This is a genomic window from Bradyrhizobium sp. USDA3010, assembly GCF_056429065.1.
Genome location: NZ_JBWJZD010000004.1, coordinates 164620 through 277359, shown reverse-complemented (window position 1 = coordinate 277359; position 112740 = coordinate 164620). Strand labels below are relative to the sequence as shown.

The 112740-nt window shown below is 64.7% G+C and carries 104 protein-coding genes, 1 tRNA gene, 2 pseudogenes and 1 riboswitch (1 of these 108 only partly in view); of the genes and pseudogenes, 43 read left to right on the top strand and 64 right to left on the bottom strand.

Annotation, left to right across the window (positions count from 1 at the left end; translation table 11 throughout):
- Positions 1 to 251 precede the first annotated feature (251 nt).
- Together AC066Y_RS09325 and AC066Y_RS09320 are read right to left on the bottom strand one after the other, a co-directional pair.
- Positions 252 to 446 carry a hypothetical protein gene (locus AC066Y_RS09325; protein WP_478273606.1) on the bottom strand — a complete coding sequence of 65 codons (195 nt, stop codon included), beginning with the start codon at positions 444 to 446 and terminating at the stop codon, positions 252 to 254.
- 156 nt (positions 447 to 602) lie between these two features.
- A complete protein-coding gene (locus tag AC066Y_RS09320) occupies positions 603 to 1331 on the bottom strand; it encodes a sulfite exporter TauE/SafE family protein (protein WP_478273605.1) in 729 nt (242 codons plus the stop codon).
- Positions 1332 to 1385: 54 nt separating this feature from the next.
- Here AC066Y_RS09320 and AC066Y_RS09315 point away from each other — a divergent pair, with 54 nt between their 5' ends.
- Positions 1386 to 1745, top strand: coding sequence for a hypothetical protein (locus AC066Y_RS09315; protein WP_478273604.1), 360 nt, complete (start codon positions 1386 to 1388; stop codon positions 1743 to 1745).
- Positions 1746 to 1977: 232 nt separating this feature from the next.
- Positions 1978 to 5109 (top strand): AAA family ATPase, encoded by a 3132-nt coding sequence (locus tag AC066Y_RS09310; RefSeq protein WP_478273603.1) that lies wholly within the window; start codon positions 1978 to 1980, stop codon positions 5107 to 5109.
- Positions 5110 to 5214: 105 nt separating this feature from the next.
- Here the strand turns inward: AC066Y_RS09310 and AC066Y_RS09305 are convergent, their stop codons facing one another.
- Complete coding sequence (locus AC066Y_RS09305; RefSeq protein WP_478273602.1) at positions 5215 to 6279, bottom strand: ketopantoate reductase family protein; 1065 nt, start codon at positions 6277 to 6279, stop codon at positions 5215 to 5217.
- 121 nt (positions 6280 to 6400) lie between these two features.
- On the opposite strand from AC066Y_RS09305, the gene AC066Y_RS09300 reads away from it, so the two are divergent.
- The 6 genes from AC066Y_RS09300 (at position 6401) to AC066Y_RS09275 (ending at position 12973) form a co-directional block, all read left to right on the top strand.
- Positions 6401 to 7627: a TetR/AcrR family transcriptional regulator gene (locus tag AC066Y_RS09300; RefSeq protein ID WP_478273601.1), complete on the top strand. Its 1227-nt coding sequence runs from the start codon at positions 6401 to 6403 to the stop codon at positions 7625 to 7627.
- 294 nt (positions 7628 to 7921) lie between these two features.
- Entirely contained in the window at positions 7922 to 9160 is a 1239-nt protein-coding gene (locus AC066Y_RS09295) for a branched-chain amino acid ABC transporter substrate-binding protein (protein ID WP_092123853.1), read from the top strand.
- Between the two features lie 135 nt (positions 9161 to 9295).
- A complete protein-coding gene (locus AC066Y_RS09290) occupies positions 9296 to 10243 on the top strand; it encodes a branched-chain amino acid ABC transporter permease (protein WP_173638683.1) in 948 nt (315 codons plus the stop codon).
- Entirely contained in the window at positions 10240 to 11532 is a 1293-nt protein-coding gene (locus tag AC066Y_RS09285) for a branched-chain amino acid ABC transporter permease (RefSeq protein ID WP_478273600.1), read from the top strand. Before AC066Y_RS09290 ends, AC066Y_RS09285 begins: the two co-directional genes overlap by 4 nt.
- Positions 11529 to 12278 carry an ABC transporter ATP-binding protein gene (locus AC066Y_RS09280; protein ID WP_478273599.1) on the top strand — a complete coding sequence of 250 codons (750 nt, stop codon included), beginning with the start codon at positions 11529 to 11531 and terminating at the stop codon, positions 12276 to 12278. Before AC066Y_RS09285 ends, AC066Y_RS09280 begins: the two co-directional genes overlap by 4 nt.
- Positions 12278 to 12973: an ABC transporter ATP-binding protein gene (locus AC066Y_RS09275; RefSeq protein ID WP_478273598.1), complete on the top strand. Its 696-nt coding sequence runs from the start codon at positions 12278 to 12280 to the stop codon at positions 12971 to 12973. The genes AC066Y_RS09280 and AC066Y_RS09275 overlap by 1 nt, the downstream gene beginning before the upstream one ends.
- A gap of 1 nt (position 12974) precedes the next feature.
- On the opposite strand, the gene AC066Y_RS09270 is transcribed toward AC066Y_RS09275, so the two are convergent.
- Positions 12975 to 13886, bottom strand: a complete 912-nt coding sequence (locus tag AC066Y_RS09270) for a LysR family transcriptional regulator (protein WP_478273597.1) — start codon at positions 13884 to 13886, stop codon at positions 12975 to 12977.
- A 68-nt stretch (positions 13887 to 13954) separates the two neighbouring features.
- On the opposite strand from AC066Y_RS09270, the gene AC066Y_RS09265 reads away from it, so the two are divergent.
- Complete coding sequence (locus AC066Y_RS09265; protein ID WP_478273596.1) at positions 13955 to 14572, top strand: GNAT family N-acetyltransferase; 618 nt, start codon at positions 13955 to 13957, stop codon at positions 14570 to 14572.
- Positions 14573 to 14616: 44 nt separating this feature from the next.
- On the opposite strand, the gene uca is transcribed toward AC066Y_RS09265, so the two are convergent.
- The 6 genes from uca to AC066Y_RS09235 are packed head-to-tail and all read right to left on the bottom strand — an operon-like array spanning position 14617 to position 22420.
- On the bottom strand, positions 14617 to 18159 hold the full coding sequence (uca, locus tag AC066Y_RS09260; protein ID WP_478273595.1) for an urea carboxylase: 3543 nt from the start codon (positions 18157 to 18159) through the stop codon (positions 14617 to 14619).
- Between the two features lie 3 nt (positions 18160 to 18162).
- Positions 18163 to 18801 carry an urea amidolyase associated protein UAAP2 gene (locus AC066Y_RS09255; RefSeq protein ID WP_478273594.1) on the bottom strand — a complete coding sequence of 213 codons (639 nt, stop codon included), beginning with the start codon at positions 18799 to 18801 and terminating at the stop codon, positions 18163 to 18165.
- The gene (locus tag AC066Y_RS09250) at positions 18798 to 19643 is read right to left on the bottom strand and encodes an urea amidolyase associated protein UAAP1 (protein ID WP_478273593.1); all 846 of its coding nucleotides are present in this window, start codon (positions 19641 to 19643) and stop codon (positions 18798 to 18800) included. Before AC066Y_RS09250 ends, AC066Y_RS09255 begins: the two co-directional genes overlap by 4 nt.
- Positions 19640 to 20473 (bottom strand): ATP-binding cassette domain-containing protein, encoded by an 834-nt coding sequence (locus tag AC066Y_RS09245; RefSeq protein WP_478273592.1) that lies wholly within the window; start codon positions 20471 to 20473, stop codon positions 19640 to 19642. The genes AC066Y_RS09250 and AC066Y_RS09245 overlap by 4 nt, the downstream gene beginning before the upstream one ends.
- Entirely contained in the window at positions 20470 to 21288 is an 819-nt protein-coding gene (locus tag AC066Y_RS09240; RefSeq protein WP_478273591.1) for an ABC transporter permease, read from the bottom strand. The genes AC066Y_RS09245 and AC066Y_RS09240 overlap by 4 nt, the downstream gene beginning before the upstream one ends.
- 58 nt (positions 21289 to 21346) lie before the next feature.
- Positions 21347 to 22420: a putative urea ABC transporter substrate-binding protein gene (locus tag AC066Y_RS09235; RefSeq protein WP_478273590.1), complete on the bottom strand. Its 1074-nt coding sequence runs from the start codon at positions 22418 to 22420 to the stop codon at positions 21347 to 21349.
- A gap of 78 nt (positions 22421 to 22498) precedes the next feature.
- Positions 22499 to 22609: riboswitch (guanidine-I (ykkC/yxkD leader) on the bottom strand.
- A 731-nt stretch (positions 22610 to 23340) separates the two neighbouring features.
- On the opposite strand from AC066Y_RS09235, the gene AC066Y_RS09230 reads away from it, so the two are divergent.
- From AC066Y_RS09230 to AC066Y_RS09205, 6 genes are all read left to right on the top strand, one after another.
- Positions 23341 to 25311 carry an AMP-binding protein gene (locus AC066Y_RS09230; protein ID WP_478273736.1) on the top strand — a complete coding sequence of 657 codons (1971 nt, stop codon included), beginning with the start codon at positions 23341 to 23343 and terminating at the stop codon, positions 25309 to 25311.
- Positions 25308 to 26093, top strand: coding sequence for an ABC transporter ATP-binding protein (locus AC066Y_RS09225; protein WP_478273589.1), 786 nt, complete (start codon positions 25308 to 25310; stop codon positions 26091 to 26093). The genes AC066Y_RS09230 and AC066Y_RS09225 overlap by 4 nt, the downstream gene beginning before the upstream one ends.
- 9 nt (positions 26094 to 26102) lie before the next feature.
- Positions 26103 to 27032, top strand: coding sequence for a branched-chain amino acid ABC transporter permease (locus AC066Y_RS09220; protein WP_478273588.1), 930 nt, complete (start codon positions 26103 to 26105; stop codon positions 27030 to 27032).
- 15 nt (positions 27033 to 27047) lie between these two features.
- Positions 27048 to 28175: a branched-chain amino acid ABC transporter permease gene (locus AC066Y_RS09215; protein WP_478273587.1), complete on the top strand. Its 1128-nt coding sequence runs from the start codon at positions 27048 to 27050 to the stop codon at positions 28173 to 28175.
- Positions 28176 to 28270: 95 nt separating this feature from the next.
- Positions 28271 to 29596, top strand: a complete 1326-nt coding sequence (locus AC066Y_RS09210; RefSeq protein ID WP_478273735.1) for an ABC transporter substrate-binding protein — start codon at positions 28271 to 28273, stop codon at positions 29594 to 29596.
- A 67-nt stretch (positions 29597 to 29663) separates the two neighbouring features.
- Positions 29664 to 30506, top strand: a complete 843-nt coding sequence (locus AC066Y_RS09205) for an ABC transporter ATP-binding protein (RefSeq protein ID WP_176529131.1) — start codon at positions 29664 to 29666, stop codon at positions 30504 to 30506.
- A 143-nt stretch (positions 30507 to 30649) separates the two neighbouring features.
- On the opposite strand, the gene AC066Y_RS09200 is transcribed toward AC066Y_RS09205, so the two are convergent.
- From AC066Y_RS09200 to AC066Y_RS09160, 9 genes are all read right to left on the bottom strand, one after another.
- On the bottom strand, positions 30650 to 31294 hold the full coding sequence (locus AC066Y_RS09200; RefSeq protein WP_478273586.1) for a glutathione S-transferase family protein: 645 nt from the start codon (positions 31292 to 31294) through the stop codon (positions 30650 to 30652).
- A 4-nt stretch (positions 31295 to 31298) separates the two neighbouring features.
- A complete protein-coding gene (locus AC066Y_RS09195) occupies positions 31299 to 32042 on the bottom strand; it encodes an SDR family NAD(P)-dependent oxidoreductase (RefSeq protein ID WP_478273585.1) in 744 nt (247 codons plus the stop codon).
- Between the two features lie 64 nt (positions 32043 to 32106).
- A complete protein-coding gene (locus AC066Y_RS09190) occupies positions 32107 to 33303 on the bottom strand; it encodes a CaiB/BaiF CoA transferase family protein (protein ID WP_478273584.1) in 1197 nt (398 codons plus the stop codon).
- Between the two features lie 120 nt (positions 33304 to 33423).
- Positions 33424 to 34296 (bottom strand): helix-turn-helix domain-containing protein, encoded by an 873-nt coding sequence (locus AC066Y_RS09185; protein WP_478273583.1) that lies wholly within the window; start codon positions 34294 to 34296, stop codon positions 33424 to 33426.
- Between the two features lie 277 nt (positions 34297 to 34573).
- A complete protein-coding gene (locus AC066Y_RS09180) occupies positions 34574 to 35251 on the bottom strand; it encodes a hypothetical protein (protein WP_478273582.1) in 678 nt (225 codons plus the stop codon).
- Positions 35252 to 35330: 79 nt separating this feature from the next.
- On the bottom strand, positions 35331 to 35909 hold the full coding sequence (locus tag AC066Y_RS09175) for an invasion associated locus B family protein (RefSeq protein ID WP_176529124.1): 579 nt from the start codon (positions 35907 to 35909) through the stop codon (positions 35331 to 35333).
- Complete coding sequence (locus AC066Y_RS09170; RefSeq protein WP_478273581.1) at positions 35906 to 40915, bottom strand: beta strand repeat-containing protein; 5010 nt, start codon at positions 40913 to 40915, stop codon at positions 35906 to 35908. Before AC066Y_RS09170 ends, AC066Y_RS09175 begins: the two co-directional genes overlap by 4 nt.
- A 333-nt stretch (positions 40916 to 41248) precedes the next feature.
- Positions 41249 to 41887, bottom strand: a complete 639-nt coding sequence (locus AC066Y_RS09165) for a helix-turn-helix transcriptional regulator (protein WP_478273580.1) — start codon at positions 41885 to 41887, stop codon at positions 41249 to 41251.
- A 1174-nt stretch (positions 41888 to 43061) separates the two neighbouring features.
- On the bottom strand, positions 43062 to 43496 hold the full coding sequence (locus AC066Y_RS09160) for a hypothetical protein (protein WP_478273579.1): 435 nt from the start codon (positions 43494 to 43496) through the stop codon (positions 43062 to 43064).
- Positions 43497 to 43925: 429 nt separating this feature from the next.
- On the opposite strand from AC066Y_RS09160, the gene AC066Y_RS09155 reads away from it, so the two are divergent.
- Both AC066Y_RS09155 and AC066Y_RS09150 read left to right on the top strand, forming a co-directional pair.
- On the top strand, positions 43926 to 45500 hold the full coding sequence (locus AC066Y_RS09155) for a putative bifunctional diguanylate cyclase/phosphodiesterase (protein ID WP_478273578.1): 1575 nt from the start codon (positions 43926 to 43928) through the stop codon (positions 45498 to 45500).
- Positions 45497 to 46333 carry a hypothetical protein gene (locus tag AC066Y_RS09150; RefSeq protein WP_478273577.1) on the top strand — a complete coding sequence of 279 codons (837 nt, stop codon included), beginning with the start codon at positions 45497 to 45499 and terminating at the stop codon, positions 46331 to 46333. The genes AC066Y_RS09155 and AC066Y_RS09150 overlap by 4 nt, the downstream gene beginning before the upstream one ends.
- Positions 46334 to 46784: 451 nt before the next feature.
- Here the strand turns inward: AC066Y_RS09150 and AC066Y_RS09145 are convergent.
- Positions 46785 to 46859, bottom strand: a tRNA-Val gene (locus tag AC066Y_RS09145).
- Positions 46860 to 46938: 79 nt separating this feature from the next.
- On the bottom strand, positions 46939 to 47298 hold the full coding sequence (gene cpdR / locus AC066Y_RS09140; RefSeq protein WP_092123795.1) for a cell cycle two-component system response regulator CpdR: 360 nt from the start codon (positions 47296 to 47298) through the stop codon (positions 46939 to 46941).
- A 305-nt stretch (positions 47299 to 47603) separates the two neighbouring features.
- Here cpdR and AC066Y_RS09135 point away from each other — a divergent pair, with 305 nt between their 5' ends.
- From AC066Y_RS09135 to AC066Y_RS09125, 3 genes are all read left to right on the top strand, one after another.
- Entirely contained in the window at positions 47604 to 48491 is an 888-nt protein-coding gene (locus tag AC066Y_RS09135; protein WP_478273576.1) for an N-formylglutamate amidohydrolase, read from the top strand.
- 567 nt (positions 48492 to 49058) lie between these two features.
- Positions 49059 to 49838, top strand: a complete 780-nt coding sequence (gene hisN, locus AC066Y_RS09130; protein WP_478273575.1) for a histidinol-phosphatase — start codon at positions 49059 to 49061, stop codon at positions 49836 to 49838.
- Positions 49839 to 49924: 86 nt separating this feature from the next.
- On the top strand, positions 49925 to 50902 hold the full coding sequence (locus AC066Y_RS09125; protein ID WP_478273574.1) for a Bug family tripartite tricarboxylate transporter substrate binding protein: 978 nt from the start codon (positions 49925 to 49927) through the stop codon (positions 50900 to 50902).
- Here AC066Y_RS09125 and AC066Y_RS09120 read toward each other — a convergent pair.
- Together AC066Y_RS09120 and AC066Y_RS09115 are read right to left on the bottom strand one after the other, a co-directional pair.
- Positions 50863 to 51021 (bottom strand): thioredoxin domain-containing protein, encoded by a 159-nt coding sequence (locus AC066Y_RS09120; RefSeq protein ID WP_478273573.1) that lies wholly within the window; start codon positions 51019 to 51021, stop codon positions 50863 to 50865. The two genes, AC066Y_RS09125 and AC066Y_RS09120, sit on opposite strands and share 40 nt — an antisense overlap.
- Before the next feature lie 19 nt (positions 51022 to 51040).
- Positions 51041 to 51934, bottom strand: a complete 894-nt coding sequence (locus tag AC066Y_RS09115) for a LysR family transcriptional regulator (RefSeq protein ID WP_176529113.1) — start codon at positions 51932 to 51934, stop codon at positions 51041 to 51043.
- A 91-nt stretch (positions 51935 to 52025) separates the two neighbouring features.
- Here AC066Y_RS09115 and AC066Y_RS09110 point away from each other — a divergent pair, with 91 nt between their 5' ends.
- The gene (locus tag AC066Y_RS09110) at positions 52026 to 52778 is read left to right on the top strand and encodes a sulfite exporter TauE/SafE family protein (RefSeq protein ID WP_478273572.1); all 753 of its coding nucleotides are present in this window, start codon (positions 52026 to 52028) and stop codon (positions 52776 to 52778) included.
- 4 nt (positions 52779 to 52782) lie between these two features.
- Here AC066Y_RS09110 and AC066Y_RS09105 read toward each other — a convergent pair whose 3' ends face one another.
- Positions 52783 to 53418 carry a LysE family translocator gene (locus AC066Y_RS09105; protein ID WP_097671848.1) on the bottom strand — a complete coding sequence of 212 codons (636 nt, stop codon included), beginning with the start codon at positions 53416 to 53418 and terminating at the stop codon, positions 52783 to 52785.
- Between the two features lie 240 nt (positions 53419 to 53658).
- Between AC066Y_RS09105 and AC066Y_RS09100 the strand changes: the two genes are divergently transcribed.
- Entirely contained in the window at positions 53659 to 55458 is a 1800-nt protein-coding gene (locus tag AC066Y_RS09100; RefSeq protein ID WP_478273571.1) for an adenylate/guanylate cyclase domain-containing protein, read from the top strand.
- 60 nt (positions 55459 to 55518) lie between these two features.
- Positions 55519 to 56178, top strand: coding sequence for a hypothetical protein (locus tag AC066Y_RS09095; protein ID WP_478273570.1), 660 nt, complete (start codon positions 55519 to 55521; stop codon positions 56176 to 56178).
- 63 nt (positions 56179 to 56241) lie between these two features.
- On the opposite strand, the gene AC066Y_RS09090 is transcribed toward AC066Y_RS09095, so the two are convergent.
- On the bottom strand, positions 56242 to 57189 hold the full coding sequence (locus tag AC066Y_RS09090; protein WP_478273569.1) for an alpha/beta fold hydrolase: 948 nt from the start codon (positions 57187 to 57189) through the stop codon (positions 56242 to 56244).
- 221 nt (positions 57190 to 57410) lie between these two features.
- On the opposite strand from AC066Y_RS09090, the gene AC066Y_RS09085 reads away from it, so the two are divergent.
- Positions 57411 to 57887, top strand: coding sequence for an Hsp20 family protein (locus tag AC066Y_RS09085; RefSeq protein ID WP_176529107.1), 477 nt, complete (start codon positions 57411 to 57413; stop codon positions 57885 to 57887).
- A 182-nt stretch (positions 57888 to 58069) separates the two neighbouring features.
- Here AC066Y_RS09085 and AC066Y_RS09080 read toward each other — a convergent pair whose 3' ends face one another.
- Positions 58070 to 58864: a hypothetical protein gene (locus AC066Y_RS09080; RefSeq protein WP_478273568.1), complete on the bottom strand. Its 795-nt coding sequence runs from the start codon at positions 58862 to 58864 to the stop codon at positions 58070 to 58072.
- Between the two features lie 471 nt (positions 58865 to 59335).
- On the opposite strand from AC066Y_RS09080, the gene gltB reads away from it, so the two are divergent.
- Together gltB and AC066Y_RS09070 are read left to right on the top strand one after the other, a co-directional pair.
- Positions 59336 to 64099, top strand: coding sequence for a glutamate synthase large subunit (gltB, locus tag AC066Y_RS09075; protein ID WP_478273567.1), 4764 nt, complete (start codon positions 59336 to 59338; stop codon positions 64097 to 64099).
- Between the two features lie 138 nt (positions 64100 to 64237).
- Entirely contained in the window at positions 64238 to 65695 is a 1458-nt protein-coding gene (locus AC066Y_RS09070; protein ID WP_478273566.1) for a glutamate synthase subunit beta, read from the top strand.
- Positions 65696 to 65932: 237 nt separating this feature from the next.
- On the opposite strand, the gene AC066Y_RS09065 is transcribed toward AC066Y_RS09070, so the two are convergent.
- Positions 65933 to 66460 (bottom strand): CHAT domain-containing protein, encoded by a 528-nt coding sequence (locus tag AC066Y_RS09065; RefSeq protein ID WP_478273565.1) that lies wholly within the window; start codon positions 66458 to 66460, stop codon positions 65933 to 65935.
- A 145-nt stretch (positions 66461 to 66605) separates the two neighbouring features.
- Positions 66606 to 68387 carry an outer membrane beta-barrel protein gene (locus tag AC066Y_RS09060; protein ID WP_478273564.1) on the bottom strand — a complete coding sequence of 594 codons (1782 nt, stop codon included), beginning with the start codon at positions 68385 to 68387 and terminating at the stop codon, positions 66606 to 66608.
- A gap of 153 nt (positions 68388 to 68540) precedes the next feature.
- Here AC066Y_RS09060 and AC066Y_RS09055 point away from each other — a divergent pair, with 153 nt between their 5' ends.
- Positions 68541 to 69551, top strand: coding sequence for a KpsF/GutQ family sugar-phosphate isomerase (locus AC066Y_RS09055; RefSeq protein WP_478273563.1), 1011 nt, complete (start codon positions 68541 to 68543; stop codon positions 69549 to 69551).
- 104 nt (positions 69552 to 69655) lie between these two features.
- On the opposite strand, the gene AC066Y_RS09050 is transcribed toward AC066Y_RS09055, so the two are convergent.
- Positions 69656 to 70195 carry a carboxymuconolactone decarboxylase family protein gene (locus AC066Y_RS09050; RefSeq protein ID WP_478273562.1) on the bottom strand — a complete coding sequence of 180 codons (540 nt, stop codon included), beginning with the start codon at positions 70193 to 70195 and terminating at the stop codon, positions 69656 to 69658.
- A gap of 89 nt (positions 70196 to 70284) precedes the next feature.
- On the opposite strand from AC066Y_RS09050, the gene AC066Y_RS09045 reads away from it, so the two are divergent.
- On the top strand, positions 70285 to 70620 hold the full coding sequence (locus AC066Y_RS09045) for a winged helix-turn-helix transcriptional regulator (protein ID WP_478273561.1): 336 nt from the start codon (positions 70285 to 70287) through the stop codon (positions 70618 to 70620).
- Here the strand turns inward: AC066Y_RS09045 and AC066Y_RS09040 are convergent.
- From AC066Y_RS09040 to hemH, 3 genes are all read right to left on the bottom strand, one after another.
- Entirely contained in the window at positions 70617 to 71063 is a 447-nt protein-coding gene (locus AC066Y_RS09040; RefSeq protein ID WP_478273560.1) for an NfeD family protein, read from the bottom strand. The genes AC066Y_RS09045 and AC066Y_RS09040 overlap by 4 nt on opposite strands.
- A gap of 41 nt (positions 71064 to 71104) precedes the next feature.
- On the bottom strand, positions 71105 to 72109 hold the full coding sequence (locus tag AC066Y_RS09035) for an SPFH domain-containing protein (RefSeq protein WP_342724509.1): 1005 nt from the start codon (positions 72107 to 72109) through the stop codon (positions 71105 to 71107).
- Positions 72110 to 72347: 238 nt separating this feature from the next.
- Complete coding sequence (gene hemH / locus AC066Y_RS09030) at positions 72348 to 73385, bottom strand: ferrochelatase (RefSeq protein ID WP_478273559.1); 1038 nt, start codon at positions 73383 to 73385, stop codon at positions 72348 to 72350.
- 115 nt (positions 73386 to 73500) lie between these two features.
- Here hemH and AC066Y_RS09025 point away from each other — a divergent pair, with 115 nt between their 5' ends.
- Entirely contained in the window at positions 73501 to 73899 is a 399-nt protein-coding gene (locus AC066Y_RS09025) for an MAPEG family protein (RefSeq protein WP_478273558.1), read from the top strand.
- Between the two features lie 158 nt (positions 73900 to 74057).
- Here the strand turns inward: AC066Y_RS09025 and AC066Y_RS09020 are convergent, their stop codons facing one another.
- The 3 genes from AC066Y_RS09020 to AC066Y_RS09010 are packed head-to-tail and all read right to left on the bottom strand — an operon-like array spanning position 74058 to position 77898.
- Positions 74058 to 75179, bottom strand: a complete 1122-nt coding sequence (locus tag AC066Y_RS09020; protein WP_478273557.1) for a nickel/cobalt transporter — start codon at positions 75177 to 75179, stop codon at positions 74058 to 74060.
- Positions 75176 to 75811, bottom strand: a complete 636-nt coding sequence (locus tag AC066Y_RS09015; protein ID WP_478273734.1) for a DUF1007 family protein — start codon at positions 75809 to 75811, stop codon at positions 75176 to 75178. The genes AC066Y_RS09020 and AC066Y_RS09015 overlap by 4 nt, the downstream gene beginning before the upstream one ends.
- Positions 75812 to 75822: 11 nt before the next feature.
- The gene (locus AC066Y_RS09010) at positions 75823 to 77898 is read right to left on the bottom strand and encodes a M3 family metallopeptidase (protein WP_478273556.1); all 2076 of its coding nucleotides are present in this window, start codon (positions 77896 to 77898) and stop codon (positions 75823 to 75825) included.
- A gap of 130 nt (positions 77899 to 78028) precedes the next feature.
- Between AC066Y_RS09010 and AC066Y_RS09005 the strand changes: the two genes are divergently transcribed.
- From AC066Y_RS09005 to AC066Y_RS08980, 6 genes are all read left to right on the top strand, one after another.
- Positions 78029 to 78289, top strand: a complete 261-nt coding sequence (locus AC066Y_RS09005; protein ID WP_376711762.1) for a hypothetical protein — start codon at positions 78029 to 78031, stop codon at positions 78287 to 78289.
- 661 nt (positions 78290 to 78950) lie between these two features.
- The gene (locus AC066Y_RS09000; protein WP_478273555.1) at positions 78951 to 80093 is read left to right on the top strand and encodes a type III PLP-dependent enzyme; all 1143 of its coding nucleotides are present in this window, start codon (positions 78951 to 78953) and stop codon (positions 80091 to 80093) included.
- Between the two features lie 129 nt (positions 80094 to 80222).
- Positions 80223 to 80828, top strand: coding sequence for a GNAT family N-acetyltransferase (locus tag AC066Y_RS08995; RefSeq protein ID WP_478273554.1), 606 nt, complete (start codon positions 80223 to 80225; stop codon positions 80826 to 80828).
- Between the two features lie 10 nt (positions 80829 to 80838).
- Positions 80839 to 81000, top strand: coding sequence for a hypothetical protein (locus tag AC066Y_RS08990; protein WP_478273553.1), 162 nt, complete (start codon positions 80839 to 80841; stop codon positions 80998 to 81000).
- A gap of 104 nt (positions 81001 to 81104) precedes the next feature.
- On the top strand, positions 81105 to 81494 hold the full coding sequence (locus AC066Y_RS08985) for a RidA family protein (RefSeq protein ID WP_478273552.1): 390 nt from the start codon (positions 81105 to 81107) through the stop codon (positions 81492 to 81494).
- 40 nt (positions 81495 to 81534) lie between these two features.
- Positions 81535 to 82977, top strand: coding sequence for a homospermidine synthase (locus tag AC066Y_RS08980; RefSeq protein ID WP_478273551.1), 1443 nt, complete (start codon positions 81535 to 81537; stop codon positions 82975 to 82977).
- 67 nt (positions 82978 to 83044) lie between these two features.
- On the opposite strand, the gene AC066Y_RS08975 is transcribed toward AC066Y_RS08980, so the two are convergent.
- From AC066Y_RS08975 to AC066Y_RS08935, 9 genes are all read right to left on the bottom strand, one after another.
- On the bottom strand, positions 83045 to 83785 hold the full coding sequence (locus AC066Y_RS08975) for an acetoacetate decarboxylase (RefSeq protein ID WP_478273550.1): 741 nt from the start codon (positions 83783 to 83785) through the stop codon (positions 83045 to 83047).
- Between the two features lie 120 nt (positions 83786 to 83905).
- On the bottom strand, positions 83906 to 84235 hold the full coding sequence (locus AC066Y_RS08970) for a hypothetical protein (RefSeq protein ID WP_478273549.1): 330 nt from the start codon (positions 84233 to 84235) through the stop codon (positions 83906 to 83908).
- 80 nt (positions 84236 to 84315) lie between these two features.
- Positions 84316 to 85032 carry an MgtC/SapB family protein gene (locus AC066Y_RS08965; RefSeq protein WP_298380137.1) on the bottom strand — a complete coding sequence of 239 codons (717 nt, stop codon included), beginning with the start codon at positions 85030 to 85032 and terminating at the stop codon, positions 84316 to 84318.
- A gap of 44 nt (positions 85033 to 85076) precedes the next feature.
- The gene (locus AC066Y_RS08960) at positions 85077 to 86096 is read right to left on the bottom strand and encodes a WD40 repeat domain-containing protein (RefSeq protein ID WP_478273548.1); all 1020 of its coding nucleotides are present in this window, start codon (positions 86094 to 86096) and stop codon (positions 85077 to 85079) included.
- Positions 86096 to 87145 (bottom strand): CobW family GTP-binding protein, encoded by a 1050-nt coding sequence (locus tag AC066Y_RS08955; protein WP_478273547.1) that lies wholly within the window; start codon positions 87143 to 87145, stop codon positions 86096 to 86098. Before AC066Y_RS08955 ends, AC066Y_RS08960 begins: the two co-directional genes overlap by 1 nt.
- Before the next feature lie 54 nt (positions 87146 to 87199).
- Positions 87200 to 88072 (bottom strand): metal ABC transporter substrate-binding protein, encoded by an 873-nt coding sequence (locus AC066Y_RS08950; RefSeq protein WP_478273546.1) that lies wholly within the window; start codon positions 88070 to 88072, stop codon positions 87200 to 87202.
- 5 nt (positions 88073 to 88077) lie between these two features.
- Positions 88078 to 88947: a metal ABC transporter permease gene (locus tag AC066Y_RS08945; protein ID WP_092123731.1), complete on the bottom strand. Its 870-nt coding sequence runs from the start codon at positions 88945 to 88947 to the stop codon at positions 88078 to 88080.
- Positions 88948 to 88952: 5 nt separating this feature from the next.
- Positions 88953 to 89708 carry a metal ABC transporter ATP-binding protein gene (locus AC066Y_RS08940; protein ID WP_478273545.1) on the bottom strand — a complete coding sequence of 252 codons (756 nt, stop codon included), beginning with the start codon at positions 89706 to 89708 and terminating at the stop codon, positions 88953 to 88955.
- Positions 89709 to 89710: 2 nt separating this feature from the next.
- Positions 89711 to 89902 carry a hypothetical protein gene (locus tag AC066Y_RS08935; RefSeq protein ID WP_478273544.1) on the bottom strand — a complete coding sequence of 64 codons (192 nt, stop codon included), beginning with the start codon at positions 89900 to 89902 and terminating at the stop codon, positions 89711 to 89713.
- Between the two features lie 50 nt (positions 89903 to 89952).
- Between AC066Y_RS08935 and AC066Y_RS08930 the strand changes: the two genes are divergently transcribed.
- Complete coding sequence (locus AC066Y_RS08930; protein WP_478273543.1) at positions 89953 to 90255, top strand: hypothetical protein; 303 nt, start codon at positions 89953 to 89955, stop codon at positions 90253 to 90255.
- A gap of 13 nt (positions 90256 to 90268) precedes the next feature.
- Here the strand turns inward: AC066Y_RS08930 and AC066Y_RS08925 are convergent.
- The 3 genes and pseudogenes from AC066Y_RS08925 to AC066Y_RS08915 all read right to left on the bottom strand — a co-directional run bounded on the left by AC066Y_RS08925 (position 90269) and on the right by AC066Y_RS08915 (position 92767).
- Positions 90269 to 90984, bottom strand: a pseudogene (locus AC066Y_RS08925) (IS5 family transposase).
- 316 nt (positions 90985 to 91300) lie between these two features.
- A complete protein-coding gene (locus tag AC066Y_RS08920; protein ID WP_478273542.1) occupies positions 91301 to 91609 on the bottom strand; it encodes a hypothetical protein in 309 nt (102 codons plus the stop codon).
- 240 nt (positions 91610 to 91849) lie between these two features.
- Complete coding sequence (locus AC066Y_RS08915; RefSeq protein ID WP_478273541.1) at positions 91850 to 92767, bottom strand: LysR family transcriptional regulator; 918 nt, start codon at positions 92765 to 92767, stop codon at positions 91850 to 91852.
- A gap of 165 nt (positions 92768 to 92932) precedes the next feature.
- Here AC066Y_RS08915 and AC066Y_RS08910 point away from each other — a divergent pair, with 165 nt between their 5' ends.
- The 3 genes from AC066Y_RS08910 (at position 92933) to AC066Y_RS08900 (ending at position 96446) form a co-directional block, all read left to right on the top strand.
- Complete coding sequence (locus AC066Y_RS08910) at positions 92933 to 94246, top strand: MFS transporter (RefSeq protein WP_478273540.1); 1314 nt, start codon at positions 92933 to 92935, stop codon at positions 94244 to 94246.
- A 20-nt stretch (positions 94247 to 94266) separates the two neighbouring features.
- Positions 94267 to 95340 carry a tartrate dehydrogenase gene (locus tag AC066Y_RS08905; RefSeq protein WP_478273539.1) on the top strand — a complete coding sequence of 358 codons (1074 nt, stop codon included), beginning with the start codon at positions 94267 to 94269 and terminating at the stop codon, positions 95338 to 95340.
- A gap of 347 nt (positions 95341 to 95687) precedes the next feature.
- Positions 95688 to 96446, top strand: a complete 759-nt coding sequence (locus AC066Y_RS08900; protein WP_478273538.1) for a haloacid dehalogenase type II — start codon at positions 95688 to 95690, stop codon at positions 96444 to 96446.
- Positions 96447 to 96471: 25 nt separating this feature from the next.
- On the opposite strand, the gene AC066Y_RS08895 is transcribed toward AC066Y_RS08900, so the two are convergent.
- The 10 genes from AC066Y_RS08895 to AC066Y_RS08850 form a co-directional block, all read right to left on the bottom strand.
- Entirely contained in the window at positions 96472 to 97239 is a 768-nt protein-coding gene (locus tag AC066Y_RS08895; protein ID WP_478273537.1) for a serine acetyltransferase domain-containing protein, read from the bottom strand.
- 149 nt (positions 97240 to 97388) lie between these two features.
- Positions 97389 to 97880, bottom strand: a complete 492-nt coding sequence (locus tag AC066Y_RS08890) for a DUF2852 domain-containing protein (RefSeq protein WP_207833029.1) — start codon at positions 97878 to 97880, stop codon at positions 97389 to 97391.
- A gap of 131 nt (positions 97881 to 98011) precedes the next feature.
- Positions 98012 to 98725: a TetR/AcrR family transcriptional regulator gene (locus AC066Y_RS08885; RefSeq protein ID WP_478273536.1), complete on the bottom strand. Its 714-nt coding sequence runs from the start codon at positions 98723 to 98725 to the stop codon at positions 98012 to 98014.
- Positions 98726 to 98818: 93 nt separating this feature from the next.
- On the bottom strand, positions 98819 to 99352 hold the full coding sequence (locus AC066Y_RS08880) for a dihydrofolate reductase family protein (RefSeq protein ID WP_478273535.1): 534 nt from the start codon (positions 99350 to 99352) through the stop codon (positions 98819 to 98821).
- Between the two features lie 107 nt (positions 99353 to 99459).
- Positions 99460 to 99825 carry a YciI family protein gene (locus AC066Y_RS08875; protein WP_478273534.1) on the bottom strand — a complete coding sequence of 122 codons (366 nt, stop codon included), beginning with the start codon at positions 99823 to 99825 and terminating at the stop codon, positions 99460 to 99462.
- Positions 99826 to 99906: 81 nt separating this feature from the next.
- Positions 99907 to 100332, bottom strand: a complete 426-nt coding sequence (locus AC066Y_RS08870) for a YciI family protein (RefSeq protein WP_478273533.1) — start codon at positions 100330 to 100332, stop codon at positions 99907 to 99909.
- Between the two features lie 81 nt (positions 100333 to 100413).
- Positions 100414 to 100830 (bottom strand): YciI family protein, encoded by a 417-nt coding sequence (locus tag AC066Y_RS08865; protein ID WP_478273532.1) that lies wholly within the window; start codon positions 100828 to 100830, stop codon positions 100414 to 100416.
- 123 nt (positions 100831 to 100953) lie between these two features.
- Positions 100954 to 102162 carry a serine hydrolase domain-containing protein gene (locus AC066Y_RS08860; protein WP_478273531.1) on the bottom strand — a complete coding sequence of 403 codons (1209 nt, stop codon included), beginning with the start codon at positions 102160 to 102162 and terminating at the stop codon, positions 100954 to 100956.
- Between the two features lie 70 nt (positions 102163 to 102232).
- A complete protein-coding gene (locus AC066Y_RS08855) occupies positions 102233 to 102604 on the bottom strand; it encodes a nuclear transport factor 2 family protein (protein WP_478273530.1) in 372 nt (123 codons plus the stop codon).
- 160 nt (positions 102605 to 102764) lie between these two features.
- Positions 102765 to 103418: a glutathione S-transferase family protein gene (locus tag AC066Y_RS08850; RefSeq protein WP_478273529.1), complete on the bottom strand. Its 654-nt coding sequence runs from the start codon at positions 103416 to 103418 to the stop codon at positions 102765 to 102767.
- Positions 103419 to 103905: 487 nt separating this feature from the next.
- Between AC066Y_RS08850 and AC066Y_RS08845 the strand changes: the two genes are divergently transcribed.
- Entirely contained in the window at positions 103906 to 105576 is a 1671-nt protein-coding gene (locus AC066Y_RS08845) for a methyl-accepting chemotaxis protein (protein ID WP_478273528.1), read from the top strand.
- A 109-nt stretch (positions 105577 to 105685) separates the two neighbouring features.
- Here AC066Y_RS08845 and AC066Y_RS08840 read toward each other — a convergent pair.
- Positions 105686 to 106006, bottom strand: a pseudogene (locus AC066Y_RS08840) (GIY-YIG nuclease family protein).
- 305 nt (positions 106007 to 106311) lie between these two features.
- Here AC066Y_RS08840 and AC066Y_RS08835 point away from each other — a divergent pair.
- Positions 106312 to 107100: an SDR family NAD(P)-dependent oxidoreductase gene (locus AC066Y_RS08835; RefSeq protein ID WP_478273527.1), complete on the top strand. Its 789-nt coding sequence runs from the start codon at positions 106312 to 106314 to the stop codon at positions 107098 to 107100.
- 155 nt (positions 107101 to 107255) lie between these two features.
- On the opposite strand, the gene AC066Y_RS08830 is transcribed toward AC066Y_RS08835, so the two are convergent.
- The gene (locus tag AC066Y_RS08830; RefSeq protein WP_478273526.1) at positions 107256 to 107825 is read right to left on the bottom strand and encodes a histidine phosphatase family protein; all 570 of its coding nucleotides are present in this window, start codon (positions 107823 to 107825) and stop codon (positions 107256 to 107258) included.
- A 66-nt stretch (positions 107826 to 107891) separates the two neighbouring features.
- Entirely contained in the window at positions 107892 to 108644 is a 753-nt protein-coding gene (cobS, locus tag AC066Y_RS08825) for an adenosylcobinamide-GDP ribazoletransferase (RefSeq protein ID WP_478273525.1), read from the bottom strand.
- Between the two features lie 194 nt (positions 108645 to 108838).
- Here cobS and cobT point away from each other — a divergent pair, with 194 nt between their 5' ends.
- Positions 108839 to 109852, top strand: a complete 1014-nt coding sequence (gene cobT, locus AC066Y_RS08820) for a nicotinate-nucleotide--dimethylbenzimidazole phosphoribosyltransferase (protein WP_478273524.1) — start codon at positions 108839 to 108841, stop codon at positions 109850 to 109852.
- Positions 109853 to 109979: 127 nt separating this feature from the next.
- Positions 109980 to 110384 carry a hypothetical protein gene (locus tag AC066Y_RS08815; RefSeq protein ID WP_478273733.1) on the top strand — a complete coding sequence of 135 codons (405 nt, stop codon included), beginning with the start codon at positions 109980 to 109982 and terminating at the stop codon, positions 110382 to 110384.
- A 215-nt stretch (positions 110385 to 110599) separates the two neighbouring features.
- Here AC066Y_RS08815 and AC066Y_RS08810 read toward each other — a convergent pair whose 3' ends face one another.
- From AC066Y_RS08810 to AC066Y_RS08795, 4 genes are all read right to left on the bottom strand, one after another.
- Positions 110600 to 111010, bottom strand: coding sequence for a VOC family protein (locus AC066Y_RS08810; protein ID WP_478273523.1), 411 nt, complete (start codon positions 111008 to 111010; stop codon positions 110600 to 110602).
- An 18-nt stretch (positions 111011 to 111028) separates the two neighbouring features.
- Positions 111029 to 111565, bottom strand: coding sequence for an SRPBCC family protein (locus AC066Y_RS08805; RefSeq protein WP_229171581.1), 537 nt, complete (start codon positions 111563 to 111565; stop codon positions 111029 to 111031).
- A 34-nt stretch (positions 111566 to 111599) separates the two neighbouring features.
- Positions 111600 to 112010: a DoxX family protein gene (locus AC066Y_RS08800; RefSeq protein WP_478273522.1), complete on the bottom strand. Its 411-nt coding sequence runs from the start codon at positions 112008 to 112010 to the stop codon at positions 111600 to 111602.
- Between the two features lie 356 nt (positions 112011 to 112366).
- On the bottom strand, positions 112367 to 112740 hold the 3' end of the coding sequence (locus AC066Y_RS08795) for an RNA polymerase sigma factor (protein ID WP_478273521.1). 904 nt of this gene lie beyond the right edge of the window; only the last 374 of its 1278 coding nucleotides appear in the window; its start codon lies beyond the right edge, outside the window — the gene reads right to left on this strand; its stop codon occupies positions 112367 to 112369.

Genomic DNA, 112740 nt, shown 5'->3' with positions numbered 1-112740 from the left:
AACTTCTCGTAGGGGAGTCACCGGCGGAAGGGCTCCGTCCCCCCTTGCGGGGGAGAGTTGGGGAGAGGGGGTGCCACACGACGGTCTCTCTCAATATTCGTACGGCACGGTCGGCGCTGCGATAGCGACACCCACGTCAATCATCTCGCCCGGGGCCACCCCCCTCCCCACCCTCTCCCGCAAGGGGGAAGGGAACCTGACCGGCGTGGTCACCTTACGTGCTGGCGATATCAGAATGCTCAGCGCGTAGCTTAAGCCGCCAAATGGCACTGCCCCAACTCGAGCCCGTGCCGGCGCCCGCGCGCGATGCCCTCGGCGATCGCTTTCACGACGATCTCGGCATCGTCGGGGGAAAGATGGTCGAGCGGCTGCCAGGCGCGCATGATGTCGCGCGCGCGATCGAGGTCGCCATAGATGGCAAGGAGAGGAAGCGATTTGATCGGCATGTCGGTAGCTCCCAACCGCAGCTGCCCGAGCCTACCTCACCTGGGTAGGCGGAGCCATGCGTTCGGCAGTCGCGGTTCTGCATTTTCCCAATCGCCGATGCATGGCGAGAAGCCAGCAACTGGCTGCCATTGTAACTGGAGGCGCGGCTGGCGCAGCTACAACACCAGCAACAGTCCCGAAACCAGCAAGATGCCGAGAATGATTCGCCGGAACAGCGCGTCATCGACGCAGCGAAACACAAAAAGCCCGAGCGCTGTTCCTGCGAGGAGTGCCGGGATGCCGACGGCGAAGTCAACCAGGACCTTTGTCGACAGATCTCCTCGGATCAGCATGAGGCCAAGTGCGAATATCTGCATGGCCGCGATGAAGGGTTGAACCATTCCGCGCTGCTCCGTTTTCGGCACGCCGTGGATGTCACACCATATGGTCGGTATTGCACCCGGCATTGCCGTCAGCCCGCCGACAAAGCCTCCGCCGAAGCCGATCAATGCATTACGGCCCGCATTCATCTGCAAGCGATGAGAAAGCACCGGCCGGAATAAGGTGTAGGCCGCATAGCAGGCGACGGCGAGACCAAAGCTCTCTCTGAAGATCCGCGCGTCCGCGGCTTGCAGCAGCCACACGGCGATCGGTACGCCAAGCAATCCGCCGACGACCAGTGCGGAGCTCTGTTTCCAGCGGATGCTTTTTCTCAAGGCCCAAAGACCCGTGACTTGCACGGTGATGCTGCAGGCCATCATCAGCGGGACCGCCTCCAGTGGTGGGAGAACGTGAAGGAGAATAGCGCCTGCCACCGCCGAAAAGGCAAAACCCGCGAGGCCCGAGACGAAAGCGCCGCAAAACACGGCGATGCTAAGCAGGCAAAACGACGCAATGTCGCCCATGAGCTAACCCTTCCGGTTCGCAAAATCCTGGAATAGCGACGTGGCGATCAGTCCGTGGACGACAGTCCGGGCGGCTCGAGCGCTGTCCCGGCATCGCTCTGGCGGGTCGAAGTCAGCATCGTGGCTGCAACGATGTGCACAATGACAAAGCAGATGGCGATCGTTGCCAGCAGCGCATTCTCGCTCGGCGCCGAAACCCGAAGCTTGCGTTCGGACGACTTCTCACTGACCGACATTGTCATGTCCTCCAACATCGGATCGCGAGGCAAACCGGTGCCACCTGTTGTCGATCAGGTGACGATACTCTCGAAGGGTGCGCTCTGCCTGCGGCCGTCGCGAATGGTGAAGCGCCTGAAGGAGGCGCCCAAACCAGCCCTCTCCTCGGGAAGGACTCGAGGAGGCGACAGAAAATAACGTATCGCTTCGGGGTGACGCCCTGCCGTCAAACAATGGTACGGCCGCTGCCGCGATCGACTGGAACATCTTGCGAAACAACAACCCATAGAACACGCGGGTAAGACGCCGCGCCTTTTCTTCCAAGCGCATGACACGAGCACCTTGTGTGAGTGGCTGGATACGGCTGGAAGTATCGAACGCCACGCCGCGCCACGCTTTAACGCGAGCTTAATTTGTTCTTATCGTTTCCTTGATTTTGAAGGGCGTGCTTGCTTTCGGGCCGGTGTACCGGTTGAATGTCCGCCTCGCGTGCACCTCCGAAGGCATTGTTTTGCAGTATCTATTTGACGAGTTTGTTCTCGACACCGAGCAGCGGGAATTGCGCCGTGACGGACGTCCGATCCCGTTGCAGCCTCAGGTTTTTGACCTCCTTGAATATCTTGTCCGCCACCGCGGCCGGGTGGTGACCAAGGACGATCTGATCAGTGCAATCTGGGGCGGGCGCATCGTCTCGGAGTCAGCGCTCACCACCCGCATCAACGCAGCCCGGACGGGAATAGGCGATTCCGGCGAGGCGCAACGGCTGATCAAGACCTTACCGCGCAAAGGCGTCCGCTTTGTCGGCACGGTGCGGGAAGCACCCAGGGAGGTCGCGAACGCGGTCGCACCTCTGAAGGTCGAGATCTCCACCCTGGTGGTCGGCCGGACAGCCTCCTTCGCGATGATCGACCAGATGACGCGGCATGTATTGTCCGGCAAACGGCAGATGGCTTTTGTCACCGGAGAAGCCGGGATTGGCAAGACGGCCTTCATCGCCAAGGCGATCGAGCAGCTGACGGAACAGGGCTTCGATCAGCTCTATGGGCGCTGCACTGAACGATTCGGAACGGACGAAGTCTTTCTTCCACTCATCGATGCACTGCTGAACCGTTATCGCGCAAACGGTCCGGAATTGATTTCGGCCGTTCGCGCGCACGCCCCCACCTGGATACTGCAATTGCCAGGCGCCATCGACGCATCGGAACGCGCGGCTTTCCAGGACGAAGTGTTCGGCGCGACGCGCGAGCGGATGCTGCGCGAATTTTGCGATCTTCTGGAAGCGCTGAGCACCGGCCGCCCCTGGGTCCTTGTGCTCGAAGATCTGCACTGGAGCGACTTCGCGACACTCGACGTGCTGTCTCGCTTCGCCCGCGGAAACGGCAAGGCGCGCGTGCTGGTGCTCTGCTCCTATCGTCCGGCCGATAGTTCCGCCGGCGGCCATCCCATCCGTCGCCTGCATCGGGATCTCGAGATCCATGGATACTGCAGCGAATTGCGCCTCGACCGATTGTCGCGTTCGGAGGTCGAGCGTTACCTGGCATTGCGTTTCGACGACGAGGAACTTGCCTCCGGCCTGTCAAAGCCCGTGTTCGAGCGAACGCTGGGACATCCCTTGTTTGTTGCCTCGCTGCTCAAACACTTGATCGACCAGGGGTCGATCGTCGAAATCGACGGCAGATGGCGCCTGGCGCAGGCGGCATTCACGCAAGATCGCATTCCAGACAGCCTCCTGAACATGATCGGCCACGAGTTCGATCGCCTCACCGACAAGGAGCGGCGTCTGCTCGATGTCGCCAGCGTTGCCGGTGAGGAATTTTCTGCGGCCCTCGTTGCGGCCGGCCTGTCCGACGATGCGATCGACGTTGAAAGGGACATCGAAGCGTCGATCCGGAAGGATCAAATCCTCGTTCGCTCGGGGGTTTCCGAGTGGCCCGACGGAACATATTCGGGCTCCTACGCCTTCCGTCACATTCTCTATCAGAATATCATTTACCAGAATCTGCCGCCGGGGCACCGCGCGCAGACGCACAAGCGCTTGGGCAAGAGGCTGGAGGAGGCCTATGCCGGCCGCACCCCTGAAATAGCGCCCGCGCTCGCACTTCACTTTGAGCAGGGTCGCGACTTTCCGAGCGCGTTGCGCTACCTCCGGGAAGCGGCGAGGAGTTCGACGAAGCGCCTCGGCCATGCGGAGGCCGCAAGCTATCTCACCCGCGCGCTCGGCATACTTGATCGTTTCGATGCTGCCGACAAATTCTCAACCCGCGTCGCTCTCTTGCGGGAGCGGAGCTGGGCGCTTCGCTCGTGCGGCGACCTCGTCGGCTCGATCCGTGATTTGCGCGACATGATTGCCTGCGCCGAAAAGGCCGGCGAGATCAAGCAACAGCTCAACGGCCTCACGGCTGTGAGCAGTCTCTGCTTGCGCGTGGATCGCCACGCCTGCCTTGAGGCCGCTGAAGATGTGCTGTCGCGAAGCCAGACGCTTGCGGACGATACATTCAAGGCTCTGGTCCAGGGCAGCAGCGCGAGCGTCAACCTGTTCCTCAACGGCTGGCGCAAACAGGACGCCACGCTCTGCGACAGGGCGATCGAGCTGAGTGCGAATGCCACGAACTATGGCGTCTTGATCAGGCGCAATGGAATATCCGGTATCGTTGATTGCTGGCGGTCGCGGTACCAAGAGTGCCGCCGCGCCGGCACCGAAGGAAAGCGGTTGGCGCGCTTGGCCGGCGACGTTTACACTTTTGTTCTGTTCAACGTTCTTGAATCAATCGCGCTCATTCATCTGGGCGAATGGCGCGAATTGCGGCGTGAAATCACGGCCGGCCTGGAACTTGCCGTCAGGAACGCGAACGGCCCCAGCAGCGCATTGTGCCGGCTGACGCTTGCATGGTTGCATGTCGAAGCGATGGACTTTGATGGAGCCCGGGAACTGTGCGAAAGCGTCGACGACAGTCTGCTGGTCGGCGATCAGTCGACGTACTTCCACAAGCGGGCCGTCCTTGCGAAGGCCTATGTCGGCCTGAACGACCCGTCGGGAGCTCGCAGGCAATTCGACGATATCGAGCGCCGCCGGAATGAGGAAGGCATCGACATCGAATTTACCGCCGCGACGCAGGTGTATCATTGCCTCGGCGAATATTATCTGCAGGTTGACGACTTTGCGCAGGCTCAGAGCTGCGCACGCCAGCTCCACGACTATGTGGCCACGGCTCCAGATCTCAATCATCTGGCCCAGGCCCACGGACTGCTCGCGCGTACTGCGCTTGCCTTGGGCGATTCAGCGGAGGCTCGGTTGCAGCTGTCGCGCGCGCTGGAGATCGTCGACAGTGCCGACTTCCCGATTGCGTCCTGGCGGGTGTACCGCACTGCCGCCGAGATCTTCGCGAAGTACGGAGACGTCGACAGGGCGGCGACGTATCGCATGCGATTTGCCGAGACCATCCGAACGCTCGCGCAAAACTTCGAACCCGAGGATCGGCTGCACAAGAGCCTGCTCGCGGTGCTGGCAACACGAACCGCGCAACTCGAAGCGATCACCTCGCTGCCTTCGCAGCCCGCTTAGCCGACCGAGACCACAGCAAGATCAACGAATCTGATCGCTATCCCGTCGCTCATGATAGTCGGGTTTCAGGTTCGAGCCCTGCCCCGCCGTCAACGTGCGTTCCCGTCACTCGGCGCCCGAGCCGCCCTGCACGATCTTCTCGTTGAGCTTCTGATCGACGGTCTCGACGGTGCGGTCGATCTCGGCGCTCGGCGTGCCGAGCTGGTGCGAGATCAGCTTCACCAGCAGATCGACGCGCTCGATGAACGGCGCGCCGGCAGCGACCGCGCGGGCCGCCGATGACGGCTTGAGCAGGCTTTCCGCCGCCTTGGCGTATTTCGCGAACGGCACCTGATCGGCAGGATCGGCGCCGAGCTTCCGTGCGATCCCATCGACATGGTCATAGATCGCCTGCGAGCGCGTGAGATCACTGTGGACGGCGTCGCGGATCGATTGCGGCTCGGTCGGCGTAATGCAGCGATAATTGCCGGTCAGCAGCATCGACCACTTCGCCAGCGGCACGAACAGCGAATCGAACACTTTCAGCTTGACCGGAACGTCCTGGCCGTCGAGCGTCACCGCATCGATGTCGGCCTCGAGCTCGCGCAGCACCTTGTTGTGCTTGTCGTCGGCGAAAACGGAAGCCTTGAAGTTGGTCGGCAGGCCGACATGCAGCACGTTGGCCTTCTCCTCCGGCGGACGGAACGCCTGCGGATCCGGCGAGCACAGCGTGACGAGGCCCGGCTCGAAGCGCTCCCAGACCTGGGCGTTGGTGTAGGCCTCCTCGAGGTCCATGCCGGCGAGCGCGGGGATCCGCTTCAGATACGGCAGCGGCGGCATGTTCATGATCGACAGGCAGGGCAGCTTCGCCGCCGCGATCTTGATCATCAGCACGCGAACCGTGTGGTTGGTGTATTGCGGCTCCTGCATCGCAAGGCCAACCATGTCGTAGCGCGACACGTCGACATCGGCGGGCGTGACGGCGTCGAGCTTGCCCGGCAGGTCGCGCGAGAAGATCGAGCGATGCTCCTTCTCGTCACGCAGCTTGATGCGCACCTCGGTGCCGTCGCGGTTGATCAGGTCCGCAGTGTTCTTCCGGCACACCAGGGACACGTTGTGCCCCGCCATCAGAAGCTTGGTCCCCAGCAGGGAGCCGTAGGAAGCCCCAAGGATCAGAATGTTGCGCGCCATGCTCTCTCCAAAAGCCGCTGGTGTATGGTATACCAACGTCTATCGCAGATCGACAAGCTGCTGCCAAGGGGATTATCTCGCGTACGGATTTTCGTTCCGCGATCAGGAAGGGCATTCGAGCTTGCAAGTCGCCGCCGACCCGACGGATCGGGCTGAAGAAATCCTCCTGTCAGCTTCCCGGCTGTTTGCCCGCCACTCCTACGCGAACGTGACGATGGAGCAGGTCGCGGCGTCGGTTCGGGCCGTGCCGGGCGCGCTGTACCACTATTTCCGCGACAAGGAAGATCTGATCTTCCACTGCTATCTGCGGGGACTAGCGATCTATCGGCACGAGATCGAAGCGGCCGCCGAGCCCGGCATCGACGGGCTCGAGATCGTCAGACGCTTCGTGCGCGGCAGGCTGCGGCCCGAAGCCCAGCGCATGATCCTGTTCACCGATATCGATGCCCTGGCTGCTCCCTACAGCAGCGAAGTCCATGCCAAGCGCTGGCAGAATGCCGCGCGGCTTGCGGAGATTCTTGATCGGGGCGTGGCGGACGGCTCGATCGCCTGCGACGAACCGCTGCTCACGGCGGTGGCGCTCATCTCCATCCTGGACTGGGTGCCGTTCTGGCTGTCCGAACGCGACTACTACACGCGCCAGCAGGCGATCGATGCCATCGACGACATCATCACGCACGGCGTTTACCGGCGCGAGATCGCGGTTCCCGAGATGCCCGAACCGCTCAGCCTTGCCCCATTCCTGGAGTCTCGCGCGGCGTTGAACAAGCGGGCCGCAAAGTTCGACAGGATGCTTTCGATTGCCTCCGACAGCTTCAACCGCAGGGGCGCGTCGGGCACGTCGCTCGAGAGCATCGCCGTCGATGCAGGCATGACCCGCGCCGGCATCTACTATCACTTCAGCGAAAAAGAGAGCCTGTTGCTGGCTTGCCTGCGACGCGGGCTCGCCGGCGAGATCAGCATTCGCGAGCACCTGCAGGACCAGCGCCTCGGCGCATTCGATCACATCGTGCAGAGGATCCGCTTGCTGTTGATGCTGCACGACACGCCCTGCGGCCCGAAGGCGACCTACCATAACATCAACTATCTCAACGACGTTGACCGGAAGGCCTATGTCGGCGAGGTGCTGGCGACGATCCGGCAGGACCAGGACAGCTATCAGCGCTGGATCGATGAGGGCCGCTTCCGCCGCATCGACACCTACTTCGCCGAGCGTATTCTGACCGGAATGGGCCACTGGTATCCGATCTGGTTCAAGACCAGGCGCGACTGGTCTCCAGCCGAGATCGCCGATCATTTCGCGCAGTTGTTTCTTTCGGGACTCAAGCCGCGCCGGCATCCGGCCTGAGCCATCAATTCGCCTCCAGTTGCTTTAGCGATGCTGGAGCATCGGATGGAGGGGACGACATCGGTTCCGGATGGTGAGCCAGCGTGCGAGCGCAGGCCCCCCATCCAAAAGTTTACCTGTAATTCAAAACAGCGACCAATTCCGAAGGCATATAGCCTATAACATTATACTACCTTCCGCTAAAACTTGACGCCATATTCAAAGCGAAAGTTGCGAAGGCGCGGCAATTGGGGTTATGAGACGGCCTCGATCGTTCAAGATCAATCAGAAACATGAGCAAGGGAGGAACGCAGGATGCATAAGCTGATCGTTGCCGCCGCGGCAGCGCTGACGGTGTTGGGAGGCGCGGCGTCCGCGCAGGAAACCATCAAGATCGGCTATATCGATCCGCTCTCCGGCGGCGGCGCCAGCGTTGGCGAAGGCGGCCTGAAGACGTTTCAGTACCTCGCCGACGAATTGAACGCCAAGGGCGGCATCCTCGGCCACAAGGTCGAGATCGTCCCGCTCGACAACAAGACCAATCCGCAGGAAAGCCTGGTGCAGGCGCAGAAGGCGGTCGACGCCGGCATCCACTACATCACCCAGGGCAACGGCTCGTCGGTCGGTGCCGCGCTGGAAGATTTCGTCACCAAGAACAATTCGCGCAACCCCGGTAAGGAAGTGCTCTACTTCAACTACGCCGCGGTCGATCCGAGCATGACCAACGAGAAGTGCAGCTACTGGCATTTCCGCTGGGATGCGAACTCGGACATCAAGATGGCTGCGCTGACCAACTACATGAAGGGCCAGCCGTCCATCAAGAAGGTCTATCTGATCAACATGGACTATTCGTTCGGCCAGTCGGTGCGATCAGAAGCGCGCAAGATGCTGGGCGAAAAGCGGCCGGATATCCAGATCGTCGGCGACGAGCTGCACCCGATGCTCAAGGTCACCGATTTCTCGCCCTACATCGCCAAGATCAAGGCGTCCGGCGCCGACACTGTCGTGACCGGCAATTGGGGACAGGACTTCGCGCTGCTGCTGAAGGCCGCGGCCGATGCCGGCCTCAAGGTCAACTGGTACACCTATTATGCCGGCGGCGCCGGTGGACCGACCGCGATCAAGCAGACCGGTCTCGACCACCAGGTGTTCCAGATCAGCGAGGGCATCCCGAACTCCGGCAACAAGGCGGCGATGGATTTCGAGAAGGACTTCCGCGCCAAGACCGGCATTTCCGTGTGGTATCCGCGCGCCGTCAATGAGATGCGGATGTTCAAGGCCGCCGCCGAGAAAGCCAATTCGATCGATCCGGTGAAAGTCGCAGCTGCACTCGAGGGCATGAAGTTCGAAGTGTTCGACGGCGGCGACGGCTTCATGCGCAAGGACGACCACCAGTTCTTCCAGCCGATCATTATCTCCTCGTTCGGAACGCTGGCCGACAAGGCCAAGGAGCCGTTCGACGAAGAGAACACCGGCTGGGGTTGGCACCCCGTCTCCAAGATCGACACCGATCAGACGATGCTTCCGACCACCTGCAACATGAAGCGGCCCTGATCGGCCGCTGCTAGGCGCCTCCGCGACCACAGGGTTGCGGAGGCGTTCACCTTCCGGCAGCGTCGTGGTGCCGTAGTTCATTTCGTCGACAGGTTATTGATCACGTGAACCGTTCCAGTCTCAAGCGGGTGCGCCGTGGCTGAGCTCATCGTCATCTCGACGCTCAACGGCGTCCTGTTCGGCATGCTGTTGTTTCTGCTGTCCAGCGGGCTCACCGTCATCTTCAGCATGATGGGCGTGCTCAACTTTGCGCATGCGAGCTTCTACATGCTGGGCGCGTTCTTCGGTTTTCAGCTCACCCGCTGGATCGGCTTCTGGCCGGCGCTGGTGATCGCACCGCTCTTGGTCGGCGTCGTCGGCATGGGCGTCGAGCGCTACGGCCTGCGCAACACCCACAAGCACGGCCATGTCGCCGAACTGCTGCTGACCTTCGGTCTCGCCTTCGCCATCGAGGAAATCGTCTCGATGATCTGGGGCAAGAGCCCGGTCGACTATCGAGTTCCGGCGGCACTCGACTTTCCGGCCTTCACCGTGTTCTCCACCAACTACCCCGCCTACAAGATCTTCATGCTGGTGGTCTCGGTCGTGATCTTCATCGCGCTGCTGGTCACGCTGAAGCGGACGCGGGTCGGCCTCATCGTGCAGGCCGCGCTGACCCATCCGAGCATGGTCGGCCATCTCGGTCACAATGTCGGCCGCGTGTTCATGCTGGTGTTCGGCGTCGGCAGCGCGCTGGCGGGTCTCGCCGGCGTGATCGCCGGTCCCTCGCTGGTGACTCAGTCCGACATGGCCGCGCTGCTCGGCCCGATCCTGTTCGTCGTCATCGTGTTCGGCGGCCTCGGCTCGCTGCCCGGCGCCTTCATCGCTTCGCTGCTGATCGGGCTGATCCAGACCTTTGCGGTCGCGCTCAACGGCTCGCTCGCCAGCGTGTTCGGGCCGCTTGATCCGAGCCTCGGCGCCTCGCCCCTCACCGACATCTGGAACGTCACGATCGCGCAGATCGCGCCGATCCTGCCCTATCTGCTGCTGGTGCTGGTCCTGATCTTCCGCCCCATGGGCCTCTTGGGGACGCGCGAGTCATGACGAACGCTGTGACCCCCGCGCCCGCCGCGGCCGAGCATGAGTCCGGCGGCGCCCTGAGCTTCTATGGCGTCTGGCTGATCGCAGCCGCCGCGCTCGTGGTGCTGCCGCTGGTGTTCTCCTCCGGCGGCTCGCTGACCTCGTTCAGCCTGATCGGCATCGCGATCATCTTCGCGCTGTCCTACAACATCCTGCTCGGCCAGACCGGGCTGCTGTCGTTCGGACACGCCGTGCAGTACGGCCTCGGCGGCTTCCTCGCCGTCCACGCCATGAACGCCGTCGCGAGCCACAACTGGCCGATCCCGTTGCCGGTGATCCCACTGATGGGCGGCATCGGCGGCATGGCGTTCGCGCTGGTGGTCGGCTGGGTCATGACCAAGCGCGCCGGCACAGTGTTTGCGATGATCTCGCTCGGCATCGGCGAACTGGTGGCCTCATCGTCGCTGATCCTGCGCAGCGTGTTCGGCGGCGAATCCGGCATCACCACCGACCGCACCGCGCTGATGCCGCTGTTCGGCTGGACCTTCGGGCCGCAGATCCAGGTCTACTATCTGATCGCGTTCTGGGTAATGGTCTCGGCGATCGCGATGTACGCGCTGACCCGCACGCCGCTCGGGCGCATCTGCAACGCGGTGCGCGACAATCCGGAGCGGGTCGAGTTCATCGGCTACGATCCGCATGTGGTGCGCTACCTCGCCTACATGTTCGCAGGCTTCTTCGCCGGCATCGCCGGCGGCCTCGCCGCGATCAATTTCGAGATCGCCAACTCCGCCTATCTCGGCGCGACGCAGTCGGGCCTCGTGCTGTTCGCAGCCTTCATCGGCGGCACCGCCTATTTCTTCGGTCCGATCCTCGGCGCCATCCTCGTGACGTACCTGCAGCTCGGGCTGACCAACGTCACCTCGGTCTGGCAGCTCTATTTCGGCATCATCTTCATCGCCATCGTGATGTTCGCGCCGGGCGGCATGGCCGGCATCTTGATGAAGCACCGTCCGCTGATCCGCGCCGGCACGCTCGGCACCGTAATCCCGCCCTATCTGGTCGCGGCGATCCCGACGCTGGCGCTGGCGCTCGGCATCATCCTGAGCATCGAGACCGTCGCGCGTTTCTCGGGTGGCGACGTCATCAATCTGCTCGGCATTCCCTTCGCCGCCACCGCGCCGACGACCTGGGCGACTGCGGCGATTCTCGTCGTCGGCGGCTTCCTGGTCGCGCGCATCACCTGGCGGCGCGTTGCCGAAGCCTGGGATCGCGCCGCGACAGTGGCTCGTGATCGGGGGTATCTGGCATGACCGCTGCCATCCAAGTCAACGCCGTCGAGAAGCGCTTCGGCAATGTCGGCATCATCCGCGACCTCAATCTGACCGTCGCCAAGGGCGAGCGCCACGCCATCATCGGCCCGAACGGCGCCGGCAAGTCGACGACGTTCAACCTGATCAGCGGCCACATCAAGCCGACCTCGGGCGAGATCCGGCTGAACGGAGAGGTGACCTCGGGCCTGCGGCCGTTCGAGATCAACCGGCGCGGCCTGTCGCGCTCGTTCCAGGTCACCAACGTGTTCGCCCGCATGACGGTGTGGGAGAACGTCCGCTGCGCCGTGCTGTGGGCGACCGGCCACCGCTACGCGTTCTGGAAGAATGTCGACAACCTGCCCGAGGTGAAGCAACGCACCGCGCAGATACTCGACGACATCCATCTCAGCCATCGCCGCGACGTGCCGGCGGGCTTGCTCACCTATGCCGAGCAGCGCGAGCTCGAGATCGGCATCACGATCGCGGGCGGCGCCAGCGTCATCATGCTGGACGAGCCGACCGCGGGCATGAGCCACGCCGAGACAGAACGCGCCGTCGCGCTGATCCGCCGCCTCACCGAAGGACGCACGCTCGTGATCGTCGAGCACGACATGAGCGTGGTGTTCGGCCTCGCCGACCGCATCTCGGTGCTGGTCTACGGCCACATCATCGCCTCCGGCACCCCGGAAGAAATCCGCGGCAATCCGAAGGTCAAGGAAGCCTATCTCGGCGAGGAGGTCGACTGATGCTCGAGGTCAGGAATCTCCACGCCTATTACGGCAAGAGCCACATCCTGCAGGGTGTCGATCTCGACATCGCCGCCGGCGAAGTGGTCAGCCTGCTCGGCCGCAACGGCGTCGGCCGCTCGACCACCGTCAAGGCGATCATGGGCGAGGTGCCGCCGCAGGGCACCATCCGCTTCAAAGGCAAGGACATCGCGGGCCTGCCGAGTCACAAGATCGCCCGCCTCGGGCTCGGCTATGTGCCGGAGCATCGCGACATCTTCCCGAGCCTGACGGTTCGTCAGAACCTGATCCTCGGCATCAAGGACCCGCGCCGCCCCGGCAAGTGGCGGCTGCAGGAGATGCTCGACATGTTTCCCAACCTCGCCCGCCGCGCCGACACGCCGGCCGGCGTGCTCTCGGGCGGCGAGAAGCAGATGCTGACCACCTGCCGCACCCTGCTCGGCGATCCCGAGCTGATGATGATCGACGAGCCGACCGAGGGCCTCGCGCCACTGATCGTGCAGCAGGTTGGCGAGTTGATCGCGCGGATCGCCAAGGCCGGCGTCGCCATCCTCTTGGTCGAGCAGAAGCTGTCGATCGCGATGAAGATTTCGAACCGCGTCTACATCATGGGCCACGGCCGCGTCGTGTTCGAAGGCACGCCCGAGCAGCTCAAGTCCAATGCCGCGATTCGCGAGGAATGGCTGGAAGTGTGAGTCAGGCCGGAGCGCGGGCCTTCCTGTATTCCGCGGTCTCGGCGCGAAGCAGGTCGCAAAATTCTAGCGCAAGACGGCTGCGCGGTCGTTGCGACGGAAACAGCAGCACAGTGGTGATCTCCAGCCGCGGCGCGAACGGCTTGAGCACGATCCGGGCGCTGGCAAAATCCCCCGCCACGACGGGATCGACGATCGAGAAGCCCAGCCCCTGCGCAACCAGCGCGCAGCGCTGCATGCTGTACTGAATCTCCGCCACCGTTCTGACCTCGGCCCCGGCGTCGTCGAAGGCGCGTTCGAGGCGCGATCGATGCGGCGCGCCCGGGGCTGCCGCGATCATCGCCTCGCCGTGCAGGTCTTTTGGCATGATCAACCGCTTGGACCGCAGTCGGTGCTGACGCGGCAACACGCAGATGGCGTCGGTCGTCATCAGCAGTTCGTCGTCGACCGCTGCAAAGCCTGACTGGGGTCGCGCCAGCCCGACATCGCACTGGCCCGCAGCGACCAGACTCCAGACCCGTTCAGGGCTGTGCACGGCGACCGACAGCATGATGCCGGGGTTCTTCCTGGAGAACTTGCTGACGATCCGTGGCATCAACGAATAGGTGAATGCCGGAAGGCAGGCGATCCTCAGCGTCCCGCTGCCCCGCGCGCGAATGCCGCGCGCGGCACGCGCCAGATACTCCAGCCCGGCTTGGTTGCGCTCCACCTCATGCAGGAATATCTCGCCTTCCGGCGTCAACGTGACACCGCCGCGCCCGCGTTCGAACAGCGCGAAGCCGATCTCGCGCTCCAGCCGCGCGATGGCGCGACTGACGAAGGGCTGCCCGATCCGCAGGCTCAGGGCCGCCTTGGTGATTCCGTTGTGACGCACGACCTCGCGAAACAGGTCAACGTGTCTCGGATTCAGGGACATGACCAATCTGCATATGAACTGCCATTCCGGTCATTTGACGGCATGTTGGTTCGATGCGTCAATAGGGCATGCAATTCGTAGACAGCCATGCCGCCTTGGCCACCGACCGCATCCTGCTGACCAGGATCCACGGTTCCGAGATCGCACGGGTCAAGCCGCTCGGGGACGCCGGCATGCTTCGGCAGCTCGATCGCGGCGGCTCCGGCCAGGCCGCGGCCGCGCGCGTGGCAGCCGCGCTGAGCTGCGCGAATGCCACGGCCGCGTTCGCGATCGAGGACGCCGGGTCGGGCGACATCGTTGGCCTTACCGCTTTCGCGGCGATCGAGCCGGAGGAGAAGCGGGCGACGCTTGCGCCGATCTGGAGCAGCGGACGATTGGACGAGGTCCTGCTCATCAGCCATGTCGCGCATCTCATGACGCGGTATGCTTTCGAGGTGCTCGCCGTCGAGCGGGCCGAGATGCATCTGGATTGGCGCCTGCGGCGTACGCTCGAGCTCTACACCGGCCTCGGCTTCCGCTGCGAAGGACGGCTTCGCGCCTATTTTGCTTGCGATGGAGGTCCATCCGCCGACGCTGCGGTCCTCAGCGCGGTACGCTCCGGATGGCCTGCCATCGCCGACCGACAGCGCCGGCTCCTTGCCAACGAGGCGTGGTGCTATCGGCTTCCGTCCGATCGTCCCCCATAGGGCCATGATGGGGATAGGACCGCAGCAGACCGACGCGGCCCAATCTACTCCGGCCGGATCAACGCCACCACATCCCCGGCGCGCAACGTCTGGCCGGGCTTGACCGGCACCGACGCAATGCGGCCCGCGCTCGGCGAATGCACTGATATCTCCATCTTCATGGACTCGATGATGGCGAGTGTGTCGCCGGCTGAGACCACGGCGCCCTCCTCGACCAGGATCTTCCAGATGTTGCCCGGCACTTCCGAGAACGCGCCGACCTGGCCGTCGGGAATGCCGGTTGCCGCAGCCCCTGCATCGATCGATTCCACCGGCGTCTCGTCGAGCTTCATCTCGCGCCAGCGCTGGCGCTCGGCATCGAACGCGGTCTGCTGCGTCGCCTTGAACGCGGCGATCGACGGCCGCGCTTCGGCCAGCGACTTCGCGTAGTCGGCGTAGGAGAATTCACCCTGCTCGATCCTGATGTCGTATTGGCCGTGCGGGAATGCAGCGCGGGCGTCCAGCAGTTCATCGGCATCGACCGGGAAGAAGCGGATCTTGTCGAAGAACCGCAGCAGCCAGGGATGGCCGGGCTCGAACACCCGCGTGGTGCGCCAGGTGTTCCAGACCTGGATGGTGCGGCCGAACAGCTGGTAGCCGCCCGGACCTTCCATGCCGTAGATGCACATATAGGCGCCGCCGATGCCGACCGCGTTCTCCGGCGTCCAGGTCCGCGCCGGATTGTACTTGGTGGTCACCAGCCGGTGCCGCGGGTCGAGCGGCGTCGCCACCGGCGCGCCGAGATAGACGTCGCCGAGGCCGAGCACGAAATAATTCGCGTCGAACACGATGCGGCGGACGTCGTCCTCGCTGCCGAGCCCGTTGATGCGCCGGATGAACTCGACGTTCGACGGACACCATGGCGCATCCGCGCGGACCAGCTCCTGATACTTGCGCATCGCAAGCTCGGCCTCAGGATCCCGCCACGACAGCGGCAGATGCACGGTGCGGCTCGGCACCCGCATGGTATCGACCGGCGGCAAGTCGCGCTCGATCCGCCGCAGCACGTCGAGCAGCCTCGTTCGCGACAGCGCCGTGCCGTCATAATGAATCTGCAGCGAGCGGATGCCGGGCGTGAGGTCGATCAGGCCGCCGAGCTTCGCATCCTCCAGCGCCTGCGCCAGCACATGGACGCGGAGCCGCAGCGCGATGTCGAGCTCCATCGGACCATATTCGACCAACATATTGTCGTCGCCGGCGCGGCGGTACACCACGGGGATCGGGCCGTCATCATGACGGCCAACGATGGCAGAGCCGAGCTCGGGCGCGCGCAGCACTGTGGGGCCGGCAACCGGATCGTCGCGTTTCACCGGCACGAAGCGGACGGTGTCGCCGGGCCGGAGCTGGCCGACCTTCCAGAGCTGGTCGCGCGCGACGACCGCCGGACAGACGAAGCCGCCGAGACTCGGTCCATCGGGGCCGAGAATGATCGGCATGTCGCCGGTGAAGTCGATCGAGCCGACCGCATAGGCGTTGTCATGAATGTTCGACGGATGCAGCCCGGCCTCGCCGCCATCAGTGCGGGCCCAGCGCGGCTTCGGACCGATCAACCGCACGCCGGTGCGGGCACTGTTGAAGTGCACCTCGTAGCTCGACGCGAACAGCGTTTCGATGTCCTCGTCGAGGAAGAAATCCGGCGCGCCATGCGGGCCGTAGACGACGCCGATCTGCCACGCTGATGCGAGCTGCGGTCGCTCGTCCTCCGTTGCGCGCCGCGGCGTTGCGAGATCGGATCGCTCGGCACCGATATGCAGCACGTCGCCGGCCTTCAGGGCGCCCGTCGCATGGCCGCCGAACGCGCCGAGCGCAAATACCGCACGCGAGCCCAGGATCTCGGGCACGTCGATGCCGCCACGCACGGCGAGATATGCGCGTTGGCCCGGGCCCTTGATGCTGCCGATCACGAGCGTCTGTCCGGCGCGCACGGAGACCGGCTCATCATGGGCGACCTCGGCACCATCGAGCGCTGCCTTCATGCGTGCGCCCGAGAGCGCGACGATCGCATCGGTGTTGAAGCGCAAGGTCGGCCCGTTGACCGTCAGCTCCAGCGCGGTCGTGGTCTCCGGATTACCGACCACGCGGTTGGCGAGACGAAACGACCGCTCGTCCATCGGCCCGCTCGGCGGCACGCCGACATGCCAGAGATGCAGCCGGCCGGGCAGTTCCTGCACCCCGCTCTGCGCACCGGGTGCGACGACATCGATGGTGCGCGGGCGATAGGCGAATGCGCCGAGCACACTGGTCGCCACCTTGCCGCTGCGGAACATGTCAGACGCCGCGATCGCGCGGAGATAATCGAGATTGGTCTCGATCCCGGCAACGACCGTGTCATCCAGCGCTTTCGCCAGCTTTGCGATCGCGGCATCGCGCGTCTCGGCCGACACGATGATCTTGGCCAGCATCGGATCGTAGAACGGGAAGACCTCGGTGCCGGTCTCGATCCAGCCGTCGATGCGCGCATCCGGCGAAAAGCTGACCTGCGTCAGCCGGCCCGCGCTCGGGCGAAAGCCGGCGCCAGGGTTCTCGGCGTAGAGCCGCACCTCGATCGCCGCGCCCGCTGGTGCGAGTGCGCCTGCCTTGCCCAGCACATCCTCGCCGGCCGCCTGCCGGATCATCCATTCCACGAGGTCGGCGCCAGTGACCTGTTCGGTGACCGGATGCTCGACCTGGAGACGGGTGTTGACCTCGAGGAAGTAGAAATCCTCGCGCTCGACGTCATAGATGAACTCCACCGTCCCGGCGGATTCGTAAGCCACCGCCTTGCCGAGCGACACCGCGGCCGCGTGCAGCCGTTGCCTGATCTCGGCGGAGAGCCCCGGCGCGGGGGTCTCCTCAAAAACCTTCTGGTTGCGCCGCTGCAGCGAGCAATCGCGTTCGCCGAGCGCGACCACATCGCCCCTGCCGTTGCCGAAGATCTGCACCTCGATGTGGCGCGCCCGCGCGACGAATCGTTCGAGATAGACCCGGGCATCGCCGAAGCTTGCGCGCGCTGTGCGCTGCACGGATTCAAACCGCTCGCGCAGCGTCGCCATGTCGTGGCAGAGCTGCATGCCGATGCCGCCGCCGCCCGCCGTGCTTTTCAGCATCACCGGAAAGCCGATTCTGTCAGCCTCTCGCACCGCCTCGTCGATAGTCTCCAGCAGGCCGGAGCCCGGCAACAGCGGCACGCCGCTGTTCTCGGCGATCTCGCGCGCCCGATGCTTGAGTCCGAAAGCGTCAAGATGCTCCGGCCGCGGCCCGATGAACGCAATGCCATGCTCGGCGAGCCGCTCGGCAAAGCGGCGGTTCTCCGACAGGAAGCCGTAGCCGGGATGCACCGCCTGCGCGCCGGTCGCAAGACACGCCGCCATGATCGCATCGACGTTGAGATAACTCTCAGCCGCCGGCGCCGGGCCAATGCGCACCGCCTCGTCGGCCTCGAGCACCGGCCGCGTGAAGCGGTCGGCGTCGGAATAGACCGCGACCGAGCCGATACCCATGCGGTGCAATGTTCTGCCAATCCGCCCGGCGATCTCGCCGCGGTTGGCAATCAGGACCTTGCTGAACATGCCTCACGCCTCCGGCTCGAAGATCGTGACCTGTACCGGCGTCGGGAAGAAGCCGTTGCAGGGATTGTTGATCTGCGGGCAGTTCGAGATCAGGCACAGCACGTCCATCTCCGCCACCAGCTCGATCGCGTCACCCGGTTTGGAGACGCCGTCGACCACGGTGAAATTTCCGGCGGGATCGATCGGTACGTTCATGAAGAAGTTCAGGTTCGGCACGATGTCGCGCTTCGACATGCCGTACTTCGCAGCCTCGAGCACGAAATTCTCGCGGCAGGCGTGCTGGTAGCGGGCCTGGTTCCCGAACCGCACCGTGTTGCTTTCGCAGGAGCAGGCGCCCGCCGACGTATCGTGCAGGCCGCAACTATCAGCGGTGACGCGCAGCATCACCCGGCCTTCATTGGACATGATCCTGGTGCCGAGCCCGACATAGGCCGAGCCCTGTGCGCGCAGCGTGTCCTGGCCGCTGTAGCGCTCCTGATAGTCGTCGGCGCGATAGAACAGCGTATCGACCGCCTGCTGGCCATGAGTGTCCGTGATCCGCAGCGTCTGCCCTTTGCGGATGATGGCCGACCACGGCTTGCGCGCGGGAATTTCGACGTCGAGAACGACGCGGCCACGGGTCTCAGCGGATTGCGTGGTCATCGCGCGGCTCCTTCGCAGGTCTCGCCGAAATACAGCGCATTGTTCTGATAGGCGAGGATCGCCTCGGCGGTCGCGGTACGACACAAATCGTCAGCCGCAATCGCATCGGCGCGGTAGCGCACGATCTCCACGCTCGCCTGCGGATAGCTTTCCGCGGGATCGAGCGGATGCGGACAGTTCGACAGCGCGATCAGCAGGTCCATCTCCGCGCGCAGATCGACGAAATCACCCTTTTGCCGGCGCGCCTCAGACCAGAAAAACTTGCCGCCCGCGTCGATCGCAACCGGCGCAAAAAAGCTGACGCAGGGATGAACGTCGCGGCGATCGAGTCCGAGCTTCGCCGCGGCGAGGACGAAATTGTCGCGCGTATTGCGGAAATTCCCTTCGCCGTATTTCGCCAGGTTGGTCGCCGCGGTCGAGCCACCGACCACCGCATCATGCGCGGCACTGCTGTCCTCGGTGATGCCGAGCAGCGCGCGCCCCATGTCCGAGAGCAGCACGCGCCCCTTCTGCAGCCGCGCCGCCCACTGCACCTTGATGGTGTCGGCGTGGTTGAGCCGCTCGGTGGTGTCAGCACTGTTCCAGGCGAGAAGGCTGACGGTCGAAGTCCCCGAATTGTTGACGATGCGCAACGTATCGCCGCGGTTCAGCCGGGTGGTCCAGTACCAGCCGGCCGGAATCACCTCGCGATGGATGATGGCATCAGTGGCGATCGGCGCAGCGTCGCGCGCGGTCGGCGCCGGCAGCGCCCGCGGCGCATGCTCCTGCCCCGCTGCTTTCAACTCGTTGTAACGTCGGGTATGCGCCGCGATCTCGGCCTTCTGTTCCTCTGACAGGATCATCGTTGCTCCTTCAAGACGAGAGCGCCGGGCCGTCCCGGCTGATGCTCCGTGCCTGACCGGGTCGTCCCGATCGGAGCCGGTTGAACTGATGACCGCAGCTCGGCGCTGCGGCGTGGGAAGATCTCGAGGTCGCGCGACACGGTGGCGCCGTAGCGCTCGCGCTCCTCCGGCCGGTTGCGCTGCCGCTCCAGCGCGATCACGCGGGTCGCGAGCCCGAACGCCTCGCTGAGGTCATGCGTGACCATCACGACCGTGAGATGGGTCTCGTTCCAGAGCCGCTTCATCAACAGGTGGATGTCGGCGCGAATCCCCGGATCGAGCGCGCCGAACGGCTCGTCGAGCAGCAGGATTTTCGGTCCGCGCATGATCGCTTGCGCAAGCGCGAGGCGCTGCTGCATGCCGCCCGACAGCGCCGATGGATATTTGCTCTCCTGGCCGGCGAGCCCGACTTCGGCGAGCAACGCCATGGCCTCGTCGGCGGCGGCGCGGCGCGCGGCGCCGAACAGCCGGGCCGTGAATTTGGCGTCGCGCAACTCGCGGCCGAGCATGACGTTTTGCAGGACGGTCAGATGCGGAAACACCGAGTAGCGCTGGAACACCACGCCGCGGTCGGCATCCGGCTCGGCGCGCAACGGCTTGCCATCGACCAAGATCTGGCCGCGGCTCGGCTGCTCCTCGCCGAGCAGCATCCGCAGCAGCGTGGTCTTGCCGCAGCCGGACGGGCCGACCAGCGCAATGAAGGCACGCGGCTCGACCTCCATCGTGATGCGCTCGAGCACGATGTGGTCGCCGTATTCCTTCCAGACGTCGTCGAACCGGATCGCGCTCATTCCGCCCTCACCGAGGCAAACCAGGGGAACAGCCTGCGCTGCGTGACGCGCAGGCCGGCATCGATCAGGAACGCCAGCAGCGTGATCCAGGCGACGTAAGGGATGATGACGTCCATCGCGAGATAGCGGCGCACCAGGAAGATCCGGTAGCCGAGCCCGGAATCCGAGGCGATCGCCTCGGCCGCGATCAGGAACAGCCACGCCGGGCCGAGTTGCAGGCGCAGCACGTCGATCAGCCGCGGCAGGGTTTGCGGCATCGCGACGCGCAGCGCGATCTGCCAGGTCGAGGCGCCGAGCGTCTGCGCCTTGACGATCTGCTCGCGCGGCAGCTCCTGCACCTTCATGGCGAGGTCGCGGATCATGCAGGGCAGCGTCCCGATCACGATCAGCGCGATCTTCGAGTTCTCACCTAACCCCATCACGATGAACAGGATCGGCAACAGCGCCAGCGGCGGCACCATCGAGGTCACCGACACGAACGGCCCGAGCAGGGCATTGGCGCCCGGCAGCAGTCCGATCACGATGCCGAGGACGAGCGCCGCCACCGTCGAGATCGCCAGCGCCGACCCCAGTCGCCCCAGGCTGGCGACGGTGTCGGAGGCCATCAGATAGCCGCCGGTGCGCGGGTCGACCTCGAACGCCATCTGCTTGACGGCCTGGACCATGCTGGGCAGCGCCGGCAGCAGCTTGTCGTTCGGGTTTTGCGTGAGCCGCGCGCTGGAGCCAGCGAAGTAGGCGATTGCGACCAATACGAACGGCAGCGCGAGCAGATAGAATCGCGTCTGCCGTCCCGGCCGTATGTTCACAAGTCGCATGTTCGCTCCTGCTTGAGGCAACGCGATGCGCGTCAAGGCTTGGCGTCAGAGCTTGACGTCAAAGCTTGCCTTTAGCGGCTTCGTCCATGTAAGTCGGATCGAAGCGCAGCTTGACGTTCGACTTGTCGCCCAGCACCGACTTGTCGGCGAGCTCGATCCCGACCGCGTCGACCGACTTCGCGCCCTTGCCGAGCAGGTCCTTCTCGAACAGGAACTTGCGGACGCGGTCCATGGTCACGCCGATGGTCTGGCTGCGCGTAAACGCTTCGGCGTCGGTTGCCTTGTCGAACAGTTTTGTGGTCGAGAGCTGGCTGTCGAAGCCGGCAAGGTCGGTGCCGGACGCCTTCGCCATCGCCTCCTTGGCGGCCTTCGCGGCCGGATCGTTCGCCGTCATCTTGGACAGCGTCTCGTACCAGATGCCGACCAGCGCCTTGGCGAAATCCGGATTGTCCTTGGCGACGGCGGTGTTGACCACCATCAGGTCCATGATCTCGCCGGGGATCTGCGAGGAGTCGAACACCTTCTTTGCATCGGGCGAGCCGAGGATTTCCGTCACGATCGGATTCCAGGTCACGACCGCGTTGACGTCGGGCGTCTTGTAGGCGGCGGCGATATCGGCATCGGAGGTGTTGACGACCTTGACGTCCTTCTCGCTCAGCTTGCTGGTCTCGAGCGCGCGTGCCAACAGATAGTGCGACACCGAGAATTCGACCAGGTTGACCGTCTGGCCCTTGATCGCGGCGAGATCCGACTTGTTCTTGAGGATCACGGCGTCGTTGCCGTTGGAGAAATCGCCCATCACGATCGCGGTGGTGTCGACGCCGCCTGCCGCCGGAATCGACAGCGCGTCCATGTTGGTGATGGTGACGGCATCATAGCCGCCGGCAGTGTACTGGTTGATCGATTCGACGTAGTCGTTGAACTGCTTGACCTCGATCGTGATGCCGTATTTGTCGGCCCACTTCTTGACGATGCCGGTGTCGGCCGCATAGCCCCACGGCATCCACCCGACATAGATCGACCAGGCAACCTTGAAGCTTTTCTTCGGTGCGGCGTCAGCGACGGATGCGGCCGCGAGCACGATCGCGCAGCCGGTGACAACAGAGCGGAGGAAGAAGACGAATTTGTTCATTGCCGATCCCTCTTGCGAAACTTCACAAAAAGGGACTGGCGAAAAGACCATCGCTCCGCCAATCCCTTGGCTAACGAGGTCTCCCGGGCTTTTATCCCGCCGTGCACCTGCGGGGATGTCTCCCCCGCAAGCGGCTGCTCTCGGACCAGCACCTTGCTTCGCAAGATCGGAACCCTAGCGGCCAACTCAGCGCCATTGATGCACGAGGCGTGCCACAGCGCCGGTATTTGAATCTCATGAGATTCTTTGGCGCGGGTCGCGTCGCAGCAATGGCCGTTTGCTCAAAAACTACGCAGGCCTGCCCAGAAATGGCTCTGTCATTTCGCCGGTGACATCAGCAGGATCACGCCAAAGCTAATGTCGAGGGGATGTTCGGTGCGCAAACTTTTGAGTGCCCTGTGCGACGGCCTCTGGCGCGGTCTGCATGGCCGCTACGGTCTGGCGCCGCGATGCGACGTCGGCGGTCCGAACAAGCGAACCGTCAGGCCTTTGCTATCTACCAACCCATGAATTTTGCTCGTCGAGCCGGCACGCCCGCACGGCAAGAACTCGATTTGGCGGCAGCACGCTCGAACCTGGGGCTCGCAGATCGAACGACGGAGAATCCGCTCTCGCGCTCAGCCCGCCAAACGTGAGGCTTGCCGGGCATTGGGATTACCCCTTCTGAGCCGGTCAGCGTCCGCTTGCCGGCGGAAACTTCTTTGATTGGTTTGGCCGTAAGATCAGCTTCGGGAATTGGCGGCCAGTCCGCATCCCCGAAGCGTGGCCCCGCTGAAGATCTAGCAATCTGGGACTTGTAGGGCCCTCGATCCGCTGTCATGTTGGAGCATGCGGAACTCGCATGGCTGCCGCCCAAAAAAGGACGGCATCACCATAAGCAGGGGCGAACCAACGCGCCGGTTTTTGGGATCGAGACCGACATGGCCGGCGGCGGATCGTTTGACACGTTCCCCAAATTGCTGCTGCGAAATGCTTCGCGGTTTGGCACGCGTCCGGCGTTTCGTCATAAGGATCGTGGCATCTGGCAAACCTGGACTTGGGCCGAAGTTGCCGAGATCGTGCGTGCCTATGCCGCGGGCTTGCATCGGCTTGGTTTGCGGCAGGGTGAGATAATCGCGGTCGTCGGCTCCAATCGGCCGAAGCTTTACTGGACCATGATGGCAGCGCAGATGCTGCGCGCGATTCCTGTTCCGGTTTACTCGGATGCGGTGGCCGACGAACTTGCTTTTGTGCTCGCTCACGCGGAGGTGAAGCTCGTCGCAGCGCAAGACCAGGAGCAGGTCGACAAGGTCTTGTCTGTGGCCGACCGGCTGCTGCAACTCGACAAGATTGTCTACGACGAGCCGCGCGGCCTTGATGGCTATGATGACGGTCGACTGATCGCAATCGGCGATGTCATCGAAGACGGCCGCGCAGCGCTTGCGGCTGACACGGCGCTTGGCGAACGGATCGATGAATACGTTCAGGCGGGCAACGGTTCGGACATTGCAGTCATCCTCTACACCTCGGGAACGACCGGCGCGCCGAAGGGCGTCATGCTGTCGGCGCGGGGCTGCATCGATGCTGCGACCGACACCACGCGGTTCGACAGACTGACCGACAGGGACGTAGTGCTCGCCTATCTGCCGCTGGCCTGGGCCGGCGATCATTACGTCAGCTATGTGCAAGGCCTCGTGGCCGGATTCTGCATGGCGTGTCCCGAGAGCGGCGACACGATTGAGCAGGATCGGCGTGAGATCGGACCAACCTTCTACTTGGCCCCACCGCGCGGTTTCGAGGCCATGCTGACGCGGCTGATGGTCCGGATGGAGGACGCAGCGCCGCTCAAGCGGCGATTGTTCAGCTACTTTCTAGACGTCGCGCGGCGGTATGGCGAGCAAGTCTTGACGGGACGTCCGGTGCCGCTGTCAGGCCGATTGCTCTATGCGCTCGGGCGCTGGCTGGTCTACGAGCCTCTCAAGAACGTTCTTGGCCTGTCGCTGGTGCGCGTTGCATACACTGGAGGCGAAGCGATCGGTCCGGAACTGTTCGCGTTCTACCGTTCGATCGGACTGAATCTGAAACAGCTCTACGGCCAGACCGAAGCGTTCCTTTATGTAACGTGCCAGCCGGATGGCGAGATCTACTCGGATACGGTTGGTCCGCGGGCGCCCAATGTTGACATTCGCATTGCGGAATCGGGCGAAGTGCAGTTTCGATCACCCGGCATGTTCCTCGGGTATTTCAAGGATCAGGCAAAGACCGCGGAAGCCATGACGTCCGACGGATACGTCAGGACTGGTGATGCGGGCTTTTTCGACGAGAAGACCGGGCATCTGAAGATCATCGACCGCGCCAAGGACGTCGGTCGGTTGGCGGACGGCACGATGTTTGCCCCGAAATATCTCGAGAACAGACTGAAGTTCTATCCCAATATCAAGGAAGCGGTCACTTTCGGTGACTCCCGGGATTTTGTTTGCGCGATGCTCAACATCGACCCGGTCGCCGTCGCAAATTGGGCGGAACGCAACAACGTTGCCTACGGGTCGTATCAGGAACTGGCCGGGCATCCGCTGGTCTACGACATGGTGGCGAAAGACGTTGCCGAGGTGAACCGCTCGCTTGCCAAGGAAACGGTGCTGGCGGGCGCGCAGGTTCGCCGCTTCCTCATCCTGCACAAGGAGCTCGACGCGGATGACGGTGAGTTGACCCGTACGCAGAAGGTACGCCGCCGGTTCATTGCCGAGCGCTATGCGCCGCTGGTCTCGGCGCTCTACAACGGCTCGCAGGAAGCCGACATTTCCACCGAGGTCACGTTGGAGGACGGTCGCAAAGGTACGATCGCGGCACGGGTCAAGGTTCGCGACATGCAAGTCATCGGTCCGGCAGAATCGCTGGGAAGAGCAGCATGAGAGCGCCGGACACCAACGAAATCCTGCTGCAGGTCGAGGGCGTGGCACTGGCCTTCGGCGGCGTCAAGGCGCTGCGGGACGTTTCGTTCGACGTCAGAAAGGGTGAAATTCGAGCCATCATCGGCCCCAACGGCGCCGGCAAGACCTCGATGCTGAACGTCGTCAACGGCTTCTATCACCCCAATCATGGCGCCATCACCTTCAAGGGGCGCACTCGGGCCAGAATGCAGCCTTTCGAGGCGGCGCGCGGCGGAATCGCACGCACCTTTCAGAATGTCGCCCTGTTCAAGGGCATGAGCGCGCTCGACAACATCATGGCAGGCCGCAGCCTGAAGGTGCGCCGGGGGCTGTTGTGGCAGGTGCTGCGTTATGGCCCTGCCCTCGCAGAGGAGGTCGAGCATCGGCGCAAGGTCGAGGAGATCATCGACTTTCTGGAGATCGAGACAATCCGCAAGGTACCGGTTGGGCGTTTGCCATACGGCTTGCAGAAGCGTGTCGAACTCGGTCGCGCTCTGGCGATGGAGCCCGACCTTCTTCTCCTCGACGAGCCGATGGCAGGCATGAACCTCGAGGAGAAGGAAGACATGTCGCGGTTCATCGTTGATGTGAACAACCATTACGGCACGACAATCGCCCTGATCGAGCACGACATGGCCGTGGTGATGGATCTGTCGGATCGCGTAGCGGTGCTTGATCACGGCGTAAAGATCGCCGACGGCACGCCTGATGAAGTGAAGAAAAGTCAAGCCGTCATCGACGCATATCTTGGCGTCGCGCATTGAGGTGCGTCCATGATCGCACTGGGTCAGTTTCTCGAGGTCCTTATCGGCGGATTGATGTCCGGCGTACTCTATTCGCTGGTCGCGCTCGGCTTCGTGCTGATCTTCAAGGCATCCGGCGTATTCAATTATGCCCAGGGAGCAATGGTATTGCTCGCGGGATTGGCGCTGGTTCGCTCCCTCGACCTCCTGGTCGCCAACGGCTTTCCGCTTTGGGTCGCGGTCGTCCTCGCTGTCGGCTTTGCCGCCGTGATCATGGCGGCAACGGCCTGGCTCATCGAGCGGTTCGTGATCGGACCTCTTGTCAACCAGGACGGCCTGACGCTGTTCATGTCGACGATCGGCGTGACATTCGTCATCGAGGGCGCCGCGGAGATGATCTTCGGATCGGATGTCTACCCGTTGCGGCTGTTCCCGACCGATGCCTGGTTCTTGTTTGAAGGCCTGTTCCCGGGTGGCATTCTGGTCAACAAGCTGGATGTCTGGGGCGCATTGATCGCAGGCATCCTGGTCGTCGGCCTCGCAATTTTCTTTCAGCGTACCAAGACCGGTCGCGCACTCAGGGCCGTGGCCGACGACCATTTGGCCGCGCATTCAGTCGGTATCCCGATCAGCTGGATCTGGTTCGTCGTCTGGCTTGCCGCCGGCCTCGTTGCGCTGGTCGCGGCGACCGTATGGGGGACCAAGCTCGGCGTGCAGTTCTCCATCACTTTTCTCGCGCTGAAGGCGCTGCCGGTTCTGATCATTGGAGGCCTCACCTCGATTCCGGGAGCCATCGTCGGCGGGCTCATCGTGGGGGCGGGCGAGAAGCTTGCCGAGGCGTATCTAGGGCCATCCATCGGTGGCGGTATCGAATATTGGTTTGCGTTTGTGCTGGCGTTGGCGGTGCTGCTCGTGCGGCCGCAGGGGCTGTTCGGCGAGCGGATCATCGAACGTATCTGAAACAAGGAGTTCGTCGTGCTTTATCGCGAGGCCGGCCAGTTCAAGACGAGCTACGCAGAGGACATGGCGATCTTTCCGATCCGTCAGGACCGTATCGCGCTCGCCGTCTTGCTCGCGATCGCTTTCGTTGGCGTGCCGCTGTTGGCCACCTTCCGTATCTGGCCGTTCAGCACCGACTATCTGTTGTGGGCGATCTTGCTGCCCTTCCTTATCCTTGCGCTCGCCGCCATCGGCACGAACATACTTGTCGGCTATTGCGGCCAGATTTCGCTCGGCAGCGGCGCGTTCATGGCCATCGGCGCCTATTCCGCCTACAAGCTGGCGACAGGCGTCCATATCCCGCTTGCCTGGCTTGGCTTCGCGATCTCGATGCCGCCGTTGCCCGTGCTGGCATCCATTCTGCTTGGTGGGTTCATGGCGGCGGGTGCCGGAATCCTGTTCGGCATTCCCAGTCTGCGGATCAAGGGTCTCTACCTGGCGGTCGCAACGCTCGCCGCGCAGTTCTTCTTCGATTGGGCGTTCCTGCGAATTCCGTGGTTCACCAACTACGCCCCGTCGGGATCGGTCAATGCACCGGCGCTGGATTTCTTCGGCATGGTCGTTCGCACGCCGGTCGAGCGCTACCTGCTGTGCCTGCTCTTCGTGACCTTGATGGCGGTGTTGGCGAAGAATCTCGTTCGCGGCAATCTCGGCAGGCAGTGGATGGCGATCCGCGACATGGATATCGCCGCCGAACTGATCGGTATCCGGCCGCTCTATGCCAAGCTTACGGCCTTCGCAGTCTCTTCATTCATCATCGGGGTGGCGGGTGCGCTGTGGGCGTTCGTCTACCTCGGTTCATGGGAGCCGCTTGCGTTCTCGATCGACCGCTCGCTGGAGCTTCTGTTCATGGTCATCATCGGCGGGCTTGGATCGATCATGGGTTCGTTCATCGGGGCGGCTTTCATCCTCATCGTGCCGATCATGCTGAATGTGATTCCAACCGAACTCGGCCTGCCACTGTCGACACAAACAATCACGCACCTCCAGTTCATCACCTTCGGATCTTTGATCTGTTATCTGCTGATCAAGGAACCCCATGGCTTCGCCCGGCTGATATCGATCGGCAAGGAGAAGCTCAGACTTTGGCCGTTTCCCTATTGAAAGAGCGATCGCAACGCGGATGGCGGCCGCTGACAACGAAAAGGAAGGAAGCACCGCGGACGGGAAAGAGGGATTCTAAGGAGGAGGATATCAATATGGCAAGTATTGCACGCAGTTTACTGATACTAGCGACCGCCTTGGCCGGCGCGGCGTTTGGCCCACCGGCCGCAGCGCAAAACGAGCAGTTCATTCCAATTCTGTCCTACCGGACTGGACCGTACGCCGTGAACGGCGCGCCCTACGCAAACGGCGTTGCCGACTACTACAACCTGATCAACGAGCGCGACGGCGGCATCAACGGCGTCAAGCTTCTGGTCGAGGAGTGCGAAACCGCCTACGCGACCGACAAAGGCGTCGAGTGCTATGAGCGTCTCAAGAGCAAGGGTCCAACCGGCGCGGCCTTCATCAATCCGCTGTCGACCGGCATCACCTTCGCGCTCACCGAAAAGACCGCGACCGACAAGATCCCGATCATCACGATGGGGTACGGCCGTGCCGATTCCAAGAACGGCGCGGTATTCCCGTACAACTTCCCGCTGCTTGGCACCTACTGGTCCGCGGCGGATATCGCGATCCAGCACGTCGCCAAGGAACTCGGCGGGTTCGACAAGCTGAAAGGCAGGAAGATTTCTCTGCTGTATCACGACAGCCCGTATGGCAAGGAGCCGATTCCGATGCTGCAGGTGCTGGCGCAGAAATACGGCTTTGAGTTCACGCCGATACCGGTCACGCACCCGGGTGTCGAGCAGAAATCGCAATGGCTGGCGATCCGCCAGAATCGGCCGGACTATGTCCTGGTCTGGGGCTGGGGCGTCATGAACAGCACGGCAATCAAGGAAGCGGCGGCCGTCGCCTATCCGCGCGACAAGATGATCGGTGTTTGGTGGTCGGGCGCAGAGCCGGATGTGACGCCGGCAGGTGATCAGGCCGCCGGCTACAAGTCGCTGATGCTTCAGCATGGTGCAGGAAAATATCCCGCGCACACGGACATAGAGAAGTACGTCTACGCCAAGGGCAAGGGTTCGACGGAACCTGGCAAGATCGGTGAAGTTCTCTACAACCGCGGCATGACGAATGCCATGCTCGGCGTGGAGGCGATCCGCAAGGCGCAGGAAAAGTTCGGCAAGAAACCGCTGACGGGCGAGCAGGTCCGTTGGGGGCTTGAGAACCTCATCCTCACCGATGCACGTATCAAGGAACTCGGCTTTGAGGGGATGTTGAAGCCGGTCAGCATTTCCTGCTCCGACCACGAGGGCGCGCGCTACGGGCGCGTCCAGCAATGGGATGGCAAGGGTTGGAGAGTGATCTCCGACTGGTACACGGCTGACGAATCGCTCATCGAGCCGCTCGTCGCCGATGTGTCCGCGAAGTATGCCGCGGAGAAGAAGATCAAGCCGCGCGACTGCGCGAAAGAAACCTGAGCCCGTGCACGTGATCCGGGAGGCAGGTTTGCCTGCTTCCCGGATTCCCCAGTTTGGAGGTCTGCGCGTGTCAATCGCCAAGGTCGTCACCGCTGCGACGGAAGCGGCAGCTCTGATTCTATCGGTCAACAATATCGAGGTTGTCTACGATCACGTCATCCTCGTGTTGAAGGGCGTCTCGCTGGAGGTCCCGCGAGGCGGCATTGTCGCGCTTCTCGGCGCAAACGGCGCCGGCAAGACGACGACGCTGAAGGCGATCTCCAATCTGCTGCACGCCGAGCGCGGCGAGGTCACCAAAGGCTCGATCCTGTTCAACGGCGTCGAGGTGAAGTCCCTGTCGCCAAACGACGTGGTGCGACGCGGCTGCATTCAGGTGATGGAGGGGCGGCGCGCCTTCCCTCATCTTACGGTCGAGGAGAATCTCCTGACCGGCGCCTTTACGCGGACGGATGGCAAGTTCGCGATCACGCAGGACCTTGAACGGGTCTACGCCTATTTCCCCCGTCTCAGGGAGCGGCGCGGCTCCACTGCCGGCTATACGTCGGGCGGCGAACAGCAGATGTGCGTGATCGGGCGCGCGCTGATGTCGCGCCCGAAGATGATCCTTCTCGACGAACCTTCGATGGGGCTCGCGCCGCAGATCGTCGAGGAAATCTTCGAGATCGTGAAGGATCTCAACGTCAAGGAAGGTGTTTCGTTTCTTCTCGCCGAGCAGAACACCAATATGGCGCTCAGATATGCGAGCCACGGCTACATCCTCGAGAACGGCCGCGTGGTGATGGATGGCGAAGCGCGCGCCCTCGCCGCCAACGAGGACGTCAAGGAGTTCTATCTTGGCATCGCCGGCGACAAGCGAAAATCATATCGCGACGTGAAGCACTACAAGCGGCGCAAGCGTTGGCTCGCTTAGAGCGGTCGGGGATTCCTGGTCCGCTCATGGACCCTTCTGCGACCTCGTGCGAGGCGTGCTTCCGCCGCTGTGGGGGGCGAGCGGACATCAGTCAGCCAGCCGCCCAATGAGTACACGCCTCAGGCTCTGACGCGTGTCACCGATCAGATATTCACAGTGTTGACCGCGACGCTTTTCTTGTAGGCCGGCCGCGCCGTGACTCGATCGAGATAGGGCGTCGCAACGTCGCAGACCCCGACGCCATAGTCGATCGCCCATACCAGGCAGGTCGCGAGCAGGATATCCGCGCTGGTGAACTGATCGCCCATCAGATACTGGCGGCCATCCGACAGGGCGACTTCGACATGGCGTAGCTGCTGGCGAAAATACTCCGCCGCTTTCACGACGACATCCGGAGCATGGCCGTAGATATGGGCGAGGCCTTGGACGTCATGGCGACGCATCACGTAAAGGCTGGTCGAGTCGAGCTCGGCCACGATGAAGAAGCACCATTCCAGCCATCGTGCAAAGTCGCGCTCTTCGACGGGAACGAGCGAAACGTTCGGGTTGGAGTAATGGCGTGCCAGATAGGCGACGATGGCGGCACTCTCCCCGATCGTGAAGTCGCCATCCTGCAGCAGGGGAATCTTCTGCCGCGGATTGAGCAGCGTGTATTCCGGCGTCTTGGTCTCACCGGAACGCGGCAGGATCGGCTTGCAGTGATAGTCCAGCCCCAATTCGTGCAGTGCCCAGTGGGCCCGGATCGTCCGCGATGTCCCCACCCCCCATAGCGTCAGCGTCTCCGGCATGACGTCACCATTTCTCGACGGAGGGACGCAGATCGAGTTCATGGCTCCATCCGTCGCGGCTCTGCTGATGCACGAACCAGTAGGCCTCCGCGATCGAGGACGTCCGTGTCAAGGAATCCGGCGGGATCGCCGACGCATCAACGCCGGTGGCGGCCTTCATCCGCTGGTGAATGGCCGGGCTGTCGACGCCGGCATCGATCAGGAGATGCGCGACATGGATGTTCTTCGGTCCGAGCTCGCGCGCCATCGCCTGGGCAACCGCGCGCAGGCCGAACTTGGCGGATGCGAATGCCGCAAAGCCGCTGCTGCCGCGCACGCTCGCGGTCGCGCCGGTGAACAGCATGGTGCCGCGGCCATGCCGCAGCATGTGCCGGGTCGCCTCGCGTCCGACCAGGAAGCCGGCGAAGCAGGCGAGCTCCCATGCCTTGAAGAACAGCTTTTCGCTGGTCTCGTGCAGCTCCTTCTTGACGTTCGAGCCGGCATTGAACAGGCAGACCTCGATCGGCCCGATCTCGCGCTCGACCCGCTCGCAAAGTTCCTGCACCTCGGTCTCGCGCCGGGCGTCGACACTGAGCGCATGCACCCGGCTTCCGGCGCCGGTCAGTTCCTCCACCAGGGCGCTCGATTTCGCCGCATCGCGCCGCGCGATGCAGACGGTGTAGCCGCCGGCAGCGAAGCGTCGCGCCACCGCGGCGCCGATCGCATCGCCCGCGCCCACCAGCAAGGCAGTCTGGTTCGTCTCGGCCATAGGACATCTCCCACCGACGGCAGTTGTTCAGTTCAGCAATGCTGACGTTGCGCGGCGCGGCCGCTCAGACCGCGCGCACGGCCTTCTGTTCGATCATCTCTGCGATGGCAGCATCGCCATAGCCGAGGTCGGACAGCACCTGCCTGGTGTGCTGGCCGATGCGCGGCGCCGGGCCGCCGATCGCGGCGCTATCCACGTCGAAGCGCGCCGCAGGCTTCGGCTGCCGCACCGTGCCGACCCCGGGCTGCTCGAGCTCGGCGATCAGCCCGCGGGCGACCACCTGCTCGTTGGCGATGATCTCGCCGCGCCGGAGGATCGGCGCACAGGGCACGTCGGCTGCATCAAGCCGGGCGAGCCATTCGGCGGTGGTGTGCCTGCCGATATAATCCTGCATCTTGTTTATGCGCGCCGTTGCATTGACCGAACGCGAGGCCGGCGTGGCGAAGCGCGCATCGTTGGCCAGCTCTGGATCACCGGTCGCCTTGCAGAAGCCCAGCCACTCGGAATCGGAGATCGTGCCACAGGTGAGATAACCGTCCGAGGTCTGAAAGACCAGATCGGGACGATCGTTCGGATCCGCCGTCGCCTGCTCGCGGCCGACCACGGTGTATTGCATCATGCCTTCCGGCCAGAGATAGGCGATCATCGCGTCGAGCATCGCCACCTGGATATGCTGGCCGCTGCCGGATTTTTCCCGCGCGTAGAGCGCCGCCGTGATCGCCTGCGCGGCATAGACCGCCGTCGTCTTGTCGGCCACGATGGTCCGGATCATCTGCGGACGGTTGGTCACCGGCTGCGCCTGGATGTCGCAGAAGCCCGACAGGGCCTGCACGATGGGGTCGTAGACGCGCTTCTTGGCGTAAGGCCCGTCTTCGCCGACCCCGCTGATCGAGACATAGATCAGCCGTGGATTCTTCTTGCGCACCTCGTCCGGACCGAGCCCGAGACGCTCCATCGTGCCGGGCCGGAAATTCTGCACCAGCACGTCAGACTGCAGGACCAGTCTGCCCAGCACGTCCCGGCCGGCATCGGTCTTCATGTCGATCGCGAGCGAACGCTTGCCGCGGTTCGACGAGATGAACAGCGCCGAGAACTCGCCGGTCTTGTCGACATTGGCCCGGCTGCGGCGGGTGATGTCGCCGCCGATCGGTTCGACCTTCAGGACATCCGCGCCCTGATCGGCCAGAAACATCGTCGCGAACGGGCCCGAAACGACACCGGTCAGATCAAGTACGCGAACTCCCGCCAATGGCCCTGGCATGCTTTGCTTCCTTCTCCAATGCGCGGTCGCGACCCAACCTTGAGCGCAACCCCGGCATACGATGGACCGTGCGCCGACGCTTGCGGGAAAGCGCCTCGACTTGCGAAAAAGCGCCGAAACTCACACCCGGCCCTGCTGCTGCCGGAACACCGACGGGCTGACACCCGTGACTTGCCTGAACGTCGACGAGAAATGCTGGGCGTGGCTGAATCCCGACGCCAGCGCGATGCTGGTCAGGCTCTCATCGGTGTCGCTGAGGCGGCGCTTGGCCACCTCGATGCGCAGGCCGAGCACATAGCGATGCGGGCTGGTGCGCATGCTCTCCTGGAACGCGCGCAGGAAATGCCGCTTGCTCAGGCCGGCAACATCTGACAGTGCCGACAACGAGATCGTCTCGCCAAGATTGGCCCGGACGAATTCCTCGATCCTCCGCAGCTTGAGCGCCGGCAAACCGCCGCGGCTCGGCGCTTTTGCCGGTCCCGCGCCGCGCGACAGCCGCGCCATATGGGCCAGCGCCTGGCTGGCCCAGCCTTCGGCGAACAGATCGAACAGATTGTCCGGCGCGGTCGCTTCCTGGCAAAGTTCGGAGAGACCACGACAGAGCTGGTCATGGCCGAACGCAATCGCGGGCGTTTCGATCAAGCCATTGAGGCGGCTCTGCACGAACTTTGGGTCGAGGAAGACGACGACGTAGTCGAACGCCGGACCGACCGACCACTCCCCCTCGATCTCGGTACCGGCGGGAAACAGCGCGAGATTGGCCGCGCTGGAGAATTCATATTCGACCGGACGGCCGTTGATCGTGGCCTGCAACCGCGAGCAGCCGTTGCGGAACCAGAACAATGTCAGTTCGGGCTGGCGGAAGTGCCAGTTCATGCGGGGCCGCGAGGTCCGGCTGAGCAGCTCGACCCTGATCGGCTCTGACCGCGCGATGACGGACGACACCAGCTCACCGCCGACCTCGCGGACAAACCGCGGACGCGCTTCCTCCATCGGACATCTCCTCCGTTTGGCACGGATGGTAAGTTCCAAATCAGAATTGATGATCCGGAGCCGGAAATCCAGCCCTTTGATGGCTGATCGCCAAGATGTTAGCGGCAGGTTCGGAGGTCAGTGCACGCGAGAGACCGCGTGCCGCCTTGATATTCGGTGGCTCGCGGGGGATCGGCGCCGCGATTGCCAAGTGCCTTGCGGAGGAAAAAAGCGCCTTGCGGAGGAGAGGTGGATGCGAGGAGACACGCGCCCGGCGCAGCTGGCGCCAGCGGCCGCGTTATCCGGCGACCCGTAGCGCGGTCACCGCGACGCAGGCATTGCCGAACGGAATCAGCACCACCTGCGCGCCGTTCGGCAGCGCGATCGTCGCGAGATCACCGAGCGTGCCGTTCTGCCCGTTGAGCTTGGCGAGCTCCGCAGCAACTGTGGGGCAGCTTTCCGCGCTTGGCGTCACCCGCACCAGATTGCCTTCGCAGGACGACCCGACCGGCGCGGCGAAGACGATGCCGGCGGCGCGCTGGGCAGCGCTGCTCTGGGGCGCCTGATTTGGCGCGAGCGCAACCAGCGACTGCACCGAATGCGAATTGCCGGCCTTGGCATCCCACTGCGACTGCGCGGTGTAGTTGGAGTTGGTCGCCAGACCGCGGCCGAGCGTTCCGAACAGATTGGCGCAGGTCACGACGTTGCCCTGCCGTGCATGCTCGTCGAACACGGTCGGTTGCTGCCCCACCTGCTGGGGCGGAACGGATGCGGCGGCCGCCGGTGGCGTCTGTGCCTCCTGCGGACGCTGTTTGTGCGGCTGCGGCTTCGCAGCGACAGCAGGCCTCTTGGCCGGTGCGGGCGCGGCCGGCTGCAATGGTACCGGCTGGGTCTGCTGCGCATAGACCACGACGCCGGCGGCACCGAGCGCGGCCACGACGACCGCAACAAAGATCAATCCCAGGGTGCGCCGCATCGACCATCCGTCCTTTTCACTTCGCGTGTCAGTCTCGAGCCGAATACCGGAACGCCACATCCGCATGTCCGACCCCGGCTTATTTCAGTTTCGCCAGCACGCCGGACAGTCCGTCGAGAGGCGCCTCCAGCACGACCGGCCCGCCTTGCGGCAGCGGATACGACACCAGGCACGGCGTCGCCGCGCGGATGTGCCGCCTCAGCACATTGCCGATCGCGATCGTGGCAAAGCAGAAACTGGCGTCGCAGCGATCGGTCTGCGCGACGATCCGATCGGGACTATCGCCCATTGCAAGCTCGATCTGCGCGCCGACGCCGGCGGCTGCGGGAATCCGCATCGCCATCAGCGGCTTGCCGTCGGCGGTCGCAATCAGCGACCAGTTGAAGGCGACCGCGCCCTGCGCGTTGACGATCGATTGCGTGATGTTGCAGACGCGGCGCTTCGATTTCAGGCTCTCGTCGCAGATCAAGGTCCAGTTCTTGAACGGCTGGATCATCCGCCTGAACTCGCCGAGCGTCTCGCCTTCCGGCACCACGACGTCCGATGGCTTCACGGCATAGGCGGGTGGCGGCGCAGGCTGCGCGGTAGCGCTCGCCGCCTCCGCCAGCCAGATCGCCAAAGCCAGACACGCCAGCCGCCTCGTCGACGTCAGGGTCAATTGAGCGTCAGGCTCACGCCGGCGCTGACGCCCCACTCGCTGCCGGCGGTGGTCGCCGCCGCGTTGGTGCGCAACCGGCCGTTCTCGCTGGTGTAGCCGATGCCGAAGGCGAGCGCGCCCTGGCTGCGCCAGACGCCGCCGCCGGCCGATGCGCTGATCTTGCCCGGCCTGTCGTCATAGCGCAGCGATGCGGCGGCCATGCCGATCGCCGCCGCGCGCCAGGCGTCCTGCCGCACCTCGCCGATCTGGCCGTTGAGCTGCCGGAACGCGCTGTTGAGCTGGTTGACGTTGACCGCATCGGTGCCGGCGACGCCCGCCGCCACGTTGCTGATGGTGACCGGCCCGCCGCTGCCACTGTTCAGCGTCACCTTGTTGGTGGTGTTCCCTGAGGCATCGGTGTCGTAGCGGATCGAGCTCGACGCGACCGCCTGCAGCTGGCTCACATTGACCGCGTCGGTGGCGGCCGACCCCGCGGCGACATTGGTGACGCGGCGTTCGGCCCCGGATGAGCCGACCGACACTTCGCCGGTCGCAACCCCTGCGACGCTCTTGCCGACCACAGGCGTATAGGCCGCATCGCTCAGATTGGCCGTGGTGGTCGAGTTCGCACCGAGCGCCAGCGAGTTGGCCGAAGTCGCCTTGGCGCCGGCGCCGATCGCGACCGAATTATCGCCCGACGCAGCCGAGCCGTTGCCCATCGAGATCGCGTTCGCCCCGCTTGCGACCGACTGCGGTCCGATTGCGACGCTCTCCGCACCGACGGCGGAGGAATCCGCCGCCGTCGAATTGGCGTGGAAATATTTCACGCCGCCACCGCCGGTGCTGATGTTGCTGACGGTGGTATAGAGAGCGGCGAGCGAGGTGTTGGTGGCCCAGAGCTGCGAGCCGTTGATCGCGTCCGTCGAGGTCGAGGTGATTTGGCCCGCCGCGACATTGGTGATGGTGCGCTCGTTGCCGGCGCTGCCGACGCTGACGGTCGAGGTTGGATTGGTGCCGGCGAAGGCGTAGGTGGTGCCGCCGATCGTGGTGCTGGTGGTCTTGACCACCGCCTGTGTGGTCGAATTGGCGCCGATCGCGACGTCGCCGGCCTGCGCCGTCGCCTTGGCATTCGGGCCGAGCGCGACGCTGGTCGGGTTGGTGGTCTGGGCTCCGGCGCCGATCGACACCGACTGGATGCCGCTGGCCTGTGCATTGGTTCCGAACGCGATCGAATCGGCGAAGTTGGATACCGAATTCTGGCCGATCGCGATGCCGCCGGGCGCGGTCTGCGCCACGGTTGCGCCAAACCCCATACCGATGCCGTTGTCGCCATTGACCACGGTCTGCGGCCCCACCGCGACGGAATTGTTACCGACCGCGAGCGAGTCGGCGAGCGTCGAATTGGCGTGGAAGTATTTCGTCGTCGTGGTCGCGAACGACGACAGTGCGCCGGTCAGCTGCCGCACGGTGACGGCGTCGCTCGACTGGGTGCCGTCGGCGACATTGGTGATCTGGCGATAGCTCGTCGCATTGCCGACCGACACCGCGCCGAGCAGCGCGAGATCGGTGGTGTTGTAGGGGATGATGGTGCCGCCGATCGTGCCGGACGCCGGCGCGATCGCCCGGTTGGAGATCGATCCCGAGCCGATCGCAACGCCATCGGCGACCGTGGCCTGGGTGTTGAAGCCGAGCGCCGTGGAATTCGCCGCCGTTGCCGACGCGGCGATGCCGGCGGCCATCGAATTTGCACCGGTCGCACCGTTGTTGGTGTAGTTCGCCAGCTGGGTGCCGCCGTCGTTGACGCTATAATAGTGCGTCAGGCCGTTGCTGACCACGGTCGACAGGCTGTCGATCGCCGAGGTGGCAGCCCACAGCTGCGAGCCGTTGATCGCATCGGTCGAACCATTGCTGATCCGGCCCGCCGCGACATTGGTGATGGTGCGCTCGCTGCCGACCGAGCCGACGCTGACCGTCGAGAGCGGATTGGTGCCGGCGAAGGCGTAGTTGGTAGTGCCGATGGTGATGCCTGACGTGCCGACCGCCGTGGTGGTCTGGCTGCCGGAGCCGAGCGCGATGTCGTTGGCGTTGGCAGCGGTCGCGCCGTTGCCGATCGACACCGAGCCGCTGCCGGTCGCGGTCGACACCGGTCCGATCGCAACCGAGTTGGTCCCGACGGCGGAGGAATCCGCCAGCGTCGAATTGGCGTGGAAATACTTGATGCCACCGCCGGTGTTGATGTTGTTGACGGTGGTGGCAAGGCCGTCGACCGCCTGGTTGGTGGCAAACAGCTGCGACCCGTTGACCGCATCCGTCGACCCGTTGTTGAGCCGCCCGGCGGCAACATTGGTGATCGTGCGCTCGGCGCCAGGCGCACCGACGCTGACGGTCGAGGTCGCCGTCGTGCCGGCGAAACTGTAGGTGGTGCCGTTGATCACCGTGTTCGGCGTGTTGACGGCGGCGGCGGTGACGCTGCCGGAGCCGAGCGCGACCGCATTTGCGTTCGACGCGTTGGCATTGGCGCCAAGCGCGAGCGCATTCGAGAAGCCGGCATTCGCATTGACGCCGAGCGCGGTCGCCTGAACGCCGGCCGCCACCGTGTTCTGGCCAATCGCGGTGCTGGACGTGGCCGAGGCCTGGGCGTTGGGGCCGACAGCGGTGCTGTATTGGCCTGTCGCCTTGGATATGTATCCCAACGCCACTGCGTCGAGCGCCGATGCAGTGGATTGGTAGCCGGCGGCGATGGTATTGTCGGCGCTGGCGGCGGAGGCGTTGCCAACCGAGATCGCGTTGGTGCCGGTCGCGGTCGACACCGGGCCGACCGCAACCGAGTCGGTCCCCACCGCGGACGAATCGGCCAGCGTCGAATTGGCGTGGAAATACTTGATGCCGCCGCCGGTGTTGATGTTGTTGATCGCCTGGTTGGTGGCAAACAGCTGCGACCCGTTGACCGCATCCGTCGACCCGTTGTTGAGCCGCCCGGCGGCGACATTCGTAATGGTGCGCTCGGCACCGGGTGCACCGACGCTGACGGTCGAGTTCGGCGTCGTGCCGGCGAAGCTGTAGGTGGTGCCGTTGATCACCGTGTTCGGCGTGCCGACGGCCACGGCGGTGACGCTGCCGGAGCCGAGCGCGACGTCGCCGGATTTTGCCGCCGCTGTTGCGCCGTCACCCAGCGCCACGTTGCCCGCAAGACCGGCCGCGCCAGCGGTGGAGCCATTGCCGAGCGCCACGGAGCCCTGACCGATCGCCTTGTTGTTGTTGCCGATCGCGACGGCGCCGTTGGCCTGGTTGGCGGCGGTGGCGCTGGCCGTCCCGTCGCTGTTGGCGATGTTGTTCGCGCCGCCGGTGAAAGCGCCGGTGCCGCTGGCATAGCTGGGATCGCCGATTGCCACCGCGCCGTTGCCAAAGGCGGTGTTGTTCGCGCCGATGGAGACGGCCTGCCCGCCGGTGGCCACCGAGTTGGTGCCCAGCGCGACGGCATTGGCGGAACTGGCCGCGGCATTGTTGCCGACGGCGATGGCGCTCGTAGCCGACGCATTGGCGCCGATGCCGAGTGCGGTACTGCCGATTCCGCTGGCCTTGGCGCTGACGCCGGCCGCGAGAGAATTGTCTCCTGTCGCGTTCGCTCCGGATCCGAATGATGAGGAGTTTTGGCCGCTGGCAACGGCCGTGTTGCCAACCGCCGTGCTGGCGGCGGCACTCGCATTTGAGGTCGTGCCGATCGCCAGCGAACTTGTGCCGGCGGCACTGGCCCCGACGCCGGTCGCAATCGAACTGATGCCGGCGGATGCCGCATTGTTACCGAGTGCGATGCCGCCTGTCGCCGCATTGTTGACGACCGCGCCCGATCCGATCGCGACCGAGCCGCCGGAGCTCAGCGCCTGCGCTTGGTTACCCAGGGCAACGCCGAAATTTCCCGACGCCGTGGCGAGATTGCCGGCCGCCAAAGAGCTGGTACCCGACGCGACCGACTGGATGCCGATCGCTGCGGCGTTGCCGCCGCTTGCATTGGCAAGGTATCCCAGCGACGCGCTGCCTACACCGGAAGCTTTCGCTCCATTGCCAAGGGCGGTGGCCTGATTTGCCGACGCCGTAGCTGATGTTCCGAAGGCACTGGCGCCCGTCCCCGTAGCGGATGAACTCGGCCCCACGCTGCTCGACCATGCCCCCGTGGCAGTTGCAGTGGTGCCGAGCGCAACGGCCTCGAACGTGAAGCCGGACGGTGCGGTCCCACTGGCATTGGCATTCACGCCGATGGCAATGGGCGAGCCACCGCCTGTCCCAGCAATTGCCTTGGCGCCAGACCCCAAGGCCATGGCTGCACCATTTGATGATGACGCAGTGGCGCCCAATCCCATCGCCATCACGCCGGTGCCGGTGGCGGTCGAGCCGTTGCCGATGACGGTTGAGCCTGCACCATTTGCCGTGGTGTTGACGCCGAAGGCGCTCGATCCGTCGCCAGTAGCGTGCGCGTTCCCACCTACGGCGAGAGCGTTGGTGCCGGTCGCATTGGCAAAGACACCCATGCCGATCGCATTGAGGCCGTTCACGGAGTTGGCATAGCCCACGATGATCGAACCATCGCCGGTCGCGCTGTTCGAATCGCCGATCGCCAGCGAGTTCTGGCCGTTCGCATTGGTGCCAGTACCAATGGCGGTTGCGCTGACACCGGCGGCGTGGGCGCCGCACCCCATCGCAGTGCTGCCTGCAGTTGCAGCAGTGGGATTGGTGCAGTTGGCAGGGTTGCTAAAGACCCCATTGCCAATGGCAACCTGCGCGAATGCCGTCTGCGGGTCCATGATCGCCATCACAGCAAGCAGCGCACCGACCGCGCCGCCGGCGTCCAGCGACCCGAGCCCCAGCCGGTCACGCTTCATGCCGAGCGCCCGGTGCGCCTGACGCAACACCGCCAGCAGCCGGCGCCGCAGCGAATGGCTTTCCGCGTCGCCCGATGCGACCCAGCTCCGCACGAAGCCGGTTCGGCCCCGACGCTTCAGCGATACGGTTGGAATCTGTGCGACGGCCATGGTGTGCCCCTTTTATGACATCTTGCCCAGACGTCGGAGGCACCGCGCCGCTGCAGACCGAATGCGGGCCCGCCGGGCACGCATATGGAGAAATCAAGAGCGCGCGATGCGCGCCCGTCTTCCGGTCTTGGTTGATGATCTGTCGAGTTCAGCGAGCGCGTCTTGCCACCCAGCGCTCGCCCGACTTCCCCATCACCGTTGCCCCGAGTCGTCATGCGAAAAATGATAGACACAATTTCGCCAGCGTCACTCAGCAGGCCGTCCAAATAGCGCGCAGATCGTCTCACAAGTTGAATGATTTGCTCGATGCACCGTGGGGTAATCCGCAAATCCTCAACCGGCAGTTGACCTGCGGCGCACGCGTTCACGCATCTCGCGCGGACTGACGCCGAATTCGCGGCGGAACGCGCGGGTGAAATCCGACGCCAGCTTGAAGCCGTGACGATAGGCGATCTCCTGCACCTGCCTGTCGGTGGACGCGACGAGTTCGGCATGTGCTGCGCGCAGCCGCTTGCGCAGGATATATCCGGCGACGCCGCCGACGCTCTCGAATGCACGGTAGAGGGCAGAGCGCGAGATCCGCAATTGCTGCGCAATGCGGTCCGGCGTCAGATCGAAGTCGCCGAGATGTGTCTCAATATAAAGACGTGCACGCTCGAACAGCACCGATTCGATTGCGCCGCGCGCCTGCTCCAGCCGATCAGAAGACAGCTGAATGCATGCGGCGATCATCTGCGCGGTCGCTCGCCCTGCCTGCCGCAATTCCTCCGGCGACATCAGGACCAGGCGCGTTTCGAGTCTGTCGAGATAGTCGGACAGCAGTTCAATCAGATTGCCCGAGAGGAGAATGTTGCAAGCGTCGTTAAGCTGATCGGCCACATCCGCGAATGACCGGCGCGGCAAAGTCAGCACCAGGCCATCATAGTCGGTGATGCTGCCGCGGAAATCGTCGTCGAGCGAGATCAGGAACATCGCGCCTGGCCCGGCGTGAACGCGCCGCTCTGCGGTTTCGAAGCGGGCCTCGCCGGAGCGCACCCGGAACAGCCACCAGATATCGACCGGCGCGCCTTGTGACGGCTCGACGGCACGCGCGAATGTTTGAGCGGCAACGCGTCCTGACGTGAAGATGACGTCGGCCATGTTGCAGGTCAGATACTCCACCTCGAATCCCTGCGCAGGGCTATGGCCTTCCGACGGCGCCACATCGACCAGCGAGGCCATGCGCGTCTTCCAGACCTCGAACTGCTCAGACGGCGGATAGAGCCGTGTCGTGAAGAACCGTGGTACCGACGGGATTATGTCCCTGATGTTCCGGGGCTCGCGTGGCAGGGGAACTTGTTCGAGGAACTTGGCGGCGCTCGCCGGCGCATTGTCGTCTTCTGGCATGTGATTCCGTGCCCCGTTGTCGCAAACGACGAACGTCGTCTCAACGGGGGCGCATTCTCAAGGTTGCGTCGCCGGCCTCTGGCGGGCAGGCGAATTTCTGGCGGACAAGCAAGCAGCATTTTTGGATGCGGACATCACCCGCTTACACCGGCCGCTCCTGATAGTGCCGACGGGTCCTGCGGCAGTCGTGCTCACACATGGCATTCATCATCGTCGCGTCGTTGCCGGATTCCGGCCCGGAAGCTCCGTCACCGAGTCGGCCTGACTGATCTAGAGAACAATCTGTGCGAGAACCAGAGGCGCGGCAACGCGCGCCGTGCAGAAATAGAAAATTGCGTTCGTGCGATGCGATCGGGCAACGCATCATCGCCGAGTCTCCGGAAAATTTTCTCGATCTTCGCGCTGAGACGAAATGAATGTCGCGAGAGCGGAGCAACTTAAGCACGGTACATGACACATCGTGAATCCCGCGCACGGGATTCGCGTCGACCGCGCCTGAAGACGCTTGCCTAATCATGCGGCATTCCACCTGCGACGTGAATGCGATCGATGGGAACGGAACACGCGCGCCGCACGAGGCGCACATGTTGTGGCAACGCTGCGGCATTTTCATATGAACGTCGAGATGACGAAAGTAACAATGGCTCATCATATTCGTCGGTGAACACGCCCGCTATGCCGGCGGAGCGAACCTGATCGCCGGCACCTGCAACACCAGCGACCGAGCATGCGGCCCTCGATCGGGCGCCGCCCGGCTATGCTATGCCTTGCCTTGCCCGATCCGATCGAGCCATGCCGCAAAGCGCGGATGCTTCGCGAACCTACCTTGCACGATCGCCAACTCCTGCTGGAACACCGGCAGCGAGAGCACCCGTTCGATGTCGGGCTCCCTGATCTTCCAGATTCCCGGCGGAACGAAGCCATGCACCTTGAGCTCGTAGAGCTCAAAGATCGAGAAGATGACTTCATGCACAATTCGGCGCTCGTCCGGCGTCATCTCAATGGCGCCGCCGGCGCCCTCGTCATGGAACGCCGCCGTTGGCAGGCGACGCCGCAAATCGGATATGCGCTCGGAATATCTCAGAAAGATGTCGGCTCCCAGACGCCGGTTGTTGGTGTGCAGCGCCGTGTAGATCGCGGTGATGCCGACGATGATGGTCCCGAGCGTCATGAACTTCAGGATATGATCGAGCACTGCGATGCCTCCTTCGACCTTCCGTGATCGCGCCAGGAGCCCTGTGCAACCTGTGTTCCGCGCCCTTTATTGCCCGGGGCGCCGTGATCGTCGAGATGCGGATCACTGATTTGCGCGACGGCGCAAGCCCACTGGTCCGAGCGGCCTTCCAGGGACCCTCGGCCGCGCACAATGATCGGACGAAGCCCGCCGAATTGAGCTGGGAGGCCGCCCGCCTCGGGAGCCGGAAGCCATGCGTCGGCACGGCAATCTGACCCTCGACGAAAGTCGCAACAAATGGGCCGCGCGCCTGTCGTAGATTTGTAACCATCTTGCAAATCGTTATCGCGCAAAAGTCGCGAGCAGCCTTCACGCAACCTTTTGCAAACTCCAAACTGCCTACCGTCACCGGATATTTCACCGGATATTATAGTGATAGTGGGGACGGGAATGGCTGGGCTGCGGCCGAATATCCCAATACGACTCGGGACTGCATTCAGGGAACAGCATTCGGGCGTCGAGCGCGATTCCGCCGTTCCATCGGTCGGAACAAGCTCGGAGGTCGAGCGCCTGCGCGGCGTCATTGCACGCCTGATGCACACGGCCGCGCATGACCAGCTGACCGGACTTCCGACGCGCAGCCTGCTGCTCGAGCGGCTGGACCTTGAACTGGCGCGCGAGGCCGATGACGGCGCGCGGATCGCGGTTCTGTTCGTCGATCTCGACAACTTCAAGCTCGTCAACGATTCACTCGGCCATAGCAGCGGCGACGAGGTGCTGTCCGAGATGGCCCGGCGCATCCTTGGCTGTCTCGGACCGGAAGATACGGCGAGCCGATTCGGCGGCGACGAGATGGTCGTTCTTCATCCGCGCGCCTCGGACTCCTCCGGAGCGGAACTCGGCAGGCGGATCCTTGCAGCGCTGGCGGAGCCGATCCTGCTCTCCGGCAAGGAAGTCGTGGTATCGGCAAGCGTGGGGCTCGCGCACTGCAAGCCCGGCGCCAAGGGCGCCGAACAATTGCTGCGCGAGGCGGACACCGCCCTCTATGCGGCCAAGGTCCGTGGCCGTGCCCGATTGGCGGAGTTCAACGACGAGCTGCATGCCCGCGCCGAGAAGCGTGTTCAAATCGAATCCGATTTGCGGGCGGCGCTGCGGGAATCGGAGCTGTTCGTGGAGTATCAGCCGCAGGTCCGCCTGAAGGATGGACGCGTCGTCGGCGTCGAGGCGCTGGTGCGCTGGCGGCATCCCGAGCGTGGCATCATCTCGCCCGCCGACTTCATCCCTGTCGCCGAGGAATGCGGGCTCATCGTCAAGATCGGACGGCAGGTGCTGCAGGAATCCTGTCGCCAGCTCGCCGAGTGGACGAGGCTGATGCCGGGCTGCCCGCTCGCCATGACCGTGAACGTGTCGCCGCGCGAGATCGCGGAGCCGACCTTCATCCAGGAGCTCCGCCAGACTCTCGCCAGCACCAATGTCGATCCGACTGCCCTGTGTCTCGAAATCACCGAAAGCGTCATGATGAGCGCCCCTGAGGAGGTCGTCCAGGTGCTCGATCAGATCCGGCAGCTCGGCGTGTTCGTCGCGATCGACGATTTCGGCACCGAGCACTCATCGCTGTCGCGCCTGCGCGACATGCCGGCCGAGGTCCTGAAGATCGACCGCAGCTTCATCGACGGACTCAGCAGCGAGCCCGGCGATACGGCGATCGTATCGTCGATCCTGAGCCTGGCCTACGCGATGGGCAAGCACACCATCGCCGAGGGCGTCGAACGGAGTGAGCAGGCCGCAATGCTGCTCCGCATGGGTTGCGACGTTGCCCAGGGCTATTTCTTTTCGCGGCCGGTTGCCGCCGAACAGATCGCGCCGATGCTGACCAGGGCACTCTGGCACCCGAGTTCGGGACGCGCGCTGCACGCCGCGCAGCCCGTGGAAGGACCGGTGCGGCGCGGCCATCATTATTTCATCGACGAATTCCTCGATCACATCGGGGCTCCCATGGGCACCAAGGCGACGGTCTCGCGATGATGTATCTCGTCATCGGTCTCAGCAATCTGGCGATCGGACTGGCTTACGCTGGCCTCGGCGTATTGTCGGCCTGGGAAACGGTCAGCCTGCATCGATACCGGGGCTGGTCCCGTTTCGGCATCGGATTTTCGATGATGGCGGCAAGCTGCGGCCCGCATCATCTGGTGCACGGCTTCCAGGTGCTGCAGGGCGAAGGCGTGTCCTGGTCGATGCTCGCCGTGACCCTGCTCGGGCTGCCGGCAGGTTTGACATTTGTGTTCCTGCGGTTCGAGACGATATTGGGTGGCCAGGGCGAGCGATTGATCGCCCTCTCGCCGCATCGCGCGATGTTGCTGGTCGGCGGCTTCGCCATCACGGCAGGCTGGCTGGCGGCCTGGGCGATGGCCCAGCCCGGCGCAAACATCCCGTTCCTTTGCACGTCGGCTGATCTTGCCGCGCGCGGAGCGGATTCAAGCGCCTGGATCGACGTCGCCTCCGCGACGTTCTACGCCAATGTGTTCGTCACCGTGGCCTACGGCCTGGTCGGCTGGTATCTGGCTGACCATCAGGTGCGCCGCTATCTGGCGACCGGTGTGTGGTCGCTGTCGGGGGCGGCATTGGCGGGCGTCTTCTTCTCCTGCGCGCTGATCCATCTCATTGACGCGACGACTCACGGCAGCGGATCGATGCTCGTGTTCGACCTGATCGGCATTCCCGCCTCGGTTTATTTCCTCTGGGTCGTCGAGCAGCTGCACAGCGACTCCGTGCTGGACTGGAATCGGCGTCCGCTGGTCGGCGCCGCGGCCGCGCCGGCGCGGCCCTCACCCTGGAGCGGCAGGAACCTGCAGCACTGACCGGCCTTGTGGGTGCGATCGGCAGCCGGCTTTCCCTGCGCCCTCTTCAAGAGAAAGGGCGAGACGGGATGCAAAGCTCGGACAAGGAGTGTCGCGAGAACGTGGATGTATGACTCACAGATCGCGCAACACACTCGGTGTCGTCCTGGCGAAAGCCAGGACCCATTACCCCAAATGTCAATTGTTGCGCGACGCCGGGGCCACGATCCGGTTCATCACTGAATGCGGTGGTTTATGGGTCCTGGCTTTCGCCAGGACGACGACGTGGGGGCCCGCGTGGCGTCGAACAAGCTGAATCAGAAGCCCGCCGTCATGGCGAAGCGTGGCTTGCCGAGCCGTAGCTCGCGGCGACAGTCCGTCTTCGCTTTCGCAAGCTCAAGCTACGCCGGACACGCTTCGACCTGATGGTCTCCGCGTGGCTGCGCCACGCGAAGCCCGTCAGGGCGAAGCGTGGTGGGTGCGACAGGGATCGAACCTGTGACCCCTACCATGTCAAGGTAGTGCTCTCCCGCTGAGCTACGCACCCAAAGCCGTGTTTGGATCGGGTCCCTATAACGGACGGCGGCGGGGCAGGCAAGGATACAAAGTGAAGGTTTTTTGGCGAATCAGGCCGCCAGCAACTTATTCACTTCGCTAACCAATTCCCGGAGGTGCACGGGCTTGGACAGCACCTTGGCGTTTTTCGGCGCCTCCGAATCGGAATTGAGGGCCACCGCGGCAAAGCCGGTGATGAACATGATCTTGATATCGGGATCGAGTTCCGAGGCGCGGCGCGCCAGCTCGATGCCGTCCATCTCGGGCATCACGATGTCGGTGAGCAGCATTTCGAACGGCTCCTCACGCAGCCGCTGATAGGCCGACATGCCGTTGTCGTGCGGCGAGACCTTGAAACCCGCATTTTCCAGTGCCTTGACCAGAAAGCGGCGCATATCGGTGTCGTCTTCGGCGAGAAGAATTTTCGGCATGGCAGGGATCGTCGAATCCGGCTTGAGGAGCAGTCCGAACAGTAAGCCCGACAGACGGTAAATTTCGGGTGAAATTTGTGTCAAGCCAGCGGCAAATGCGCGCCAGCCATTTGTGGACCGAACCACGCATCGAATCAACCTTGTGCGGCATTTCCCGCCTTTAAGACGCGTTCCAGCCCGCGCCACACTCTTTTCACTTGGCAGAATGATCGCGATTACCGACAATGCCCGCCCATAAATCTCCGCTTTTCCGGCAGAATCAGTTCTTGCGGGGCGAGGCGGACGCAAGGGACGGCGCCAAGGGAATGACCGAATTTGCTGGCGAGTTGTCGCCCCCGTTCGAGATCGTTGAGCCGCAGGCCTGGCGTGCGCCGATCATCTTCAATTCCCCGCATTCGGGCTCGGTCTACCCGGCCGAGTTCCTCGAGGCGTCGCGAATCGACGTGGCGTCGCTGCGCCGCTCCGAAGACTCCTTCATGGACGAATTGATCGCCGGATTGAGCGATCGCGGCTTTCCGATCATCCGGGTCAACTTCCCGCGTTCCTATGTCGACGTGAACCGCGAGCCCTATGAGCTCGACCCGCGCATGTTCACCGGGCGGCTGCCGAGCTTTGCCAACACGCGCTCGATGCGGGTGGCCGGCGGCCTCGGCACCATCCCGCGCGTGGTCGGCGACGGGCAGGAGATCTACCGCGAGCGGCTCGATGTCGACGAGGCGCTGCGGCGGATCGAGGTGCTCTACAAGCCCTATCACCGCGCACTGCGCCGGCTGATCAACAAGGCGCACCAGGCGTTCGGTGCCGTGATCTTGGTCGATTGCCATTCGATGCCGTCGGTCGGGGTATCGCGCGACGAGCCGCGCCGGCCAGACGTCGTGATCGGCGACCGCTACGGCACGAGCTGCGCGCCGCTGCTGCCCGACCTGGTCGAGGAGATGATGAGCTCGCTCGGCTATTCGGTCGGCCGCAACAAGCCCTATGCCGGCGGCTTCATCACCGAGCATTATGGCAACCCGGCGAGCGGCCTGCACACCGTGCAGATCGAGCTCAACCGCGCGGTCTACATGGATGAGCGCCAACGCGAGCGCGGACCGCGCTTCGCCCAGGTGGCGGCCGACCTTGCGTCGCTTGCGGATGCGCTCGCGAAAATTCCGTTTGGGGATCTCGGCCCGTTCCAGGCGGCCGCGGAGTAAATCGTTCGTCGGCCACCCGTGTGCCGATGAAGTCATGAACCCAGAATTCAAGTTGGCGACACGCCATGCGCCGAATTGGATTCTCAGTTCACTCGCGGAAATGACGGCCCAAAGAAAAAAGGGCCGCTTGAATGAACAAGCGGCCCAAGTCTAGGGAGGAAACGCCCAAGGAGGGCAGCGATAGCGCGAGGCGCTACCGCACCGCAACAATATGCGACCGCGCTGCACAAAACGCAAGAACTTTCGAAACATTTCTTCTGTAATGTTGGTAAGTCTGGCGAAACTGCAACACGACCAGCGGTCCGAATTAAGATGTTTAATATCAATATCTTACACATAAAATCGCGATCGGGAAGCGTTCAGCGCATAGCTTGTATACCAGAACTCGCAACTTCGTGATCCGCCCCGAAGCCAGGGAGACTTTCGAATCGAAGCCAAATCGAAAGTCCGGAATCGGGTCATCAGGCTGGGATAACACTCCGTTAATCGTGCGCGCCACGGTGGATTGAGCTAGGCAAGAGCACATCCGGTATCTATCGCGTCGTTTGCGCATTTCAGGGACATGCCGTGACGGTCATCGACTTTACCGCCTTCATCGGCCGCCTCGCGACCGCATCCGGCGAAACCATCCTGCCGTTCTTCCGCACCTCGCTCTCGGTCGACAACAAGAGCTCGAGCGATTTCGATCCGGTGACCGAGGCGGACCGGGCCGCCGAAGCCGTGATGCGGCGGCTGATCAAGGCGAACTTCCCCCAGCACGGCATCGTCGGCGAGGAGTTCGGCAATGAACGCCAGGACGCCGACTATGTCTGGGTGCTCGACCCGATCGACGGCACGAAGTCGTTCATCGCCGGCTTTCCGATCTGGGGCACGCTGATCGCGCTGCTGCACAAAGGTACGCCGGTATTCGGCATGATGCACCAGCCCTATATCGGCGAGCGCTTCTCCGGCGACAACGGCTCGGCGAATTACTCCGGGCCGTCGGGCGCGCGGCGGCTCTCGGTGCGGCGCTGCGCGTCGCTGAAGGAAGCGACCGTCTTCACCACCAGCCCGCTGCTGATGAATCCGGATGACCGCGCCCGCTTCGGCCGCGTCGAGCAAGCGGCGCGCCTGTCGCGCTATGGCGGCGACTGCTACTCATATTGCATGCTCGCGGCCGGCCATCTCGACCTCGTGATCGAAACCGAGCTGAAACCCTACGACATTGCCGGCCTGATCCCGATCGTGACCGGCGCCGGCGGCGTCGTCACCACCTGGGACGGCAAGCCGGCGCAAGGCGGCGGCCGCATCATCGCAGCCGGTGACCCGCGCGTGCACGAAGCCGCGATGAAGCTGCTCAACGCCTGATCCTTGCTCCGCCTGATTTCTTGAATTGCCCGACGATTGATCTGCGCCCATCCTGACGGCAACGAGAAAAGTCACGGACGGGCGACATGACGATGTGCGGCAGGCTGCTGGCAGCCATTCTCCTGCTTCTCGCGCCCGTCACCGCCAGCGCCCAACAGTTCCCTGCCAAGCCGATCCGGCTGATCGTGCCGTTCCCGCCCGGCGGGCCGAACGACATCATCGCACGGGTGATCGGGCAAAAGATGTCGGAACTGGTGAAGCAGCCGATCATCGTCGACAACCGCGCCGGCCAGGGCGGCGTGCTCGGCACCGATGCGGTCGCGAAGGCCGCACCCGACGGCTACACGGTTGCGATCGCGAGCGCCGGCGCGCTGGCGATCAGCCCGAGCATGGAAGAGGTCGCCTACGACACGCCGAAGGATCTCGCGCCGGTGACACTGGTCGCGACCGTGCCGGAGATGCTGGTTGTCGCGACCGACGTACCGGCAAGGAACATGAGCGAGCTGGTCGCGCTCGCCAAGGCGCAGCCGGGCAAGCTCAACTTCGCCTCCTCCGGCCCCGGCAGCCTGCCGCACCTGGCCTGCGAATTGTTCAAGCTGACGGCAAAGATCGACATCGTCCACGTGCCCTATCGCGGCGCGGCGCCGGCGGTGAACGATCTGTTGGGTCAGCAGGTGCAGATGACCTTCCTCGACCTGCCGGTGATCCTGCCGCAGATCAAGGCGGGCTCACTGCGGCCAATCGCACTCGGCGGCCGCGAGCGCGCCCCGACCGCGCCCGACGTGCCGACCACAACAGAGGCCGGCATGCCCGACCTGATCATCGAGAACTGGTACGGCATGGTCGCGCCCGCCGGAACACCGCTGGCGATCGTCACCAGGCTGAACCAGATCGCCACCGAAGCGATGGCTGATCCGACGGTCAAAGCGAAACTCGCCGAGCAGGGCCTGACGCTGGTCGGCGACACGCCGGAGCACTTTCGCGGCTTCATCGCCGCCGACATCAAGAAATGGGCAAAGGTGATTCAGGACGCCGGCGTGGTGACGGCGAAGCAAGACCAATAGTCGAGCCAGCCGAATGCGCCGCCGGCATCGACGTGCTCGTGCGCCAGATCGAGTTCGCCGATCAGCCACATCACCTTCTGCACGTTGAACGAACTGCGCCGTCCCCAGACCCTGAGCATTGCGCCCTCCCAGCCTTGGTCAGCGTTGCGCTTCGGCCCGCAGATACTCCACCAGCTGCTTGGCTGCGCGCGGCAATGCCTTGAAGCTGCGCGCGCAGATCGTCAGCCGGCGGTTGGCCCAGGCGTCACGGATCCGGATCGTCGTGATCGGCATCGCGGCCGCGCAGCGTCGCGCCGCGGTTTCCGGGATCACCGCGATGCCGACATCGGCGGCGACCATCTGGCAGATGGCATCGAAGCCGCGCAGGCGGGCGCGGAAGCGCAACCGCGCACCAAGTTTTGCCGCGTGCCGCGAAATATGGACCTGCAGCGCCGACGTTGCCGTGAGGCCGACGAAATCGCGGCCGACCACCTCCTGGAAGTCGATCTGGCGGCGGCCGCCGAGATCACTGCGGCGCGACGCCACCAGCATCAGGCGGTCCTCGCTGAACAGGAAGCGCTCGACGCTGTCGGGCAGCGCATGTTCGGCGGCGAAGCCGAGATCGGCGGCGCCGCTCGCGATCGCGGTCGCGATATCGGTGCTCTCGCGCTCCTCGACGTCGACGCTGATATCGGGATGTTCGTGCAGGAACGCCGCCAGCGCCCGCGGCAGATGCTCGGACAGACCCGAGGTGTTGGCGAGCAACAGCACGTTGGCGCGGACGCCGCTGGCATAGGCGGCGAGATCGCTCTGCAGGGCCTCGACATTATGCATCACGATCCGCGCGTGACCGAGCAGGCTCTCGCCCGCCGCCGTCAGTTCGACGCCGCGGCGGCCGCGCTTGAGCAGCGCGACGCCGAGCGCCTCCTCGAGGCCCTTGATCCGCTCGCTTGCCGAGGCTAGGGCAAGGTTTGCGCGCGCGGCGCCTTGGGTGATACTGCGTGCATCCGAAACCGCGATGAACAATTGCAAGTCGATCAGGTCGAACCGCATGACGTTTCCCGCCCCGCCCTTCGGGTGATCCGAAGGCTAACTCCGTAACCTCCAGATTGTGCCGATCGGCTCGATCGGTCAATGTGCAGCGATGGTCGACCATCTCCTGATCTTCATCGCCTTCGCCTTCCTGCTCGCCGGCTTCGTCAAGGGGACACTCGGCCTCGGTCTGCCGACGGTCGCGACGGGACTGCTGGCAACCACGATGGCGCCGGGCCAGGCGATCGCGATCGTGATCGTGCCGGCGATCGTCACCAATATCTGGCAGACCTTCGTCGGCCCCTATCTGCGCGACATCCTCAAGCGGCTGTGGCCGCTGATGCTCGGCACCGTGGTCGGAATCTGGATCAATGCCGGGCTATTGACCGGGCCGTACGCAGCCTACGGCACCGTCGTGCTCGGCGCGCTGCTGGTGATCTACGCGATCGTCGGCCTGAGCAGATTCAACTTCAAGGTCGCGCGGCGCCACGAGAAATGGATCGGCGGCATCGTCGGCGTCATCACCGGGCTGATCTCGGCGGCAACCGGCGTCCAGGTCATTCCCTCGATGCCGTTCATGCAGGCGATCGGCATGGACAAGGACGAACTGGTGCAGGCGCTCGGCGTCTTCTTCACCACCGCGACCATCGCACTCGCCTTCAATCTCACGGCCTCGGGCCTGCTGACCGCGGCCACCGCGCTGCCCGGCGCGGTGGCGATGGTCGCATCGTTCATCGGCATGCTCATCGGCCAGGCGGTCCGCACACGGATGCAGCCGGACGTCTTCCGCCGCTGGTTCCTGATCTCGATGATCCTGCTCGGCATCTATCTGGCCGGCAGCGCGCTGCTCAAGATCCACGGCTGAGAACCTAGCGCGCCTCCAGCATGGCGACGCGGACGCCGAGATAGATGAAGAGCGCGCCGAGCGAACGGTTGATCCAGGCGATCACGCCGGTCGATTGCCGGATGCGGCCGGCAGCCCGCGCCGCAAAGGCCGCGAGGCCGAGGCACCACAGCGTGCCGCCGGTGATGAAGATCAGCCCGAGCACCAGGAAGGCGAGCGTCTTGTGGGCCGAGTCCGCCGCCACGAATTGGGGCAGGAATGCCAGGAAGAACAGCGCCACCTTGGGGTTGAGGATGTTGGTCAGCGCCCCCTGCCAGAACACACGCGAGATCGAGGTCTCGCCGCCCTGCCCGGCGATGTCAGCGATCGGCTTGGCGCGCGAGAGCAGCATCTGCAGCCCGGTCAGCACCAGATAGGCTGCGCCGATCAACTTGACGGCCAGGAACGCGGTCGAGGACGCCATCAGCAGCGCCGACAGCCCGATCGCCGCGCCCAGCACGTGAACCAGGCAGCCGCAGCTGATACCGATCGCCGCAGCGGCTCCGCCGCGCCATCCGTGCTGAATCGTGCGCCCTATGATATAAGCGGTATCCGGCCCGGGCGTGACGTTGAGCAGCAGCCCGGACAGGACAAACAGCCAAAGCTCGTGAATTCCCAGCATCTCGATCACATTAACCTATGTAAGTAACGAACCCGAAAGGACGGTCAGCCAACCTGCGCCATCCCAGCGACACACGAATTCAGTAGAGAAACGGACTGTACGATCCGTTGGTCGCATGCCAATTCCTGCTACTATGCATTATAGGTGCCCTTAAACCGAGCTTCCGCCGGACCCGGCCTGTCTTGTAAGTATCGGATTCGGTCACCTCGGCTAAGTGGCCAATTCCAGGGCACAGGAGACATGGAAAGACGGCTCGCTGCCATTCTTTGCGCTGATATCGCCGGTTATTCCCGCATGATGGGTGTCGACGAGGCGGGGACGCATGCCTCGTTCAAGGCGCATCGCAGCGCGATCTACCCGATCATCCTCAACCATGGCGGCCGAATCGTCAAAAACACCGGCGACGGCTTCCTGCTGGAATTTCCGAGCATCATCGGCGCGATCGAGGCTGCCGTCGCGATGCAGACCCTGATGGCCGAGCGCAACGAACATCTGCCGGCCGACCGCGCCATGCACTTCCGGATGGGCGTCCACATGGGCGACGTCATGGCCGACGAGGACGAGGTGTTCGGGGACGACGTCAACATCGCGGTCCGCCTCGAGACCGTCGCCGTGCCGGGCGGCATCGCGGTGTCGGACAAGGCCCGCACCGAGTCAGGGCGGCGGCTTGCCGTCACCCTGGTCGATGCCGGCCCGCACCGCTTCAAGAACATCGCCGAACCGGTCCATGTCTGGACCTGGGCGCCGGCCGGATCCGATCTCCAGGAGAAGACGCCGGATGACGGCCCGCATCTGCCGGGGCAATACCGGACCGCGATCGTCGGCGTGCTGCCGTTCGATAATCTGAGCGGCGGCGCCGACGAATATTTCTCCGACGGCCTGACCGAGGATCTGATCCACGCGCTGTCGCTGCAATCCTTCTACCGCGTGCTGAGCCGCAACTCGACCTTCGCCTACAAGGGCAAGAACGTCTCGACCCGCCTGATCGCGCGCGAAATCGACGCGACCTATCTGATCCAGGGCTCGGTGCGCCGCGCCGGCAACAAGATCCGCGTCTCCGCCGAGCTGATCGCGCCCGAGAAGGGCGAGCAGCTGTGGACCGGCCGCTACGACCGCGACATGGGCGACCTGTTCGCGATGCAGGACGAGATCACCGCCAACCTCTCCGCCGCGGTGGCCCAGGAGATCTACCGTGCCGAAGCCTCGGCACCTGCGCGCTCGCCGAACGCCGAACTGACCGCGTGGGATCGCTTCCTGAAAGGTCTTTCGCACTACTATCACCAGACCAAGGACGATTGCGAAACCGCGATCGCGCTGTTCAAGGAGGCGATCGAGCTCGACCCCGCGTTGTCGATCGCGCGCGCCTATCTCGCGCTGATCCAGATCCAGAGTATCCAGTTCGGCTGGATTCCGAGTACGCGCGAATTGTGGGCCTCGTCGGTCAGCCTGGCCGAGAGCAGCGTCCGGCTCGACCCGCGCTCCTCGTTCGCATTTTCGCTGCTGGCCTATCTGCATGCGATGCAGGGCCACTACGAAGCCGCGATGGACGCCATCAAGCGGGCGATCGAGCTCAACCCCTACGATATGGGCGCCCGCGGCGTGCTTGGAATCTGCCACATGGTGATCGGCGATCATCGCAAGGCGGTCGATCTGTTCTCGACGGCGGTCCAGCGCGGCAACAGCGACCCGCGCTACCAATGGGGAGCTTTGAACGCGTTCAGCCATTACCTGCTCGGACAATACGACGCATCGCTGTCATGGTCGCGCGAAACGCTCTATCTCAACCCGAACCACCTGCAGGGTCTTGCGGTGCGCGCCGCGGCGCTCGCCCAGCTCGGCCGCGCCGACGAAGCCGCGCAGGCCGCCGGGGCGCTGCTCGCCAATCATCCCGACCTCACGGTCGAACGTCATTTGCGCAATTTCCACTGGAAGAACCCGGCCGACATCGCGCTCTATCGCGAAGGCCTCTTGAAAGCCGGCCTCCCGTTCGGCAAACTCGCTCTGGTTGCATCCAACTCGAAATTCGCCACTGATTCCTGAGCGAATTCATCCACCGGTAATGGATGCTTTTTAAGCTGAAGCTTTTCAGGATGTGGATCGATGTCCGATACGGCTGCAAACGCGGCACCCGCCCCGCAGGTTTCCCCTGACAATCCCTGCCCGTTCCTGCGTGCGCTGGTCGCCGGCGCCTATGTCGGCGGCCATATCGTGCCGCTGCCGACACTGACCGAAACCATCGACCGCGCCACCGGCAAGACCGGCCTCCCCGCACTCAGCGCCAGCGCCAAGATCTTCATGGTCGCGCAGATGGCCAACGGCATCGGTCCGTTCAGCCAGATTCGCAGCCTGTTGCAGGGCGCGATCCTCGACGAGTTGCGCAACGGCCCGCTCGACAAGCACGGCGCCGGCTCGCGCATCCTCGACCAGCATGCCGTCGTGCATGAGGACGAGATCGCGCGGCTCGCCACCTTCGGCACAGACTACAAGGCCCCCGACGGCAGCGTCGAACGCGGGCTGTCGGCCTCCGAGATCAAGACGTTCATGGCGGCGAACTTCCAGCGCGCCAAGGACGAGCATCCGCCGTCCTACGCGATCCTGCACTGCTACTATCCGCTGCTGATGCTCGGCGAGTGGCCGGTGCTGCTCGACATCATGGGCAAGGGCGAAGGCAAGGACCGCTATCTCAGCGTCGCCGAGGTCAGGACCTTGTTCGTCGAAAAGCGCTTTCCCGACCGGATCGTCGCGCTGCTACAGGGCTAGATTTCTTTTTGACACGTTTTCTTCACGCGAAACGGTATCCACTTCGCTCGAAAACGCTATCGTTCACTTGAACAGCGGCGTGCCGGGCACGAAGGCGTCGAACGCCGCCCAGAACTGCGCGCGATAGCGATCCTGCTCCTGCAGGATCTCGTGCTTGGAGCCGGCGATCACGAGATGCGAGCCGGCGCGCAAATGGTAGGCGAACTCCTCGATCGCCGCCGTCGACACCACCTCGTCATTGCTCGCCGCCAGCATCAGGATCGGCTGGCGGATTTCGGTCGGATACGACATGCCGCGGAAGGTGCGCATCGCAGTGAACGCAGTGTCGGCCCAGGCAATCGTCGGCGCCGCGATGCCGAGCGTCGGGTCTTCTTCCAGGATCGCCGCATTGCGGGCATGGCGCACCGGGTCGCTGGTCACGGGATTACCAATGAAGGGCGCGAGGCCGACCAGTTCGTCGCTGCTGCCCGGAACGTAACGGCCGCCCTGCCCGGCCAGTCGCATGATCCGGAGCAGCGCGCTTGGAAAGAACGACACGCGCCGGCGCGGCAGGTCGATCATCGGCGCCGACAGCACCATGCGGTCGAACCAGCGCTTGCCGGCATGCGCGATCCGCAGCATCACCGCGCCGCCCATCGAATGCGCCAGCGCGAAATAGGGCGGCGGGCAATCCGGCAGCACCACCTGCTGCACGAAGGTCTCGACGTCGACCTCGTAGTCGGCGAAGTCGCGGACGTAGCCCTTGCGTGGATCGCGCAGCCGCCGCGACGAATGGCCCTGCCCGCGCCAGTCGATCATCGCCACCGCAAAGCCGCGGTCGCGCAGGTCGCGCACGGTCTCGAAATATTTTTCGATCATCTCACCGCGCCCGCCGAATACGCAGACCGTGCCCTTGCGGCCGGGCGGCGGTGCCCAGCGCGCGAAGCGCAGCTCGGCCCCGTCGGGAGTCTTGATGCTGCCACTGACAACGTCGTCCGGAACCGGGTTGGCGGGGATCGAGACGAGCGTCATGCAGAAGACCGGCGTGGAGGGACAGGGTGCAGATCAAGGACGCCGGCGCCGAAAAAAGCGACGCGGTTTCCGCCTCTTGAACGCGACGTGACCCCTCCCATATCACCTCAGTGCAGGCCGCTACCAGTGTTTCGGAACCGGAACATCAGGCTGCACACATCTAAGCCCGGCCCGATGGCGGGCGGGTAACTGAAACAGTCGCTCATTGGAGGACTACCCCTATGCGTACCTACGACCTCACTCCGTTCTATCGTTCCACCGTCGGCTTCGACCGCCTCTTCAGCCTGCTCGATCAGGTGACCTCGGACGGCAGCCCCGGCTATCCCCCCTACAACATCGAGCGCACCGGCGAGAATGCTTACCGGATCAGCGTTGCGGTCTCCGGCTTCTCACAGGCCGAGCTTTCGATCGTCGCGAAAGAGAACACGCTGACGATCAAGGGCGAGAAAACCGCCAACGAGAACTCCGGCAACAGCGCCGAAGTGCTCTATCGCGGCATCGCCTCACGCGCCTTCGAGCGCGTCTTCCAGCTTGCCGACTTCGTGCAGGTGAAGAACGCTTCGCTCGAGAACGGCCTGCTCCATGTCGATCTCGTCCGCGAGATTCCCGAGGCCAAGAAGCCCCGCAGCATTCCGATCGGCGGCGGCGAGAAGGCCCCGCAGGTGGTTGACGGCTCGGCCAGCAAGGTCGCGGCCTAAGCAATGCCCCCCCCCCCGCGTCAGCAGATATTGGCTGAACGCGAAAACGCCCCGGGAAACCGGGGCGTTTTTTCTGTCGGTGCCGTAGCCCGGATGGAGCGCAGCGAAATCCGGGGACCTCTGTCCTGGCGCGACCGTCCCGGATTACGCTTCGCTCCATCCGGGCTACGCAGCGACGCTGGTCACTCCAGCCCCTGCACCTTCGGCATTTCCTGGGTCGGCAGGATCGCGGGCGCCGGCGGCGGTGGAGCGGCCTGACCGACGGTCGGAGCTTCGGCTTGCTGAACGGCCTGCGGTGCGGCCGCCTGGGCTTCGGCCGGCTTCGGTGCGGCCGCGGCCGGCTCGGGTGCAGCTGCCGGGCTCGGCGCAGTGGTCGGGGCGACGGCGGCCTGAGCCGCCGGCGCGGGAGCCTGGGCCGCCGCCGGGGCAGACACCGGCGCCGGACCGGGCGCTGCCTTGGCCGCGAGCGGGCTCCGCTTCGGCACCGGCACGCGGCTGGCGACATGCGGGATCGGGAGCGGCGGCCGCGGCACCCTCGCCTGGATCGCCCGCGGCATCGGGCCGACCGGGCCGTAGGTCGCGCTCATCTCCTCCTCGTAGTTGTCGCCGAGCCGGTAGGCCGGGGTGAAGCGGACGATGTGCCCGTCGCGGGCGTCAATCACCAGCCGGCCGTCGTCGCCGCCCTGGTCGATCACCGAAATCGTGTAGACGAAGCCGCGCTGCTGGGGCGCACCGAGCGGCAGATAGCCGTTCTCGCGCAGCACGGTGTAGACCTCGACCGGCGGCAGCAGGCTCGGGACGCGGCCGAAGCGCGGCGGGGGCGGAACCTCGGGCATCGCGGCGTAGGGCCCGTCCATGTCGGATACCCTGACGAAAGACGGGCTGCCGATCCGTGCTGATGTCACCAGCTGCGCCTGGGCCGAGGCTGCGCTGAGCGCGAGCGCGGCGGCTGCAACCGAACCTGTGAACAACTTCATCGCCGTAACTCCTGTCTGGCCCGCCTCTCGGAGCTTCCCGCTCTCTTGCCGGCGTGCCGGGCAAAACTTCGGTTTGAATTCCGGCGGTCCTTGGTCCCTCCTTGGGCCAGATCACGGCGTGTTTGCTTCGAATCAGGGGCGCCTGAGCGCCCGCCGAGCTGTCCGATCCAAGTATGCGGGCGAGGACTTCCTCGCGCTTGTGTGATAGACAAAAATTTGGCAAGGTCGAGGTTAGGACAGCAAAGCTGTCTCAATTTCGAGGCCATTCCGGCATAGGGATTGCAACGAAACCTCGGCGCCCCGGGCTCCGAGAATGCTGCAGGCAGGGCCGTCCCCCAGGGGACGTTGAAACGCCCATCGCCTGAATTTAGGAAAATGCGGCTCGCGGCGGACGAGCGGTGGCCCGGTGGGTGCCGCAACGTTCAAGGTGCGCCAAACACGGTGAGGCCCCTTACGAAAGGGAGAGGACACATGAGCGGGTCGGAATTCGAGCGCGAAACCATCGTGACAGGCATGCTGTCGGCGACCGCGGACTCGAAAGCCGCCGATGCCGCGCATGATGCGTCCTATGGACCGCATACCCCCGAGCTTCACACCTGGCGCCCGCAGGCCGAAGGCCTGTACGACCTGAGCCTGGAAAAGGACTCCTGCGGCGTCGGCTTCATCGCCAACATCAAGGGCCAGAAGTCGCATCAGATCGTCTCCGACGCGCTGAGCATCCTGTGCAACCTCGAGCATCGCGGCGCCGTCGGCGCCGACCCGCGCGCCGGTGACGGCGCCGGCATCCTGGTGCAGATCCCGCACGCCTTCTTCGCGCGCAAGACCTCCGAGCTCGGCTTCAAGCTGCCGAAGCCCGGCGAATACGCCATCGGCGCGCTGTTCATGCCGCGCGATGCCGCGTGGCGGAACGTGATCAAGAGCATCATCGCCGACGAGATCAAGAACGAGGGCTTCAAGCTGCTCGGCTGGCGCGACGTGCCGTCGGACAATTCCTCGCTCGGCGTCACGGTGAAGCCGACCGAGCCCTATCACATGCAGGTCTTCATCGGCCGCAACAATGCGGTCAAGACCGAGGACGATTTCGAGCGCCGGCTCTATATCCTGCGCAAGTCGATCTCGCAGGCGATCTATCAGCGCCGCGACCGCGGCATGGCGGGCTATTACCCGTGCTCGCTGTCGTGCCGCACCGTGATCTACAAGGGCATGTTCCTCGCCGACCAGCTTGGCAAGTACTATCCCGACCTGCATGAAGCGGATTTCGACAGCGCGCTGGCGCTGGTGCATCAGCGCTTCTCGACCAACACCTTCCCGACCTGGTCGCTGGCGCATCCCTACCGGATGATCGCCCATAATGGCGAAATCAATACGCTGCGCGGCAACGTCAACTGGATGGCGGCGCGGCAGGCTTCCGTGCATTCGGAGCTCTACGGCAAGGACATCAGCCGCCTGTGGCCGATCTCCTATGAAGGCCAGAGCGACACCGCTTGCTTCGACAACGCGCTCGAATTCCTGGTGCAGGGCGGCTACTCGCTGCCGCATGCCGTGATGATGATGATTCCGGAAGCGTGGGCCGGCAATCCCCTGATGGATGAGCAGCGCCGCGCCTTCTACGAATATCACGCCGCGCTGATGGAGCCGTGGGATGGCCCGGCCGCGATCGCCTTCACCGACGGCCGCAAGATCGGCGCGACGCTCGACCGCAACGGCCTGCGCCCCGCGCGCTACCTCGTCACCAAGGACGACCGTATCGTGATGGCGTCCGAAATGGGCGTGCTGAAGATTCCGGAGGACCAGATCGTCACCAAGTGGCGGCTGCAGCCCGGCAAGATGCTGCTCGTCGACCTCGAGCAGGGCCGCCTGATTCCCGACGACGAGATCAAAGCCGACCTCGCCAAGAGCCATCCTTACAGCGACTGGCTGCACCGCACCCAGATCCAGCTCGAGGAGTTGCCGGATGCGCCGGCCAAGGGCGTGCGCTCCAACCTGCCGCTGCTCGATCGCCAGCAGGCGTTCGGCTACAGCCAGGAAGACATCACGATCCTGATGACCCCGATGGCGGCCACCGGTGAGGAGGCTGCCGGCTCGATGGGCAACGACACGCCGATCTCGGCGCTGTCGGACAAGCCGAAGCAGCTGTTCACCTACTTCAAGCAGAACTTCGCGCAGGTCACCAACCCGCCGATCGACCCGATCCGCGAGGAAATCGTGATGAGCCTCGTCTCGATCATCGGGCCGCGGCCGAACCTGTTCGACCTGCAGGGCGTCGCCTCGACCAAGCGCCTCGAAGTGCGGCAGCCGATCCTGACCGACGCGGATCTGGAAAAGATCCGCTCGATCTCCGACGTTCCCGAGACCCACTTCAAGTCGCGCACGCTCGACACCACCTTCCACGCCGGCTTCGGCGCGGCGGGCATGGAGCAGGTGCTCGACGAGCTCTGCGCGCGCGCCGAGGGCGCGGTGCGCGAGGGCATCAACATCATCATCCTGTCGGACCGCATGACCGGCACCGACCGGATTCCAATCCCGTCGCTGCTGGCCTGCGCCGCCGTGCATCATCATCTGATCCGCACCGGCCTGCGCACCTCGGTCGGCCTTGTCGTGGAGTCGGGTGAGCCGCGCGAAGTGCATCACTTCGCCTGCCTCGCCGGCTATGGCGCCGAAGCGATCAACCCCTATCTCGCGTTCGAAACCATCCTCGCGATGAAGGACCGGCTGCCCGGCGCGCTCGACGACTACGAGATCGTCAAGCGCTACATCAAGTCGATCGGCAAGGGCCTGCTCAAGGTGATGTCCAAGATGGGCATCTCGACCTACCAGTCCTATTGCGGCGCGCAGATCTTCGACGCGGTCGGCCTCAAGGCGGACTTCGTCGCCAAGTATTTCGCCGGCACCCACACAAGGATCGAGGGCGTCGGCCTCGGCGAGATCGCCGAGGAGACCGTGCGGCGCCACACCGATGCGTTCGGTGACGGCCAGATCTACAAGAGCGCGCTCGACGTCGGCGGCGAATATGCCTACCGCACCCGCGGCGAGGATCATGCATGGACCGCTGAATCAGTCTCGACACTGCAGCATGCGGCGCGCGGCAACTCGCTGGAGCGTTACCGGGCGTTCGCCAAGATCCTCAACGAGCAGTCCGAGCGTCTGTTGACGCTGCGCGGCCTGTTCCGGATCAAGAGCGCCGAGGACGACAAGCGCAAGCCGGTCAAGCTCGAGGACGTCGAGCCGGCCAAGGACATCGTCAAGCGGTTCTCGACCGGTGCGATGTCGTTCGGCTCGATCTCGCGCGAGGCACACACTACGCTTGCGATCGCGATGAACCGGATCGGCGGCAAGTCGAACACCGGTGAAGGCGGCGAGGAATCCGACCGCTTCAAGCCGCTGCCCAATGGCGACAGCATGCGCTCGGCGATCAAGCAGGTCGCATCGGGCCGGTTCGGCGTGACGACGGAATATCTCGTCAACTCCGACATGATGCAGATCAAGATGGCGCAGGGTGCCAAGCCCGGCGAAGGCGGCCAGTTGCCCGGCCACAAGGTCGACGCGACGATCGCGCGCGTCCGGCATTCGACGCCGGGCGTCGGCCTGATCTCGCCGCCGCCGCATCACGACATCTACTCGATCGAAGACCTCGCCCAGCTGATCTACGACCTCAAGAACGTCAATCCGGACGGCCAGGTCTCGGTCAAGCTGGTGTCCGAAGTCGGCGTCGGCACGGTTGCCGCCGGCGTCGCCAAGGCGCGCGCCGACCATGTCACCATCGCGGGCTTCGAGGGCGGCACCGGTGCCTCGCCCCTGACCTCGATCAAGCATGCCGGCTCGCCGTGGGAGATCGGCCTCGCCGAAACCCATCAGACGCTGGTGCGCCAGCGGTTGCGCAGCCGCATCGCGGTCCAGGTCGACGGCGGTTTCCGTACCGGCCGTGACGTCGTGATCGGCGCGCTGCTCGGGGCCGACGAGTTCGGCTTCGCCACCGCGCCCTTGATCGCGGCGGGCTGCATCATGATGCGCAAGTGCCACCTCAACACCTGCCCGGTCGGGGTTGCGACCCAGGATCCGGTGCTGCGCAAGCGCTTCACCGGCCAGCCCGAGCACGTCATCAACTACTTCTTCTTCGTCGCCGAGGAAGTGCGCGAGATCATGGCGCAGCTCGGCTACAAGACGTTCGACGAGATGGTCGGCCAGGTCCAGATGCTGGACCAGACCGCGCTGGTCTCGCACTGGAAGGCCAAGGGCCTCGATTTCTCCAAGCTGTTCGTGCGGCAGAAGGAGGAGAAGGGCCAGACGATCTATCACTCGGAGGGCCAGAACCACCATCTGGACGCCGTGCTCGACCGCCGGCTGATCGAGAAGGCGCAGGCCGCGCTCGATCGCGGCGCGCCGGTCAAGATCGAGGAGGAGATCAACAACACCGACCGTTCCGCCGGCGCGATGCTGTCGGGCGCGGTGGCCAAGATCTACGGCCATGCCGGCCTGCCGCTCGACACCATTCATGTCGGCCTGAAGGGCACGGCGGGACAGGCGTTCGGCGCCTGGCTCGCCAAGGGCGTCACCTTCGAGCTCGAGGGTGAAGGCAACGACTATGTCGGCAAGGGTCTCTCGGGCGGCTGCATCATCGTCAAGCCGCCGAAGAACTCCGGCATCGTGCCGGAGGAATCGATCATCGTCGGCAACACCGTGATGTACGGCGCGATCGCGGGTGAGTGCTACTTCCGCGGCATCGCCGGCGAGCGCTTCGCGGTGCGTAACTCCGGCGCGGTCGCGGTCGTCGAAGGCGCCGGCGATCATTGCTGCGAATACATGACCGGCGGCATCGTGGTGGTGCTCGGCAAGACCGGACGCAACTTCGCGGCCGGCATGTCGGGCGGCATCGCCTACGTGCTGGACGAGAGCGGCGACTTCAACAAGCTCTGCAATCTTTCGATGGTCGAGCTGGAGCCGGTGCTGTCGGAGGAGATGATCAACGCCGACACCTACCATCACTCCGGCGATCTCGAGGCGCATGGCCGGGTCGACGTGTTCCAGAACCTGCTCGAGTCCGACGTGGAGCGGCTGCACGTCCTGATCACGCGTCACGCCAAGCTGACCTCTTCGAAGAAGGCGGCCGAGATCCTCGCTGACTGGAAGAGCTGGCTGCCGAAATTCCGCAAGGTGATGCCGGTGGAGTACCGCCGCGCGCTGAAGGAAATGAAGGCCAACGCCGACGCCGAGCCGAAAATCGCGATCGGCGCGTAATATCACCGGGCGTCATTCCGGGGCGCGCCATTGGCGCGAGCCCGGAATCTCGCCAGACCACTTCGAGACCTCCGGGTCTGCGCCTCGCGGCGCAGCCCGGAATGACGGACAACTGAGATGCAGGGGCATCGGGTTTCAATGGGTAAGATCACAGGTTTTCTCGAGATCGAGCGGCATGACCGCAAGTACGAGCCGGTCGCCGAGCGGCTCAAGAACTTCAACGAGTTCGTTATTCCGCTGAGCGAGAAGGACACGCGCGACCAGGCCGCGCGCTGCATGAACTGCGGCATCCCCTATTGCCACGGCACCGGCTCGACCGCGCCAGGCACGCCGGGCTGCCCGGTCAACAACCAGATCCCCGATTTCAACGACCTCGTCTATCAGGGCAACTGGGAAGAGGCCTCGCGTAACCTGCACTCGACCAACAATTTCCCCGAGTTCACCGGCCGGATCTGCCCGGCGCCGTGCGAGGCGTCCTGCACGCTCAACATCGACGACAACCCGGTCACCATCAAGACCATCGAATGCGCGATCGTCGACCGCGCCTGGGACAATGGCTGGGTGAAGCCGGAGATCGCGGCGCAGAAGACCGGCAAGAAGGTCGCCGTGATCGGCTCCGGCCCCGCTGGCCTCGCCGCCGCGCAGCAGCTCGCGCGTGCCGGCCACGAAGTGCATGTCTACGAGAAGTTCGCCAAGGCCGGCGGCCTGCTGCGCTATGGCATTCCCGACTTCAAGATGGAGAAGAACATCATCGACCGCCGCGTGGCGCAGATGGAAGCCGAAGGCGTCACCTTCCACTACGGCAAGGCCGTGGGCGGCTCGACGCCCGGCGCGATCGACCCGCAGGAGCTCGCCAAGCAATATGACGCGGTGGCGCTGACCGGCGGCGCGGAAGCCCCGCGCGACCTGCCGATCCCCGGTCGCGACCTCGCCGGCATCCACTTCGCGATGGACTTCCTGCCGCAGCAGAACCGCCGCGTCTCCGGCGAGCCGCTGAACGGCGCCGCCGACATCCTGGCCGGCGGCAAGCATGTCGTCGTGATCGGCGGCGGCGACACCGGCTCGGACTGCATCGGCACCTCGTTCCGGCAAGGCGCGAAGTCGGTGACCCAGCTCGAGATCATGCCGGCGCCGCCCGAGCACGAGAACAAGGGCGTGACCTGGCCGAACTGGCCGCTGAAGATGCGGACCTCCTCGAGCCAGGCCGAAGGCGCGGTGCGCGAATACGCCGTGCTGACCACGAAGTTCGAAGGCAAGGACGGCAAGGTCACCAAGCTGCATTGCGTCAGGGTCGACGACAAGTTCAAGCCGCTGCCCGGCACCGAGTTCACGCTCGACGCCGAGCTGGTGCTGCTGGCGATGGGCTTCGTCCATCCGGTGCACGAGGGCCTGCTCAAGACGCTGGGCGTCGAGATCGACCAGCGCGGCAATGTCCGCGCCTCCCTGCAGGACTACCAGACCTCGCGCGCGAAAATCTTCTCCGCCGGCGACATGCGCCGCGGCCAGTCGCTCGTGGTCTGGGCAATCCGCGAAGGCCGCCAGTGCGCACGCTCGATCGACAGCTTCCTGATGGGGAAGACCGACCTGCCGGGGTAAGAACCCCGGCCGTCACGCCGGACTGCATCTCTAAACTCGACTGTCATCGCCCGCGAAAGCGGGCGATCCAGTATTCCAGAGACGTCAGAGCTTGAACGGACAGGCCGCGGCGTACTGGATGCCCCGCCTGCGCGGGTGAAGTGCTCCGGCCGCGGGGGACGGCGGTAACGAGTTCCCTGATCGCTATGCTAGCCAGATTGAGGTGCCGACACTCGTCGTCAGCGCCCAATGCGAGCGTCAGGCTAGAATCACCTTTCCCGGATTGATGTCCTTCGGGTGGAAGAGTTGAGGTGTATCTGCCTCGGTAATTGAAGCAGCCTCAACTGCAACCGCTCCCTGCGAAAACGCCGATCTGATCGACTGACCGCTGGCAATTGCAGCATAAAAGCGAGGAGCGAATGTAATCGCGGCGAGGTCAGAGATCGAGGTTCTCATGGAAACCACAATCAATCCCAATTTCAGCAATGCTCTACGCGCGCCCGAGCTATCGCATGAATTTAGTACAACGATCTGAGGTGGGTTGTCGGTTGCCGCAAGGGCTTTAGCAAGAAGCGAAAATGAAATGCTCTCGTCAGCTTTTGCTCCGACCCTCCCGTTGTCCATGGCTATTCCACCTGCGCTCCCGTGTCCCGAGAAATGTATGATCTGAGGCCGAAAATCATTGAGCCCGTTCAATAGCGTCTTGAGGCCCGCGGCGGGTGAATACTCGACGATCACATTATCGCGGTACTCGGATGCTCGAATCGCTTCCTTCACCTTACGCACCTCAGCGTCGACGCGAAGCGAGTGAGCTTTGTTGGGATCAGCAGTTAGATAAAGAACGCTTAATCAGACCATCCCATTGAAAATCATTGCGTATTTTACATGAAAATGTCACGGACTTAGTCTCTCACTTGCATAAGTGACAAAACTAGTTCTGCACCCGCACGCCCAGCATCACAACTGTCGATGCCGAGCTTTGTCCCGCCAGGTTCGAATCCAGCCAGTCGCGGCGCACGGTGCCCTTGATCCAGAGGCTGCGGGTCATCTTGTAGATCAGGTCGGCGGACACCGAGTAGATGGTGTCGTTGCGATTGTCGCCCTGGTACTCGAGCGTGCCGTAGGTGAACTTGCCGATCGCGGTCAGCCAGCGGCGGAAGTCGTGGTCGACCTCGACGGTGTAGGTGCGCGACAGCACGCCGGAGGTGCCGGGCAGCGTGGTCTCGCCGAGCTGGGTGTCGGAATAGAATTTGGCCGTGGTCAGCGGCGTCGCGGTCCAGGTCAGCGAGGCCGTGGTCAGCAGGCCCTCGAGCCGGTTGAGCCGGGTGTCGGCGTAATCACGCATCGCGTAGCCGATCGAGACCTCGCCGAACAGTATGCGCGTGAACTCGAACGAGGTGCCGACCTTGGCGTAACCGCCCGATGAATCGCGTGCATAGCCGGCGCGGTCGAGATAGAGATCGTGGACGCGGCTGTCGCCCTGCACCTCGATGAACGGCTTCACGGCCGGATTGAGCTCGTAGCTGAGGCGGCCGATGCCGCCATATTGCGTGAAGTTGCGGTCGTCGTTCGACGACGAGGTGCCGTCGGTCAGCTTCGACCACTGGTAATCGGTGCGGTCGACGGTGGCGCCAAGCGAGACCTGCATGCGGTTGAAATGCTGGTCGATGCCGAAGGTGCCGCCGACCGTAGAGTAGAGCGGATATTTGGCGAGGCCGGCCTGCACGTTCGGGCTGCCGGGATTGTCGGTCGAGACCAGCATGCGGGCCTGCGCCAAGAGATGCGTGTCTCTGGAGACGTCGAGACGGCCGTCGATATGGCCAGTGAAATTCGGACGGTCGATATCGAGCGGCGCCGACAGCGGCGTGCCGTCGATCGGCGTCAGCTGGGAGCCGTAGCCGGTGAAGGAGCCGCGCAGATCGGCGACGACGGCGTGACGCTCCCAGTCCGACATCGCGACGAATTCCGGCGCGACCATGTAGAACGCCTTGCCTTGCGGCGAATTCAAGCGGCCCGGATTGGTATCGTAGCCGGCCATTACCTCGACCGCGGTCTTGACCATGAACGAGCCGGCGTAGTCGCCGACCGCGCCGAACGGATCATCGTCGATCTTGAGCCGCCTGCGCGGCGGCTGGCCGACGATGGTGCCGGCCATCGCCGGCGGCAGCGGCGGCTTGCTGGCGGTCTCCGACGGCGGGATCGATAGCCGCAATTGCCCGGCTGCCGTCAACGGCTGTGGCGTGGGCACCGGCGAGCCGGGTCCCGGCGGCGGCTTCGGCTTGGCCTGGCCCGGATAATATTTCGGCTTCAGCCGCTTCCGGTTGAGCGAGTCATAGCCTGATGTCGCGGCGCCGTTGGCGGCAGGAAGACCGTAGGTCGGGACCTGTCCGACGCGCTCCGACGTTGATGACGACGACGAGGCGCGCCGGCCGGGATCGGCGTCGGGCAGCCTCAAGCCGTTGAGCGGATCCATGGCATCGGCGGTGGTCCGGCGCAGCGGCGAATCCTGGGTGATGACCTGGCTCTGCCGGTTCGGGCTGAACAAATCGGGCGTCACGGTCTGGGCGTTGGCGAGCCCGGTGGTCGCGGTCAGCGCAAGAGTCAGCAAAAGGCATGGCAAAACCACGCGAATGCAGCATCCGCGCCGATTTGGGCCGCTTGCTGGCCGCCGCCACACGATGGAAATACCCCAACGAATCCATGCACTTGACATACGCATCCCGCCGGGCGGCGAAAAACGTCGTTAATGGAGTTAAAACAATTATGGTTAATGAGCCGTTGAGGATCCGCCGCCGCGCGTCGCATCGCGGAATCGAACGTGCTAAGGGATACGCCCGGGTGCAAAACCCTCCCCCTGGAATCCGAAATGGCCAAACCGAAACCGCTGATGACCAAATCATCCGGCCCCGATGACGGCGCCGTTCAGTCGGCGCTCCGCACCCTCGATGCCGAAGCAAGCGGCGTCGCTGCGCTCTCTGCGGCGCTCAAGTCCGACCTCGGCGCGGCGTTCACGGCGGCGGCCGAGCTGATCCGCAAGGCCAAGGGGCGGCTGATCGTCACCGGGCTCGGCAAGTCGGGCCATATCGGCCGCAAGATCGCCGCGACCTTCGCCTCGACCGGCACGCCCGCGTTCTTCGTGCACACTGCCGAAGCCAGCCACGGCGATCTCGGCATGATCACCGCCGACGACGCGATCCTGGCGCTGTCATGGTCCGGCGAGCAGCCGGAGATGCGCAACCTGATCGCCTATGCCGCGCGCTTCGGCATCCCGTTGATCGCGATGACCGCCGACAAGGACTCCACGCTGAGCAAGGCCGCCGACGTGCAGCTGACGCTGCCGAAGGCGCGCGAGGCCTGCCCGCATAATCTGGCGCCGACCACGTCCTCGCTGATGATGCTGGCGCTTGGCGATGCGCTGGCGATCGCGCTGCTCGAAGGCCGCGGCTTCACCTCGACCGATTTCAGCGTGCTGCATCCGGGCGGCAAGCTCGGCGCGCTCCTGAAATTTGCCCGTGACCTGATGCACAGCGGCGACGCGCTGCCGCTGAAGCCGCTCGGCACCAAGATGTCGGACGCGCTGGTCGAGATGACCTCGAAGGGCTTTGGCTGCGTCGGCATCGTCGACCGCCACGGCCATCTCGTCGGCATCGTCACTGACGGCGATTTGCGCCGGCAGCTGACGCGCCCCGACCTTTTGACGCTGTCGGTCGACGAAGTGATGACCATGACCCCGAAGACGATCGGCCGCGACACGCTGGCCGGCGAAGCGCTGGAGCTGCTCAACGCCTCGAAGATCACGACGCTGATCGTAACCGATGCAAAGAAGCCGGTCGGCATCATCCATCTGCACGATCTGCTGCGCGCCGGCGTGGCGTAAGAGTCACGCTTCCTTCCGTCATTGCGAGCGAAGCGAAGCAATCCATCTCTCCGCTTGCGGAGGCATGGATTGCTTCGTCGCTTCGCTCCTCGCAATGACGGCGGTTAGCTCGGAAATCTTGCCGCGGTCACCTCCAGCGGCAGCGCCAGCGCGTTGGCAAGGTAGGAGACCGTGCGGTAGAAGCCGCACAGCAGGATGATCTCCAGCACCTGATCGTCATCATAATGCGCCGACAGTGCCGCGTACTCCGCGTCGCTCAGCGTCGCGCGCGCATGCAGCGCGTCGACCGCGGCGATCATCGCCTGTTCGGCCGGCGACCAGCAGTCGGCATCGGCCGCACCACGCACGGTGGCGTGGATCTGCTGCTCCGACAGCCCGGCGGCAGCGCCGAACGCGGTGACGTGCACGCCCCATTCATATTCGCATGCATTGAGCGCGCAGGTGCGGTCGATCACGATCTCGCGCTCCCGCAAGGGCAGCGGCCCGCGGTCGAGCAGGCTGCCGCCGCGAAATTTCTCCCAGGCGCGCGGGTGCCCCGCCATCATGCGGAACAGCACCAGCGGCGGCTTGCCGCGCATGATGCGGTCGAAATGCTGTTGAACGTCCGCCACATAGGGCGGGTCGAGCGGCGCGATGCGTGACATGGCTTGATCTCGTTGCTACATTTATTGTAGCCGCACGCTACAATATCTGTAGCGACAGATGCAAGAAAGATTCGAAAAGGATTCGCGATATGGCGAAGCAGGTTCCGACCGCCAAACCCGGCGTCCGCGGCTCACGGACCGGCCGCCCGATCATGGCGCTGCTCGATCTGCTCGGACGGCGCTGGACCTTGCGCATCGTCTGGGAGCTGCGCGAGGGCGCACTGACCTCGCGCGCGCTGCGCACCGCCTGCGACGAGGCCTCACCGACGATCCTGCAGACGCGATTGACCGAACTGCGCGAGGCCGGCTTCGTCGAGCTGACGGAGGATGGCTACAGCCTCACCGCGCTCGGCCGGGAGCTGTTCCAAACCTTCACGCCGCTCAGTCGCTTCGCCGAGCGCTGGAGCAAGCACGGTGGCAGCTAGACCGCGGCCACTGTCAGGCTCGCGCCGTCGGCGCGGACCACCTTCACCCGGCTGCCGGCCGGCGCATCAGGGCCGGCGACGCGCCAGACCGTGTCGTCGATCCGCACCGTGCCTGATCCATCGACGATCGGCTTCTCCAGCGTGAATTCGCGGCCGACCAAAGCTTCGTTGCGGCGATTGAGGAATGGATTGGTCTTGCTCGCCTCGGTCGCGCCCCTGGCAAAATGCCGCCACACCGGCACCGCCAGCGCGGCGAACACCGCGAACATCAGGAACTGGGTCTGCCAGGACGGCGTGAAGACGAACGACAGCAGGCCCACCAGCAGCGCCGCGAGCCCCAGCCAGAACAGGAACACCCCGGGCGCCGCGAGCTCCAGCGCCATCAGGATGAAGCCGAAGATCAGCCAGTTCCAGGTACCCAATGTCGAAAACATCTCGGCCATGACACAACCTCTCCCATTGCAGGCGCGATGCCGTCACACCTTTACCGCTGCGGCGGCACCGGCGGTGGCGGCGTCGGACCGGCCGACGGCACCGATCCGCCGCGCCGTGCGGCGGCCGCGGCGGATGCGGCACTCTCGCCGAAGGTGGCCTTGGCGATCTCGCCGATGCCGGCGAGCGAGCCGAGGATGCTGGTCGCCTCGATCGGCAGCATCAGCACTTTCTGGTTCGGCGAATCGGCCAATTGCCCGAACGCCTTGATGTACTTGTCGGCGATGAAATAGTTCAGCGCTGCGACGTCGCCCTTGGCGATGGCATCGCTGACCATCTGGGTGGCTCTCGCCTCGGCTTCGGCGGAGCGCTCGCGCGCCTCGGCGTCGCGGAACGCAGCCTCCTTGCGGCCTTCGGCCTGCAGGATCTGGCCCTGCTTGGCGCCCTCGGCGCGCAGGATCTCGGACTGCCGCTGGCCCTCGGCCTGCAGGATGTCGGCGCGCTTGACGCGCTCGGCCTTCATCTGCCGGCCCATCGCCTCGACGAGGTCGGCCGGCGGCACGATGTCCTTGATCTCGATTCGATTGACCTTGAGGCCCCACGGCGACACCGCGGCGTCGACCACGCGCAGCAGCCGCTCGTTGATCTCGTCGCGATGCGACAGCACTTGGTCGAGATCCATCGAGCCCATCACCGAGCGGATGTTGGTCATGGTCAGCACGATAATCGCCTGGTTGAGATTGGCGACCTCATAGCTCGCCTTCGCGGCATCGAACACCTGGAAGAACGCGACGCCGTCCACCGTCACGGTGGCGTTGTCCTTGGTGATCACCTCCTGCTCGGGGATGTTGATCACCTGCTCCATCATGTTCATCTTGCGCCCGATGCGATCGAAATACGGCACGATCAGATTGAGGCCCGGCGACAGCGTGCGGGTGTATTTGCCGAACCGCTCGATGGTCCAGTCATAGCCCTGCGGGACGGTCTTGATCCCGGCGAACAGCGTGACGATGACGAGAAGAACAAGCGCGATCGCGAAAATGTCGAAGCCAGTCATGAAGTCCTCCAAGGCACCGCGAGACCCGCGAGACCGTCGCCAGGCACGGTCGTGCATTGGTCGGCAGGACCGCTCCGCCGGTTCAGCCGGCTGTTGTTCTCTCTAGCACATAGAAAGCGGTTGTCGGACTGCCAGATGCACGCAAGCTGAACACGAGATGCAGCAAGGCTGAACGAAGCGCTGTGCCGCTGTCACGGATCGTTAACAATCAGATCCAGCCCGCCTGGATCAAGCCTTGCTAGATCCAGCCCTGGAGCTCGCGCAGCACGAGCTGGCGGATCACGTCCATGCCGCCATCGCTGTCGTTGAGGCAGGGGATCGCCGCGAATTGCTCGCCGCCATTGTGCCGGAAGATCTCGGCATTCTCCTGCGCGATCTCCTCCAGTGTCTCCAGGCAGTCGGCGGAGAAGCCGGGCGTGACCACGGCAATTCGCCGCACGCCGTCCTTGGCCAGCTTCTCAACCGTCTTGTCGGTATAGGGCTGCAGCCACTCGGCATTGCCGAAGCGCGACTGGAAGGTGAGGATCAGCCTGCCGGCATCGAGCCCGAGCCGCTTGCGCAGCGCGTTGGTGGTGGCAATGCACTGCGCCTGATAGGGATCGCCCTTGTCGACGTATTCCTTCGGCATGCCGTGGAACGATGCGAGGATGATCTCGGGCTGGAACGGCAGCGTCACGAGATGGTCATTGATCGAGACCGCGAGCGCCTCGATGTAGTCAGGGTCGTCGTAGTAGGGCGGCGTCACCCGCAGGATCGGTTGCGCACGCATCCCGGCCAGTACGCGAAACGCCTCGTCGCAGACCGTCGCCGACGTCGCTGCGGAATATTGCGGATAGAGCGGCACCAGCAGCAGCCGGCTGCAGCCTTGCGCCGCCAGCGCCTCGATGCGCTCCTTGATCGACGGATTGCCATAGCGCATCGCCCAGTCGACCACGACATGATCGTGATCGGCAATCGCCTCCGCGAGCTTGTCGGCCTGTGAGCGCGTGATGGTCTTCAGCGGCGACTCGTTCTTCGCGGTGTTCCAGATCTTCAGATAGTCGCGCGCCTTGCGGGCCGGGCGGACGCGCAGGATGATGCCGTTGAGGATCAGCTTCCAGAGCAGACCCTGGTCCTCGATCACCCGCGGATCGGACAGGAATTCCCTTAGATAGACCCGCACGCCCGCGGCATCCGCCGTATCCGGCGTACCGAGATTGACCAGGAGCACGCCGACGCGTTCCGGCTTCGGCGCCGCGGCGGGCTTCGCGCTCTCGAAGGGGATCACCGTCCTCATGATGGCGTTGCGCCTAAAGTCCTTCGCTTGGGGGCTTTGGGCTTCGCGCGTTGCTCCAACCTTGTCAAGCCGAGTGCGGGTTGGCTACGTTCCGGTCCGTAAATCGGGAGGAACCATGACGATCGCCGAATGGTGCGTCTTCGGGACGCTGCTGCTCTCGCTGCTGACGATCGTATCGGTGAAATGGGCCGGCATCCGCGGTTTTGACAATTCGAAACCGCGCGATCCCGATTTCTACGACGATCCGATCCGCTCGCGCGCGCTCGGCGCCCACCAGAACGGCATCGAGGCCTTCCCGTTCTTCGCCTTCGCCGTGCTGCTCGCTGAATTCCGCGTCGGGCCGCTGCGGCTGATCGACGAGCTGGCGGTGCTGTTCCTGATCGTGCGGATCGCCTACGTCTTCACCTATATCGGTAACCGCCCGACGCTGCGCTCGATCCTCTGGAGCATCGGCTTTGCGATCAACATCGCGATCTTCTGCCTGCCGGCGATCAGGGGATATCTGACGAGCTAGGCACGCCGCAGCCCAGTTATCCCGTCATCCTGAGGAGTCCGCGCTTGCGGGCGTCTCGAAGGATGCACGGCCCGGCTGGTGGCCCTCGATCCTTCGAGACGCCTGCTTCGCAGGCTCCTCAGGATGACGGTCCATCGGGATTCGCCAGACGAAGAGCGTCAAAGGCACGTCGCCCGCTCGGCCGCGACATAGCCGAACAGCAGCCCGAGCCCGAACAGCAGCACCAGACCTGCGGCAGCAAACTCCAGGCCGCGCATGATCACCATGCCGCCGCCGTCACGCGCCGCGCTCAGACGCTCCGCCACGCCGCGCGCCGACACTGCGACCAGCGCGATCGCCGCCACCGTGATGGCGGTGCCGAGCCCCATCACGAAGGTCGCGGCAACGCCGGCCCAGAACAGGCCCTGCGCCAGCGCGAACACAAGCACCAGGATCGCGCCCGAGCACGGCCGGATCCCGACCGTGAGGATCGCACCCAAGCCGCGCCGCCAGCCGCCGGGACCGGCGAGCTCAGCCGGCGTCGGCCCGTGCGAATGGCCGCAATGCTCGTCATGGACGTGCTGCGCGTCATGCCCGTGATCGTGGCCGTGATCATGATGATGGCCATGATCGTCATGCGCGTGACGATGATGGTGCTCATGGCCATGGTCGTGGTGACCGTGATCATGGTGGTCGTGATCGTGCTGATGCGCACCGGCCAGCGCCAGCGCAGGCCGCGGCAGCTGGAGCGCGCGGAGGAAGCCGCCACCTTTGACCCAGACCAGCCGGGCGCCGAACGCCGCGATCAGCGCGTAGCTTGCGATCTCGATCGCCTTCTCCGCCCCGCACATGGTCTTCGCGGTCGCGTTGAGCAGCCAGGCGCAGACGCCGACGATCAGAACCGCGACCAGCGACTGCATCAGCGCCGAGGCGAACGACAGCACGATGCCGCGCCGCGCGGTCTCGCGATTGGCGACCATGTAGGACGAGATCACCGCCTTGCCGTGGCCGGGGCCGGCGGCATGGAAGATCCCGTAGGCAAACGAGATCGCGAGCAGGGTCCAGACCGCCGAGCCGTCGGATTTCGCGGCGCGGATGGTAGCCGAGATCTCGCGGTAGAACTCCGACTGCTTTGCCAAGAGCCAGCCGACGATCCCGCCCTGCGGCTCCGCCGCACGCGGCGCGCCGAACGGATTCTGCGCCAGCAGCGCGTGAACCGCGCCATCCAGCACCACGAATGCCGCCAGCACAACGGCGGACACGGCGAGGCCACGCATCGCGCGGGAGGCGATCGACATCATGGGCAATCCACCGTGATCTTGTTGGCGAACATCATCGCGAAATTGCCGGCACTTCCGTCGAGGAAGTTCTGCTCGCCGAGCTTCTGTGCGGCGGCGGTGCCATCGTTCGGCCGCTCGAACTGCATCTTGCAGTCTGCAGCGGCCCCGACCAGCTTGATCGGCTCCTTCTCAGCGAACTGGAAGTCGATGAAGTAGGTCGGGTCGAACACTTCGAGCGCGAGCTGCCTGGCCTTGAACGGCGTCTTCACCGGCAGCGTGAAATGCAGCGTCAGCGCCGAATCCTTGTATTCGAGAAAGTAGTCGACCGGCTCGGTGAACTTCTGCTTCTTGCCGTCGCCCTTGGCGAAGGTGAAGTAGGCGTATTCCTTCAGCGACTCGACGTTGGTCTGCGCCAGCGGCGCCAGCTCCTCGCGGCTGTAGGCGCCCTTCACCTTGGTCTCGATGCCCTGCAGCGCATAGGTCGAGAACATGTCGTCGAAGGTCCAGGCGTGGCGGACGGCGGTGATGGTGCCGTCGGGCGCGTAGATCAGCTCGCTTTTGGCCACGATCCAGACATGCGGATGGGCCTCGGCGGCCGCCGTGCCGAGCACGACGGACACCGCGAGCACGAGCCCGGCGATCAGGCGGTTCAGAGACGGCACCTTCAGGCCGCCTCGGGCGTCTCGAGCAGGCCGCGACGGCGCAACAGCGCGTCCGGCTCGGGCTCGCGGCCGCGGAAGGCGACATAGGCCTCCTCCGGATCGCGCGAGCCGCCCGACGAGTAGATGTCGTCATGCAGCCGCTTGGCGGTCGCCGGATCGAAGATATCGCCGGCCTCCTCGAAGGCGCCGAAGGCGTCGGCGTCCATCACCTCCGACCACATGTAGCTGTAATAGCCGGACGCATAGTGGTCGCCGGAGAAGATGTGGCCGAACTGGGTCGGCCGGTGCCGCAGCGAGATTTCGGCGGGCATGCCGATCTTCTCCAGCTCCTTCTGCTCGAAGGCGCGGACGTCACGGCTCGCCGCCGCCGGCTGGGTGTGGAATTCGAGGTCGACCAGCGCCGAGGAGACGAACTCCACGGTGGCAAAGCCCTGGTTGAACTTGCGCGCCGCGAGGAAGCGCTTGAGCAGGTCGTCCGGCAGCGCCTCGCCGGTCTGGTAGTGGCGGGCGAAGCGCTGCAGCACCTCGGGCCGCTCCTGCCAGTGCTCGTAGAGCTGCGAGGGCAGCTCGACGAAGTCGGTGAAAACAGATGTCCCCGAGAGCGACGGATAGGTGACGTCGGAGAGCATGCCGTGCAGGCCGTGGCCGAACTCGTGGAACAGGGTCCGCGCATCGTCTGGCGACAGCAGCGAGGGCGCGCCGTCGGCGCCCTTGGCGAAGTTGCAGACATTGATGACCAGCGGCGCGACCTCGCCGTCGAGCTTCTGCTGGTCGCGCAGCGAGGTCATCCAGGCGCCGGACCGCTTGGAGGGCCGCGCGAAGTAGTCGCCATAGAACAGCGCCTTGTGCTGGCCGTCGCGGCCCTTGACCTCCCAGACCCGCACGTCCGAGTGCCAGACCGGCACGTCCTTGCGCTCGGCGAAGGTGACGCCGAACAGGCGGGTGGCGCAGTCGAAGGCGGCCTCGATCATGTGGTCGAGCACCAGATAGGGCTTGATCGCGGAATCGTCGAAATTGGCGCGGCGCTGGCGCAGCTTCTCGGCGTAATAGCGCCAGTCCCAGGCCGCCAGGGTGAAATTGCCGCCCTCTTCAGCGATCAGCGCCTGCAGCGCATCGCGGTCGGCGAGTGCCCGCGCCCGCGCCGGCTTCCAGACCCGCTCCAGCAGGCCGCGCACCGCCTCCGGCGTCTTGGCCATGGAATCCTCGAGGCGATAGGCGGCGTAGGTCGGGAAGCCCAGGATCTTCGCCGTCTCCTCACGGAGCGAGAGGATCTCCACGATGGTCGCGTTGTTGTCGTTGGCGTTGCCATTGTCGCCGCGGGCCGTGAAGGCCTTGTAGACCTTCTCGCGCAGGTCGCGCCGCGACGAGCTCTGCAGGAACGGTTCGACCGAGGAGCGTGACAGCGTCACGATCGCCTTGCCGGGCTTGCCGCGCTCTTCCGCCGCAGCCTTGGCGGCCGCCACATATGTGTCGGAGAGGCCGGCGCGGTCGCCCTCGCCGAGCTCCATGAACCACTCCTGCTCATCGCCGAGCAGATGGTGGCTGAACGAGGTGCCGAGCTGGGCGAGACGCTCGTTGATCGCGGCCATGCGGGCCTTGGCGGCGTCGTCGAGCCCGGCGCCGGAGCGGCGGAAGCGGGTGTAGGTGCGCTCCAAGAGCCGCATCTGCTCGCCGGTCAGGCCGAGCGAGGCGCGCTTCTCGTGCAGCATCGCGATGCGGCCAAACAGCACAGCGTTCATCATGATCGGATTCCAGTGCCGCGCCATCCGGGGCGACACCTCCTTGTCGATCTCCAGGATCGCAGGGCTCGAATGGGCCGAGACCAGGTCGTAGAACACCGCCGAGACCTTCGACAGCAGCTTGCCGGAGCGCTCCAGCGCCGTGATGGTGTTGTCGAAGTCCGGCAGCGCCGGATCATGGGTAATCGCAGCCACTTCGGCCGAATGGTCGGCGAAGGCCTGCTCGAAGGCAGGGAGGAAATGCTCCGGCTTGATCTCGGCGAAGGGCGGCGTCTCGAGCGGCGTCTGCCATGCCTTCAAGAGGGGGTTGGCGTGAGCGTCTGCGCTGGTTTCTGACATCGAATATCCCGTTTTCCGCCTTGAAAATGCGGCCCAATCTATATCACGCGTTACGGCATTTTTGGGCCTTTTGCGCTTGATACATGGGCACTTTTCGGAGAGATTGCGCCCCCTGAACAGGACCTATTCCATGACCATGCAGCCCTCCACCGCAGGCACCAGCCGAATCCTCTGGCCGAGCGTCATCACCGTGATTTCGGCGGCGATCCTGATCGGCGCGGAAGTGTTCGGCGCGGCCTTCGCCGGCGGCTGGGCGCTCGCGATCGCGCTCGGGCTCGGTGATTTCGGCGCGCATATCCTGCAGGCCGTGCTGTTCGGCATCGGCGTCCTGATCATGATCGCCTTCATCCGCGCAGCTCAACGCGTCGAGCCGTTCACGCGTCGCGCGTGAGCTGAAGCGATTCAGGAAAGCGCTGCGGCACAGGGCTTAAACGCACACACGCTTCGTTAGTCATTCTTAACAGCCGTTCATCTTCAACGCCTGCTGCGCGCGCCATCGCAAGCACGCGTTAGGGAAATTTGCCGCTATCGCAAAAAAATTCTTGCGAAGCGAATTCAAAAGACTTATTTCCTGCCTTGCCCAATTTCGCACGTGCCTGTGGTCGTGTGTCAGTCGGTAGGTATCCGGACAAGAGGCCGGACAGCCGCCAAGGGGTGGAAGAACCGAGGGTCGCTTACGTCCGTCAGGACGCGAGGGGCCAGCATCTCTCTCCAGGGATGCCGTTGAAGGTCTCACCACTCTTTGCAACCGTGACTGGCAGCCGGAGGCGAACCGGCGCACCCCGCTCTCCACGGGGGACGCGACTTAAAGCAACGACGGATCGGGCTTTTTTGGTCTCTACCGGCAGTCCAACGCCGGCGCGGGCTACTGAAAAGGCTTGTCCTTCATTGCCAGGTGAGCGGGCGGGAAACTCTCCCAACCAATCCACGGCAGCACAGTCTGGTTTGAGTCTTTTGGCTTCGTTGCGCCTCCATCGCGCGATGTGGCCGGAGCACTCTGACTAGACGTCATGTTGATGCGGATCCCGTCGCTGGGGCCGCTGGAGAGTGCCATGACTGAACGTATCCAGGAATTCCTGCGCAGCCGCCGGAAGGATGGTCTCGACACCGAGCCGTGCCTCGTCGTCGACCTCGAAGTCGTGCGCGACAATTACCAGACCTTCGCGAAGGTGCTGCCGGACAGCCGCGTGTTCTACGCGGTAAAGGCCAACCCGGCGCCCGAAGTGCTGGCGCTGCTCGCCTCGCTCGGCTCCTGCTTCGACACCGCGACCGTTGCGGAAATCGAGATGGCGCTGGCCGCCGGTGCGACGCCGGACCGCATCTCCTATGGCAACACGATCAAGAAGGAGCGCGACATCGCGCGTGCCTTCGCGCTCGGCATTCGCCTGTTCGCCGTCGACTGCGCCGCCGAGGTCGAGAAGATTTCCCGCGCCGCTCCCGGCGCGAAGGTGTTCTGCCGCATCCTCTATGACTGCGCCGGCGCCGAGTGGCCGCTGTCGCGCAAGTTCGGGTGCGATCCGGAGATGGCGGTCGACGTGCTCGACCTCGCCAAGCGGCTGGGGCTGGAGCCGTGCGGCATCTCGTTCCATGTCGGCTCGCAGCAGCGCAAGGTGAAGGCGTGGGACCGCGCGCTCGCGATGGCCTCGACCGTGTTTCGTGACTGCGCCGAGCGCGGCATCAATCTCACCATGGTCAACATGGGCGGTGGCTTCCCGACCAAGTATCTCAAGGACGTTCCGCCGGTCCTGCAGTATGGCCGGTCGATCTTCCGCGCGCTGCGCAAGCATTTCGGCAACCAGATCCCGGAGACGATCATCGAACCGGGCCGCGGCATGGTCGGCAATGCGGGCATCATCGAGACCGAAGTCGTTCTGATCTCGAAGAAGAGCGACGAGGACGAGGTTCGCTGGGTCTATCTCGACATCGGCAAGTTCGGCGGTCTCGCCGAGACGATGGACGAGTCGATCCGCTACGCCATCCGCACGCCGCATGACGGTGCGGACATGACGCCGTGCGTGCTCGCGGGCCCGACCTGCGACTCTGCCGACGTGCTGTACGAGAAGCTGCCGTATCCGCTCCCGGTAACGCTCGAGATCGGCGACAAGCTGCTGATCGAAGGCACCGGCGCCTATACGTCGACCTACTCGTCGGTGGCGTTCAACGGCATTCCGCCGCTGAAGACCTACCACATCTAGGCCGCCTCCTTTTCGAGGCCTGATAAACCGGGAGCCGGCCCCGCCGGCTCCTTCCCGATCATTTTTGATTTTTCTGAACGACGCTTGCGCGGCGTGCGACTTGCCGTTGCAAGCGGGGACTGACGTGCCATGACTGCGAAACGGAACACCCCCGTTGCCCTCATCCGAAAAGCCGCCCCGTTCGCGATCCGTGCGGAGCGTGCCTCGGACGTCGTCGCGCGCGAAGCGCTGCTGGATGCCTGCTTTGGCGAGAACCGCCATGCCCGCACCTGCCAGCGCCTGCGCGACGGACGCGCGCCCGCCCAAGGCCTGAGCCTTGCGGCCGTGCGCCAGGACGGCCGGCTGGTTGGAACCGTGCGGTTGTGGCACGTCAGCGCGGGGGGCCGCAGCGCGCTGATGCTGGGGCCGCTGGCAGTCGACGACGACTGCCGCGGCCTCGGCGTCGGCGCCGCGCTGATGCAGCGCGCGCTGGCCGTGGCGAAGGCCCGCGGCCACGGCGCGGTGATCCTGCTTGGCGATGCGCCCTATTACGCCCGCTATGGCTTCACCGCCGACGGGACCGGCGAATTGTCGCTGCCCGGCGCATTCGAGCGCGACCGGCTGCTCGGCCTCGAGCTCGTCGAGGGCGCGCTGGACGGCGTCTGGGGCATGATCACGCCGACCGGCGCACCGCTGCCCAAGAGCAAGGCAACCCGCAACCGGAAGGCACCGTTCGCCGTGCCGCACGCGGCGTAAGGCGGGCGCCATGGCAGAGAACCTTCCCGCAATCGATGGCGCGCGCCCGCGTTGGCGCGGCCTCGTCACCACGGTCATGCTGTTCCTGATCTCGGTTATGATCGTCCGGGACATCCTGATCCGGCGCTGGACCGGCACGCCGCCGTTGGACACCACGCAGCAGTCCCGCTAGCGCCGGCCGTAAGGTCCAGAACCCCAGGTCAGAATCTGGGGGTTGCGCGGGCGCCAAAAATGCCCGTAAACCCCGCGCAGAACCTTTTTCCGTCGAGGTCCGACATGTCCCGTCGCCTGATTTCCACCGGCTCGCCGTTCGAGAAGACCGCGGGCTACAGCCGTGCCGTGATCGACGGCGACTTCGCCTTCGTCGCCGGAACCACCGGCTACGACTACACCACCATGACCATGCCTGATGATGTCACGCGCCAGTCACGGAACTGCTTCAAGACCATCGAGGCTGCCCTGAAAGAGGGAGGCTTTGCGATGGCCGACATCGTCCGCGCGACCTACTACCTCACTGACATCAGTGACGTGGATGCCCATTTCGCGGTCTGCGGCGAGGTTCTCGGCAACATCCGCCCGGCCGCAACGATGCTGATCGTCGCGGGGCTCTACAAGCCCGAGATGAAGGTCGAGATCGAAGTTACCGCAAAGCGACGCAACCCCTGATCCACTCTACCCGCCGCTCGGCGCTCTCCTGGAGAAAATGATGAGCCCCTCCTCGCAGATCTACGCGAAAATCACCGGCCCCATTGTCATGATCGGCTTCGGCTCGATCGGCAAAGGCACGTTGCCGATGATCGAGCGGCATCTCGACTACGACAAGTCGCGCGTCACCGTGATCGATCCGAAGGACGAGGGCCGCAAGGCGCATTGCGAGAAGCACAACGTCAAATTCATCCAGAAGGCCGTCACCAAGGATAATTATCGCGAGTTGCTGACCCCGCTGCTGACTGAAGGCGGCGGCCAGGGCTTTTGTGTCAATCTGTCGGTCGACACCGGCTCCACCGACATCATGGAGCTCTGCAACGAGCTTGGCGCTCTCTACATCGACACCGTCAACGAGCCCTGGCTCGGCTTCTATTTCGATTCGTCGAAGGGCCCGGAAGCGCGCTCCAACTACGCGCTGCGCGAAGTGACGCTGGCCGCCAAGAAGGCGCGCCCCGCGGGCTCGACCACGGCCGTCTCCTGCTGTGGCGCCAATCCCGGCATGGTCTCGTTTTTCGTCAAGCAGGCGCTGCTCAATGTCGCCGCCGATCTGAAGCTCAATGCCCCGAGGCCGAAGACCAAGGCCGAATGGGCGGACTTGATGCGGCAGGCCGGCATCAAGGGCATCCACATCGCCGAACGCGACACGCAGCGCTCCAAGTCGCCGAAGGAGCCTGATGTGTTCGTCAACACCTGGTCGGTGGAAGGTTTCCTGTCGGAAGGCGTGCAGCCGTCCGAACTCGGTTGGGGCACCCATGAAAAATGGATGCCCGAGAATGCGCGCACCCACGAAGCCGGCTGCGGCGCGGCCATCTATCTGATGCAGCCCGGCGCCAACACGCGGGTGCGGACCTGGTGCCCGACCCGCGGCGCGCAGTATGGCTTCCTCGTCACCCACAACGAGTCGATCTCGATCTCCGATTACTTCACGGTGCGTGACGCATCGGGGAAGGCGATCTATCGGCCGACCTGCCACTATGCCTATCATCCGGCTGACGATGCCGTGCTGTCGCTGCATGAAATGTTCGGCCGCGCAGCGAAGATGCAGGAGAAGCACCACATCCTCGATGAGAACGAAATCGTCGACGGCATCGACGAACTCGGCGTGCTGCTGTTCGGTCACGACAACAATGCCTATTGGTACGGCTCGCAGCTCTCCATCGAGGAGACCCGCAGGCTCGCGCCCTATCAGAACGCCACCGGCCTGCAGGTGACCTCCGCGGTGCTCGGCGGCATGGTATGGGCGCTGGAGAATCCGAACGAAGGCATCGTCGAAGCCGACGAGATGGACTTCGATCGTCTGCTGGAAATCCAGCTGCCGTATCTCGGCCCGGTGAAGGGTTTCTACACCGACTGGACACCGCTGACGGATCGTCCGGGACTGTTCCCGGAAGATATCGACACCAGCGATCCCTGGCAGTTCAAGAACATCCTGGTGCGCTGACCGCACAGCGTACGTTGAGAACGAAAATGCCCGGCCTCACGCCGGGCATTTTGCTGTCTGGCGCCGCTCACTTCGCCATGTAGTCGAACGCGACCGAGCCGAGGCCGAGCGTCAGGTCCGCCTTGTAATGCAACGCCGAGACCACTTCGCGCACCGGCAGGCGGGCGACGTCGCACAGCGCGTGCGGAAACAGACCGAGCGCGGAGGGCCCTGTCCAGGCCTCCTTCAAGGTAATGTCGTCGAGATGGAAGCGCACCAACTCGCAGATCCGCGGCGTGCCGTCGACATGCGGAATGATCTTCAGGATGAAGTTCGGCGCCTTCATCGCGTTCAAGACCGTGTCGTGATCGACCTTGTGGTACTTGTAGCCCATGGTGGCGGAGGCGCAGAGCACCGAGCCGTAATGCAGCGAGCCGACCAGCACGTCGCTCTCGATCGCGATCTTGGGCCGCGCCAGCTTCTTCGGAAATCCCCACAGCTCGCGGCCGCCGGCGATCGGGGCCTCGTCGTCGAGATACATCGCGTGGGTATAGGCCCCGAGCTCACCCTTGAAGCGGACCGGGATCACCTGGCCGGTTTCGGTGTAGTCGCCGAAGCCGGTCGAGTCGGGCATGCGGATGAATTCGTACTTCACCACGGGCTCGGCGACCTCGAGCGGCTCCGGCACCACGGCCGCCAGCGCTTCGGGGTCGGTCTTGTAGGTGATGATGAAATATTCGCGGTCGAAGAACCGATACGGCCCCGGCGGAAACGACGGGTTGGTGAGCGGCATCGAATAGGCGGTGCGCCTGATATCCTCGATCTTCATGAAAGGCCCCATCTGTCGTTGGCAAGACGACAGATTATGGCGGGCACAGGCGGCCGAGGCGAGACCGTATAATCGGCAGCATCAGTCAAATGCGCGTCACAATGCGTCGGCCGAACGCGCCTATTTCTTGTCGATCGGCGGCGCGGTCTTCTCGGCGGGCGCCGGCGGCAGCACCGGCCTGGCGCCGGCCTTCTGCGCTTCAGCGTCGGGGCGCGCAGGCTCCGGCGCCGGCGTCGTCGGCCGCTCGCCGCCTGGCTTCGACTCGGCCGGCGGCGCTGTCTTCTCTGGCTCGGGTGACGGCGTCGTCTGCAGCGGCTGGGTCGCCTGCGCCATCTCTTGCGGCGCTGCGTTGATCGCGTGCAGCGAAAGCGCCGCGATCGCAACGCCCGCCACCACCAGCGTGGAGGCGATCAGCACGTCGTTCCGCAGACTGGTCCGATCCGCAGCCATTTCGTTCACCCGCGATTGTCAGCGAGGTCAACGATCCGGCCACCGCATGGTTCCTGAGCAGAGCCTGCGGGAACCGCGCCTCAATCCGTGGTGCTGATTTCCCAGGTCACGTGCCGCACGCCGGGCTGATGCTGCAGGTCGACCACGACGGCATTCAGCTCGTTGGGGTCGACCGCAGTCGAGACCAGCTCGGCCACGATCTCCAGGAAGTCGTCGCCGGCCTCGACCACGTTGACATCGGCAACCGGATAGTTCGCGGCCTCGAGCTTCTCGACCAGGCGGTCGCGCATGTCGGGCAGCGCCTCGGGGGTCACCACGAGCTTGAAGTAGTAGGTCGCCTCCGAGGCCTTCTCGTTCAGCGGGATGCGGTTGATGGCGTTGACCAGCGGGCGCAGCAGCGTGTTGCCGGCGATCACGAACACGGTCAGCGCAGCCGCCTGCGCCACCAGATCGGCGCCGGCGCAGGAGCCGACCGCGGCCGAGGCCCACAGCGTCGCCGCGGTGTTGAGGCCGCGCACGTCCATGCCCTGCTTCATGATGACGCCGGCGCCGAGGAAGCCGATTCCCGACACCACATAGGCGATCACCCGCACCGCGCCGTCGGCTCCGGCCAGATGCATCGCGAGGTCGACGAAGGCGGCCGCGCCGACCGCGACCAGCACATTGGTGCGCAGCCCCGCGGTGCGCTGCCGGTACTGCCGCTCGGCCCCGATCAGGGTGCCGAGGACAAAAGCTGACGTCAGGCTGACCAGCGTGTCGATGAAGTCGGCGAGCTGGAATGTCGTAAGAAATCGCATGACGCTGCCGATTCTTCCTCGCCCGAGAACGATGCAGCGATCTCTTACATTTCCAGGATGCCCGCGTCACCATCTTCCGTGCCGTAGGCGAGCAGCGTGCCCTTGGCATTCCACCCTAGCGCGGACACCGCCGCGCCGGTATTCCGGCGCACCAGGATCTCGGCGCCGTCCTCGAGCCGGACCATCAGCACGGTGCCGTCGGCATAGCCGACCGCCATGATGTCGTTCTTCGGATGGCAGGCGACCACCGCGACCCGCGCCGGCATCGGCGCCAGCATCGCCGGCTCCTTGCCCATCGGACCGTCCTTGCTGGTGAACGGCCAGACGATCACGGCATCGGCGCCCGAGGTCGCGAGCCCCTTGCCGCCGGCGCTCCACGACATCGAGCGCACGCGGCCGGGATAACCGCTCATCCGCATGTGCCGGTTGTCGGCGAGCCGCCAGCCATGCATCGCGGCCTCGTGCATCGCCGTGACCAGGAATTTGTTGTCCGGGCTGAAAGAGACCGCGAGATGCGAGCCTGCCCATTCCAGGAATTCCGGATTGGCGGCCATGTTCGGAAACCACAAGGTCACGCCGTTGTAATGCGCGATCGCAAGCCGCAGGCCCTTCGGTGCAAACGCCAGCCCGCCGACGGTCGACGGTACCTCGAAGGTTTTCTCTTCGCCCTTGGGATTGCGCACGAACGCGGTCTTGCCCGCCGACCACGCCACCGTGCCGTCGCTGTGCAGCGCGACGTTGTCGATCCAGCGCCGCTTGGCGTCGGTCGCGATGGTCGAGGTCTCGCCCTTGGCGTCGATTACGATCAGCTTGCCGTCGTCACCGCCGGTGACAAGCCGCTTGCCGTCGGAGGCCGCGCACAGGATGGCGCCGAAATGCGTCTCTGTCCGCGTGATCTCGCCGTCGGCGGTCGCGATCGCGACGCTCTCCTCGGCGCCGACGAAGAACGCGCGGTCGCCGAGGAAGTGCACCGAACCGACCGCCGCGCCGAGCGGAAGCGGCTTGACGCGGTCGGTGATCGAAACGATGGAAGATGGGGCCTCGCCCGGGTCGAACTCTTTCATCACGTGGTGATGCACTGCTCGAAGCCGTCGCGGATCGCCTGCTCCGGCAATTCGCGACCGATGAACACGACGCGGCTTTCGCGCTTCTCGCCGTCCTTCCACTTCCGCTGATGGTCGCCTTCCAGCATCATGTGGACGCCCTGGAACACGTAGCGGTCATCATCGCCGGTGAAGGCGAGGATGCCCTTCGAGCGCAGGATCTTCTGCCCCTCGGTGGCGACGAGGTTCTGCAGCCAGGGCATGAACTTGGTCGGATCGAGCGGCTTCTCCGAACGCAGCGACAGCGATTGCATGTCCTCGTCGTGATAGTGCTTCAGCCCATGGCCGTGATCGTGGTGATGGTGATGGTGATCATGGTCATGATCGTGATCGTGGTCATGGTCGTGACCGTCGCCGGCCTCGAGGAAATCCGGCTCGATCTCCAGGATGCGGTCGAGGTCGAATGCGCCGCGCTCCAGCACGTCGGCGATCCCGACCTGGCAGCGCTCGGTGCGATGCAGTTTTGCGTACGGATTGATGCCGCGGATGCGGGCTTCGACCTCGGCGAGCTCAGCCTTCGAGACCAGGTCGGTCTTGTTCAGCACGATGACGTCGGCGAACGCGATCTGGTTCTTGGCTTCCGGCGCATCCTTGAGGCGGTCGCTCAGCCACTTGGCGTCGGCGACGGTCACCACGGCATCGAGCCGGGCGTTCTTCTGCACGTCCTCGTCGACGAAGAAGGTCTGTGCGACCGGTGCCGGATCGGCAAGGCCCGTGGTCTCGACGATGATGGCGTCGAACTTGCCCTTACGCTTCATCAACCCGTCCATGATGCGGACGAGGTCGCCGCGCACCGTGCAGCAGACGCAGCCATTGTTCATTTCGAACACTTCCTCATCGGCGCCGATGATGAGGTCGTTGTCGATGCCGATCTCGCCGAATTCGTTGACGATGACGGCGTATTTCTTGCCGTGGTTTTCCGACAGGATGCGGTTCAACAGCGTGGTCTTGCCGGCGCCGAGATACCCCGTCAGCACGGTCACAGGAATTTTTTGCGAAGCTTCAGCCATAACAACTCCGAGGAACTTGGGGCCGCGCTCAACCCCGGCAGGGAGGCCCCTGCCCTAGTCGGCGAGCGCGCTGGTCAGGGCCTTTATATTGTGCCTGACCATATCAATGTAAGTGGGTGCCTGGCCCTTTTCGCCCGTCAAACTGTCCGAATACAGGGTCCCGCCGACCCTCGCGCCGGTCTCGGCCGCGATCCGCTCGATCAGGCGCGGATCGCTGATGTTTTCGAGAAAAACTGCCGGAATTTTCGCGACCTTGATCTGGGCGATGATGGCGGCGATATCGCGTGCGCTGGGCTCGGAATCGGTCGAGACGCTGAGCGGCGAGAAAAACGTAATTCCGTAGGCGTCGGCGAAATAGCCGAAGGCGTCGTGGGTCGAGATCACCTTGCGCCGCGCGTCCGGTATTTTCGCCACCGCCTCGTGCACCTCGCGGTCGAGCGCCTCCAGCCTCGCCAGATAGGCGTCGGCATTGGCCTTGAAGACGCCGGCATGGTCAGGGGCTGCGGCAATCAGCCCGTCGCGAATATTGACGACGTAGATCTTCGCATTGGCCACCGATTGCCAGGCATGCGGATCGTCATGGCCGCCGATCTTGCGCGGCATGATCCCCTGGGTTGCCACCGCGACCGGCGCCTTGCTGCCGGAGGCCTGCAGCAGCCGCGGCAACCAGCCCTCGAAGCCGAGGCCGTTGATGACCAGCAGCCCGGCGTCGGCGACCTTCTTGGCGTCCGCCGGCGTCGGCGCATAGACATGCGCGTCGCCGTCGGGCCCGACCAGCGCCACCACGTCGACGCTGTTGCCGCCGACATTGCGCACCATGTCGGCCAGGATCGAGAAACTCGCGACGACCTTGATGCGCTCCTCGGCGCGCGCCGTGCCGCTCGCCAGCAGCAGCACCAGACCGATCAGACCAATCAACCGCCGCATCGTCCTCATGCCTCGAGATGGCGGCCGGGGAACAGCTGCCGCACCAGGCCGCTGACATTGCCGAACAGCAGCGACACAATATAGAGCCCCGCCGCAACCAGGATGATCGCGGGGCCGGAGGGAATCCGGGTCTGGTACGACAGCACCAGCCCGGCATAACCCGAAACGATCGCGCTCGCGACCGCGATGCAGATCATGGTGGTGATGTCGCGCGACCAGAACCGCGCGATGCCGGCGGGCAGGATCATCAGCCCGACACCGAGCAGCGTGCCGAGCGCATGGAATCCGTTGACCAGATTGACCACGACCAGCGCGAGGAAAGCGAGATGCGCCGGCGCGCCGGCGCGGCTGACGGTGCGCAGGAACACCGGATCGACGCATTCGATCACCAGCGGGCGATAGATCACTGCGAGCACCAGCAGCGTGATGGTGGCGTTGAACGCGATCACCAGCAGGGTCTGGTCGTCCATCGCCAGGATATTTCCGAACAGCACGTGCAGCAGGTCGATATTGGTACCCTTGATGGACACGATGGTGACGCCGAGCGCGAGCGAGACCAGGTAGAAGGTCGCGAGCGAAGCATCCTCCTTCAGCTCGGTGGTGCGGGCAACGAGGCCCGCGAGCAGCGCCACCGCAAAGCCCGCGATCAGGCCGCCGGTCGTCATCGCGAACAGATTGAGCCCGGACAGCAGGAAGCCGATCGCAGCGCCCGGCAGGATCGCATGCGCCATGGCGTCGCCGACCAGGCTCATCCGCCGCAGCATCAGGAATACGCCGATCGGCGCACCGCCGAGCGACAGCGCGATGACAGCCGCGAGCGCGCGGCGCATGAATTCGAACTCGGTGAAGGGCGTGATCAGCGCGTCGGTCAGCATTGGCGTCAGGCGGCCCGTGAGCGCGGATCGGTGGCGCAGGCCGCGGCACTGTCGTCGAACGCCTCGCACATCCGCATCGCGACCGTCAGATTGTCCGGCGTCAGCGTCTCCGCGGTCGGGCCCCATTCGACCGGGCCGCGCGCCAGGAGCAGCGTTTCCGGGAAATTGTTGCGCACCATGTCGAGGTCGTGCAGCGCCGCCAGCACCGTGCGCCCCTCGCCGTTCCAGCGCTTCACCAGCGCCAAGAGATCGGCGGTGGTCTTGGCATCGATGGCGTTGAACGGCTCGTCGAGCACGATCAGGCGGGCATCCTGCAACAGCACGCGCGCGAACAGCGTGCGCTGCATCTGGCCGCCGGACAGCGTGCCGATCGGGCGGTTCTCGAACCCGTTGAGGCCGACCGCGGCCAACGCCGCCCGGATCTTGTCGCGCGCCGCCTTGCCGATGCCGCCGAAGAAGCCGGTCGAGCGCCACAGCCCGGTGCCGACGAAATCGAACACCGAGATCGGAAACGTACGGTCGATGTCGGTGGATTGCGGCAGATAGGCGATGTCGCGGTGCTCGAGCCCGTCGAGATCGATCACGCCCGACAGCGGCTTCAGCACGCCGGCGATGCCGCGCAGCAGCGTCGACTTGCCGGCGCCGTTCGGGCCGATCACCGCGAGCAGCGCGCCCGCCTCGACCGCGCCGTTGAGATGATGCACGGCCGGGTGGCGGTCATAGCCGAGCGTGACGTCGCGGAAGGTGACAAGCGCGCTCATGGTCACCTCATCGCCAGCCAGACGACGCCCCACAGGCAGGCGGAGACCGCGAGCGCCGCGGCCAGCCGGGCCGGCACCGGCATGCGCAGGATCGACCAGGGCGCGGCCTGGGCCGGATGCGCGTGCGGGCCGTGGCTGTGCCCGTGGGGATGGCCGTGGCCGTGATGGTGGTCGTGGGTGTGCGTATGCGCCATGAGAAAACTGTTATATTATAACATAACGCGAGTCTACCAACGAGGAACTCATGGCCGCTCCGCAAAACCGGGAGAGATTCGAGCTGCGCCGGCAGAGTGACAACCTGGTTTACAGCTTTGTCCGGAAAGTCCGCCCCGATGGAACCGCCGGCTACCAGCGCGAGGACCAGGATTTCTGGATCGAGCACCGGCCGGGCTGGGGCTGGGTGGCTTGGGATCCGGCGAGCCAATCCTGCAGCGGCCGCCCCTGGAACGTGCTGCCGGCCGCCCAGGGCGATCATCCGCCGGAAGGCGACTGGGTGAGCCGCAAGGGGGCGAAGTCGTATGTCTACAGCCTCGTCTATGTGGGTTAGGTCGTGTGGACACTTATCGCATCCAAAGGACGATGGCTGCGAGAGTGACGACGGCGCGATAATTTCGAGCGGTCTTTTCGAAGCGGGTTGCAACGCGGCGGAACTGCTTGAGCTTTGAGAAGCAGCATTCGACGAGGTGACGCTGGGCATAGAGGTGCTTGTCCAGCGGGTATTTGAGTGCGCGTGACGGGTTGTTGGGGATGACGGCGAGCGCGCCCTTGGCGGCGATGGCTTGACGCAAATGATCGGCGTCATAGGCCGTATCGGCCATGACGACCTCGGCAGGTAGTCCCTCGATCAATGCGGCAGCTTGCGGTGCATCGCCCTTCTGGCCTGCGGTCAGCGCGAACCGTACGGGACATCCCAAGCCACGAACGGCCATATGTATCTTGGTGCTCAGCCCCCCGCGCGAGCGGCCGATCGCCTGATCTTCAGACCCCCTTTTTTGGCGCCGGCGGCGTGCTGATGTGCCCGGACGATGGTTGAATCGACGATCAGATATTCGAAGTCCGGATCATCGGACATCGCCTCGAAGATCCGCCACCAGACGCCCTTGATGCTCCATCGACTGAAGCGCCGGAACACGCTGTTCCAATCCCCGAACGCCTCCGGGAGATCACGCCAGGGAGAGCCCGTGCGAACAATCCAAAGTACACCTTCCACGAACATCCGATTGTCGCGCCCAGTGGAGCCCTTCTGGTCGGGGCGACCTATAATCAGCGGTGCCATCCGCTCCCAAGCCGCGTCGCTCAATACCAAACGGTCCATCACACCCAAGACTGCCTCCCCAAAAGCAGTCTTGAATCTGATTTGCGCTTAAAAGGGAATCCTTAGAGTCCACACCACCTAGGCGGACGCGGGCTCGCGCGCAGTTCTCTCCAGCGTCGTCGTGGCGAAAGCCAGGCCCCATAACCACCGCATTCGGTGATGAACGGGATCGCGGCCCCAGCGTCGCGCAGCAATACGCGTTTGGGGTCATGGGTCCCGCCCTCGCCGGGACGACGATGAGGATGTTTCTCGATTCAAGGGAGAGACTGGAGCCAGTCTACTGGCACACCGGTGCGGTCAGTTTCGGGTCAGCTGGTCTTGCTGACCAATATCCCCGCTGACCGAGCTCCGCATCGTTTGTCGCGGGAGCACATACGTAGCTCGTCTTGCCAATGCACATGGGCGAGCCAATCGAGAAGATGAGGTTTTCGTAGATGCAATAACTGCCGATCCCGGACGGCAGATCGGTCGGCGGCGAAGTGGAGCCCCCAAAATAGGGCTGTGAAGAAACGCCCGGCGCCCTGTCTTGCGCCGCGGCCGCCTGAAGGGAAATCAAAAGCGTCAGACACGTGACGATGCGGAGCATGGTCCCCTCCGGTCAAAGAATGCCGGCGAAGCGTCGGGCGACTTCCGGCGCGGGAAGCGCACTGGCGACCGCGACGGAATCGCTAGCAGGCTAGTATGACAGCTGCTTTGCAAATTCTCTAAAGGACAGACACGCTCTCGGCTTGAGCCGAGGTCGCGTTTTGGCCCATCGTATCATCTGCTGCGCCTGCGCAGAAGTGGTCGTTGTTGCAGCGAAGCGGGACACGGCTACCAAGCGTCGTCAAGCCTCGCGCGCGTAGCTCTTTAATCTTGCCTCCAGCACCGCGATCACCTGGTCACGGACCGGATCGCGGGAGCCTTTCAGCCAGGCGGCGGCGAGCGGCAGGCGGCCGGCAGCACTCCCACGCTTGAGCCTAAGGGGAACGAAACGCACGCCCGGGATCGCCATTCGCGCGGTCCAGCGCGGCACGATGGCGACGCCGAGCCTTGCTGCGACCATGTTGACGATGGTCTGCTTCTCGTCGGCGATCTCCTGGATGCGCGGCGTCAGCCCGGCCTCGTCGAACAGCTTTGTCGTGAGGTCGTGGCTGTGCGGCCGCGAGCGGCGCTCCGGCACGATCAAGGGCTGATCGGCGATGTCGGGCAACACGATCTGCTTGCGCCGCGCCAGTCTATGCTTGTGCGACAGCGCCACCACGGCGGTCTCCTGCAGCAGCGGAAAAAATTCAATGCGCCGGTCGGGGCGCTCCGGCGGGCGCACGAAAGCGAGATCGAGCGCACCCGACAGCAGTTTTGGAAGCAGCCGGATGGTCTTCTCCTCCAGCAGTTGCACGGCGACGTCCGGATGGGCGGCGCGGAGGTCGCGCAGCAGCGGCGGCAAGAGGCCGGCCGCGGCGCTGTCGATCGCGCCGATCCGGAAGCGCCGCGCCTGCGGCTTGCGCAGCCGCCGGCGAAAGCCATCCTCGATCGCCCCGGCGCGGCCGAGCAGCGCGCGTCCCTCGCGCAGCAGCACAGCGCCGTCCTCGGTCAACGACACCGCGCGCGTGGTGCGTGCGAACAGCCGCACCCCGAGATCCTCCTCGAGCAGCTTGATGTGGCGGCCGAGCGCCGAGGGCATCATCTGCAGGCGCTGCGCGGCACGGCCGAAATGCAGTTCCTCGGCAGCGGCCACGAAGCAGCGCAGCTGGTGCAGTTCCAAAGCGGGTTCCTGTCCGTTTCGATCCGCCGTTGCCGGCTGCGGCGATTATATCATTTTTTTGTATAAACGGTCGCGGATTGAACTGGAAGGGCGTCGGCTTCTAGGCTTCCCAATGGCGCGCGACATGCGCCGTCCCAACAAACAAGACGAACCCTGAGGAAGCCCATGGAAAGCGAGCTTGGCACGCGCGTGTTGCGCAAGATCTCACTGCGCATCGTGCCGTTCATCATGCTGCTGTACTTCGTGGCCTTCATCGACCGCGTCAATATCGGATTCGCGTCGCTGACCATGAACAAGGACATCGGCCTGTCGCCGACCGTCTATGGCTTCGGCGCCGGTATCTTCTTCTGGGGCTACTTCCTGTTCGAGGTGCCCTCCAACATCATCCTGCACAAGATCGGCGCGCGGATCTGGATCGCGCGGGTGATGATCACCTGGGGCCTGGTCTCGGCGGCGATGGCGCTGGTGCAGGGCGCGACCAGCTTCTATGTGCTGCGCTTCCTGCTCGGCGCCGCGGAGGCCGGCTTCTTTCCCGGCATCATCCTCTACCTGTCCTACTGGTTCCCGGCGCGGCAGCGCGCCGCCGTCACTGCGCTGTTCATGGCCGCGGCGCCGCTCTCGACCGTGCTCGGCTCGCCGGTGTCGGGCGCGCTGCTGGAGATGGACGGCCTGTTCGGCTTCAAGGGCTGGCAATGGCTGTTCGTGCTGGAGGCCGTGCCCGCCGTGCTGCTCGGCTTTGTCGTGCTCGGCTTCCTGACCGACCGGCCGGAGCAGGCCCGATGGCTTGCGGATGACGAGCGCGCCTGGCTGGTCAAGACCATGAAGGCCGAGACCGACGGCAAGGCCGCGACCGCGAGCCACAGCATCTGGCGCGGCCTGGCCGACCCGCGCGTGCTGGCGCTGGCGCTGGTTTATTTCGGTACCTCGGCCGGGCTTTATACACTGGGCGTGTGGGCGCCGCAGATCATCAAGGCGTTCGGCCTGTCGTCTCTGCAGGTCGGCTTCCTCAACGCGGTGCCGGCAACCATCGCCGTGATCGCGATGATCCTGTGGGCGCGGCATTCCGACCGCACCGGCGAACGCACCTGGCACGTCGTGATCGCCTGCCTGATCGCGGCGGCGGGACTTGCGCTTGCCGGATTGTGGACCGGCCTTGCCGCCGTGATCGCGGCGCTGACCCTGGTCAATATCGGCATCTCCTCCTCGAAGCCGCCGCTGTGGAGCATGCCGACCATGTTCCTGTCGGGCTCGGCCGCCGCGGCCGGAATCGCCACCATCAACTCGATCGGCAATCTCGGCGGCTTCGTCGGCCCGGCGATGATCGGCTGGATCAAGGAACGCACCGGCAGTTTCGAGGGCGGTCTCTATTTCGTCGCTGGCCTGCTGGTGCTGTCAGCCGTGCTCACGCTGCTGCTGTCGCGCGCGCAGAGCGCGCCCGCACCAACCGGACCTCAACCCAATCCCGTGCGAACCCGCTAACCTCATATCGGAGAGAACCCATGCGTACCCATTCCATCGCCGCCATCCCCGCCGACGGCATCGGCCCCGAAGTGATCTCCGCGGGTGTCCGCGTGCTCCAGGCGCTGGCCAAGCGCAGCGGCGACCTCAGCTTCAACATCAAGACCTTCGACTGGGGCTCGGACTACTACAAGAAGCACGGCGTGATGATGCCGGCCGACGGCCTCGCCGACCTGAAGAACTTCGACGCGATCTATTTCGGCGCGGTCGGCGCGCCCGACGTGCCCGATCACATCACGCTGTGGGGCCTTCGGCTGCCGATCTGCCAGGGCTTCGACCAGTACGCCAATGTGCGGCCGACCAAGATCCTGCCCGGCGTCGCCTCGCCGCTGCGCAATGTCGGCGTCGGCGATCTCGACTGGGTGATCGTGCGCGAGAATTCCGAGGGCGAATATGCCGGGATGGGCGGACGTGCGCACCGCGGCCTGCCGGAAGAGGTCGGCACGGAAGTTGCTGTCTTCACCCGGGTCGGCGTGACGCGGATCATGCGCTACGCGTTCCAGCTCGCGCAGTCGCGGCCGCGCAAATTCCTCACCGTGGTGACCAAGTCGAACGCGCAGCGCCACGGCATGGTGATGTGGGACGAGATCGCCGCCGAAGTGGCCAAGGAATTTCCCGATGTCACCTGGGACAAGATGCTGGTCGACGCCATGACGGTGCGGATGACGCTGCATCCGAAGAGCCTCGACACCATCGTGGCGACCAACCTGCATGCCGACATCCTGTCGGATCTCGCAGGTGCCCTGGCCGGCAGCCTCGGCGTCGCGCCGACTGGCAATATCGATCCGCAGCGCCGCTTCCCCTCGATGTTCGAGCCGATCCACGGCTCGGCCTTCGACATCACCGGCAAGGGCATCGCCAACCCGGTCGCGACCTTCTGGACCGGCGCGCAGATGCTGGAGCATCTCGGCGAAAAGGACGCCGCCGCGCGCCTGATGGCCGCGGTCGAGAAGGTGTGCGCGGCCGGCGTGCTGACACCCGACGTCGGCGGCAAGGCGACGACCAAGGAAGTGACCGACGCCGTGATCGACGCGATCCACGGATCGAATGTGTGAGGGACGGCAGCTTCGCCGCATCACACAGTGAGGCGAGCACGCTGGTCGGGCTCCCTCCCCTCTTGCGGGGGAGGGTTGTGGAGAGGGGCGCACTTGCTCCGCTGATAATTAGTGACGAGGACTGCATACGATCCGGCGAGCAAGTTGACTGAACTTCGCTTACCTCTCGCATCGCTCCCAGGCCACCCCTCACCCCACCCTCTCCCGCAAGGGGAGAGGGAGCCTGACCAAGGTGCCCACCTCACGAAGGCATCGCCGCGCCTGCTTCCGATACCGCAACCGGGGAACAAACCGTGCTACCCGATCTGACCAGACGACACTTCATGACCGTTGGAGGACTATCGATCATGGCCGCGATGACGGGGATACAGCCGGCGGGCGCCGCGCCATGGCGCGACGAGATCCGCGCCGTCGCGTTCGACGTCCAGGGGACGTGCGTCGACTTCTATCAGCCGATCCTGCGTGCGGGGCAGGCCGTCAACGCCGCGAAGGGGCTCGCGCTCGACTGGGCCAAGCTCTCGAGCGAGTGGCGCGATCTTTATCGTGCCGCGCTCGACGACGTGATCGCCGGCAAGCGCCCATGGATTCGGGTCGACCGCATCTATCGCGAGGCGCTGGATGTGCTGCTCGATCGCCACGGCCTCTCGGAGGCCTTCTCGCGCGACGAGCGCGACGACCTGAACACGGTCTGGAGCAAGCTCGACGCATGGCCCGACAGCGTTGAAGGGCTTGCGCGCCTGCGCAACCGGTTCGTGACCTCGACCTTGTCGAATGCCGGCATGGCCGCGGTGGTGGCGGTGGTCAAGCACGCCAAGCTGCCCTTTGACGCCGTGCTGACCGCGGAGCTTGCACGCAGCTACAAGCCGTCACCGTCGGTGTATCAACTCGCCGTCGACTACCTCGGTTTTCCCGCCGACAAGATCCTGATGGTCGCCTGCCACAAATACGACCTGAGGGCGGCGCGCGCCTTCGGCATGCGCACTGCGTTCGTCGCCCGTCCGCTGGAATTCGGGCCGGCGGCGAAGGTCGACGTCGCGCCGGAATCCTGGATCGACCTCCACGCCGACAGCCTTACGCAACTCGCCGACATGCTCGTGCCGACCTAACGACGCGAGGGGCCACTTTTCCGGATCATGCTCCAGGCGCACCCGCCTCGGCGCAATTGGTCAGCCGCGCCGGGACGCCGACCGCGGTGCAGCCCGCCGGCACATCGGACGTGACCAGCGCGCCGGCGCCGACCTTGGCGAAATCGCCGACAGTGAGATCTCCAATCAGCGTTGCGCCGGCGCTGAGCAATACGCCGCGGCCGATCCTCGGCGCGTGGCGCGGGTCATCCTGATGCCGCGCGATGGTGACGTTCTGCAGGATCGTGACCTCGTCGCCGACGGAAGCCAACGCGCCGATGATGATGCCGGTGCCGTGATCGAGGAAAACCGCCGTTCCGATCCGGGCCGACGGGTGAATGCTGATCTGTAACTGGTCCGCCGCCGCACTTTGCATCAACAGCGCAAGATCGGGGCGATCGTGGCGCCACAGCCAGTTCGACACGCGCCAGGCTTGCAGCGCGACGTAGCCCTTGAAGTTGAGGAGCGGCGGCAGCAGGCCCGTGATCGCCGGGTCGCGGCGCACGATGGCAACCAGATCGGTGGCCGCAGCATCGACCAGCGCGGGCTCGGCCGCGAACGCCTCGCGGGCGGTCCGCATGAACTGCGCGCGATCGGCCTCCGCACGGCCGATGCGGCGCCCGATCAGAAAGGCAAGCGCGCCGCCGAGATCGCCCTGATCGAGGATGAACGCAGCCGACGCCTCGAGAAAGCGATCGGCGACAACGGCAGCTTCCGCCTCGCGCCGGATCGCAAACCAGAGATCGTCGGGACTCGCCGTCGCAAATGCCGCCATGATCACCTCATCGCCCGCTTCAGGACGATAGAGTGGGCATGACCACCGCACAATGCAAACCGCCCGCTTGCTTGTCGCAAACGGGCGGCTCGGGCCATCAGGTTCTATGGGGGCACATCGCCTGAAGGCTCAGTGCTTGCCTCGCGGGATCAGCTCTGCGGCGGCTGATCGTTCGGCGGGGTCGGACGGGTCTTGTGCTGCGCCATGAAGGCGTCGAACTCTTCCTTGTCCTTGGCGTGGCGCAGGCGATCGAGGAAGTTCTTGAACTCGACCTGCTCCTCCTCGAGCCGGCGCAGCGTGTCCTGGCGGTATTCGTCGAAGGCGCGGTTGCCGCTGGTGGGCGGGCCGAAGCCGCCGAACGGGAAGCCGCGGCGCTCCATGCGGCTCTTCATCCGCTCCATCTTGTCCTGCATGCGCTCCATCTTGTTCGCCCAGCGATCCTGATCGTAGTGACTCCAACAGGCCATTTTTCTGCTCCCGAGTGTGAAAAAGAGAAGGGCGAGGCCGATCGGCCACCAGATCATGAAGCCGAGGATGATCCCGGCGATCTTCAGGGGATGCCACGGCGTCGCGTAGAAGTGTGGACGGTAGGGCTCTTCGACGGGGCCGCGCCAGCGATTGACATCTGCGGTGTAGGCCATTTCCTTCTCCATCACGGCAATCACGCCGTTGTGAATGTAAATAACATTTACATAGATAGCCGAGCCCTCGGGAAAGTCAAGCAGAGCAGATGACGCACCCCTCGGATTATTTTTGGCTTGGCCGTTGAACCTTATTTCGGTTTGCCCCACGGGCCGGATCTGTCGCCGGCCGGCTCTTCGTCGGCGGCCGCGGTTCCCGGCCTCCGATCGGTGAGGAAGCCAAGGCCGCGCAGATAGATCAGCACTTCCGCTTCGAGCAGATCCTCCGGCGACATCGGCAGCTTGCGCCGCGCGGCATCGCCGCGGCCGAACAGCGAGGCGACGCCGTGCGACATCGACCAGATATGCAGCGCCATCATCATCGCCGGCGGGCGCGGTGTGCCGGGCGGCGCCAGCGCCGCGAGCCGCTCGGCGGCGGCGCGGATGATCGCAAATGCCCGTTCGCTTGCCGCCATCAAGGTCGGATTGGAATCGACCGGCAGGCCGGATTCGAACATCGCGGAGTAGAACGCGGGCTCCTCGCGCGCAAAGGCGAGATAGGCCTTGCCGACCCGCTCGAACGCCGAGATGGTGTCGGGGCGGCCGTCGTCCCAGGCCTGCGTCAAGAGCGCCTCGAACTGCTCGAAGCCGCGCTGCGCGATGCTGGCGATCAGTTCGTCACGGTCGCGGAAGTGGCGGTAGGGCGCGGCGGGGCTGACGCCGGCCATCCGCGCGGCGTCGGCGAAGGTGAAGCCGGCCGGCCCCTTCTTCGAGATCAGGTCGAGGGCTGCCTGCAGCAACGCCTCTTTGAGATTGCCGTGATGATAGCCGCGCTCGGCGCGGCCTTGGTCCTTGCGCCAGCTCATGTGAACGGCTTTTACATGAGCCGGCGGTAAAGGTCACTAGCGGCGGGATCACGGGGTCATCAAGATTAACGGACCGGCAGGCTGAACGCGCGACTAGGCGGGGACGTAGGTCAACCTGATCGTGTTCGCGCCCAGCCGATCGCTTGCCACGAGGCGCAGCGGGGCGCAGGGGCCGGCGAAGAAGGGCTTGCCGCGCCCGAGCACGACGGGCCGGAGGTAGATCTGATATTCATCGATCAGGCCGAGCTCGGTCAGGCGTCCCGCCAGTTCCGGTCCGGCGACTTCGATCTCGCCGTCGAGCCGCGCCTTCAGCCCGCGCACCGCGGCCTCGAGGTCGCCATCGATCAGGGTCGCGTTGGGTCCGACGGACTTCAGCGAGCGCGATACCACCCACTTCGGTTGGCTCCGCCACACGGCGGCATAGTCGCGCTCCTCCGCATCCCAATCCGGGAGGTCGTCGTCCCAATAACGCATCACCTCGTACATGCGGCGGCCGTACAGCATGCCGGTCGTGCCCCGCACCTGCTCGATGAAATGACGAAACAGCCCGGGTTCTCGCGGCATTGGCTGATCGTGATCGACATAGCCGTCGAGCGACTGGTTCAATCCAAAGACGAGCTTCGCCATGGCGCACGATCTCCATCGACCCGAGAACCGAAGTTCGGAAGAAAACGCCTCTCCCGCTGCGAGCGGGAGAGGTGCGTTGAGTTTGCGGCTTTGCCTCCCCTGGGGCGCTATCTTCCCGGGATCGGCAGCACCGGCATGATCTCCACGGCCTCGCCCGGGAAGATCGAAAAGTGCGGGTGGTTCTCGAACAGCTTTGCCGCCGCCTCATGGGTGGGCGCGCGCACCACGGTGAAGCCGGTCATCAGATTGACGATGTCGGTGGTGCCGCCGGCCCCGACCCGCTTGGTCTTGCCGAGCGGCCCGCCCATCTCGACGATCACGTCGTGGTGCTTCTCGACCCAGGCGCCCCACGCGGCCATGCCCTGCTGCTCCTTGGCACGCCGTTCGGCCTCCGGCAGCGCGTTCCAGGCTGCCATGCGCGAACCGGATTTGCCGCCGCCGAGATAGACGGCAAGGAAGGTGTTGCTGCTCATCGTGCTTCTCCGTTGTGGTGGTTTGACGATCGGTTGGTGATACGATGACGCTTTGGAGCGGCATCGCTTCTCGTTTGAGATCTAGCGGAGCGCCTTGCCCCAGCCGCCCTGCGGATGTTCGAAGGTCGCGGCCGCCTGCTGCACTTCCTCGGAGAAATCCGTCATCTCCTGCACCTGGCGGATCTCGATCATCTCGTTGGCGGAGGCCGGGCACTGCTTCGCCCATGCGATCGCCTCGGCGCGCGAGGCGACCTCGATCATCCAGAAGCCGCCGATCACTTCCTTGGCCTCGGTGAACGGACCGTCGATCACCACCGGCAGGCCGGTGTCGAACTTGACCCGCGCGCCTGAGGCCGGCGGATGCAGGCCTTCCAGCGTGATCAGCACGCCGGCATCCTTCAGCGCCTGATTGTATCGCATCATCGCGGCGACCCGTTCGGGGTCGAGCTCGAGTTTGGCCGGCGCGGACTCGTAGCCGAGCGGGATCATCAGCATCATGAAACGCATTGGTCGGACTTCCCTGTCTGTTGAATCGCGTGTGACTCCCCTCGTCATTCCGGGATGCGCAGGCCCGGAATGACGAAATCATTACTTCTTTCCGGCCTGCGCACGCAGGCGCTCTCCCTGCTCGCGCAGCTCGGGCGTCAGCGCCTCGCCGAAATCCTCCGCGGCAAACACCTGGCGGATCTCGATCTCGGAGCCGCCGCCGAACGGCGCGCGCTTCATCCAGTCGATCGCTTCATCGAGCGAGGAGGTCTCGATCAGCCAGAAGCCGCAGACCAGATCGCCGGTCGGGCTGAACGGCCCGTGGCTCACCGTGCTCTGCCCGTCGGCATATTTAACGCGCGCGCCCTTGTTGGTCGGATGCAGGCCCTCGCCGGCCTGCATCACGCCGGCCTTGACCATCTCCTCATTGAACTTGCCCATCGCGGCAAGCAGCTCGGTGCTCGGCATCACACCGGCCTCGGTATCCTTGTTCGCCTTCACGATCACCATGAACTTCATCGTCCTGCTCCGTTGTCTCTGAGCCGATTACAGCACCGGCGCTCGATTGAACGACGATGCAGAGTTTGCGATTCCGACACGGCGTTTGAAATTATTCTCGAGGTCATTGACGCACGCTCCAGGCTAGTCATCGATCGCCTGATAGGCGAGCGTCCAGAAATCGGAGAACACCGCGGGTGGCTGCGGCGAATCCATCATGCGCTGGGTCAGCAGGATTCCGGTCATCGTTTCGCGCGGGTCGGAATACCAGGAGGTGCCATAGCCGCCGTCCCAGCCGTAGCGGCCCGGCACATGACAAAGATCGTCGCGCGCGGTGGCGACCGACAGCCCGAAACCCCAGCCGCGCGACGCACCGAGCAACAGCTCGGAGCCAAGCTGTTGTTCCGGCGTAAGCTGGTTCGAGGTCATCAGTTCCACCGAGGGACGCGACAGAATGCGCTCGGTGCCGAGCCGTCCGCCGTTGAGCATCATCTGTGCGAAGGCGTTGAAATCATCCGCGGTCGACACCAGCCCGGCACTGCCGTTCTCGAACACCGGCGCCGCCGCGTATTTGCCGGTCGCGGGTGCGTCGAACACTTTCAGCGTGCCGGTCGCATGATCGCGCGCATAGCAGGTCGCAAACCGCGACAGCTTGTGCTGCGGCACGTGGAAAGCCGTATCGTTCATGCCGAGCGGCCCGAAGATCCGCTCCTGCAGGAAGCCGGCGAACGAGGTTCCGGCAACACGCGCGATCAGGACGCCGAGGATCTGGCTCCCCGCGTCGTAGAGCCAGCGTTCGCCGGGCTGATAGGCCAGCGGCAGCGTACCGTAGCGGCGCAGCAATTCGTCCGGCGGAAACGACGGAAACACCGGCCCGGGCGCGAAGCCGGCATCCGCGATCGCCATCTGGATCGGATAGCGCGCCGGAAACACCGGGATCATCCCGAGCCCGAGACGGAAGGTCAGAAGGTCGCGCAGCGTGATCGCGCGCCTGGCTGGCACCGTGTCGTGGGTCTCGGATTCGATAGTGCGCAACACACGGCGATCGGCGAGCTCGGGCAGCCAGCGATCGAGGGGATCGTCGAGCTTGAGCCGGCATTCCTCGACCAGGATCATCGCGGCAACCGCCGTCACCGGCTTGGTCATGGAGGCGATGCGGAAGATGGTGTCGCGCTGCATCGGCGGCCCGTCCACCGCCATGCGGCCAAGCACATCGGCATGGATCTCGCCGCGACGGCTGACCAGCGCCACGAGGCCTGGAACGTCGCCAGCATCGACATCGCGCGCCAGCACCTCGCGCATGCGTCCGAGCCGTGCCTGCGACAGGCCGCTGCTTTCACTCGCAATGGACATTTTCCAGGTTTCCTTCGCAGAATTCGTGCTCGCCTGCAACGATCGCGCGAGCGATATCACCGAGGCTGCCTCATCGATCCTGCCTGACGAGTTCGCCGTCCTGATGCGACGGACCGAAATAGACGTCAATGCGCGACACCTTGTCGCCGTCGAACACGAAGAACTCGGTGTTGCGGAAGCTTTTGCCGTCGCGGGCAACGCAGCGATAGGTGACGTAGGCCTCAACGCCGTCGACCATGATGCGCTCGATCTCGTGGCGGCCGATCCAGCCGGAGTCGCGCCAGCACTCGGCGAAATAGCGCGGCTTGTCGATGTTCTCGCCATAGGGCGTCGAGAAGCGGAAATCCTCCGCGAACGCGGCCTCGACGCTCGCGCGGTCATTGGCGAGATAGGCGGCGAAGATCCCGCGGGTGATCTCGGCCCTGTTGCCAGCTGCAGCCATGTCGTCTCCACACAGATGTCGCCCGGGCCCCTCGGCGCGACCGGCGCTCCAGAACCCGGGCTTCAGGGAGATGACGAACGGGGCGGCGCGAAAACGACATCGCGCCGCATTTATTTTCGGGGTCCTGATCGGACCTCAGGTTCCTTTTCAGGTTTCCTTTTCAGTCCTCCTTGGGGAACATGCCGAAATAGGGCTCGGCTTCCTTGAGGACGCGCGCGAAGGACGGCCGCGCCTTCAGCCGCTCGAGATAAACAGCCAGATGCGGATGGCCCTCCCCGATCGGCTCGACCTTGTTGCCGTAGAACAGCGCCGGCGCGGCGGCGCAATCGGCCAGCGAGAAGCGCTCGCCCATCATCCAGCCGCCATGCGCGAGCTGCTGATCCAGGATCGCATAGGAGGTACGGAGTTGGGCCCGCGCCTCGGCGACGCCACGCGGATCCTTGCTGTCCGCCGGACGCAGCCGGTCGCCGACGATCCTCTGCAACGGCAGATGGACATAGAGATCGAGGAAGCGGTCGCGCAGCCGGGTCTGCAACGCAAGCTCCGGGTCGTCAGGAATCAACTTGACGGTGCCGGGATAGTGCCGGTCGAGATATTCGATAACGATGCTCGATTCAGGCACCGCCTCGCCGCGCGCTTCGTCGTGAAGGACAGGAAAGCGGCCGATCGGCGACAGCGCGAGCAGCGCCGCGCGTTCGGCGGGATCGCCGAGATTGACCATGTTCGGCGTGAACGGCGCGCCGTTCTCGTAAAGTGCGACCAGCGCCTTCCAGCAGAACGAGGACAGCGGGTGGTAATGCAGGGTCAGTGACATCAGAACTCCATCATGGGACCAGTAACCGGAGGACGAACCGGAGACCGCCCTGCCGACATCTCGTGCGGCAATTATTTTGGCCGGCGCCAGGCGCCGAGAGCCGGCATCGACGCGACGCGCATTCGTCGCGCGCCGCGAATCGAAGTGCCGGATTGATGCTTGAAGCAGGTCAGCAATATCAACCTTCGTAATGGGTCTATCAGCGTTGCTGAAGAGCACGCGTTGCGATCATCCGCATCAGACCAAAGTTGTCACCGATTTTCGCCCGTAAGATTACGGTGAACATCGCATCACGACTATGGATGATAACGTGCAGATCAGAAGATTACTTCGCAATCTGAGATAGATGCGCGCGCGCCGCGCCGCATTATGCAGTCCGTGCCAAGCCGCAGGCTTTACCGATGCTAAACGGCTCGCTGCAACCTTTCAGTGAGTTGCCGCGATCTGCTTTTCCATCCCGTTTCATTTGACCCCTCACGGAGCCCTGATGTTCAGTTTCAGCAACAAGGCAAACATCGACAATGCGCTGGCGCAAGCCGCAGCGATCGGCAAATCGCAGGCGGTGATCGAGTTCAAGCTCGACGGCACCATCGTTACCGCCAACGAAAACTTCCTGAACACGATGGGCTACTCGCTCGACGAGATCAGGGGCAAGCACCACAGCATGTTCGTCGAGCCGGCGTATCGCGACAGCCACGACTATCGCGCGTTCTGGGCGAGCCTCAACCGCGGCGAATTCCAGGCCGCGCAGTACAAGCGCATTGCCAAGGGCGGCCGCGAGGTCTGGATCCAGGCCTCCTACAATCCGATCCTGGACAAGAACGGCAAGCCGTTCGGTGTCATCAAGTTCGCCACCGACATCACCGCGCAGAAGATCCACAGCATGGAAGACGCCGGCAAGATCGCCGCGATCGGCCGCGCGCAGGCGGTGATTGAGTTCAACATGGACGGCACCATCGTCAACGCCAACGAGAACTTCCTCGGCGCGATGGGTTACTCGTTCGCCGAGATCCAGGGCAAGCATCATAGCATCTTCATGCCGCCGGCCGACTGCGACAGCCCGGCCTATCGCGAATTCTGGGCGCGGCTGAACCGCGGCGAGTTCGCGACCGGCGAGTTCAAGCGGCTCGCCAAGGGCGCCAAGGAGATCTGGATCCTCGCCAGCTACAACCCGATCCTCGACGACCGCGGCAAGCCGTTCAAGGTCGTCAAGTTCGCGACCGACGTCACGCAGCAGAAGCTGAGGGCCGCCGACAATGACGGCCAGATCGACGCGATCGGCAAGTCGCAAGCCGTGATCGAGTTCAACATGGACGGCACCATCCGCACCGCGAACCCGAACTTCCTCGCCGCGATGGGCTATCTGCTCGCCGAGATTCAGGGCAAGCATCACAGCATGTTCGTCGAGCCGGTCGAGGCGAGTTCGGCGGGCTACCGCGAGTTCTGGGGAGCGCTGAACCGCGGCGAGTTCCAGGCCGCCGAATACAAGCGCATCGCCAAGGGCGGCCGCGAGATCTGGATCCAGGCTTCCTACAACCCGATCCTCGATCTCAACGGCAAGCCCTACAAGGTGGTGAAATACGCCACCGACATCACCGCGCAGGCGATCGGCCGCAAGAAAGCCGACAGCGCGCGCGGCCTGATCGAGGCAGTCGCCGCCGGCAGCGAGGAGATGAGCGCCTCGATCCGGGAGATCTCGGAGACCATGACCAAGTCGAAGCAGAACGCCACGGTCGCCACCGGCCGCGTCGAGGCTGCCGACGGGCAGGCGCAGAAGCTCAATGCCGCAGCTCAGGCGATGAGCGGCATTGTCGAGATGATCTCGAGCATCACCGGCCAGATCAACCTGCTCGCGCTCAACGCCACGATCGAATCGGCGCGTGCGGGCGAAGCCGGACGCGGCTTCGCGGTGGTGGCCTCCGAGGTGAAGAGCCTCGCCAACCAGGCCAAGCAGGCGACCGACACGATCTCCTCGGAGATCGATGCGCTGAACTCGATCGCCGCCGAAGTGGTCACCTCGCTGTCCGAGATCAAGGCGGCGATCGCCGGCGTCAACGAATACATCACCTCCACCGCCGCCGCGGTCGAGGAGCAGAGCATCGTGACGCAGGACATGTCGACCAACATGCAGCGCGCCTCCGCCGAGCTCGCGGCGTAGCTGAAACTTCCTCCCCGTCACCCTGAGATGCGAGCGGAGCGAGCCTCGAAGGGTGTACGGCCCGGGCTGGGGGCCGTGCATCCTTCGAGACGCCCGCTGTGCGGGCTCCTCAGGATGACGGGGAGAGAATCATCCGCGCGGCGCCGCCACGTCGGCGCGACAACCGGCTGATGGTCGTCCAGTCCGATCGCAGCAAAGCTTCCTTCTTCCCGCGGCCCTAACCCTTGATCTGGCGCTCTGCCACGATGCCATCTGTAATGCGGTCGAAATGTTCGGACCAGACGAGGACAACAGGTCGCCGGTTGAACGTGTAGCCTGGATAAGCGCCGGCATTGTGCCCATCGATCCGAGGTGCAAGATCATCGCCGGTGGCACTGCCGACATAGAACGAGTCGTCAGCACAGCGAAGCATGTAGACGTAGATGCCCATCGCGATGATCTCGTCATTGTCACATCTGCAGGATGAAGCAACCTACATCGTGGTCAAGAGGAGAATGGAGTAGCCGTTCTCTCATGATCCACTCAAACTTGTCCCGTCGTCCTGAGGTGCGAGCTCAGCGGCGCACTTGCGGCGCTAGGCGAGCCTCGAAGGATGCACGGCCCGGCCGGTGGCCGTGCATCCTTCGAGGCTCGCTGCGCTCGCACCTCAGGGTGACGGGAAACAGGTCCGGTTGACATCACCGGACAAAGGTCGCAGACGGTCGGGACTTGCTGCCCGAACCGACGGACCATCCGATGAATTCCACTTCCCCCAAAGTCGCACTCGTGACCGGCGCCGCGCGCGGCATCGGGCTTGCCGCAGCGAAGCGCTTTCTCGCCGACGGCTGGCGCGTCGCGCTGCTCGACATCGAGGGCGAATTGCTGCGCGCCGCGGTCGCGGCATTGAAGCAGCCCGACACGACGCTGGCGCTGACCTGCGACGTATCGGATGCCGCCGGTGTGACAGCCGCGATCGCGGCGATCACGGACCGCTTCGGCCGGCTCGACGCGCTGGTCAACAACGCCGGCATTGCCGTGTTCACGCCGGTGCTGGAGACTTCCGACGCCGACTGGAACCGGATCATGGCGGTCAACCTCACCGGCCCGTTCCTGTGCACCAAGGCGGCTGCGCCTGTGATGCGCGAGCATGGCGGCGGCGCGATCGTCAACATCACCTCGATCTCGGCGGTGCGCGCCTCGACACTGCGCTCGGCCTACGGCACCAGCAAGGCCGGCCTCGCCCATCTCACCAAGCAGCTCGCGGTCGAGCTCGCCCCGCTCGGCCTCCGCGTCAACGGCGTCGCGCCCGGGCCGGTCGAGACCGCGATGGCCAAGGCCGTGCATACGCCCGAGATCCGCGCCGACTATCACGACGCCATCCCGCTCAACCGCTACGGGCTGGAAGAGGAGCAGGCGGAAGCCATCTTCTTCCTGTGCTCGGATCGCGCCAGCTACATCACCGGCCAGATCCTCGCCGTCGACGGCGGCTTCGACGCCGCCGGCATCGGCCTGCCGACGCTGCGCGGCCAGCGGCGGAATGGGTGAGGCTTCCACGAAGCAGGACAAACACCATCACTGTCACCCTGAGGAGCACGTAGCGCGTCTCGAAGAGTCGACGGCCCGACTGGTGGCCGTGCACCCTTCGAGGCTCGCTCCGCTCGCACCTCAGGGTGACGGAGCTGGCAGCGCGATGGGATTCATCAGCGCCCATTCACCGCAACCATGCGCCAGGCATTCGCCAGCCGGTCGATCCGCGTCAGCGACAGCGGATCGATGACGAAGCGCAGCGCCAATTCCGGCGCGAGGTCGAGCGCGATTGCGAGGATCGCGCGGATGGTGCCGGAGTGCGCGACCAGCACGACGTTGCCGGCCGGCAGGCGAGCCAGCCCTGCCCGCGCCCGCGCGATCTGATCGGCAAAACTTTCGCCGCCGGGCGGCCGGTTGGTCCCCGGTGAATTCCAGAACGCGCGATAGGCCTCCGCGCCGAGCTCGGCCTCGATCTCGCTGTGGCGCCGGCCGGTCCAGTCGCCAAAATCCTGCTCGCGAAAGGCATCATCCGCCGTTGCCGTCAGGCCGAGCTTTGCTGCGGTCTCGCTGGTGCGCCGCGCCGGACTGCACACCGCGACAGCGTCAGCCGGCAGCCGCGCCTGCAGCGCGGCGAAGGCCGCGGCATCGCTGATATCCGCGGGCGCATCCGGCGCATGGATCACGCCGCGCGGACCGTCGACCGGCGCGTGGCGGATCAGCCAGAGATGCGTTTCACTTTCCATCGCCACTCATTCTATTCCGACGCGTTTTCTTCACGCGAGCCGGTCTCCACTTCGCTTGAAAACGCTCTAACCCAGCCGCGCTGCGAGCAACACCAGGATCGCGGTCTCCGCAACCTGCTCTGCCCCGCCAAGCACGTCGCCGGTCTGGCCGCCGATCTGCCGCTTTGCCAGCAGCGCCATGATCAGCGCGCTCGCGCCGGCCGCGATCGCCGCCAGCAGCGCGCTGCCGAAGGGCAGAGCGAGGAGTGCGATCACCAGCGCGATGCCGGCTGCGACCACCGCAATCGTGCCGTCGGGGCGGCCGGCATTGGCCGCGAGCCCATCCTTGCGCGCGTAAGGCAGGCTGATCGCGATCCACGGCAACACGCCGCGGCCGAGCGCATGCGCTGATATCAGGCACTGCACCACCATGCCGTTGGGAAGTGCGGCCAGCGCCGCAAGCCTGGTGGCAAAGCTCACCACCAGCGCCAGCGCGCCATAGGTGCCGAGCCGGCTGTCGCGCATGATCTCGAGCTTGGCCGCTACATCGCGGCCGCCGCCGAATCCGTCGGCGACGTCAGCGAGCCCGTCCTCGTGCAGCGCGCCGGTCAACAGCGCGCCGCCGCCGAGCGCCAGCGCCGCCGCGGCAAGGTCCGGCACGCCGATCGTCCGCAGCAGCAGACAGAACAGGCCGATCGCGGCCCCGATGCCGGCCCCGACCAGGGGGAACAGCCGCTGCGCCCGGGCAAAGCCCTCCGGCCGCGCGCCGTCCGGATGCGGCATCGGCAGCCGGGTCAGAAAGGCGATGGCGGTCCTGAGATCGTCGAGCAACTCACGCATGGTCTTGGTATTCAAAGTCCTGGCCTTCAATTTGCTCTAAAACGCGATGAGGTCAGGTTGGATCGTCATCGCGCTTCAGCTCTCTGTTAGGGCATGATCTCCGCGCAAACGCTACGCGTTTGTCGCGCGGGAAAACCGCTTCACAGCGCTCCGGAACATGCTTTAGTTTGCGGCCCGCTCGACGAGGGAATCGCATGCAGTTCAGTACTCTAGACGACATCCGCAGCTTTTGTCGCGACCTGCCCGAAGGCGACGCGGCGAGCGACGCGGCCGCCACGCTGCGCCAGCAGAACCTGACCAAGCCGCCGGGCAGCCTCGGCCGGCTGGAAGAGGTCGCGATCTGGCTGGCGCGCTGGCAGCGGCGCGAGATCCCCCGGCTCGACCAGATCACGATCGCCGTGTTCGCCGGCAATCACGGCATCGCCGAGCGCGGCGTCTCCGCCTTTCCCTCTGAAGTCACCGCGCAGATGGTGGCGAATTTCGCCGCGGGGGGTGCCGCGATCAACCAGATCGCCAGGCTTGCCGGCGCCGAGCTGCGCGTCGAGCCGCTCGAGCTCGCACGTCCGACCCGCGATTTCACGATGGCGCCGGCGATGGACGGCGCCGATTTCCTCGTCGCCTTCGACACCGGCTGGCGCACGGTGCCGGAGCAATGCGATCTGCTCGCGGTCGGCGAGATGGGCATCGCCAACACCACGGTGGCCGCGACGCTGTGCGCAGCGTTGATGGGCGGGCGCGGCACGCGCTGGGCCGGCCGCGGCACCGGCGTCGACGATGCCGGCCTGCTGCGCAAGCGCACCGTGATCGATACCGCGCTGAAACTGCATCGCAGCCTGCTCGACGATCCGCTCGCCGTCGCCGTCGCGCTCGGCGGCCGCGAGCTCGCGGCCATCATGGGCGCCGTGCTGGCAGCGCGGGCACGATCGATCCCGGTGCTGCTCGACGGCTTCGTCGCGACATCGGCGGTGCTGCCGCTGGCGCGGCTTGCGCCTGATAGCCTCGCGCATTGCCGCGCCGGGCATGTCTCGGCCGAACTCGGCCATCGCCAGCTGCTGCGCGAACTGCAGCTCGCGCCCCTGCTCGATCTCGAGATGCGGCTCGGCGAAGCCTCCGGCGCGGGGGTTGCGATCCTGCTGCTGCGCGCAGCGCTCGCCTGTCATGGCGGCATGGCGACCTTTGCCGAGGCCGGCGTCTCCGGCGCGGGCTGACAAACTGTCGCCGCATGCGCTAGACAAACTGGAGCATGGCGCGAGCCGGAGCGACGCTAACGGAAGGAACCGCCGCATGCGCATCGGCGCGATCTGGAAGATGTCGACGATCTCGACGATCTTGGGGATGGCAGCGCTGCTTGCAGGTGTCTCCGGCGCGCAAGCCGATGTCCGCATCCTCGCCAGCCCCGGCGGGCAGGTCGGCCCGTTCATCGAACTGTTCGACAAGGTGCGGGAGTCCGGCGAGCGCGTGGTGATCGACGGGCCGTGCCTGTCGGCCTGCACACTGGTGCTTTCGATGGTGCCGGGCGATCGCATCTGCGTGACGCGGCGCGCCGTGCTCGGCTTCCACGCCGCGCGCTCGATCGACCGGCGCGGCCGGACCTATGCGGAGCCGGAAGCATCCGAGGCGGTGCTCGAAGCCTACCCACCACCGGTGCGCGGCTGGATCGTGCGCCGCGGCGGCCTGACCTCACGCCTGCTGCTGCTGCGCGGCCGCGAGCTCGCGGCGATCTATCCGCGGTGCAGGTAGGTTGCGACCTTCGCGGCACCGACGACCCAAGCTATCGATCCCGTCATCCTGAGGTGCGAGCCTTGCGGCGCAATTGCGCCGCTGGGCGAGCCTCGAAGGATGCACGGCCCCGATAGCTCAGCCCGCACGTCGCAACAGCCGGGTCGTCGATCCTTCGAGGGCCGCTGAAGAAGCGGCCACCTCAGGATGACGGTCCCGACCGGGTCTCTCGCGGCCTACATCCCTTGCGGGCAGTTCACCATCCAGGGGATGCCGAACTGATCGACGCACATGCCGAAACCCTTGGAGAAGAAGGTCTTGCCGAACGGCATGGTGACCGTGCCGCCTTCGGACAGCGCCTTGAAGCGGCTCGCGGCCTCCGCGGGATCCTCGACCTGCAGCGAGACGTGAAACCCCTGCGGCTTCTGGAAGTGGCCGGGCGGGGCGTCGGAAGCCATGATGATCTCGCCGTCGATCGAGACCCTGGCGTGCATGATCTTGTCCTTCCATCCGGGCGGCGTCTGCATCTCCGGATTGCCCTCGCCGTAGGGATAGGTTTCCTCGATCCGCGCACCGAGAACCTTCTGGTAGAAGTTCAGCGCGGCGCCGCAATTGCCGTCGTAGGAGAGATAGGGGTTGACCTGCATCACATGCTCCCTGGGTAACTATTTTTCCGTGAGTTTCTTCAGATTGGCGAGACCGACCTCGAAATCCTTGCCGATCATGTGATCCAGGTTCATGAACACCTGCATCACCTTCGACATGAAGACGGCCGGACCATACATGGTCCATGTGACGCTGGTCGCATCTCCCTGCGGCAGCATTGTGAACTCGGCGGTGTTGTGGCCCTCGAACGGCTTGAGGAAGTCGAGCTTGATGACGATCTTCGACGGCGCGGACGACTGCAATATCTCCATACGGCCGGTGCCGACATTCTTGTTGCCGTCCCAGGCATAGACCGCCCCCTGCCCGCGCCCGGCGCCGTCATAGGTGCGCTTCATGGCCGGATCCCGGTTCTCGTAGGGCGACCAGACCGTCCACTGCCGGAAATCGTCGATCAATGGAAAGATCCGTTCCGCCGGCGCATTGATGCTGGTCGCACGCGTGACGCGGAATGTGCTCGGCTTGGTCGCCGCGAGGACGAGGATGACGGCAATCGCGACCGCGAGGATGACAGCGATGATGGCAATGGTCTCGAACATGATGGTCTCCACATAGATGAATGAAGAGGATAGCTCAGCGGCGGAACGGAAGCAGCGCGCGCAGATTGCCGTCGCGCAGATAGAGCCCGCCCCACACCATCAGGCCGAGATAGAGCCCGAACAGCGTGTGGCTGAGCAGCGGGCTGCCGATCCGCACATGGGACGCGATCGCACCGCCGAGATAGCCGGTGAGCAGGATGGCGCCGAGGATCGAGGTCGGCGGCACCGAGTACAGCAGCGTGCAGACGATGGTGATGATGCCGAGGCTGCGCGCCAGCGTATCGCTCGCACCAAAGCCCATCTTGTCCATGGTCTCGGTGACGACAGGCAATGGCAACAGCTTGATCGCGCCGTCGAACAGCAGGAAAAGGATTACCACGCCGCTCATGACGCGGCCGGTGACGCGGGCGGGCTTTGAGACTTCGGTGTCGACGATCGTCGGCATGGCGGGCTCCGTAAGGCTTGGTGATGCTCTCTGCCTTCATGACGAACGGAGGAGCGCGGGGCCGACAAGGACGGTGAAGATTTTTTGAGAAGCGCGACGGGAGTTACGAGAGCGACGCACACATTGATCATCTCGCCCGGGGCTTACCCCGCTCCCCGCCCTCCCCCGCAAGGGGGGAGGGAGCCTGACCAGCGTGCTGACCTCACTTGCGCCCGTTCACAAAATTTCAGCGCTTGATAATCCGACGTGAGGAAGCCACCGGCGGAGGGGTTCCCCTTGCGGGAGAGGGTTAGGGAGAGGGGTGCCACACGGGAAGTTTCTCAACGTGCACTCGAACGAGGCACAACCAGCGACCGCTACGTCGCCTTCACATTGCGCGGCTGGCTGTCGCGCATCAGGCGGTCGATATGCATGCGGATATGGGCGGCTTCGGCCGTGGTGTTGGCGAGCGCGATGGCGCGGTCGAAGGTGACGCGGGCCTCCTCGTTGCGGCCGAGCTGCATCAGGAAGGCGCCGCGCACGCCGAAATAATGGAAGTAATTGGAAAGCCGCGGGGCCAGCGGCTCGATCATCTCGAGCGCGGCTTCCGGCCCCTTCACCTTGGAGACCGCAACGGCGCGGTTGAGCGTGATCACCGGCGACGGCTGCATGATCTCGAGCGCGCCGTAGAGCAGGTCGATCTGGGTCCAGTCGGTATCCTCGGGCTTTTCCGCGCGGGCATGAAGCGCGG

Bases quoted from the DNA above. Each gene is read 5' to 3' on its own strand.
- AC066Y_RS09190 (WP_478273584.1), bottom strand. From the start codon at position 33,303: ATGCCAGGGCCATTGGCGGGAGTTCGCGTACTTGATCTGACCGGTGTC.
- AC066Y_RS09210 (WP_478273735.1), top strand. From the start codon at position 28,271: ATGGCAAGTATTGCACGCAGTTTACTGATACTAGCGACCGCCTTGGCC.
- AC066Y_RS09055 (WP_478273563.1), top strand. From the start codon at position 68,541: ATGGCCAAACCGAAACCGCTGATGACCAAATCATCCGGCCCCGATGAC.
- AC066Y_RS08955 (WP_478273547.1), bottom strand. From the start codon at position 87,145: ATGGCTGAAGCTTCGCAAAAAATTCCTGTGACCGTGCTGACGGGGTAT.
- AC066Y_RS08865 (WP_478273532.1), bottom strand. From the start codon at position 100,830: ATGAAGTTCATGGTGATCGTGAAGGCGAACAAGGATACCGAGGCCGGT.
- AC066Y_RS09295 (WP_092123853.1), top strand. From the start codon at position 7,922: ATGCATAAGCTGATCGTTGCCGCCGCGGCAGCGCTGACGGTGTTGGGA.
- AC066Y_RS08845 (WP_478273528.1), top strand. From the start codon at position 103,906: ATGTTCAGTTTCAGCAACAAGGCAAACATCGACAATGCGCTGGCGCAA.
- AC066Y_RS08935 (WP_478273544.1), bottom strand. From the start codon at position 89,902: ATGGCGCATACGCACACCCACGACCACCATCACGGCCACGGCCATCCC.
- AC066Y_RS08805 (WP_229171581.1), bottom strand. From the start codon at position 111,565: ATGTTCGAGACCATTGCCATCATCGCTGTCATCCTCGCGGTCGCGATT.
- AC066Y_RS08875 (WP_478273534.1), bottom strand. From the start codon at position 99,825: ATGAGCAGCAACACCTTCCTTGCCGTCTATCTCGGCGGCGGCAAATCC.
- AC066Y_RS09115 (WP_176529113.1), bottom strand. From the start codon at position 51,934: ATGCGGTTCGACCTGATCGACTTGCAATTGTTCATCGCGGTTTCGGAT.
- AC066Y_RS09270 (WP_478273597.1), bottom strand. From the start codon at position 13,886: ATGTCCCTGAATCCGAGACACGTTGACCTGTTTCGCGAGGTCGTGCGT.
- AC066Y_RS08945 (WP_092123731.1), bottom strand. From the start codon at position 88,947: ATGCTGACCGACGCGCTGATCACGCCCTTCACCGAGTTCGAATTCATG.
- AC066Y_RS08920 (WP_478273542.1), bottom strand. From the start codon at position 91,609: ATGCTCCGCATCGTCACGTGTCTGACGCTTTTGATTTCCCTTCAGGCG.
- AC066Y_RS09245 (WP_478273592.1), bottom strand. From the start codon at position 20,473: ATGAGCGCGATCCGGTTCGACGACGTCTGGAAGGAATACGGCGACCAC.
- AC066Y_RS08975 (WP_478273550.1), bottom strand. From the start codon at position 83,785: ATGAAGATCGAGGATATCAGGCGCACCGCCTATTCGATGCCGCTCACC.
- AC066Y_RS09285 (WP_478273600.1), top strand. From the start codon at position 10,240: ATGACGAACGCTGTGACCCCCGCGCCCGCCGCGGCCGAGCATGAGTCC.
- AC066Y_RS09125 (WP_478273574.1), top strand. From the start codon at position 49,925: ATGACGATGTGCGGCAGGCTGCTGGCAGCCATTCTCCTGCTTCTCGCG.
- AC066Y_RS08980 (WP_478273551.1), top strand. From the start codon at position 81,535: ATGAGCCCCTCCTCGCAGATCTACGCGAAAATCACCGGCCCCATTGTC.
- AC066Y_RS09100 (WP_478273571.1), top strand. From the start codon at position 53,659: ATGGAAAGACGGCTCGCTGCCATTCTTTGCGCTGATATCGCCGGTTAT.
- AC066Y_RS09240 (WP_478273591.1), bottom strand. From the start codon at position 21,288: ATGCGACTTGTGAACATACGGCCGGGACGGCAGACGCGATTCTATCTG.
- AC066Y_RS09170 (WP_478273581.1), bottom strand. From the start codon at position 40,915: ATGGCCGTCGCACAGATTCCAACCGTATCGCTGAAGCGTCGGGGCCGA.
- AC066Y_RS08855 (WP_478273530.1), bottom strand. From the start codon at position 102,604: ATGGCTGCAGCTGGCAACAGGGCCGAGATCACCCGCGGGATCTTCGCC.
- AC066Y_RS09230 (WP_478273736.1), top strand. From the start codon at position 23,341: ATGGCCGGCGGCGGATCGTTTGACACGTTCCCCAAATTGCTGCTGCGA.
- AC066Y_RS09225 (WP_478273589.1), top strand. From the start codon at position 25,308: ATGAGAGCGCCGGACACCAACGAAATCCTGCTGCAGGTCGAGGGCGTG.
- hemH (WP_478273559.1), bottom strand. From the start codon at position 73,385: ATGAGGACGGTGATCCCCTTCGAGAGCGCGAAGCCCGCCGCGGCGCCG.
- AC066Y_RS08880 (WP_478273535.1), bottom strand. From the start codon at position 99,352: ATGGCGAAGCTCGTCTTTGGATTGAACCAGTCGCTCGACGGCTATGTC.
- AC066Y_RS08960 (WP_478273548.1), bottom strand. From the start codon at position 86,096: ATGAAAGAGTTCGACCCGGGCGAGGCCCCATCTTCCATCGTTTCGATC.
- gltB (WP_478273567.1), top strand. From the start codon at position 59,336: ATGAGCGGGTCGGAATTCGAGCGCGAAACCATCGTGACAGGCATGCTG.
- AC066Y_RS09060 (WP_478273564.1), bottom strand. From the start codon at position 68,387: ATGTCAAGTGCATGGATTCGTTGGGGTATTTCCATCGTGTGGCGGCGG.
- AC066Y_RS08910 (WP_478273540.1), top strand. From the start codon at position 92,933: ATGGAAAGCGAGCTTGGCACGCGCGTGTTGCGCAAGATCTCACTGCGC.
- AC066Y_RS09025 (WP_478273558.1), top strand. From the start codon at position 73,501: ATGACGATCGCCGAATGGTGCGTCTTCGGGACGCTGCTGCTCTCGCTG.
- AC066Y_RS09195 (WP_478273585.1), bottom strand. From the start codon at position 32,042: ATGGCCGAGACGAACCAGACTGCCTTGCTGGTGGGCGCGGGCGATGCG.
- AC066Y_RS08965 (WP_298380137.1), bottom strand. From the start codon at position 85,032: ATGCGATTTCTTACGACATTCCAGCTCGCCGACTTCATCGACACGCTG.
- AC066Y_RS09105 (WP_097671848.1), bottom strand. From the start codon at position 53,418: ATGCTGGGAATTCACGAGCTTTGGCTGTTTGTCCTGTCCGGGCTGCTG.
- cobT (WP_478273524.1), top strand. From the start codon at position 108,839: ATGCAGTTCAGTACTCTAGACGACATCCGCAGCTTTTGTCGCGACCTG.
- AC066Y_RS09155 (WP_478273578.1), top strand. From the start codon at position 43,926: ATGGCTGGGCTGCGGCCGAATATCCCAATACGACTCGGGACTGCATTC.
- AC066Y_RS09265 (WP_478273596.1), top strand. From the start codon at position 13,955: ATGCAATTCGTAGACAGCCATGCCGCCTTGGCCACCGACCGCATCCTG.
- AC066Y_RS09250 (WP_478273593.1), bottom strand. From the start codon at position 19,643: ATGATCCTGTCAGAGGAACAGAAGGCCGAGATCGCGGCGCATACCCGA.
- AC066Y_RS08995 (WP_478273554.1), top strand. From the start codon at position 80,223: ATGACTGCGAAACGGAACACCCCCGTTGCCCTCATCCGAAAAGCCGCC.
- uca (WP_478273595.1), bottom strand. From the start codon at position 18,159: ATGTTCAGCAAGGTCCTGATTGCCAACCGCGGCGAGATCGCCGGGCGG.
- AC066Y_RS09305 (WP_478273602.1), bottom strand. From the start codon at position 6,279: ATGGCGCGCAACATTCTGATCCTTGGGGCTTCCTACGGCTCCCTGCTG.
- AC066Y_RS09325 (WP_478273606.1), bottom strand. From the start codon at position 446: ATGCCGATCAAATCGCTTCCTCTCCTTGCCATCTATGGCGACCTCGAT.
- AC066Y_RS08850 (WP_478273529.1), bottom strand. From the start codon at position 103,418: ATGTCACTGACCCTGCATTACCACCCGCTGTCCTCGTTCTGCTGGAAG.
- AC066Y_RS09095 (WP_478273570.1), top strand. From the start codon at position 55,519: ATGTCCGATACGGCTGCAAACGCGGCACCCGCCCCGCAGGTTTCCCCT.
- AC066Y_RS09040 (WP_478273560.1), bottom strand. From the start codon at position 71,063: ATGGCCGAGATGTTTTCGACATTGGGTACCTGGAACTGGCTGATCTTC.
- AC066Y_RS08800 (WP_478273522.1), bottom strand. From the start codon at position 112,010: ATGCCGACGATCGTCGACACCGAAGTCTCAAAGCCCGCCCGCGTCACC.
- AC066Y_RS09020 (WP_478273557.1), bottom strand. From the start codon at position 75,179: ATGATGTCGATCGCCTCCCGCGCGATGCGTGGCCTCGCCGTGTCCGCC.
- cpdR (WP_092123795.1), bottom strand. From the start codon at position 47,298: ATGCCGAAAATTCTTCTCGCCGAAGACGACACCGATATGCGCCGCTTT.
- AC066Y_RS09005 (WP_376711762.1), top strand. From the start codon at position 78,029: ATGACCATGCAGCCCTCCACCGCAGGCACCAGCCGAATCCTCTGGCCG.
- cobS (WP_478273525.1), bottom strand. From the start codon at position 108,644: ATGCGTGAGTTGCTCGACGATCTCAGGACCGCCATCGCCTTTCTGACC.
- AC066Y_RS09255 (WP_478273594.1), bottom strand. From the start codon at position 18,801: ATGACCACGCAATCCGCTGAGACCCGTGGCCGCGTCGTTCTCGACGTC.
- AC066Y_RS09150 (WP_478273577.1), top strand. From the start codon at position 45,497: ATGATGTATCTCGTCATCGGTCTCAGCAATCTGGCGATCGGACTGGCT.
- AC066Y_RS09235 (WP_478273590.1), bottom strand. From the start codon at position 22,420: ATGAACAAATTCGTCTTCTTCCTCCGCTCTGTTGTCACCGGCTGCGCG.
- AC066Y_RS09120 (WP_478273573.1), bottom strand. From the start codon at position 51,021: ATGCTCAGGGTCTGGGGACGGCGCAGTTCGTTCAACGTGCAGAAGGTG.
- AC066Y_RS09135 (WP_478273576.1), top strand. From the start codon at position 47,604: ATGACCGAATTTGCTGGCGAGTTGTCGCCCCCGTTCGAGATCGTTGAG.
- AC066Y_RS08895 (WP_478273537.1), bottom strand. From the start codon at position 97,239: ATGGCGGCATTTGCGACGGCGAGTCCCGACGATCTCTGGTTTGCGATC.
- AC066Y_RS09200 (WP_478273586.1), bottom strand. From the start codon at position 31,294: ATGCCGGAGACGCTGACGCTATGGGGGGTGGGGACATCGCGGACGATC.
- AC066Y_RS09275 (WP_478273598.1), top strand. From the start codon at position 12,278: ATGCTCGAGGTCAGGAATCTCCACGCCTATTACGGCAAGAGCCACATC.
- AC066Y_RS08985 (WP_478273552.1), top strand. From the start codon at position 81,105: ATGTCCCGTCGCCTGATTTCCACCGGCTCGCCGTTCGAGAAGACCGCG.
- AC066Y_RS08870 (WP_478273533.1), bottom strand. From the start codon at position 100,332: ATGCGTTTCATGATGCTGATGATCCCGCTCGGCTACGAGTCCGCGCCG.
- AC066Y_RS09090 (WP_478273569.1), bottom strand. From the start codon at position 57,189: ATGACGCTCGTCTCGATCCCCGCCAACCCGGTTCCGGACGACGTTGTC.
- AC066Y_RS08885 (WP_478273536.1), bottom strand. From the start codon at position 98,725: ATGAGCTGGCGCAAGGACCAAGGCCGCGCCGAGCGCGGCTATCATCAC.
- AC066Y_RS09070 (WP_478273566.1), top strand. From the start codon at position 64,238: ATGGGTAAGATCACAGGTTTTCTCGAGATCGAGCGGCATGACCGCAAG.
- AC066Y_RS08830 (WP_478273526.1), bottom strand. From the start codon at position 107,825: ATGGAAAGTGAAACGCATCTCTGGCTGATCCGCCACGCGCCGGTCGAC.
- AC066Y_RS09045 (WP_478273561.1), top strand. From the start codon at position 70,285: ATGGCGAAGCAGGTTCCGACCGCCAAACCCGGCGTCCGCGGCTCACGG.
- AC066Y_RS09080 (WP_478273568.1), bottom strand. From the start codon at position 58,864: ATGAAGTTGTTCACAGGTTCGGTTGCAGCCGCCGCGCTCGCGCTCAGC.
- AC066Y_RS08810 (WP_478273523.1), bottom strand. From the start codon at position 111,010: ATGCAGGTCAACCCCTATCTCTCCTACGACGGCAATTGCGGCGCCGCG.
- AC066Y_RS09185 (WP_478273583.1), bottom strand. From the start codon at position 34,296: ATGGAGGAAGCGCGTCCGCGGTTTGTCCGCGAGGTCGGCGGTGAGCTG.
- AC066Y_RS09085 (WP_176529107.1), top strand. From the start codon at position 57,411: ATGCGTACCTACGACCTCACTCCGTTCTATCGTTCCACCGTCGGCTTC.
- AC066Y_RS08905 (WP_478273539.1), top strand. From the start codon at position 94,267: ATGCGTACCCATTCCATCGCCGCCATCCCCGCCGACGGCATCGGCCCC.
- AC066Y_RS09035 (WP_342724509.1), bottom strand. From the start codon at position 72,109: ATGACTGGCTTCGACATTTTCGCGATCGCGCTTGTTCTTCTCGTCATC.
- AC066Y_RS08835 (WP_478273527.1), top strand. From the start codon at position 106,312: ATGAATTCCACTTCCCCCAAAGTCGCACTCGTGACCGGCGCCGCGCGC.
- AC066Y_RS08815 (WP_478273733.1), top strand. From the start codon at position 109,980: ATGGCAGCGCTGCTTGCAGGTGTCTCCGGCGCGCAAGCCGATGTCCGC.
- AC066Y_RS08990 (WP_478273553.1), top strand. From the start codon at position 80,839: ATGGCAGAGAACCTTCCCGCAATCGATGGCGCGCGCCCGCGTTGGCGC.
- AC066Y_RS08970 (WP_478273549.1), bottom strand. From the start codon at position 84,235: ATGGCTGCGGATCGGACCAGTCTGCGGAACGACGTGCTGATCGCCTCC.
- AC066Y_RS08900 (WP_478273538.1), top strand. From the start codon at position 95,688: ATGGCCGCGATGACGGGGATACAGCCGGCGGGCGCCGCGCCATGGCGC.
- AC066Y_RS09110 (WP_478273572.1), top strand. From the start codon at position 52,026: ATGGTCGACCATCTCCTGATCTTCATCGCCTTCGCCTTCCTGCTCGCC.
- AC066Y_RS09165 (WP_478273580.1), bottom strand. From the start codon at position 41,887: ATGTTCCTGATCTCGCTCGACGACGATTTCCGCGGCAGCATCACCGAC.
- AC066Y_RS09320 (WP_478273605.1), bottom strand. From the start codon at position 1,331: ATGGGCGACATTGCGTCGTTTTGCCTGCTTAGCATCGCCGTGTTTTGC.
- AC066Y_RS09050 (WP_478273562.1), bottom strand. From the start codon at position 70,195: ATGTCACGCATCGCGCCGCTCGACCCGCCCTATGTGGCGGACGTTCAA.
- AC066Y_RS09010 (WP_478273556.1), bottom strand. From the start codon at position 77,898: ATGTCAGAAACCAGCGCAGACGCTCACGCCAACCCCCTCTTGAAGGCA.
- AC066Y_RS08890 (WP_207833029.1), bottom strand. From the start codon at position 97,880: ATGGCCTACACCGCAGATGTCAATCGCTGGCGCGGCCCCGTCGAAGAG.
- AC066Y_RS08940 (WP_478273545.1), bottom strand. From the start codon at position 89,708: ATGAGCGCGCTTGTCACCTTCCGCGACGTCACGCTCGGCTATGACCGC.
- AC066Y_RS08950 (WP_478273546.1), bottom strand. From the start codon at position 88,072: ATGCGGCGGTTGATTGGTCTGATCGGTCTGGTGCTGCTGCTGGCGAGC.
- AC066Y_RS09180 (WP_478273582.1), bottom strand. From the start codon at position 35,251: ATGCGGCGCACCCTGGGATTGATCTTTGTTGCGGTCGTCGTGGCCGCG.
- AC066Y_RS09220 (WP_478273588.1), top strand. From the start codon at position 26,103: ATGATCGCACTGGGTCAGTTTCTCGAGGTCCTTATCGGCGGATTGATG.
- AC066Y_RS09280 (WP_478273599.1), top strand. From the start codon at position 11,529: ATGACCGCTGCCATCCAAGTCAACGCCGTCGAGAAGCGCTTCGGCAAT.
- AC066Y_RS08860 (WP_478273531.1), bottom strand. From the start codon at position 102,162: ATGTCCATTGCGAGTGAAAGCAGCGGCCTGTCGCAGGCACGGCTCGGA.
- AC066Y_RS08930 (WP_478273543.1), top strand. From the start codon at position 89,953: ATGGCCGCTCCGCAAAACCGGGAGAGATTCGAGCTGCGCCGGCAGAGT.
- AC066Y_RS09000 (WP_478273555.1), top strand. From the start codon at position 78,951: ATGACTGAACGTATCCAGGAATTCCTGCGCAGCCGCCGGAAGGATGGT.